A 91,247-nucleotide genomic window follows, 5' to 3' on the forward strand; every position below is an offset into this window, starting at 1 on the left:
GTAGGGATTGCGCTTCTTGCGCAGCCCGTCTTGGCCATGCTGGCGGTAGCTCGCCACCCAACGCTGCACGAGCTTGTAGCCAACTCCATACTGCGCCGCGATCGCCTTGAAGCCATCCGGCCCAGCCAGATACTGCCTTACCAGCTTGAGCTTGAACCGCTCATCGTACTTCGCCATGAAAAACACCCCAAAGGTTGGATGGGTGTCCAACTTTTGGGGTGCAGTTCACGAAGGGGCTTTTTTGCTACCTGCGCGGTGGATTAGAGGACGTTCACCGCCGGCGTGCCCGCCAGCACCTCCACCACCGTCGTGCTGGCCGTGGCCGGCTGCGCCGGCGCCACGCCATCGGCAATCGGCTTCAGCGTGTGGAAGCTGCAGCTGAGCTTGGCGGCCGTCAGCGTGATCACCGCGTAGCCCTGCGCATCGGTGTTCACGTGCTTGAGCCACGGGTTGAACGCGGACAGCGTGTTGTTGAACGTGTTCACCACGGCGCCGTTCTGTTCGACGTAGACCAGCGGCTTGGCGGCCGCGAACGCTGCGTCATTGTCGACCACGCTCTTGAAGTAGCTCTGGAACGAGTTGCTCGAGAGCCCCGCCGTGACCAGGTCGACCATGACCGGGGCCGGGGTGGCGGCGTCGTAGTCGTCCATGACCGGGCCGGCGAAGAACGCGTGGATGTCGCCGGTCAGCGCCACCACGTTGCCGATGCCCTGCGCTTTCAGGAACGCCATCATGCTCTTGCGCTCGGCGTTGTAGCCGTCCCATTGATCCGCATTGAGAATGTACTGATCGAGCAGCGTCACGGGCGGCAGCTGGGCGTTCAGCGCCGGGGCAATCGCAGCATCGAACACGGCGTTCGAGATGCCGGCGTTGGCCAGCAGCAGCGCCTTCAGTGACGCATAGGCGGGCGTCGGATAGGTGCCATCGCCCTTGGCGGTGGTCAGGTCCGTGACCAGCGCTGTGGTCATCGCGGCTTGCAGCGGCGCCAGCGCGGCGTTGGATTGCACCAGCCCTGTTGCAATCAGCGAGGCGATGGCCTGCGTGCCATCGATCTGCATGCGCAGCAGCGACACCTCGTTGCCCCACAGCTTCCAGGTGGTATTGGCGCTGTCCATCTGCGCCTGCCACCAGCCGCGCTGGGTATCGCCGAGGATCGACACGGGCGTCAGCGCGCCGGCCGCGGCGGTCATCTTCTGCGCCTCCAGGCCTGCGAGCGTGGCCTTCGGCACGAAGTAGCGGCTGCCAATCTCGCTGCCGGCAGCCTGTTCGGGGATCACGTGGTCGGCGCGGTACAGGCGCTCGTCGGTCATGACCAGCGTGGCGAGGTTGCCGAATGTGAACGCGCGGTAGATCTGGATGTTCTGGAACGAGGCATCGGCCGCATCGAACCTGACATCGGCCGGCATGAATTCGAACCAGGCCTGGCTGGCCGCGCGGCGGCGGGCGAGGCGCGGCGTGGCGTCGTCGGTGACGCTGTAGGTCTGGTGGTCCTGCCAGCAGTCGTCGGAGAACTCGTGGTCGTCCCAGATGGCGATGACCGGGAATCGCGCGTGCAGCGCCTGCAGGCGCGGGTCGCTGCGATATGTCTTATAGAGATAGCGGTAGTCGTTGACCGTCGTGGCGTAGCGGGAGCCGTCGTCGCCGGCGGTGCCGTCGGGCAGGCGCAGCTGCGTGTGACGCGTCTCGACCTTGCCGGTCTGGAACGCCGCGCCAACGGTCTCGTAGATGTAGTCGCCCATATGGACCACGAAATCGAGATCCTGCGCCACCAGCTCCTCCATGCCGGCCCAGTGGTTCACACTCCAGTCCTGGCAGGTGATGAACGCGAACTTCAGTTGCGACAGCGGCGTGCCGGCGGCCGGCGCGGTGCGCGTACGGCCCACCGGGCTGGTCTGGCTGCCGGTCAGGAATCGGTAGTAATAGGTCGTGGCTGCCGAGAGGCCGGTCACCTTGTTGCGCAGCGTGTAGTCCCACTCGGGCAGCGCCTGGAGCGTGCTGTCCACGAGCAGCGTGCTGAAATCCGGCTGCGCGGAGACCTGGAGCCGCACGTTCACCGGCTGGCCGCCGTTGCTGCCGTCCACGCGCGTCCACAGCATCACGCTGTCCGGCTTCGGATCGCCCGAGGCCACGCCTTGCTGGAAGGTGAACACCGGGCTGTTGTCGGGGGTGGTCGGCGGCGCCGGATTGGCGGCGGGATCGTCATCGCCGCCGCAGGCGGTCAGCCCCGTCGTGGCGACCGTTACCGTGACGAAGCTTCCCCATTTCAAGAATTTGCGGCGATCCATGAGCGTTTCCTCTTGTTGTCGATGTGATGTCGGAAACGCAAATTGTTCGGTCGCTGTGTGACCGCGATGTGTCCGATCGAGGATCGGACCTGGAGAATTCCTTCGACCTCAGGCCTCAGGCGGGCAGGCGGGCAGGCGGATATCGGCCAGATCCCAGCGGGGCGTGACGCCGTAGTCGTAGTCGTGGCGGGCCACCTGCGGCGCGGCCTGGAGCCGCATCGCGCCGGCAAACGCGATCATCGCGCCGTTATCGGTGCAGAAGGCGAGGTCCGGGTAGTAGACGTCCACCTTGCGGCGGCGGCCCATCTCGTTCAGGCGCTCGCGCAGTTGCTGGTTGGCGCCCACGCCGCCGGCCACCACCAGGCGCTTGTGCCCGGTCTGCTTGAGCGCGGCGAACGACTTGGCCGAGAGCACGTCGACGATGGCATCGACAAACGCGCGCGCGAGGTTCGCGCGATCCTGCTCGCACGGGTTCGAAAGCTTGCGGGTTTGTGTCAGCACGGCGGTCTTGAGCCCTGCGAACGAGAAATCGAGGTTGCCCGAATGAAGCATCGGCCGGGGCAGGTCGAACGCGCCCGGCGAGCCGAACGCGGCCATCCGCGACACTTCCGGGCCACCCGGATAGCCCAGGCCGAGCAGCTTGGCGGTCTTGTCGAAAGCCTCGCCGGCGGCATCGTCGAGGGTCTCGCCGAGCAGCGCGTAGTCGCCTACGCCCTTGACCTCCATCAACTGCGTATGGCCGCCCGAGACCAGCAGCGCGATAAACGGGAAGGGCGGCGGCGCGTCGGTCAGCAGCGGCGAGAGCAGATGGCCCTCCAGATGATGGACGCCGACCATCGGCACGTTCAGCGCGAAACCGAGCGCGTTGGCGACCGAAGCGCCCACCAGCAGTGCGCCGGCAAGCCCCGGCCCCTGGGTGTAGGCAATGGCGTCGATGTCCTGGCGCGTGCGGCCGGCGTCGTCCAGCACCTGGCGCAGCAGGGGCAGCACGCGGCGGATATGGTCGCGCGAGGCCAGTTCGGGCACCACGCCGCCGTATTCGCGGTGCATGGCGATCTGCGAGTGCAGCGCGTGCGCGAGCAGGCCGGCCCCGGTGTCATAGAGGGCCAGCCCGGTTTCATCGCAGGAGGATTCGATACCGAGGACGAGCATGAAAAACAGGAACGGCCGGTGCGATAAACGCGGAATTGGCGTCGATCGTGCCGGCAAGTGCGCATAAACAGGGAAGGACAGCAGGGTAGCACAGCGGCAGGCGGCGCGCCGGCGCGGCTTTTCGCTACAATCCACGCTTCTTGAAAGGCAGGTATGACAACAGGGGCGATGAAGGGCAAGGCCGACCGGTTCGACGTGGCAGTGCTGGGCGCAGGTGCGGCCGGCATGATGTGTGCCGCCGTGGCCGGGCAGCGCGGGGCGCGCGTGGTGCTGATCGACCACGCGACACGGCTCGCTGAGAAAATTCGCATCTCGGGCGGGGGGCGCTGCAATTTCACGAATCTGCAGGCAGGTCCGGCCAATTACCTGTCATCGAACCCACATTTCTGCCGGTCGGCGCTGGCGCGCTACACCCCGCAGGATTTCCTGGCGCTGATGCGCCGGTACGACATTGACTGGCATGAGAAACATCGCGGCCAGCTGTTCTGTAACAACAGCGCCGAGGACGTGATCCAGATGCTGCGTGCCGAATGTGACGCAGGAAGCGTGCACTGGCGCACCGGCTGCACCATCGACGAAATTCGCCGTGAAGGCGATGACTATCTGCTGCTGACCACGCAAGGCGCGGTGCGCGCCGGCGCGGTGGTCGTGGCAACGGGTGGTCTGTCGATTCCGAAGATCGGGGCCACGGATTTCGGCTACCGCATCGCCCGCCAGTTCGGGCTCAAGATGATCGATACGCGGCCCGCGCTGGTGCCGCTGACGTTCGACGGCCAGGCGTGGCAGCCCTTCGTGCCGCTGGCCGGGGTGTCGATGGAAGTCGATATCCGCACGGGCAGCGGCAAGGCGGCCGGCGCGTTCAAGGAAGACCTGCTGTGGACGCACCGCGGGCTGTCCGGCCCGGCCGTGCTCCAGATTTCCAGCTACTGGCGCCCCGGCACGCCAATCGAGATCGACCTGTTTGATGGCGAGGATGCCGCCGAGTGGCTGATCGGACATAAGAAGGGCAGCCGGAAGCACCTGGCGAACCTGCTCGGCGAGCGCCTGCCGTCGCGGCTGGCCGACGCATGGTGCGCGGCGGCCGGCTTGTCGGGCGCCCTGCCGGTGGCGGACCTGCCGGACAAGGCCCTGCGCCAGCTAGGCGACGCGCTGAACCGCTGGCGGCTGGTGCCTTCGGGCACCGAGGGCTACAAGAAGGCCGAAGTGACGATCGGCGGCGTGGACACGCGCGGGCTGTCGTCCGCCACGATGATGGCGCGCGAGGTGGACGGCCTGTACTTCATCGGCGAGGTGGTGGACGTGACTGGCTGGCTGGGCGGCTACAACTTCCAGTGGGCCTGGGCGTCGGCCGTCGCAGCCGGCGAGGCAGTGGCCGAAGCGTCACGTGGCGCGAGCGCTGTGGCGTAGCGGGCACGGTCCGTCCAGGCGGGGCCGATGCGCGTGCAGCGTCACAGGCCTTGCGCTACAATCGGCGCTCTCATCACGCTGGCAAGGGCTGGCAGCCGGCAATCTCTTCTTTCCTTTTTGGCCAAATGACGACGATTCGCCTCAAAGAAAATGAACCGTTCGAAGTCGCGATGCGCCGCTTCAAGCGCACCATCGAGAAGAACGGGCTGATTCCCGAACTGCGGGCGCGAGAGTTTTACGAGAAGCCGACCGCCGAGCGCAAGCGCAAGCGGGATGCTGCGGTGAAGCGCCATTACAAGCGCATCCGCAGCCAGACGCTGCCCAAGAAGCTCTACTGATCGCGCCTTGCGTCAGCTCCGAACCCGCTGCGGGCATGGCTCCGGCGGGTTTTTGCGTTATGGTCCAATAATTGGTCCGGGCGACGCCGCGCTGGCGCGCGCCCGGTTGCTGTCCATCCATTCTTTCGGAAATCTGCCATGTCCCTCAAAGCCCGCATCAACGACGACATGAAGGCCGCCATGCGCGCCCGTGAATCCGAGCGGCTCGGCACCATCCGCCTGCTCATGGCCGCCATCAAGCAGCGCGAGGTGGATGATCGCGTGGAACTGGACGACGCCGGCATCACCGCCGTCGTGGACAAGATGCTCAAGCAGCGCAAGGACTCGATCTCGCAATTCGAGCAGGCCGGCCGTACCGACCTCGCCGACAAGGAGAAGGCCGAGGTGGAAGTGCTCACCGCCTATATGCCGGCGCAGTTGTCCGAGGCCGAGGTGGCCGCCGAAGTCCAGAAGGCCGTGACGGAGTCGGGTGCGGCCGGTCCGCAGGACATGGGCAAGGTCATGGGCCTGGTCAAGGCGCGCCTGGCAGGCCGGGCCGACATGACGGCCGTCTCCGCGCTGGTCAAGGCGGCGCTGACGGGGAAGTAATCGACGGGTTCAGGGTGTTGGCGTGGCGTTGGGCGAAGATGCCGTCAGGTTGGCGGGTCTTGGCGATGAAAGCCCGGTTTTTCGGGCGCCACGTTGCATCTGCACTACAATGATTCGATAGCCACCGGGCGACGTTCCGGTCACGCATTCACAGAAAAGCGGTCGCCAACACGGCAGGCCGCCTCCATCAGGACGGTCAGTCGGGTGATTCCGCAATCCTTTATTCAGGACCTGCTCAACCGTGTCGACATTGTCGATGTGGTGGGCAAGTATGTGCAGCTGAAGAAGGGCGGCGCCAATTTCATGGGCCTCTGCCCGTTCCACAACGAGAAATCCCCGTCGTTCACCGTGTCGCCGACCAAGCAGTTCTATCACTGCTTCGGCTGCGGCGCCCATGGTTCTGCCATCGGCTTCCTGATGGAATACTCTGGTCAGTCCTACCCTGACGCGGTGCGTGAGCTGGCGCAGTCCGTGGGGGTGACGGTGCCGGAGGAGCGTGACCGCCTGCCGCCGGCGCAGCGTGCCGAGCAGCAGGCCAAGTCCGTGGCGTTGTCCGACGCCATGACGCGCGCCACCGAGTTCTATCGCAAGCAGCTGCGCGGTGCGCCGCAGGCTATCCAGTACCTCAAGGGGCGCGGCCTGACCGGCGAGATCGCGGCAAACTTCGGCCTGGGCTATGCGCCGGACGACTGGCAGGGCCTGGAAGCCGTCTTTGGCAGCTATCGGGACGACAACGTGGCTGCCCCACTGGTGGAAGGCGGGTTGCTGATCGAGTCGAGCGATAAGCGGGACGCTGACGGCAAGCCGCGCCGCTATGACCGATTCCGCGACCGCATCATGTTCCCGATCCGCAACACTAAGGGGAATGTGATTGGCTTCGGTGGCCGGGTGATGGGCCAGGGCGAGCCAAAATACCTGAACTCTCCTGAAACGCCGCTCTTCAGCAAGGGAACGGAGCTGTACGGCCTGTTCGAAGCCCGGCACGCCATCCGCGAAAATGGCTACGTGTTGGTGGTGGAAGGCTATATGGACGTGGTGGCGCTGGCCCAGCTTGGCTTTGCCAATGCCGTGGCCACGCTCGGCACCGCGTGCACGACTGTGCACGTGCAGAAGCTGTTGCGCCAGACCGACGCCGTGGTGTTCTCGTTCGATGGCGATTCAGCGGGCCGCCGCGCGGCAAGACGGGCGTTGGAGGCATGTTTGCCGCACGTTGCCGACAACAAGACGATACGTTTCCTGTTTTTGCCAGCAGAACATGATCCGGACAGCTATGTGCGGGAAGAGGGCACGGACGCCTTTGCCCGCCAGGTGCAAACCGCGATGCCGCTGTCGCGCTTCCTGCTCCAGGTAGTCACCGAGGAACAGGACCTGCGCCAGCCCGAAGGCCGCGCCCGCGCCCAGTACGAGGCCAAGCCGCTGCTCCAGTCGATGCCGGCTGGCGGATTGCGACTACAGATCGTGCGCGAACTTGCCGATGCTACCGGTACGACACCTGCCGAGATCGAGGCCGTGTGTGGGTTGGGCAGCGATTCGTCGCGGGTGGGGCGTTTCGCCCAGCCGCGGCCACGCGCGCGCCGTCAGGCGCCCACCGGGCTGGAGCAGCGCGTGATTCAGTTGCTGATGAGCTATCCGTCACTCGCCAGCCGTCTCGATGCCGATACACGGGCGCTGCTGCTGGATAGCACAAGGCCAGAAGCCGAAGTGCTCGCTCACTTGGTGGAGGCTTGCGATGGCCTCCAGGGGGCGGTGAACTTCGCGGCTTTCAGCGAGCACCTGGCGCAAACGCCTTATGCCGAGGTCTACGCCGGGGCCCGGACGGCGGTGCTCAAGGAAGAAATCGAAGAGGAGCCGGCGACCATGGAATTCGACGGCGCCATCCACAAATTATTGGCAGAACCCTTGCAACGCGAGCTGGAAGTGCTTCAAAAGGCAGTTTCGGCCGGCGGGGCCAGCGAGGCGGACAAGACCCGCATGGTCTGGCTGGTGGCCGAGGTGCAGCGCCGCCGTCAGCTCGGCTTGCGGCCCGCCACGACCGATGGGGCCTGAGCCGGCAAGGGTTGGACAGGATGCGGCGGAAAGGTGAAATGGGGGCTTGAGTGCACAACGGTGGGTGCCCAGACGGGGATATCTGGCGCTTGTCCGGTGCTTAAGCCTTGATTTTTCAGGTGAAAACCTTACCTGAGTGGAAGCCGGGTGTTGGCAACGTGCTACAATGCCCGGTTTGGATTGCGAAATCTCTCTCCAGTACTGGCGAAAGTGAGCGTGCCAATGGCAAAGGCCAAAGCAACCGAAAGGGTAGCCGATAAGGCGCCCTCCAAAGCTCCCCAATCAGGGAGCGGCAAGGCGTCCGTGAAAACAACGGCGGCGAAGACTTCGACCGCGACAGTCAGGACGACAACAGCCCGGTCTGCGCCAGCAAAGCCCGCGCACGGTGCAACTGCACCGGCAGGGACCACTTCCGCCAGGAATCGCACATCCGAAAAGACAAAGCCCTCGACTTCGGCACGCGAGAGCGGCGAGAGCGCCAATACGAGCGGCAAGCATCATGCCGCTTCTGCACCCGTGAAAGGCAAGAGTATCACCGTGGCGAAACAGCAGAATACCGAAGTCGAGAGCAAGCGTGCGGCAACGACGGCCAGCACCCGGAACGGAGCCGCCAAGACTGGCGCTGCCGCCGTGGCGCCCAAGGCCCGTGCCGCGACTCCCGCACCCGTTGCATCCGAGCGTCCCGCTGCCCCGGCCGTCAAGCCGGAGCCCAAGAAGCGTGGCCGCAAGCCCAAGGCCGAGATGCAGCAAGACGACAGCACCCCAGAAGACGTGACTGAAGAGTTTTACGAAAACGACGCGCCAGCGGCCGCCGCACCCGCCGCTGCGCCCAAGACCGAAAAGCAGAAGGCCAAGGACCGCAAGGCCAAGGAAAAGGCGCTGCTCAAGGAGTTCGCCTCGACCCAGCAGGGCACCGAGGAGGAACTCGAGGTCCGCCGCCAGAAGCTCAAGGCGCTGATCAAGCTCGGCAAGTCGCGCGGCTACCTGACCTACGCGGAAATCAACGATCACCTGCCGGACGACATGGTCGATTCGGAAACGATCGACACGCTGGTCGCCACGCTGAACGACATCGGCATCGCCGTCTACGAGCAGGCGCCGGACGCCGAAACGCTGCTGCTCAACGACAACGCGCCGTCCGCCACGAGCGAGGAAGAGGCTGAGGAAGAGGCGGAAGCCGCACTTTCTACCGTCGATTCCGAATTCGGCCGCACCACCGACCCGGTCCGCATGTACATGCGCGAAATGGGCACGGTGGAGCTGCTGACGCGCGAGGGTGAAATCGAGATCGCCAAGCGGATCGAAGCCGGCCTGAAGGACATGGTCATGGCCATCTCGGCCTGCCCGGTCACGATTTCCGAGATCCTGGCGCACGCCGAGCGCGTGGCGAACGACGAGATCAAGATCGACGAGTTCGTCGATGGCCTGATCGATCCGAACGCCGACGAAGTGGCGGAAGCCCCGGCTGCGGCCGCGGCGGCAGCCGATGAGGAAGATGTCGAGGCCGACGAGGAAAGCGATGGCGACGAGGAAGACGAGGACGACAGCGCTGCTGGCGGCGCGGCTTCCGCACGCCAGCTGGAAGAACTGAAGCAGAACGCGCTGGAGAAATTCCGCGTGATCGCCGAGCAGTTCGACAAGATGCGCCGTGCCTTCGAGAAGGAAGGCTACAAGTCCAAGCCGTACGTGAAGGCTCAGGAAGCGATCCAGGCCGAACTGATGGGCATCCGCTTCACCGCGCGTAACGTGGAGCGCCTGTGCGACACGCTGCGCGGCCAGGTGGACGAGGTGCGCAAGCTCGAGCGGGCGATCCTGAACATCGTCGTGGACAAGTGCGGCATGCCGCGCTCGGACTTCGTCGCCCGCTTCCCGGGCAACGAGACGAACCTGGACTGGATCGAGACCGTGGTGGCCGACAGCAAGGGCTACAGCACGATCGTCGAGCGTAACGTGCCGGCCGTGCACGAACTGCAGCAGAAGCTGATCGACCTGCAGGCGCGCGTGGTGCTGCCGCTGAAGGAGCTGAAGGACGTCAACCGCAAGATGTCCGAGGGCGAGAAGCGCGCCCGCGAGGCCAAGCGCGAGATGACCGAGGCCAACCTGCGTCTGGTGATCTCGATCGCCAAGAAGTACACGAACCGTGGCCTGCAGTTCCTGGATCTGATCCAGGAGGGCAACATCGGCCTGATGAAGGCGGTGGACAAGTTCGAATATCGTCGCGGCTACAAGTTCTCCACGTACGCCACGTGGTGGATCCGCCAGGCCATCACGCGTTCGATCGCGGACCAGGCGCGCACGATCCGGATTCCGGTGCACATGATCGAAACGATCAACAAGATGAACCGGATTTCGCGTCAGATCCTGCAGGAAACGGGCAACGAGCCCGATCCGGCAACGCTGGCCGAAAAGATGGAGATGCCGGAGGACAAGATCCGCAAGATCATGAAGATCGCGAAGGAGCCGATCTCCATGGAAACGCCGATCGGTGACGACGACGACTCGCATCTGGGCGACTTCATCGAAGACACGAACACGCTGGCGCCGGCCGAGGCCGCGCTGCATGGTTCGATGCGCGACGTGGTGAAGGACGTGCTGGACAGCCTGACGCCGCGCGAGGCCAAGGTGCTGCGGATGCGTTTCGGCATCGAAATGAGCACGGACCACACGCTCGAAGAAGTGGGCAAGCAGTTCGACGTGACGCGTGAACGGATTCGCCAGATCGAGGCCAAGGCACTGCGCAAGCTGCGCCACCCGAGCCGCTCCGACAAGCTGAAGAGCTTCCTGGAAGGCAACTAAGCCCTCCAAGGGCCTCTAGCTCATGCCTGGTTAGAGCAGCGGACTCATAATCCGTTGGTGCCGTGTTCGACTCACGGGAGGCCCACCATAACTTTAAAGGGTTTGCAGGTTAGTGCCTGCAAACCCTTTCGTGCTTTTTGCTTGTTGTGTAGGCATCTTGTAGGCAAATGCGTCAATTGACGCTGCCTAGTCCACGACTTTGCCCAACGGAGATGGTGGGAGCTTATCTCGTGCCCTCCTCATCGCCGATCGCGAGCTCGGGACTTGGCGTCTAACATCGGAGGGGGCGTGATGGGGGGGGATTGGACGGTCCTAAATAGCCTTATTCCGGCAATTTCGGGGTTGGGAGGCGTAGCGCTCGGTGGATGGCTGACGTCTAGGCGCGAGGTAGGCCAGGAGGAGCGGCGCAAAGTGCGGGAGACCTACTACCTTGCAGTATTGGTCAGCACCCACCTTGATCGCTTTGTTAGTGAGTGCGTCTCGGTTGCGTTTGATGATGGCACCAGCATGGGGCAACCCGCTGGCGGAGATGGTCAATATGAGACGACTGTAACGACGCCTCACTTTGATCCCCTCTCCATTGAAGTTGATTGGAAAGTCCTGCCGCAGGACTTGATGCATGCGATTTTGCGGTTGCCATATAAGGTTGAATCGTTGAATAGGCACATCTCGGCTGTGGGTGAGTTTGATGACCCGCCCGACTACGCTGAGTTTTTCTGGGCGCGTCAGTATGGGTATGCCGGTCTTGGCCTAGATGTGGTGCAGTTGTCTAGAACCTTACTTTCCCATGTTGGTCTCCGGCCCGAACCGATGTCTTTTGATAAGGACTGGTCTGCGGAACGAGGTCTGAGGGACAGGAAGGCGGTACTTGAAGAGGCGCGTGCCGCAAGTCAGGCGCGCTGCGGCACTGGGTTGACAGGAGACTTTGTACCTTCCGACGTGGGCAGCGAGAAATAGGTCTTCGTGCGGCCTTGTAATGATGGCACCCAGGGTTGGGGGCTCGCCGACATTAATCGGCGTGTGGGTCAGTAGGCGGGATACGGTCTCGCAGAGGCGTCGGATGAGTAGAAGTCGAGGTAAAATCAACTGCTTATCGCAGAATTTGGGTCCAGAAACGTCGCTCTATGAGCGACCTCAATGGGTGGGGTTGAAGTGCTCTTCCGATAATTGGAGCGCTTGGCTATTCAATCCGGTAGGGCAAGGGCGCTTTAGTAACTCGAAAAAAGGGGGCGAACATGTCGGCTAAGCAAGTTCTAGCACTCCTGAGTTCGCACATCGATGGGGACGAAGATCAACTTTTGTCCATCGCGTTGCAGATTGCCGCGCAGGAAGCCCGCCAAGGCAGGCCCGAAGATGCTGATAAGCTTAAACGATTGGTCCAGAAGGCGAGGGACCAACGCAGAACCGGTAGCGCTGCGTCTGGGCAGACGCCCATCCCCTTAGCACGGCCAAGGGGCGAATTACAGGGATTGGTTGAGAGTACCTATCCAAAGGTTTCGCTTTCGAGCATGGTGCTGTCAGACGAGATTGCTAGGCGTCTCGGGCGGATAGTGCGTCAGCAGCAGGAGCGAGCCACGCTGCGTGAACATGGTCAGACTCCAGCTACACACATGCTTCTGGTCGGCCCCCCCGGGACAGGCAAGACAATGACTGCCTCAGCTCTAGCCGGAGAGTTGCGCCTGCCTCTCTTCACTGTACGTCTGGAGTCCTTGTTCAGCCGGTTTCTAGGCGAGACTGCCGGTAAGCTGCGTGTGCTTTTCGATCAGATTGCTAAGACACGTGGGGTTTATCTGCTCGATGAATTCGACGCTATTGGCGCTCGTAGAGGTGATCCAAATGACGTCGGTGAAATCCGCCGCGTGCTAAATTCTGTTTTGGCGTTCATGGAAGAGCCTAACTCCACAGATAGTCTTGTGCTGGCGGCGACAAACCATGTCGAGATTCTTGATGAGGCCTTAGCACGTCGCTTTGATGAAGTAATTGAGTATGCGTTGCCAGACGCTGCCTCAGCGCGAGGAATCATTGAGCGACGGTTGGGAAAATTCAAATTTGTCAGTAAATTCTGGGTTCAACTTGCACCTTCACTTGAAGGTCTTAGCCAAGGTGAACTTGTCCGTGCGGCGGATGAGGTAGTGAAGGATGCCATTCTCGAAGGTGAGTCGCGAGTCTCGCCTAGCGCGCTCCGAGATGCTTTGGAAAATCGGAAGACGTTAAAGGGGAAGTTTCGTCGTCACTCCCCGCGATAAGTTGGCTCAAAGTAGGATCGATCAAACCCAGAAGAATCCGTAGGAACTTATGGCGGTCCAAAAAGAAACTGATACTAGAAATCACCCGCATATTCCGATCAATGTCTACCGTGAATCAACGGCCTATGAATTTCCTTCCCGAGACTTAACTCGCAGGCCGCTTCGCCATGACTATGCTGCCCACGCGCAAACTCTCCTTGAGCAACTTGCCTCGGCGCTTCCTGACTCCGGTGCCGATCAGCGCCTTACCATTGAGGGGTTAAAGCGCGGAAGGATTGTAGAGGTTCGAACTGCTGCACCAGCTGAGAATTCCCGCGCCAAGGCTGTCAAAGTGCCGCCTGCCCTAGAGTTTCCGACTCAGGATGTGGTAGTACTTCGCTCAAAGCGAAATGACGATCGCACCGAGAGCGCTTTATTGTTTGTGCCCGATGCTGCGCGAGCCTATCTTGAAAGGCGAATCACACGTTACGGTAGGGACCCGGGCAATGGGCGTCGTCCCGATGTAGAGCGTTTTGAGGTAATTGAGCAAATTCGAGCAATAGAGGTGCGCTCCCTCTTTGCTGGCGATGTGGATCTGAACGCTCCCGATATCGTGTGGTGGGAAGTGTGGGTTCGCCAATCAAATGAGTTGGCCGATCGTATTGTGGCCGCAGCTCGGAACGCGAACTTGGACGTTCATGAAGATCGCCTTCTATTCCCCGATACTACTGTACTGTTTCTTCACTCGTCTGCGGCATCGCTCTGTAACTTCGTGACGAGCGTACCGGGCGCCGTTATGGAAATCCGTCGGTCGACGGGGACTATTGAGCCCTTTCTGGAGCGCGGCCAAATGGGGCTCAATCAGCATGATTGGGCTAACGACCTGGCAGCGCGCGTAGTCCCTGCGCCGCAGGATTCTCCTGTGGTTTGCACTCTCGATACAGGTGTTGCCGCAGCACATCCATTGATTTCTCCTGGCCTTCGCGGTGCATGGGCATATGATCCAGAATGGGGTGCCGACGATCACTATCCTCAAGGGGGGCATGGAACCCCGCTTGCCGGGCTGGTTCTTTATGGTGACCTAGAGCCACTTATGAACGACGTGCGACCAGTTGCGCTGACGCATGGCGTTGAATCAATGAAACTTGTGCCGCCACACGGCTTCCCCGTCACAAGGCCGCCGAGCTATGGCATTGTCACTCAAGGGGCCGTTGGTTCGGTAGAGGCTGAACAGGCGAAAGTCCTGCGTAGCTTTTGTCTTGCCACTTCGACAACAGATTTTCCGTCGATCCGCCCGTCGACATGGAGTGGCGCAATTGATCAGATTGCGGCCGGAGCAATGCCCGGGGACGTGGAGCAGGGGGTTGCAGCTGCTCAGCACCCGAAACGCTTACTCGTTGTTGCAACGGGGAACGTAAGCGGTGGAATGGCGGTGGACGTCTTGCCCTTGCAGTCATTGGAAGACCCTTCGCAAAGTTGGAATGCGTTGACAATCGGTGGATTTACCCGAAAGGAGCAGGTCCCCAATCCCCCGCCAGTCCTGCAAGCTGCTGTGCCGGCCAACAACCGAAGCCCGTTTAGTCGAGGGTCGCAATCTCTTCCGTCAGACCTCGCGCCTATCAAGCCAGAGGTCTTGTTTGAAGCGGGTAACATGGTCTCGGACGCAACTGGTTTTTGTGCTTGGGGTCCATCTGTATCGCTTCTCTCGACAGGTTCAGATGTGGTGGCGGAGCCTCTAGTGCCATTTTGGGCTACTAGCGCAGCGACGGGTATTGCTGGACATTTTGTCGGTCGTCTTCAGGCGGCACATCCAAACCTTTGGCCGGAAACACATCGCGCGCTAATCGTTGATTCTGCACGATGGCCGGAGCCCATCCGTAGGCAATTCATTGGGCGTGGTGCTCATTGGAAAACTGGCACCAAGGCAGAAAAGCTGCGGCATCTTCGTGAATTCGGGTACGGCGTGCCAGATATCGAGCGTGCTATTTTCTCTGCCCGAAATGACGCAACTTTGCTGGCGGAAGCCGAGATTCAGCCCTTTGCCGTCGGCAAGGATGGTAGGACCGGTGTCTTTAACGAGATGCACTTTTATGACCTGCCTTGGCCAAGGGCGGCGTTGGAACGACTCGAAAACGAAATCGTAACGATGAAGGTTACGTTGTCATATTTCATCGAGCCGAACTTGACGGGAAAGGCTGCTACGCGTCCTGATACCTATCGCTCCCTGGGCCTTCGTTTCGATATGAAAAAGCGCGGGGAGTCCGATGCTCGTTTCCGCAGCAGAATTTCGGCTAACCAGGCTAAGGATGGAATTGAAGCCGATGGCGAAGCAAGCTACTGGTTGTTGGGGCCAAAATCAGTTCAAGCGGGCTCACTTCATTGCGACCTGTGGCGGGGTCGCGCAATCGAACTAGCTGGCCACGATGCCATTGCGGTCTATCCGGTCGGGGGCTGGTGGAAGTCGCATGTCGGCCAGAGGCGCATTACCGACAAGGCACGCTATGCGCTCGTGATATCGATTTCGGCGCCCGGGCAGGAAGTCGATCTTTACTCGGAGATCTCTGCCCAGGTGGAGGCAAAGCAAATTGAGGTCATGCTTGGCTAAATGGAGCGATCCACGTTGAGGGTCGCTTGCCGTAGTGCGAACGGGGCGTTGCCCCGTTTTTTTCTGGATGGCGGGGAGTCAAAGGCCTGCTTGTGAAAGTAGGTTTGCCGGGGAGATACCAAGCGCTCTGGCGATTCTGAGTAAATTCAATACCGTAAGGTTGTGTTCCCCGCGCTCTATGCCGCCGATGTATGAGCGATCCATTTCCGTGGCTAGCGCTAACTGCTCTTGAGATACGCCAACGACCTTGCGGGCGGCACGTACCGTCTTGCCAATAGACACAAGAGCAGGATCGCCAGCATGTTTTGGGGAGGGTTTCGCCATGCGCCAATGTTCACCATTTGACGGATGCGATACCACGGGATAAGATACCCAAATCAACATCAATCAATGCATGGCAATTCGGGCGGGTTTGCCGTGGCTTGGATCCAAAATTAGAGTGGAAGTAACTTCCGAGCGAAGCACCCGTAGATCTGGATGGGAAATCGAGATGCCGGCGTTCACTTATGGGGAAGCAGGATGCGGCACTATGGGCTCATTGGGGTTTTGGCGCTTACGGCGCTTGGTGGATGCACGTCATGGCATCACACCCGAATTACTGATAAAGCTGTTGCTGACAGGCAGTTCGTACAAGACGACGGTTACTGCGTACGTGCGTCGCACGGCTCCGTACCTGTGCCCCAAGTCAAATACAACGACGTATCCCCTTGGTCTTCTACTGCGATCGTTCAAGGCTCCACATACAATGCGGCAACTGGCAATACGAGCTACAGCACATATAGCGGCCAAGCAGTTTCCACTCCGTCCCCAGGCGCCGCATTCGCCGGGGGGATTGCCAACGGCATGAATATTGGGGCTGCATTCGCGGCGTCGCGTGCGCAAGAACGAATTTACAAGGCTTGTATGTACGCGCAGGGTTGGTCAGATAGTTCCAGGCCAAAAGATCTTCCAGCCGTACCGCCATCCTCGCGTTCACAATCCAATGCCATCGTCCCGCAGACTGAAGACGTAGCGAAGATTTATGCGACCCCAGAAGCGGCGTGGTTGGCGGATGTCGACGAGTTTCTTACCGTCTATCCGGCGTACAGAGTCCAGCCGCTCTATGGCCGGCTAAATGACTTGGTAAAGCGAATTGCCTTGGAGGACTCCCTACGTGAAGCCACGGGCCCACAAATTCTTCTCGCGGCACACGATGCTCTCGTGCAAAGGGGGCAAGGCTCCGCTGAACCAGAGGAAGGGACTGCGGAGCGTTACGTGACGCTGCTGTATCGGGATGCGGCGAGCAATAACGTTGCTGCCCAAAATGCTCTTGGCACGGGGTTCTTAAAGGGTTGGAATCCGCTGCCGCAGGCGCCAAAGCGCGCAATTTTCTGGTTCCAGCGATCCGCACTCGCAGGTAACCCGATGGGCCAAACTGGCTATGGCGTCATGCTCTTCGAAGGGAAAGGTGTTGAGTCAAATCGGGAGCAGGGATACCACTGGGTAAGTCGAGCCGCTTCTGCCGGTGATAAATCAGCAAAGGAACTGCTCGGTCGGCTACAGGAGCAGATGACGCGAGATCGATAGGCCGCCCGTGTGCGCGGGCCGTGTGGGGTGGAGTATTCGGTCTCAAGGTTCACTCTTGGTTGTGCAAGAGCATCGTTTTCGTCCCCCGATACTCCCTCGATCTCCTGCCAATGCAGATGGCAGTGTGTGCTTCTGCTTAATAGGTCGACAGATGGCATTTCTAGAGGGTCACCGTCTGGCGGTATAGAGAGAGGCTACGAAATAGACGGAATTGCACCGCCTCCCGGAGCAGCGGGAGGTAAGCCTACGCCGTCGGCCGGTGCAATTCCGGAGCCTTCTATACCGTCTCCCGGTGTAAGGACGTCAATTTCACATTGCGGTAGGCGCTCCGCACAAAGCCAGCTTCGGCGCCAGCATCGTAACCATTCAGTTTATCGAGCGCCCACCATGTTGCGGCGTACCAGCTTGCCTTGTGTGGTCGGCATCCCTTCACAGTCTCGTATATCAACCTCGCTTCCAATAGTTCAAGCTTTGCCCGGTTTATCGTGTCGTTCGACGACCACCCGCGCTGTTTCAAATGGGCGAGGGTAACAATCATCCGCCCGTTGTCGTCGCCGTGATACTGGCGTGCGATCTCCATCATCAGGGCCTTTGCAGGGTGCGAAAGGCCCTGGTAAGCAGAGCTGTCCAGAACTGCCCAAGGGATCGCAGCAAAGCCGCCAGCATCACGGTATGCGCGGCGGCCTTTCTTCTCTCTACCCACGCTAGCCTGCCTGGTGCTGTCGGCGTTGCTCCGCGCGCTTGCCGTTCACTTCAATGACCCATGCGCGCGCGCCATTTGCCAGCGCCACTTCGCGCGCATCCTCCGATACCCAGTATTCAGCGACAAGCACGGTCCGGCCGTCAGCGGTGTGCTTCTCAATGTCACGGCGTTTGATCTGCCAGCCGTAGTCCATCTCGAGTGCATGCACCACGGCCGCAAGGCGAGTTGTGCTTTGGCCGAACACCGCGTCAAGGTTTGTGAGGCGGCGGCCTTCGATCAGGCGGGCCAGCACCTCAGCCCTGACTGTGTTGGTTTTCAAAGGGAGGCGGCCGGATGTAATATCAGGTTGTTCGTTCGCGCTCGTCTCTGCTTCGTAGGGGCGGGCGTTTTTCATTATTCGGCCCCGTTCAGCAGCTTTGCCAGGTCGGCTACGCGCCATGCAAGACGACCATTGATGCGAACAGGACGGATGGGACCATCGTCCAGGCAGGCCCATTTGCGCAGGGTCTGAGGGCGGCGGTTGATGATCGGCGCCGCCTCGTTGGTGGGCAGGGTATCTCGGCCGTTGGCAATGACGCGTAGGCCGTAAGGGATGGGTTGAATGGGAGTAGTGGACATTGTCAGCACCTCAGTACCATGCCTAGTTCGGCGGGTTTCTGAGGTGCTGGCAACCTGCTGAGATTAGGCGCCAGCGCCGCAGAAACGCCACCGGGTTCGGCGTTATCTCTCAGCGTTGACGATTCTTATGGGCTCGGTTGGGTCTGGGAATGCGCGGTGGCGGCCAGCGGCTAGCCTGTGGCAGCTAGCGGCTATGTGGATCGGGGGTGTTTCGTAGGGCTTTCCTTGCAGTCTCGAGGGACATCGCAAGGTCCTCGTGCTTACGTGCAGCGCATTCAGTTCGTGACTTGTACTTGCCGGTTGCCCATGCGGCGCGGATAGCTTCTGCCTTCTCCCTCGATCCTTTTCGCTGACTGTGGAGGCTTTCTGCCCCTCTTTTGCCGGCAGCGGATAAATGGTTGCTGAGCAGTTTCGTTGCTGCTTTCTCGGCTAGGCTGGCGCCCCGTTGTCGCTCCAAACCCAAAAGCACAAGCAAGGTAAACGCATCGTCAATAGGCTCTCTCAACAGTTCATCCGATATCGCGCTGAGTCGGTTCTCGCGCAGCATTTTGGATATTGCTTCCGCTCGATCGCTTGCGCCAAACTTGCCAATACCAATGGCGGCGGCCAACTGTGCGTTTGTCACCGGTTTGCGTGGGTCTTTGCCACCCGCCTTCTGAATGTCCTTGCTCATTGCGCTCCTTCTCACGCAAACCCTCATGAGGATGCCCCCGCCGAGCCAGTGAAGGTATCCGGCTTTTCCATCCGTCGATGTAGGCAGGGGCGAAATGTTGCCGGTCAGGCGGCAGTGATGACTCGCAGGCCGGGTTTGGCTTGTGCCGAGTCGAATGCAACTCCTGCTTGTTTGAGAATCCATGCCTCAATGCGCTCATGGTGTAGGCGCAATAGGTCTAGGGGGCGCACCGTGTAGTGCTTCTCCGCGGTCGCGCTGGGTTTGTGCCCCATGATTTGCGCTACCACGCCGGTCGGGCATTCCAGCCACTCGGTAAGGCTGCGAAATGAGCGACGCAGGCCGTGCAGAGTCAGGCCATCAACGCCTGCGACTACGCAGGCGCGTCCGTGCTGCTCGTGGGGTTTGCTGATGGGCTTGAGCGGCTTGTCAGTATTGGCCACGGCGCTGGAGAACACCCATTCGCTGCGGCGGGGAAGGGCATACAGCAGGGAGGCGACATACGGCGTTAGCGGGATGGTGCGCTCGCCTTCCACCTTGTCGCGGATGGTCAGACCCCGCCATCTTTCGTTCAAGTCCTCCCAGCGCATTTTCAGCACCTCGCCTGGTCGCGCGCCGGTCAGCAGCAGGGTTTGCAGATAGGCTGCGGTCACGGGGTTGGAAAGCTGGCGCACGGCGGAGAACCATCCGGCAAGTTGCTCGCGCTGCAAGGCGTCCTGTTTCGCGCCGGCCGTGCCTAGTGCCTCGCGGCTTTTCTTAGTCTTCGCCGGGTTGCCTTCCACGGCGCCCGCATAGGCTGGCTGCTCAGCACACCATGACAGGAAGCCTTTGAGCAGGCGCCACGCCAATCGGGCCGAGGCCGGGCGTTTCTTGCCCTCCCGTACCGCCCACGCTTCCACGGTGGGCGCATCCAGCTCGCACAGCTTTATGCTCATGAGTGGGTAGAGCGGGCCGGCGATGGTGACGCCGCGCCCACGGGTGCCGCGTACTGCGGGGAGGCCGCCCTGCTGGGCCTTGGCAACGTGGTCGCTATAGTGGCGCTCACCCCAATATGGGCGACGGTCTTCCAGATATGTGTTCCAGGCTTCGTTAACGGTGACGGTCTGCACGGCGGCGGCTGCGGCACGAGCCTCATGAGCAGCACGGGCCTCGGCTTTGACTTCGCGCGGGTCCTGGCCGGCGTCAATGAGCGTCTTGAGGCGTGCCGCCTCGGTTCGGGCTTTGCCCAAGTCCCACGAGCGTGGATCGCCTATGGTGACGCGCACTGTCTTGCTGAACAGGCGGGACTCGAATACATAGGCGCGGGCGCCAGATGCCGTGACTCGCAGCCCCAAGCCGGGCGCCTTCGCGTCCCAATATAGCGTCTGGGTCTTGCCCGGTGCGCACTGGTAGCCGGCAATCCGGCCGGCGGTGAAGCTCTCTTTGCTCATTTCCCGATTTCCCCGTATCGGCCTACGTGAGCCTCCATGTAGGCGTTGTGTAGGCGAATTATCGGAACATTAGGGAATGTTGGTCAACTGCCTGTGGTGCTGAATCTTCCCGGAAACCCTTGTGGTAGCGCGCTTCGTAGGGTCTCCGGGCATCCTCGGAAGAATCGAGGAATGGCACTTAGCTAGGACTCATAATCCGTTGGTGCCGTGTTCGACTCACGGGAGGCCCACCAACTTACGTGGTAGTAAAAAGGGGTTACGGTTATGCCGTAACCCCTTTTTTTTGTACGTCTTAGCCCACGACCGCTGGCAGCCGGAACGATGCCACCGTCGTTGAACATGGCGCAGCTTGGTTGGTGTCGATGACGCCTTTAACGGTCGCCAACCTGATCCGCTGAAGTCCCGATTGACGATGTCGACAAAGGTCGACAGGAATTCAGTGGCGTCCTACAAAACCGTTGGCATCCGCACATGCCCAACGCATCATATGGGGATAGCCATCTCCCTATTGATGTCCTTCCTCGGAGCGCAGAAACATGAGACTGATCGGCATGCTCGATTCCCCCTACGTGCGGCGCGCGGCCATCTCGCTGGCGTTGCTCGACATGCCGTTCCGGCATGAATCGGTATCGGTGTTCAGCACTTTCGAGCAGTTCCGCGCGATCAATCCCGTGGTCAAGGCGCCCTCGCTGGTCTGCGACGACGGCATCGTGCTGATGGATTCCTCGCTGATCATCGACTACGCGGAAGCCGTGGCGGGGCGCAGTCTCATGCCGTCTGAGCTTGGCGCGCGCCAGCGGGCGCTGCGCATCATCGGCCTGGCGCTGGCCGCATGCGAAAAGGCCGTGCAGGATGTCTACGAACACAACCTGCGCCCAGCCGAGAAGCAGCATCAGCCCTGGCTGGACCGCGTGGACGGGCAACTCGCCCGCGCCTATGCGCTGCTGGAACAGGAAATTGCGACGCGCGCCGTGCCGGCCGATGCCAGCACGCTGACTCAGGCAGACGTGACAACCGCCGTGGTCTGGACCTTCACGCAGGCGCTGCTGCCGGGCAAGGTGGCGCCAGCGCAACATCCGTCGCTCGCGGCATTCACCGCCGCGGTAGAGCAATTCGACGTTTTCCGCAATTGGCCACACGCCTGAAGGCGCACCCGTCCGGAGGTGCGATGCCCCACTAATTTCCCCACAAATGGGTGATGTCGGCGGAGGGGCCTTCGCGCAAGATAGTCCCGGGGCAACAGGATCCTTGCCCCGCTACCACTTCAGCCCCGCGACCTCCCCGGCCTGCGGGGCTCTTTCATTCTGGGGCCTGCTTTCGGAGTCTTCCTACCGCGCGCGCAGGATCGCTTCGATCTTCTCCGCCGCCGCGCGCAGTGGGGGCAGGTAGTGCGATTCCAGATAGGCCTGGTTGCGGCTGCCCAGCACCATGCTGAGCCCCAGGCCGGCCACGGTCTTGCCGGTCTGGTCGCGCAGCGGCACGGAAATCCCGGCGAAGCCATCGACGAGTTCGCTGACCAGTGTGCAGAAGCCATCGGCTCGAACTTGTTCGAGCTTGCGCGCCAGCGCCGCCCGCGAGTCGATCGTGAACGGCGTCAGCTTGCGCAGTTCGGCGGCATCCAGATAGGTCACCAGCGCGGCGTCGTCCAGCCCCGCCAGCAGCACGCGGCCCAGCGAGTGGGCATACGCGGGCATGCGGCGGCCGATGGCCATGTCCACGCGCAGCATCTGGCTCGGCTCTTCGCGCGCCACCAGCACCACCGAGTCGCGGTCGAACATGCCGATCGAGCAGCTTTCGCCCACCTCGGCGCAGAGCGCCTGGAGATAGGGGCGGGCCAGCTGTGGCAGGTTCATCGAAGCAAAGTAGGCATAGCCGAGGTCCATCACCTTGGGCGTCAGCGCAAAGTAACGGCCGTCCTGCGCCAGGTAGCCGTTGTGCTCGAGCGTCAGCAGCAGCCGGCGCGCAGCGGCGCGGGTGACGTCGAGGTGCTCGGCCACTTCCTGCATAGTCAGCCGCTCCACGCCGCTCGCATACAGGCGCAGCAGCGCCAGCCCCTTGGTGAGCGAGTCGAGCAGCTCGTCCTTCTTCGGGGCGTCGTGGGGGACGTCGTTGGCGGCGGTGGCGTCGGAGCGCGTCATGCGAGGGTGGAAAAGGGGGATAAAGGGAAAGTAGGGGTTTGTCGGGATGCGGCGCAGACTTGCGTCCGGGCGTCCGATCCGTATGATAGGCGTTTTGCGAACATTTGTTCGGGAATCGTGGCTCGGTAGAAACCACGACACAAGAAGACCCAGGAGACAGCAATGAAGGTGATCACCACCCGGCAGGCGGCCGAGCTTGTCCAGAGCGGCTGGACCGTGGCCAGCGCGGGCTTCGTGGGCGCCGGCCACGCCGAGGGCGTGACCGAGGCACTGGAGTCGCGTTTCCTGCAGCACGGCCTGCCACGCGACCTGACGCTGGTCTATTCGGCCGGCCAGGGCGACCGCGGCGCGCGTGGGGTGAATCACTTCGGCAATGCCGGCATGACCCGGGCCATCGTCGGCGGCCACTGGCGCTCGGCCACGCGGCTGGCCACGCTCGCCATGAACGAGGACTGCGAGGGCTTCAACCTGCCACAGGGCGTGCTGACCCACCTGTACCGCGCCATCGCCGGCGGCAAGCCGGGTGTCATGACGAAGATCGGCCTCCATACGTTTGTCGATCCCCGCACGGCGCAGGACGCCCGCTACCACGGCGGCGCCATCAACCAGCGCGCGCGCGACGCCATCGCGGCAGGCCGCGCCAACTGGGTCGAGGCCGTGGATTTCCGGGGCGACGAATACCTCTTCTATCCGAGTTTTCCGATTGACTGCGCGCTGATCCGCTGCACCGCCTCGGACACGCGCGGCAACCTGAGCACGCACCGCGAGGCGTTCCACCACGAGTTGCTGGCGATGGCGCAGGCCGCGCACAACTCGGGCGGCATCGTGATCGCGCAGGTGGAGTCCATCGTCGACTATCACGAGAACCTCCAGGCGATTCACGTGCCGGGCATCCTTGTCGATTACGTGGTGGTCAGCGAGGAGCCGGCGCACCATCAGATGACGTTCGCCGAGACCTATAACGCGGCTTACGTCACGCCGTGGCGCGGGGAAGCTGCTGCCGCAGCCGAAGCGGCCCGTGAGGCCGAGGCGCTGCCAGCCACCGCCGCGCCGCTCGACGCCCGCACCATCGTCCAGCGCCGCGCCGCCATGGAGATCGCGCGCCGCCAGCCGCGCGTAGTCAACCTCGGCGTGGGCATGCCCGCCGCCGTGGGCGCGCTGGCGCACCAGGCCGGGCTCGGCGGCTTCACGCTGACCGTGGAGGCGGGCCCCATCGGTGGCACGCCGGCGGATGGCCTGAGCTTCGGCGCCTCCGCCTACCCCGAGGCCGTGGTGGATCAGCCGGCCCAGTTCGATTTCTACGAGGGCGGCGGCATCGACCTGGCCATCCTCGGTCTGGCCGAACTCGACGGCCACGGCAACGTCAACGTGAGCAAGTTTGGCGAAGGCGAGGGCGCGCTGATCGCGGGCGTGGGCGGCTTCATCAACATCACCCAGAGCGCCCGCGCGCTGGTCTTCATGGGCACGCTGACGGCGGGCGGGCTGGAAATTCGCGCCGAGGACGATCAACTACGCATCGTGCGCGAAGGCCGCGTCAAGAAGATCGTGCCCGAGGTCTCGCATCTGAGCTTCAACGGCCCGTACGTGGCGTCGCTCGGCGTGCCGGTGCTGTACGTGACCGAGCGCGCGGTCTTCGAGATGCGCGCCGATGCGCATGGCGAAGCACGCCTGACGCTGGTGGAGATCGCCCCGGGCATGGACCTGCAGCGCGACGTGCTCGACCAGTGCGCCACCCCCGTGGCCGTGGCCGACGACCTGCGCCAGATGGACCCGCGCCTGTTCCGCCCCGGCGTGATGACGCTCTGAATCTCGCGCGGTATCTATTAGTTAGTCAGTCGAAGAAGCAGGCCGGCCATGACCGGCCCATTGGAGGAAACACCGTGCATTACCAACGTCGTCGTTTTACGATTTCCGCGCTCACGCTATCCGTCGCGGCCACGCTGCCGCTGGCCGCCGCGCCCGCGCTGGCCCAGCAGGGCTACCCGGACAAGCCGATCCGGCTCGTCGTGCCGTTCCCGGCCGGCGGCCCGACCGACACCGCTGCCCGCATCATCGGCCAGAAAATGGGCGAGAACCTGAAGCAGACCGTGGTGATCGACAACCGCCCCGGCGCCTCGGGCACCATCGGCGCTGAAGCCGTGGCCAAGTCCGCGCCCGATGGTTACACGCTGCTGATGCTGGCCACGCCGACGCTGCTGGCCCCGCATTTGATCCCGCGCAAGAGCTACGACCTGGTCAAGGACCTGGCGCCCGTGGGTGCGGCCTATGAGCTGCCGATCGTGATGGTGGTCAATCCGCAGTCGATGCCCGATGTGACGGACCTCCAGCAGTACATCGCCAAGGTCAAGGCCAAGCCGGGCGAAACCAACTACACCAGCGCCGGCAACGGCAGCTTCGGCCATCTGTCGACGGAACTGCTGAAGAACCTCGGCCATTTCGACGTCCAGCACGTGCCGTACAAGGGCAGCGCCCCGGCGATTTCCGATCTGCTGGCCGGCCAGGTGCCGATGATGTTCGCGGACATGATCGCCGCGCTGCCGCACATCAAGGCCGGCAAGCTGCGGCCGATCGCGGTGGGGTCGGCCAAGCGCGTGAGCTTCACGCCCGATGTGAAGACCGTAGCGGAGCAGGGCTTCCCGGGCTTCGATGCGTCGTCGTGGGGCGGGCTGCTGGTGCCGGCCGGCACGCCGAAGGAGATCGTCGCCAAGTTGTCTGCCGAACTGAAGGCTGCGCTGGCCGATCCGACCGTCCAGCAGAAGATGCTGGGCGCCGGCACGGTGGCGTCCTATATGCCGCCCGATCAGCTCGCCACGCGCATGCGCAACGACTATGCGAAGTGGGGCAAGGTCATCAAGGACAACAACATCAAGAGCGACTGAGGCTGGCTGACGATTCAGACAGCCGTTTGGCGGTTCCTCGCCTATACCGGAGCGGAGCGGGGCGGGGGATAGGGCGGACCTTTGCCGATCAACATGTCGTACTTCGTTGATATTCCGGCCCTATCCTCCAACCCCTCTCCCTCCGGGATCGGGGAGCCACCAGCCGCTCAGCCCTGCGCCTGCAAGGTCTGCGCGTACTGCGACACGCCGTTCAGGTCGCGCAGGTCCACGGTCAGCGCGCGCGAGGCCGGATCGATGTTGATCTCGCCGAAAAACTGGAAACCGGCCAGCGGCGACAGGTTCTGCGCGGGCGGCGCCTTCTGGAACACCACGCGCGGCCCGAAGGTGTTGTCGAGCGGATTGGGGCCGAAGCTGCCCGCGTTGAGCGGCCCCGCCACGAACTCCCAGAACGGATCGAAATCCTGGTAGACCGCCCGCTCGGGCGCGTAATGGTGCGCGGCGCAGTAGTGCACGTCGGCGGTGATCCACACCACGTTCTTCAGCCCGGCCTGGCGCATCCGCGTCAGCAGCCGCGCGGTTTCCAGTTCGCGGCCCAGCGCCGGGCCGTCGCCATTGGCAATGGCTTCCCAGCGCGCGCGGCCCTGTGCATCCTTGCCATCGGGCACGCGGAGGCCGATCGGCATGTCCGCCGCAATCACCTTCCATGTGGCGCCCGACGCCACCAGCTCCGCCATCAGCCACTCCAACTGCGTGTTGCCGAGGAAGGGCGTGTCCGCGCCTTCCACGGTTTCGCGGTTGTAGCCGTTCGGGCCGCGGAAGCTGCGCATGTCGAGCACGAACACATCGAGCAGCGGGCCCTGGGCGATGCGGCGATGCACGCGCTCGTCCAGCCCCTGGCGGTGCCAGCGCATCGGTGCGTTTTCGAGGAAGGCGCGCCGACCGCGTGCCACCAGCACGCTGACGTCCTTCTCGGTGTAGCGCGCATCGCCGGACAGATCCTTCGACGCGGACCAGTTGTTGGTCACCTCGTGGTCATCCCACTGCCAGATCTGCGGCACCTGCCGGGCGAAGGCGCGCACGTTCTCATCGAGCATGTTGTAGCGATGGCGGCCTCGGAATTCCTTCAGGGTCTCGGCCACCTTGCTGACTTCCTCGGTGACGACGTTCTTCCAGATCCGGCCGTCCTCCGCCTTCTGCTCGGCCCGGATGGGGCTGTCGGCGTAGATCGTGTCGCCGCTGTGGATGAAGAAGTCCGGGTTGCGCTGGCGCATGGCGTCGTAGATGCGCATGCCACCCAGTTCCGGGTTGATGCCCCAGCCCTGGCCGACCGTATCGCCGGACCAGACGAAGCGCACCGGGCGGTCGGCGGCCAGCGAGGGCGTGCGGAAGCTGCCGTCCAGCCACGGGCCCAGGCCGCGCCGCTCGCCCGGATTCTCGAACGCCACCCGCACGAAGTACGGCTGGCCCGGCGTCAGGCCGGTCAGCAGCGTGCGGGCGGTGAGATCGGTCTCGGCGCTGGCCAGCGGGCCGGAGAGGCGGGCGGCGTTGCGGAACGACGGATCGGTGCCGTATTCGATGGCCATCCGCGCCGGGCGGTCGGCGCGGGCCCAGACCACGAGGCCGTCATCCGAAGGATCGCCCAGCTGGAGGCCAGCCGGCGCACCGGGCCGGGCCGAGGACACCACGGCCGGCGCTGCGATCAATGTGCCGCTAAAGGTACTCAGACCGACGCCGAGACCCAGAAAGCGGCTTGACGTGCGCAGGAAGCGCCGGCGGGCCAGATCGGTCGGAGAAGGCACAAGTTGTGGCGTATTCGGCATGAATGGGTCTGGAATCGGGGTCCGGTGGGCCGCTGCCGGCACATCGTCGGGCCAGTATCGTCGCCGCGCCATGTGACACGGCGTTGACATGACATCTGGCGATACTCACGAAGCACCGGGCACTGATGGTAGAATCCAAGTCTTTGATTTTCTGGGCAATTGCCGATCGTGACCCAACGCCCCGCGTTGGCGCAGCCCGGCGTGCCTTTCTCGAGACGCGTGTCAGTTGGCGCGGGCCTCGCCCGCCAGACACCGAAACCATGACGATGACGACCACCCCAGACCAGACCCCAGCCGCAGAGCAAACGTTCGAAAGCTTCGGGCTGGATTCGCGCATCCTGCGCGCCTTGACCGAACAGGGCTACACCACGCCGACGCCGATCCAGGCGCAGGCCATTCCGGTGGTCCTCCTCGGCAAGGACGTGATGGGCGCCGCGCAGACCGGTACCGGCAAGACGGCAGGCTTCGCGCTGCCGATCATCCAGCGCCTGCTGCCGATGTCGAACGCGAGTGCCTCGCCCGCGCGCCACCCGGTGCGTGCGCTGATGCTGACGCCGACGCGCGAACTGGCCGACCAGGTCTACGACAACGTGGCGCGCTACGCCAAGCATACCGACCTGCGCAGCACGGTGGTGTTCGGCGGCGTGGACATGAACCCGCAGACCGATGCGCTGCGCCGTGGCGTGGAAATCCTCGTCGCCACGCCGGGCCGCCTGCTGGACCACGTGCAGCAGAAGTCGGTGAACCTGTCACAGGTGCAGATGCTGGTGCTGGACGAAGCCGACCGCATGCTCGACATGGGCTTCCTGCCGGACCTGCAGCGCATCATCAACCTGCTGCCGGCACAGCGCCAGACGCTACTGTTCTCGGCCACGTTCTCGCCGGAAATCAAGCGGCTGGCCTCGAGCTACCTGAAGCAGCCGGTGACGATCGAAGTGGCACGCAGCAACTCGACCAACGAGAACGTGCGCCAGATGGCCTACCGCGTGGAAGACGGCCACAAGCAGGCCGCCGTGGTGCACCTGCTCAAGCAGCGCGCGACGGAAACCGACTCGCGCCAGTGCATCGTGTTCGTCAACAGCAAGATCGGCTGCTCGCGCCTGGCGCGTCACCTGGAGCGCGAGGGCATCAACGCCGCCGCCATTCACGGCGACAAGACCCAGACCGAGCGCATGCAGACGCTGGAAGGCTTCAAGACCGGCACGATCGACGCCCTGGTGGCCACCGACGTGGCTGCCCGTGGCCTGGACATCCCGGCCATGCCGTGCGTGATCAACTTCGACCTGCCGTACAGCGCGGAAGACTATGTGCACCGCATCGGCCGTACGGGCCGTGCTGGCGCCAGCGGCGATGCGCTGTCGATCTACGTGCCGGGCGGCGATGACCGCCTGCTGGCCGATATCGAGAAGCTGATCAAGCGCAGCATTCCGCGCGGGGAGTTGAATGGCTTCGACCCGACCGGCGAGCGCGCGCGCAGCGAGGAATCGGACCGTCGCCGCCAGCGTGGCGATGTGCGCCGCGCCCGTGACAACGGTGGCGAAGCGGCGGCGGAGGCGGAAGCCGCGCCGGGTCGTCGTCGTCGCACCGAAAGCGGTGGCCGTCAGGCGTTCCGTCCGTCGGACGATCCGTTCTTCTCGCGCCCCTACGAGCCGTCGAACCATCACGCCAACGCGCAGCCGGCCGACGAGCAGTTGGCCGCCGCGCTGAGCCGTGGCCGCCCGGCGCCGAAGCGCCCCGTGGCAGCGCTGCTGGGCGGCGCGCCGCGCAAGTCGTAACAGACGGCTCGGGCAACAAAAAAATGGCACCTTCGGGTGCCATTTTTGTTTGGTCTGGCGGAAAGCCTGGTCAGCGCTGCATCGCCGCCCACTGCGCGGTTGCCGCCGCCAGCCAGGCCGGCACGCTGGTCTCGCCATTGGCGATGCCGAGGTGCGCCCCGGCCATGCGCAGCGTATCCAGCGGGGCGGCCGTGTCGATGGCCTGCGCGCCGCTCTGCTTGCTCAGCTTCTCGCCATCGGCGTTCACCACCACGGGCACGTGCAGGTAGGACGGCGTGGGCAGGCCCAGCAGGTGTTGCAGGTGGATCTGGCGCGGCGTGGAGTCGAGCAGATCGGACCCGCGCACGATATGGGTGATGCCCTGCGCGGCGTCATCCACCACCACGGCGAGCTGATAGGCCCACAGGCCGTCCGCGCGGCGCAGGACGAAGTCGCCGAGTTCCGTTTCCAGGTCCTGGCACTGGCGGCCCTGCCAGCGGTCGTCGAAGCAGATCGTCGCGGCCGGGCCGTCCGGCACGCGCACCCGCCACGCGCGCGGCAGCTTGCCGTGCAGGCCGTTGCGGCAAGTGCCGGGGTAGCCGAGCGTCTGGTGGCGTTCGCGCACGTGGACCAGCGAGTCGGCAATTTCCTTGCGTGAGCAGCCGCAGGGGTAGAGCTGGCCGCTGGCGTCGAGGCGGCGCAGCGCATCGGCGTAGCGGGACTCGCGGCGGCTCTGCCACTCCGGCGCCTCGTCGGGGCGCAGCCCGAGCCGTTCCAGGGTCTGCAGGATGTCGAAATCGGCGCCTTTCACACAGCGCGGATAGTCGATGTCCTCGATGCGGACCAGCCAGTCACCGCCATGGGCGCGGGCGTCGAGCCAGCTGGCCAGCGCCGTGACCAGCGAGCCCAGGTGCAACGGGCCGGTGGGCGAGGGCGCAAAGCGCCCGCGATAGCGGGGCATCGGCAATTCCCTCAGGCCGGCTGGCTGGCTAGCGGCTGCTGCATCAGTGCCTGCGCAAGGCGGGGGTCTTCAAGCTTGCTGGTCCACCATTGCAGCGCCTTGCCGCGCGAGCTGGTGCGCCATGCCACCTTGAAATTGCCCGGCGCGCGCACTTCCACGGTCTCGCGGGCCAGCAGCACGCCGCTCTCGATATGGGGCGCAGCCATCGGGGCCGGCAGCCAGCCGCAGCCCAGGCCACGGATCTGCGCCTCCAGCTTGTCGCGCATGGTTGGCACCACCAGGACGTCCTGCCCTGCCAGCACGCCGTGCGTACGCGCCGGCAGGTTGCGCGAGGTATCGCCTACCGCCACGATGCGGTGCTTGGCGATCTGCATCGTCGTCAGCGGCCCTTCCTCGGTGGCCAGCGGATGGTGCGAGGCCACCGCGAACACGAACGGCACCGACCCGAGCGGCCGCACCTGGAAACCCTGCGTGCTGGGCGCCTCATAGGCCCCGCCAATGACCAGATCGACCCGATTGCTGACCAGCGCATCCCAGGCGCCGCCTAGCACTTCCTTCGAAAAGCGCAGCCGCGTGGCGGTGTTCTCGGCATAGAAATCCTGGATCACCGGCAGCAGCGCGCGAAAGTTGACGAGGTCGTCCAGGGCGATGCTGAGGTTGGCTTCCCAGCCCGTGGCGAGGCGCTTGACGCGCCGCGCGAGGTCATCGGCGGCATGGAGCAGGTGGCGGCCTTCGTCCAGCAGGGCGCGGCCGGCCGGGGTCAGCTCGGCGCGGTGACGGCGGCGGTCGAACAGCAGGACGTCCAGATCCTCCTCCAGCTTGCGGACCACATAGGTCAGTGCGGAGGGCACCTTGCCCATTTCGTGGGCGGCAGCGGCAAAGCTGCCCTTGCGCTCGATGGCGTCCAGGACTTCGAGGGATTCGAGGGAGAGGGGCATGTTCAGAAAATCTGAATGAATTCTTCTAACCGGGTGCCCGCCAATATACGCCGACTCCCCTAAACTGCCTAGCATCGAAACGCCGCTGACCCAAGCCAGTCCGATAGTGACAGGCGATTTTGGGAATCTCGGAGGCCACAAGGAGGGCCATCAAAATGATTGAAATCCGTAAGTCAGACGAACGCGGTTATGCGGACCATGGCTGGCTCAAGTCTTATCACAGCTTCTCCTTCGCAGATTACTACGACCCGCGCCATGTTCAGTTCGGGCCGCTGCGTGTGATCAATGAGGATCGCGTGGCGCCGGGCATGGGCTTTGGCACGCACGGCCACCGGGACATGGAAATCATCAGCTATGTGCTTGATGGTGAACTTGCGCACAAGGACAGCATCGGCAATGGCAGCGTGATCCGTCCGGGCGATGTGCAGCGGATGAGCGCCGGTACCGGCGTGCGGCACTCGGAATACAACCATGCCGCGCACGACACCACGCACTTCCTGCAGATCTGGATCATCCCCGCCCAGAACGGCATCGAGCCGGGCTACGAGGAACGCAATTTCCCGGCCGAGGAAAAGCGCGGCAAGCTGCGCCTCGTCGTCAGCCCGGATGGTGCTGAAGGCTCGGTGGTGATCCATCAGGACGCGCGGCTCTACGCCGGGTTGTTCGATGGGGACGAGGCCGCCACGCTGGCCATCGCCCCGGGTCGCCGTGCCTATGTACATGTGGCGCGTGGTGCGATCTCGGTCAACGGGCAGGTGCTCGGGGCCGGCGATGCCGCGAAGCTCGAAGCGGTCGAGGCCATCACGCTGGCCCAAGGCAGTGGGGCCGAAGTGCTGGTCTTCGACCTGCCCTGAACGCGACATTAGTCCGTAGCCATCCGCCCGCCGGTGCCCCCGGCGGGCGTTTTCCATCTGGCCTTTAACACCTGCTTACAGGTCTTTCCCATTGACGGTGCGGCGTGACGCTATGCTATCGTCTGGCTATACCGCAATGCGACCGGACCGGCACTTCGCCGTCGCGCCAATGTCCGTCGCCACCGTCACGCGATGACCTTTGTTTCCATTCTTCTGGCGCTGATCGCCGAACAGTTCCGAGCCTTGGGCCGGAATAACCCCATTTACGACATCGTGCGCGTATTGGGCGAGCGGGCCGAACACGCCTTCGACACGGGCCGCCCACGCGACGCCGCGCTGGCCTGGCTGACCGTGGTGCTGCCGCTCACGGTAGCCGCCGTGCTGGTTCACTACCTGCTGGCGTCGATCAGCGTGGCGCTGACGCTGGCCTGGAACGTCCTGCTGCTGTATCTGACCCTGGGCTTCCGCCAGTTCAGCCATTTCTTCACCGATATCCACGAGGCGCTGAACCGCGACGACCCGCACACCGCGCGCACGCTGCTGCACGAGTGGACCGGGCTGGATACCGTCGACATGCCGGTCAGCGAGATCGTGCGTCACACGCTGGAGGCGGCCATCATCGCTGTCCATCGTCATGTATTTGGGGTGTTCTTCTGGTTCCTGGTGCCGATTGGCCCGGGCGGCGTCGTGCTGTACCGCACCGCCGAGTTCCTGAGCCGGCAGTGGAACCTGCCGTCGAACGAGCGCAGCCCGGCACTGGGGCGCTTTGCCTCGCAGGCGTTCTATGTGCTGGACTGGGTGCCTTCGCGCCTGACGGCGATCGGGTTTGCCATCGTCGGCAATTTCGAGGATGCCGTGTACGCGTGGCGCAACCACGCGCGCAAATGGAATGATGCGATCAACGGCATCCTGCTCGCCAGCGGCGGCGGGGCGCTTGGCGTGCGGCTTGGCGCGCCGCTGGCCGAGGACGACTCCAGCGTGATGCTGCGCACGAGCCTGGCTGGCGTGGACTACGCGCCGGGCATGGAAGACACCGCCGAGCCGGTGCCGCCCGAGTACGGCGCCGACCCCGGCGTGCGCACGCTGCAGTCGGCGGTGGGACTGGTCTGGCGCGCGGTCATCCTGTGGATGCTGCTGCTGGCGATGGTGTCGCTGGCGCTCTGGGTGGGCTGACCCCGCCGGCTTCCCCCAACAAAAAACGCCACGACCGTGGCGTTTTTTTATTCCCCTTGCTCAATCCCGATGGGCCCCGCAGCGCCAGCACGATGCGAACTGCGCCTCGTGCCATTCCGCGCAGCCCGCGCATTGCCAGCGTGGCCCCGGCGGCGGGTTGGCGGCGGCGTTGAGCACCGCCCAGGCGTCGGCTTCGGCCGCATCGTCGAGAATCCACACCTGCGGCGCGCTCTCCTGGAACGGGATGTCCCCGGCCGCACCGCCCAGCCATGTGTTGCGGACCTCGGCGCGAATGCCCGCCGCCCGCAGCACGTTCTCGCAGTGCGCGGCATGAACCAGCGATGTGGACCGCAATAGCAGCTTCATCAGGCTATTCCACTATTCCACGGTTACCACGGCTTCTGCTGCCGGGACTCGTGCAGCAGCTGCGTGTAGAGCTGATGGCGGCGCTCGGAGATCTCACCGCCGTCGATGGCCGACAGCACGCCGCAGCCGGGCTCGTTGATGTGATGGCAGTTATAGAACCGGCATTCGGTCAGCTTGGGCCGGAACTCGCGGAACGCGCGCTCCAGCATGCCTTCGCTGAGGTGGTGGAGGCCGAATTCCTGGAAGCCCGGGGAGTCGATCAGGTAGCCGGGGCGGCCCTCGACCGTGCCCCAGTCCGCCGGCAGGTGATAGAGCCGGGTGAACGTGGTGGTGTGCTTGCCGGAATCGAGCTTGGCCGAGATTTCGCGCGTCTGCGCCTCCACGCCCGGGATCAGCAGGTTCAGCAGCGACGATTTGCCCATGCCAGACTGGCCGATCAGGATGCTCGACACCCCGGCTGTGCGCGGCTGGAGTGCGGCCAACGCCTCTTCCGGGCGACCGTGGACGGATAGCTCCAGCGTGTCGTAGCCCAGGTCCTGATAGAGCTTCAGGCGACGCCGCGCATCGTCGAGCCGCGCGGTCAGGTCGGTCTTGTTCAGGATGACGAGGGGACGAATCTCCAGCGCCTCCGCCGACACCAGCGCGCGGCCAAGCAGATCCTCGGAAAAGCTCGGCTCCGTGGCCAGCACGATGACCACCTGGTCGATATTGGCGGCCAGCAGCTTGGATTTGAACTGGTCCGAGCGATGCAGCAGGTTCTTGCGCGGCGAGACGGCGGTGATCACGCACTGGTCCGCCGCCGCCATGTCCACGGCCACGTGGTCGCCCACGGCGCAATCGCTCTTCTTGCCGCGCGGGAAGGCATGGAGCCGCGATCCGTCGCCCAGCTCCACCACATAGTGGCGGCCATGGGCGGCGATGATCAGTGCGGTCTGGGAGGCTTCGCCGGTGCCCTTGCCGGCGTTGTGATGGCGCGCGTGACGGTTCATGCGTGCGCCAGCAGGCGGTCGATCCGCTGCGCCGCGGGCGGGTGCGAATAGTAGAACGCGCTATAGATGGGGTCGGGCGTCAGCGTGGATGCGTTGTCCTTGTACAGCTTGACCAGCGCGGAGACCAGGTGGCCGGCATCGGTCTGATGGGCGGCGAACTCGTCAGCCTCGAACTCGTGCTTGCGCGACGACTGGCTGGCCAGCGGCCCCAGCACGAAGGTGAACACTGGCAGCGTCAGGAAGAACAGCACCAGCGCCAGGGCGTGGTTGCTGGTGCCGAAGTTCGGCAGCACGCCCAGCCCCGTGTAGAACCACGCCCGTGTGGACAGCCAGCCCAGCAGCGCCAGGAACACCAGCGAGAGCGCAAAGGTGACCGCGATCATCTTGGCCACGTGGCGGCGCTTGAAGTGCCCCAGCTCGTGCGCCAGCACGGCTTCCACTTCCTCGCCGTCCAGGCGGGAGAGCAGCGTGTCGAAGAAGACGATGCGCTTGGCCGCACCGAAGCCGGTGAAGTAGGCGTTGCCGTGCGCGCTGCGCTTGCTGCCATCCATCACGAACAGGCCCTTGCTGGCGAAGCCGCACTTGCGCAGCAGCGCCTCGATGCGCTGGCGCAGGCCCTCGTCGGCCAGCGGTTCGAACTTGTTGAAGAGCGGGGCGATGAAGGTGGGCACGATCACCTGGAGCAGCAGGCTGAAGGCCATCCACAGCAGCCAGGTCCAGACCCACCAGTAGGTGCCGGCGCGCTCCATCAGCCACAGCACGGCCAGCAGCAGCGGCAGGCCCAGCACGCAGGCAACCAGCGTCATCTTGGCGAGGTCGAGCAGCCACAGGCCGAAGGTCATCTTGTTGAAGCCGAAGCGCTGCTCGATGCCGAACTGGCCATATAGCGAAAACGGCAGGTCCACCAGGCCGCCGATCAGCGCCACGCTGGCAATCAGCGCCACGCCGTACAGGTAGCCGCCGCCGTCGAACACGCCGAGCCAGAAGTGATTCAGCGCATGCAGCCCGCCCAGCATGGTGAAGCCGATCAGCACGGCGGCGCCGGCCAGCACCTCAAGCATCGACAGGCGCGTGCGGGCGATGGTGTAGTCAGCGGCCTTCTGGTGGGCGGAGAGCGTGATGGTGTCGGCGAAGCGGGCCGGCACGGCGCCGCGATGGCGGCCCACATGGCGCACCTGGCGCGCGGCCAGCCAGAGCTTGGTCAGCACCATGACGACCAGCGCGGCCAGGAAAATCAACGTGAACATCGGCAAGGCCATAGTAGTTTCGCGAAAGTCGCTCGGTGAGACTGCCGACCGGCGGCGAGGGTGCGCAACCGGGCAATTGTGGCGGATATGCGAGAATTATAAATTGTTCGCGCCGGGCGCCTGTCCGGCCGGTTTTCTTCCTGTCCCCAATATCGAGCCGTACCCAGATGACAAGCCCAGCCGCCACCTCCGTCAAAAGTGAAAACAACCTCATCTGGTTGGATATGGAAATGACCGGCCTGCAGCCGGATTCCGACCGGATTATCGAGGTTGCCGTGGTGGTGACCGACTCCGAACTCAATATCCTGGCCGAAGGCCCGGTGCTGGTGATCCATCAGGCCGACGCCGTGCTCGACGGCATGGACAACTGGAACAAGGGCACGCACGGCCGCTCGGGCCTGATCGACAAGGTCAAGGCGTCCACGCTCACCGAGGCCCAGGCCGAAGCCGAGTTGCTGGCCTTCCTGAAGCGCTGGGTGCCGGCTGGCAAGTCGCCGATGTGCGGCAATTCGATCTGCCAGGACCGTCGCTTCATGGCCCGCTACATGCCGAAGCTGGAATCGTTCTTCCACTACCGGAACCTCGATGTCTCCACGCTGAAGGAACTCTGCAAGCGCTGGGAGCCGGCCATCCACAAGGGTTTTGCCAAGCGCCAGCTGCACACGGCGCTGGCCGATATCCTCGAGTCGGTGGAGGAGCTGCGCTACTACCGCACGCACTTTATCAAGGCGTCCACGCCGGCCCCCACGGACACCCCGGCGACGCCCGCTGCTCCGGCGGCCCCTGCCGCCCCTGCCGCCCCTGCCGCCTAAGGCAAAACAAGAACCCAGCGGGCCGGTCCGTCCTTCCGCCTGGCGGGAGGGGCCCCCGGCCACGCCGCCCCCTCCGCCATGTTCACCCGTATCGTTTCGATCATCACGCCGGTCATCCTGATCATCCTGGTCGGATGGCTCTACGGCCGGCGCGCCCACCCCGACATGACCGGCATCAACCGCGCCACGCTCGACGTGATCGCGCCGCTGCTGGTGGTCTCGGCCTTCGTCAGCAAGGATTTCGTGCTGGCGGACCAGTTGTCGCTGCTCGGTTGCGCGGTGGCGGTGGTGATCGGCTCCGGCATCCTGGCGTGGATCGTGGCCCGGCTGATCAAGGCCGATCCGCGTACCTTCGTGCCGCCGATGATGTTCAACAATAGCGGCAACATGGGTTTGCCGCTGTCGGTCTTTGCGTTTGGCCCGGCCGGGCTGGCGCCGGCGGTGGCGCTGTTCGCGGCGTCGAACCTGATGCACTTCACGCTGGGGCTCAAGATCGTCAACCGGCATGCCTCGCTGACGCAGATCGCCCGTAACCCGATGGTGCTGGCGACCGTGGCCGGGGTGGCGCTGTCGCTGGCGCGGCCGTGGTTCACGCTGCCGGAGCCGGTCTTCGAGTCGATCAAGCTGCTGGGCGATGCCACCGTGCCGCTGATGCTGTTCGCGCTCGGCGTGCGGATGAAGGACGTCAGCCTGCGGAACTGGGGGATGGGCTTGCTCGGCGCGGCGGTATGCCCGCTGGCGGGCATTGCGGTGGCGCTGCCGCTGGCGCTGTGGGTGCCGCTGACGGACCTCCAGCGCGGGCTGCTGTTTGTCTTCGCGGCCCTGCCGCCAGCGGTGCTCAATTTCCTGGTGGCCGACCATTTCCGGCAGGAGCCGGATCAGGTGGCCTCCATCGTGCTGCTGGGCAACATCGCGGCCGTGGTGTTCGTGCCCATCGGGCTCTACCTCGGCCTGAAGTAGCCCTCCCTCTATATATCTAGTCAGGACTTCGCGCGGATGGCGTGCTTCGGGCGCCACGCCTTGACCACGGCTTCGTCGGTCTCCACGTAGGGGCCGCCGATCAGGTCGATGCAGTACGGCACCGCCGCGAACACGCCCTGGACCACGGACTTGCCGTCGGCATCGCGCAGACCCTCCAGCGTCTCCCGGATGGCGCGCGGCTGGCCCGGCAGGTTGATGATCAGCGCGGCACGGCTCGGCGTCTCGCGGATCACCGCCACCTGGCGCGACAGGATCGCCGTCGGCACAAAATGCAGGCTGACCTGCCGCATCTGCTCCCCAAATCCCGGCATTTCCTTGGTACCGACCGCCAGAGTTGCCTCCGGCGTCACATCACGCCGGGCCGGACCGGTGCCGCCCGTGGTCAGCACGAGGTCGCAGCCGGCCACGTCCACCAGATCGACCAGCGTGCGCGAGATCAGCGCCTGCTCGTCCGGAATCAGCCGTTCCACGCCTTGCCACGGTGACGTGAGGGTGCGGCCGAACCAGTCGCGCAGGGCCGGGATGCCCTCGTCCTGGTAGGTGCCGGACGACGCCCGGTCAGAAATCGACACGAAACCGACGATCAGTTCGTCCGGATGCTTGCGCAATACGGGGGAACCGAGGGGGGTGGTCAGGGGAGGGGTCATGCCTCGGGCTCCTGTGCGGGCGGGGTGGTGGCGTCGGCTGCGGCGCCCGTGGCGGCATCCTTGTCTTCCAGCGCGGTCTTCACGGCCTGGAACAGCTCGCGGAAGTACTTGGGCGGCTTGCCCATTTCGCGTTCCTTGCGGGCATTGCGGATGATGTTGCGCACGGCCTGCACGTCCACGCTGGGGTGCTCGCCAAGGAACTTGGTCAGCATCGCGTCGTCGGCCAGCAGCAGCTCGCGCCAGCGTTCGATCAGGTGCAGCCGGGCCGTCTCGGCCTTGCTGGTGCCCTTGAAGCCTTCCAGCGCGGCGCGGATGGCGTCGACTTCGTCGTCGTCCAGCCCGCGCATGACCTTGCCGACGAACTGCATCTGGCGGCGCTTGCCTTCGTGGCTGTTGATCTTGCGCGCGGCGTGGATGGCATCGGCCAGCGACTCGGGCATCGGCACGCGCGCCAGGCGGTCCTTGGCCAGGGCTTCGAGCTCGACGCCCAGGTCTTGCAGCGCGGTCATGTCGCGCTTGCGCTGCGACTTGCTCTTGGGCAGGTCGTCGTCCGGCTCGGGGGCAAAGCCGCCGGGGAAACGGGAATTGGAGGGGCTACGGGTATTTCGCGTCATAGCCGGCATTTTATCTTGCTATGATTCCCGTTTGGACTTTTGATCACGCTTGCCCACATGGACCACCGCATGGACCAGATTGCCGACAAAACCTCGCATTTCACCTATTCCCAGGACCAGCTCAAGGCCATGGCGGCCGATGTGCTGCGCGTGGCACGCGAGCTTGGGGCGACCGACGCCGCCACCGAGATCTCGGAGGGCAGCGGCCTGTCGGTGACGGTGCGCAAGGGCCAGGTGGAGACGATCGAGCAGAACCGCGACAAGGTGGTTGGCGTGACGGTGATGATCGGCCAGCGGCGCGGCAACGCCAGCACGTCCGATTTCTCGCCGGCGGCGCTGCGCGCCACGGCCGAGGCCGCCTACAACATCGCCCGCTTCACCGCCGAGGACGATTGCGCCGGGCTGGCCGAGGAAGACCTGCTCGAGAAGAACCCGCAGGACCTGGACCTGTTCCATCCGTGGACGGTGGACGCCGAGGGCGCCATCGACATCGCCCGTCGCGCCGAAGCGGCCGCGTTCGCGGTCTCGCCGAAAATCCGCAACAGCGACGGCGCGAGCGTTTCCGCGCAGCATTCGCAATTCGTGCTGGCCACCTCGCGCGGTTTCTCGGGCGGCTACCCGTATTCCCGCCATTTCATCTCGTGCGCGCCCATCGCCGGCTCGGGTGGGGGCATGCAGCGCGACGACTGGTATTCGTCCAAGCGCTCCCCGCTGACGCTGGCCGCGCCCGAGGACATCGGCCGCTACGCCGCCGAGCGCGCGCTGGCCCGCCTGAACGCCCGCAAGCTGACCACGCGCAAGTGCCCGGTGCTGTTCGAGGCGCCGCTGGCCGCCGGCCTGCTCGGCGCGTTCGTCCAGGCCGTGTCCGGTGGCGCGCTGTATCGTAAATCGACGTTTTTGTACGACACGCTCGGCAAGGCCGTGTTCGGCCCGGACATCCAGATCCATGAAAGGCCGCACGTGCCGGGCGCGATGGGCAGCGCCCCGTTCGACGAGGAAGGCGTGCGCACGCGCGAGCGCGACGTGGTGCGCGATGGCGTGGTGGAAGGCTATTTCCTCTCCACCTACTCGGCGCGCAAGCTGGGCATGAAGACCACCGGCAACGCCGGCGGCTCGCACAACCTGACGCTGACCAGCACCCAGACCCAGCCGGGCGACGACTTCGCCGGCATGCTCAAGAAGATGGGTACCGGCCTGCTGGTGACGGAGCTGATGGGGCAGGGCGTGAACTACGTGACGGGCGATTACTCGCGCGGCGCGTCGGGCTACTGGGTGGAAAACGGCGTAATCCAGTATCCGGTGGAAGAAATCACGATTGCCGGCAGCATGGTCGAGATGTTCAAGCAGATCGTGGCCATCGGTTCGGATGCGCTGGTGCGCGGCACCAAGGAAACCGGCTCGATCCTGATCGAACAGATGACGATCGCCGGGAACTGACAGGCTGGGGCGCCATCGCCCAATGAAAAACGGCAGGGTTTGAACCCTGCCGTTTTTTTATGCCGCCTCGGCTTACTCTTCGCCGGAAGGTGGCCGCTCGTATGTCACGAACGCGTAGTCGAACTGGTTGGCCTCGGAATGATGCGTCTCGCGGGCCAGTTCGATCCAGCGGGTGCGGTCCACGGCCGGGAAGAAGGCGTCGCCCGGCACATCGGCGTCGATCTCGGTGACGATCAGCCGGTCCGCGCTGGGCAGCGCCTCGGCGTAGAGCTGCGCGCCGCCAATCAGGAAGACCTGCTCCACGCCCACGCAGAGCCGCTGGGCGTCTTCGAGCGATGCCACCACCTCGGCGCCTTCCAGCTTCAGGTCCCGGTTGCGGCTCACCACGATATTACGGCGCCCCGGCAGCGGCCGGCCGATGGAATCCCACGTCTTGCGGCCCATGACGACCGGCGCGCCCATCGTCGTGCGCTTGAAATGCTGGAGGTCTTCCGGCAGGCGCCACGGCAGCGTGTTGTCACGGCCGATGGTGCCGTTGCGCGCCCGGGCGACGATCAGGGTCAGCAGCGTCATACGGCCACCGGCGCCTTGATCGCGGGGTGCGATTCGTAACCCACCAGCGCGAAATCCTCGTACTTGTAGTCGAAGATGCTGTCCGGCTTGCGCAGGATCTGGAGCGTCGGCAGCGTCATCGGCGCGCGCGCGAGCTGGGTTTCCACCTGCTCGAAATGATTGTTATAGATATGGCAGTCGCCGCCGGTCCAGACGAAGTCGCCCACGGTCAGGCCGGCCTGCTGCGCGATCATGTGCGTCAGCAGCGCGTAGCTGGCGATGTTGAACGGCACGCCGAGGAAAATGTCGGCGCTGCGCTGGTAGAGCTGGCAGGACAGCTTGCCATCGGCCACGTAGAACTGGAAGAACGCGTGGCAGGGCGGCAGCTTCATCTGCGGGATTTCGCCCACGTTCCAGGCCGAGACGATCAGGCGGCGCGAGTCCGGGTTGTTGCGGATCTGCTGCATCAGGTCGGCAATCTGGTCCACGTGGCGGCCGTCCGGTGTCGGCCAGGCGCGCCACTGGTAGCCGTAGATCGGGCCGAGTTCGCCATTCTGGTCAGCCCACTCGTCCCAGATCGACACGCCGTGTTCCTTCAGGTAGGCGATGTTGGTCGAGCCCTGGAGGAACCACAGCAGTTCGTGGATGATGGACTTCAGGTGCAGCTTCTTGGTGGTGACCACCGGGAAGCCCTCGTTCAGGTCGAAGCGCATCTGGTAGCCGAACACCGAACGGGTGCCCGTGCCGGTGCGGTCGGCCTTGTCGGTGCCATGCTCGTAAACATGGCGCATGAAGTCGAGATACTGTTTCATCGGCTTGGAAGCGAGGGCGGGGAGAAAGTGATGTCGGCGCCTTGGGGCGCCAAGCGGGGATTTTACCCGCAATCCGAAAAGCAGAAGACCGCCCGGAGGCGGTCTTCTGCTGCGCCGCGGCAGGGGGCTGCCGCGGGCCGGGGTCTGACTGATGTCAGTGGCTTTCGGCCGGAGTCGTGCGCACGCGACGCTTCTGCGTCAGGTAGCCCGCGCCCAGCACGCCGCCGATGATCAGCACATAGAGGCCAAGCTGCACGACCGAATGCGTCTCGAAGAACGTCTTGATCAGCGGCTCCTTGACGATCATGTGCACGGCCGTGAAGGCCAGCACGCCGGCGCCCACGTAGATGATGACCGGGAAGCGCGACATCAGCTTCAGCACCAGCGTCGAGCCCCAGACCACGATCGGGATGCTGATCAGCAGGCCCAGCACCACCAGCAGGAAGCTGCCGTGCGCGGCGCCGGCCACAGCCAGCACGTTGTCCACGCCCATCACCGCATCCGCGATGATGATGGTCTTCATCGCACCCATCAGCGTGGTCGCGCCGCCGCCGTGCTCGTCGCCATCTTCCTCGGCGGCCAGCAGCTTGTAGGCAATCCAGACCAGCGCCAGGCCACCTACCAGCATCAGGCCAGGGATCTTGAGCAGCCAGACCACGCCGATGGTCATGGCCGAACGGACCACCACGGCGCCGACGGTACCCCAGACAATGGCCTTCTTCTGCAGATGCGGCGGCAGGTTGCGCGCCGCCAGGGCGATCACGATGGCATTGTCCCCGGCCAGCACCAGGTCAATGACGACGATGGACAGCAGCGCCGTCAGGAACTGCATCGTGAACAAATCGGTAAACCACTCCATGAACTCTCCTCGGGTACGAACGAATAGCTGCAGGCCAATTTGGCCCGCAAGGGTTTTTGTTCACCTGAGATCACGGAGCATGGGAGTTGAAAACGCCTTTGCAACGTGAAACCAGGTTGCAAAGGTCTTGCTCGACACACAGGCGCGGAATGCGCGCCAGGGTCAGCACAACCGGAGACGGGTCGCGTCTCGGAATGACGATTGTGCTAAGGGCAATGGCCCCCAAGCTACTCCCCTTTGAAGGGGCGCGTCCGCAGATTCTGCGCAGCGGTCGCGCTGGGCGGGATTATAAGCGAAATGCGAGAAAAAATGTTGCGCAGCCTACATGCCATTTGAATGTATCTAACATGAGGCGTTTGGGTGGAGATGTAGACATTGTCAGCGGATGTAAGTCGATGCAAAGCATCCTGCACGCATATCGATATGCACCTATCCTATTGGGATCGGCTTCGGCCGGTGCGCGCCGGACTGCACAGGCGCGGACTCCGAAGGCGGTCGCCTGGCGCCAGCCATGGCGGTTTTGAGGGATTCACGTAGTGCCCCATCGACAACAAGGAAGCGTCATGCCGGCTGTTACGACACCACTGAACCCAACCCGACCTCTCTCCAAAGCCAATCACAACCACCACGCCCCCACCTTCGCCCCCGAGCCGTCCCCGGCCATCGTCAATGGCCATGGCCATGGCCATGCCGCGGCGCTCCAGCCCGAATTCGTCCAGCAGTACCACGAGGACAGCGGCGCACTGCGCGCCGAGATCGTCGCTGGCCTGACCCGGCATCCGGCCAGCATCAGTCCGAAGTTCTTCTACGATGTGCTCGGTTCCCGGTTGTTCGAGGCGATTACCGACCTCCCCGAGTACTACCCCACGCGCACCGAGGCATCGATCTTTGCCAGCGCGGCGCCCGCCATTGCGGCGCGCGCCGGCAGCGGCTGCGTGCTGATCGACCTGGGCGCCGGCAACTGCGAAAAGGCCGCGCGGCTGTTCCCCAGCCTCCAGCCGTCGCAGTACGTGGCGCTCGATATTTCCGTGGAGTTCCTGCGCGGCACGCTGACCGGCCTGCAACAGCAGAATCCGCAGATTCCGATGCTGGGGCTGGGCGCGGACCTCTGCGGCCCGCTCGACCTGCCCAGCGGCGTCCGGCGTGGCCGGCGGCTGTTCTTCTACCCGGGCTCCAGCATCGGCAATTTCGCCCCGATCGAGGCGCTCGCGCTGCTCCAGCGCCTGCGTGCGGCGGCCGGGCGCGGCGACGGCGTGCTGATCGGCGTGGATCTGTTCAAGGATTCTGCGACGCTGGTGTCGGCCTATGACGATGCCCTGGGCGTGACCGCCGCGTTCAACCGCAACGTGCTGCGCAACCTGAACCGTATCGTCGGCAGCGACTTCGCGCTCGATGACTGGCGCCATGCGGCCAGCTTCGACGCCCGGTCCTCGCGCGTGCAGATGCATCTGCAAGCCACGCGCGACGTGACCGTGCGCTGGGCCGATGGAGAGCGGCGCTTCGCGGCCGGGGAGCAGATCCATACGGAGGATTCCTATAAGTATCGTCCGGAGGACTTCTCGATCCTGCTCGAGTCGGCCGGCTTCACCGATCCGGTCTGCTGGACTGATCCGAACGGCTGGTTCGCGGTGTTCCACGCGCGCGGCTGACCGTCGCGGCGGCGGTTGCCGAAGAAGCCGCAGACCAAGCAGGGGATTGAATGCCCGGGGAGGGGCCATCGACGCGCCAGTGTCATAATGCGCGCAGCCGGTGGCCCCGGCATCCCTTTCACCTTCTGTCACGGATCTGTCGATGAGCGGCTTCTCCATGCTTCCCGATCTTCACTTCACTGGCGGCAAGGCGACGTGGGCTGACGCGCGCCGGCTGCCGCGCGAAGGGCTGGCGCAGGCGCTGGTGGAGTCGCGCAACCGCACGCTGGCGTGGCTGGCGGCGTTCGGCCAGACCCGCAAGGGTTGGATGGTCACGCGTCAATACGACTGCAATCCGCCATTGTGGACACTCGGTCACATTGCCTGGCATGCCGAATGGTGGTGCCTGCGTGGCGTGCGCCACCTCGAGCGGGGTGGGGTGCGGCTGCCGGTGGCTAGCGAGCCGTCGCTGCTCGATGGCGCCGACGAATGGTTCGACCCGGACCGCATCGGCCCGGACGAGCGCTGGGAAATCGTGCTGCCCGATGTCGCGCGCGTGAAGCAGTACGCCACGCAGGTGCTGGACGGCCTGCTGCGCCGCATCGCGCTGCTGCCCGACGACGAAGACGCCACGCTTTATCCGTTTCGCCGGGCGCTGTTCCATGAGGATGCCCAGGGCGAGACCATCGCCGCGCTGCTCCAGGCGCTGGGCATGGCGCCGGCCGAGCCGGCCGCCGTGGGCCCGTCGATCTCGGTCTCGCATAACGGCACGCTGCACTTCCCGGGCGGCCGCTTCACGCAGGGCTGGCATGACGCGGACGGCCTCGCACTCCCAGACGAGCTGCCGGCCCAGCAGACCTATGTGCCTGCATTCGACATGGACGCCGCGCTGGTCACCAATGCGCAATTCCTGGAATTTGTCGAAGACCACGGCTACGAGCACCCTTCGTGGTGGTCGGCGGCGGGGCGGCAGTGGCTGATGACGCAGGAACGCTCGGCGCCGCGTTACTGGTCGCGCCACGCGGTGACGCGGGCGTGGATGGTGTCGCGCTTCGGCGCGGAGCGCACGCTCAACCCCGACGAACCAGTGCGTCACGTCACGCTGTTCGAGGCGCAGGCGTGGTGCGTCTGGGCCGGCCGGCGTCTGCCGCAGGAAGTGGAGTGGGAGCTGGCGGCCACGCAGAATCGCGGCCTGCAATGGGGGGCGCTGCGCGAGTGGACGGCCACGCCCTACGAGCCCTACGCGGGCTTCGTGGCGCAGCCGGCCGATCTGGAACTGGTGGGCCGCTTCGGCACGCACCAGGCCGTGCGCGGCGTCTCGTTCGCGAGCCCGGCGCGCCAGCGCCATACCCGGGCGCGCATGGCGCTGCTGCCCGAGGACGACGTCTCGTTCGTCGGCTTCCGGTCCTGCGCGGTCTAGGCCCCGACGTCGATTTCATCGCACGCAGGCAATAAAAAACGGCACCCTGGGGTGCCGTTCTTCATGGATCGCAGCGACCGGTCACCCGGTCACCCGATCAACGCTCGTAACGCGAGCGGCTGTTGCCGTTGCTGTTGCCGCTGCGCTGGCCGCCGAAGCCGCCACGATCGCCGAAGCTGCGGTTGCCGTCGCGCTGGCCGCCTTCGCGATTGCCGCCGAAGCCGCCACGGTTGCCGCCTTCGCGGTTGCCGAAGCCTTCACGGTTACCGAAGCCGCGCTGCTCGCCACCGAACGAGCGCTCGCCGCCGAAGCTGCGTTGCTGCTCGCCGCCGAACGGACGCTGTTGCGGCTGGCCACGGTCGCCGAAGCCACGGTTGCCGTCGCGCGGGGCAGCGCCTTCGCGGTTGCCAAAGCCTTCACGGTTGCCGAAGCCGCCGCGATCGCCAAAGCCACGGCTCTCGCCGCCGCCGAACTTGCGGTCGCCGAAGCTGCGCTCGCCGCCGGTGCCGCCATTGCCACGGTAGCCGCCGCCGCTGCCGCTGTTGCCGCCGCGATAACCGCCGCCGGTGCCACCGTTACCACGGTAGCCGCCGCCGCTGCCGCCCGGCTTGCCGCCGAAGTTCGAACGCGGCTTGGGTTGGCGACGCGGCTCGAGGCCTTCGATCACCGACGCGTCGATGCGGTGGTTGGTGAAGCGCTCGATGCGCTTCCACTGGAACATGTCGCCATGGTTCACGAGGTTGATCGCGATACCCGAGCGACCCGCACGGCCGGTACGGCCGATACGGTGCACGTAGTCTTCCGCCTGCTTGGGCAGGTCGAAGTTCACCACGTGGGTGATGTCGGGTACGTCGATGCCGCGCGCGGCCACGTCGGTCGCCACCAGCACGCGGATGTTGCCGCGGCGCAGGGCGGTCAGCGTGCGGTTACGCGCACCCTGGGTCATGTCGCCGTGCAGCGCGCCAGCCGAGAAGCCGGTATCCGAAAGCCGTTCGGCCAGCGAGTCGGCATCGCGCTTGGTCGCCGTGAAGACGATGGCTTGCTTGAGCGAGGTATCGCGCAGCAGGTGATCCAGCAGGCGCTCCTTGTGCGACATGTCGTCGGTGAAGTGCAGGCGCTGCTCGATGTTGCTCTGGTCGGCGCGCACGGCAGCGATCTCGATGCGCTGCGGGTCGCGCAGCTGGCGCGAGGCCAGTTGGGCGATGCGGGCGTCGAGCGTGGCCGAGAACATCAGCGTCTGGCGCGTGGCCGGCGTGGCCGCGACGATGGCGTCGATGTCATCGGCAAAGCCCATGTCCAGCATGCGGTCGGCTTCGTCGAACACGAGCATGTCGAGTGCGGACAGGTCGATCCGGCCGGCGTCGATGTGATCGAGCAGGCGGCCCGGCGTGGCCACGAGGATGTCCGGCATCTTCGACAGCATGGCCAGCTGCTTCGGGTAGGGCATGCCGCCCAGGATGCTGGCGCAGACGATGCGGCGCAGATGGCGGCCGTACTTGGCGGCGGCCTCGGTCACCTGCAGGGCCAGTTCTCGCGTCGGCGTGAGCACCAGCAGCGACGGCTGGGCCGGCGACGGACGGGGGCGCTTGCCCTTCATGCGCTTGACGGGTTCGTCGCTGCGCGGACGGTTCGTCGGGGCCGGCTTCTCGCTGATGCGCTGGATGGCGGGCAGCATGAACGCGGCGGTCTTGCCCGAGCCGGTCTGGCTCGAGACCAGCAGGTCACGGCCGGCCAGGAACTGGGGAATGGCCTGCGCCTGCACCGGCGTCGGCGTGAGGTAGTTCAGTTCGGAGAGGGCGCGCAGGATGGCGGCGTCCAGGCCGAGCTTGGCAAAGCCGTTGTCGGCGATGTCGATGGCCGGGGCTGCCTGGGCGGGTGCTGCGGACGCCTCCGGAGCGTCACCGGCGGTCAGCATGGCGTCGAGCTTGTCGAGCGGGCTGATGTCGGCGGGCGTGGCGGATGCGTCGGTGGCGGAGGCAAAAGATTGCTCCGCACGGAAATCGTGCTGGGTCATGTCGTGCTTATTAAATATGCATGGCACCCCCGCGGTCATGCGCAAAGGGGTGGGCGCAGTGCAAAGTCTTAAAAAAGGCTTCGGCGCCAATCGGTAGGCCGTTCGACAGACTCAGCTGGCAACACGGCGGCAGGCAGGGCGGGCGGCTGGTTCTAAATAAACCGGCTACTAATCCCTGGCAGGCAAACAGCGCAGGCAAACAGGCTGTTCATCAGGATCGGAGACGAGGCGACGTCTGGTGAGCGGTGCGTTCTGGCCAACACCTGTCACGGAACATCTGGAGGACAGAGGCGGGGTGCAGAGCTTGGGAGGTAGCGGGTACGCCATGGCCGGATTGCCGGGCGTGTTGCGAAACTCACAGTGCGAAACTCACGGCGCGGAGTATAGCAGAACAATTAAATTTTTGTTGCAGTGCGAAACGTAACGAGATGTGTCGCGCACATCGGCATCGTCGCAATCCTCCTGCGCCACTTGCGAATGCTTCTCGCTTGAAAGCGGGGGCGTCCTGCCTATACTCAGAGCGCGAGCAATCCATGCCCGCATGGGGCGGACACCCATCGTTCCCGATGACTCGCCTTCGGCAAGGTTAGCTTGCCGCTCGCCCCCGGCATTGCGGTCATTGATGCCACTGCCAGGTTTTCTTCGACTATCCGGGTGGTCCGGATGGACGTCCGCGTCATGGGCGGAACCATGGGAAAACATGCTTGGCACAGGAATGACCGGAATTCGCCGGCGACGTTGACCCAGGTGGTCCGGGCCCGTCCGCAACCAAAGCCCGCCAGTTGTCTGGCGGGCTTTTCTTTGCTGCGACGGTACTGCTTTGTTTGCCGGGGCGTATCGCGCCTATTTGCGCGGCAGCTTGCCGGTCACCCGTTCCTGCCCTGCATGCTGTCCGGATGCCTCGGGCTTGCCCGGGAAGCCTTCCGGATACTGGATCAGGCGCGCCTGCGCACGGCGGTGGGCCTGCCAGTGGCGGCCGCCTCCGGTGCGGGCACCGCCCGTGATGGCGCTCATGGCCTCGCGGTCGAGGTCCATGTTCTCCGTCAAATCCTTGATGACGATCACTGCCATGGCGTTCTCCAGCTTTTGGGCCTGGCCATGGCCGGTCTGTTTGGGGCCGGCCGGGCGGCGCCGGGGCAGGCGCGGGCCCGATTCAGTATAGGCCAGCGGTGCCGCCGTGGCGGCACCGCCACTGGGGGGGCGGTCAGGCCGCCGCCCAGTTGCCGCCCCACTGCGACGGGTTGACGCCGAGCTTGATGTTGCCCAGGTCCACGCCGACCAGCGTGTTGTTGTTGAACGCAGCCACGTTCACCTGCTGCAGCTGCTGCACGCTTTGGTTGATGTTGATGTTGACGTTGGCCAGCGGGCCCATGTTGCCGGCCTTGGCGAGCCAGCTGTTGCCGCCACGGATGGCGCACAGTGATTTGCGGTCGAGTTCCTTGCTGGCGGCAAGGTCGCGCACGATGATCGAAGACATGATGGACTCCTTGATCCGGAACCGTTGGGTTCAGACCGCGCCGTACACGTTGTTGCTGGCCGTCTGCGAGGTCGTCACGGTGTTCTTCATGTGTTCCTGGAAGGCCGAGCCGTTGCCGAACGCGCTCGTCACGCTTTGCATCTGCTGGTTCTGCTGGTTGATCTCGGTGTGCTTGTCGATGGACAGCTTGAACGGGCTGTAGACCGAGGTGTACGGGGCGAAGAGGCCGAGGCCGCCGGAAACGGCGCTCATCTTCTTGGCGTCGAGGGTTGCGGTCGAGGACAGGTCTTGGATGGTCAGCGTGGTCATTTCAGTTCTCCTAGAGAGGAAGGGTGAAGCTTGGTGGTGGTTGAGCATCGGGTTGGTGTCGCGCTCGGTTGTCATATCGCAGCAAGCGTGCCAGCGCAGGCCCGGAACATCGAAAAAACCTGAAAAGCCGCGTAGGGCAAGGCGTTGCGGGATGGTCGGCGCCGGCACGGCGCCAGCGCGCGGTGCCGCAGGGGGAGGCGAGTGGTGGATTGCCGCCAACACATCGGCCGCGCCTGTCGGCGCAGGGCCAACGACCCGGGCAGTACCGGGTTTGCGATTGGACAGAGTGCGCACTAGTATCCATCGTGGGCGATAGTTCGTGACGTAGCGGCATCGCCGGTCCGCAACCACTCGTCGGGATCGCATCTGATGTCTAGCCTGACCGACCTGATACGCAACTTCCAGCGCGGTGGCCTCTCGCGTGACGAGTTCCTTGCGTCAGTCGACCTGGCCCTCCAGGACGACCAGACCCAGCCGACCCAGCTCGCCCGCGTGCTCAGTGAAGAACACACGCGCGCGCCGCTGCCGCCTGGCGTCTATGCCGAGGTGATGCGCCGCATCGAGTCGCGCGTGGCCACGCAGTTCGACCCGATCATCGGGGATGCCATGCGCGAGCCGCTGGGCGAGGAAACCCGCATGGCGCCCGAGCCGCCTTCGCCATCGTCGCCATCGTCATTCTCTTCAGCCACGTCGCCGTCCACTCCCTCCGGCGGGCAAAGCGGCAACACTGGCAGTACGGGCAACACTGGCGGCTATGTCACCGCCGGGGCCAGCAAGGGCGTGGGCGATACCCTCAACGGCCGCTTCGTGCTCGAGGAGTGCCTGGGCATCGGCGGCATGGGCACGGTCTACAAGGCGCTCGACCTGCGCAAGCTAGAAGCCTCCGACCGCAAGCCCTATATCGCCATCAAGGTGCTGAACCTCCAGTTCAGCGGGCACCCCAAGTCCCTGATGGCATTGCAGCGCGAGGCGCGCAAGGCGCAGACGCTGGCGCACCGGAATATCGTCACCGTCTACGACTTCGACCGGGACGGCCCGACGGTCTTCCTGACCATGGAATATCTGTCCGGGAAGTCCCTCAACCGCGTGCTGCGCGCGCCGGACTTCGCGGGCCTGCCGTATGCCAAGGCGCTGCCGATCATTGTCGGCATGGGCCGGGCGCTGGCCTATGCGCACGAGCGCGGCTTCGTGCATTGCGATTTCAAGCCGGCCAATGTGTTCCTGACCGATCGTGGCGAGGTCAAGGTGATCGACTTCGGCATCGCCCGCGGATTCCAGCAGCCGACTGACGACGCGGACCAGACCGTGTTCGATCCCGGCTCGCTGGGCGGCATGACGCCGGCCTACGCCAGCCCGGAGATGTTCGAGCACCGCGAGCCCGATCCGCGTGACGATATCTACGCGCTGGCCTGTGTGACGTATGAACTGCTGACCGGCAAGCATCCGTACGAGCGGATGTCGGCCAACCAGGCGCGGGCCTCGCATATGAAGCCGACGCCGCCGAAGGTGCTCAGCCGCAACCAGTGGAAGACGCTGCGCCAGGCGCTCTCGCTCGACCGTGCCACGCGCACGCCCACCGTGAAGCGTTTCCTGGAAGGGCTGGGCGCCGAGCCGGCGCGCGCAACGTCGAGCGTGCCGATGGCGATTGGCGGCGTGCTGGCGGGCGCCGCGCTCGTGGCGGGACTGGGCTACTACGTGTGGCGCATGGGCGCCCCGCCGAAGGCATCGACGGAGACCACCCAGGCCGGCACCACCGAGCCGGCCGCTGCCGAGCCGCCAGCCCCGGCCGCAGAGCCGCCGAAAGCGGCCGAGGCGCCGGTAGCTCCGAAGGCCCCCGACCCCAGGCTCACGTTGCAGGCCGTCACGCCCGTGCTGGCCGCCGCGCCGTGCTCGCTGCTCACGGCTGCCGTCGATGGCGGCACGCTGCACGTGGAGGGCTACGTGGCGGAGACCGCCACGCGCAAGCTGCGCGACCAGTTGAACGCCATCCCCGGCGTGAAATCGCTGAAATTCGACGCCCAGCCGCTTGCCGCCGACAAGTGCGATGTAGTGCGCCTGGTGGCGCCGTACTGGTCCGGACACAAGCCTGGCGGTGCCGTGGTGCGCACCCGGGGCGGCAGCAAGCTGACCGAGGGCACGCCGCTGATCATGGACCTGACCACGCCGGGGCAGGAGACCTATGTCTACGTCGATTACTTCGTCGTCGATGGCAAGGTGGCTCACCTTGTGCCCAGCAAGCGTATTCCGGGGCACCAGGCGCCGGCCAGTTATAGCGCCACGATCGGGGAGGCGGGGGAGTGGGTGGTCTCGCGGCCATTCGGCACGGAACTGGTGGTGCTGCTGACCACCCCGGCGCCGCTGTTCGACTCGCGCCGGCCCGAGTTCGAGACCCGGCAGGAATACCTGCGGGCGCTCGACAAGCCGCTCGCGCAGATGGCCGGCAAGTACGGCCGGGACCGCATCAGCGCGGACCTCGTGCAGATCTCGACCAGCCCCCGCTAGTTCGAGCTAGTTCGAGCTAGTCTTCGCCAGTCCGCTACTTCATGTCGCGCGCCACGCGGAAGCCGTTCTGTGACTGGCGCACGCTGGTGCTGTACTTGAAGCGCGTGGAAGACACCATGTAGGTCGCCCCCTCCCGCCAGGAGCCGCCGCGGATCACGCGCGCAGTGCAGGCCGCTTCGTCCCAGGCCCGGCCATCGACGGGTGCGTTCTTGTAAGAGCTGTGCCAGCAGTCGGCCACCCATTCCCAGACGCTGCCGTTCATGTCGTGCAGGCCGTACGGATTGGCCGGGAACGAGCCGACGTTGGCCGGCGCGGCATCGCTCCAAGGCTCGCCGCAGTCCTTGCAGTTGGCGTTGCCCTTGCGCATCTGGTCGCCCCACCAGTAGGCGGAGCTGGTGCCGCCGCGCGCCGCGTACTCCCATTCGGCCTCGGAGGGCAGCCGGTAGGTCTTGCCGGTGGTCTTGGTGAGCCAGGCGAGGTATTGCTGGGTGTCATCCCAGCTGACGTCGCGTACCGGGGCGGCCTTCGCCTCGGCAGGATTGGTGGCAATGCGCGGGCAGGCGTTGGCATCGGCGCAGGCATTCCATTGTTCGACGGTCACCTCGAACTTGCCGATGGCGAACGGCTGGCTGATGGTCACGCGGTGCGGCGGGCGCTCGGCGGGGTCGCTGGTGCTGCTGCCCATGGTGAAGCCGCCCGGGCTCACGCTGACGAGTACCGGGCAGGCCGGGCAGTCGCGGATCTCGCCGCCCTTGGCTTCGGCCGGCCTGGCCGGCGCAGAGGCTGGGGCGGGGGCGCCTTCCTTGCCTTCGTTCGCATAGGTCACCGTGCCCTGCGCGATGGGCCCGCCACTGCGCGAGCGCGGCTGGTTGGCGGCGGGTGGCGGGGTGGGTGTGGCGGGTGTGGCGGGCGTGGGGGGCGTGGTCGGGGTGCGGGCAGCAGGCGGTGGGGCGGGTGTCGGCGCCGGGGCCGGCTTGGCTTCCACCTTCGGCTCGGGCTTGGCGGGCTGGGCCGGAGCGGTGGCCTTGATGCGCTCGATGCGTGACTTGGCGAGCGCCGCGAATCGCCCGTTCGGGTATTGCTTCAGGTACGCCTCGTAGTCGCTCGCGTAGTTGCTGTTCTTGATGGAGTCCCAGAACGACAGTTCGTACTGCTCGTCACTGTTCTTCGGCAGGATGCCGGCACTGGCCGACGTGGCGAACATCGCACCCGCCACGCCGAGGGCGACGGAGGTCGCGCCGCAGAGCGCGCCACCACCCAACAACGCACTGCCAATCCATGACACGACAAGAGTTTTCCGCCACATATCCAGGCCCCGTGGGTGCTGCGCAGCGCGCGGTGTGAAGTTGCCGTGACGCAATTCCGGCTCGTTTCAAGATAGCACAGCAGGTGTGGCGCGAAAGGTCGCCGTGCCGGGCCGCCCGGTTCGCTTCCGTTCGCTTTTTCCGATCTTCCGACCTACGCTTGAGGACACATCGCCGAGCGCACTGCCGCCACAACACCAATCAAGATCCGCTGCCCGCTCGCCTCGCCGGTGTTCCCGTGAGGGCACCGTGTGAAGCGGACAGATCTCCGGGAGGAGCCGCGTATGTCCAGTCGATCCCCGCTCCGCGTGCTCGCGGCCACCGTGCTTGCCACGGGACTGGCCGTCTACGCCACCCTCGCCACGCCGCTCACCCCCGCCCCGAAGAACGCAGAGACGTACATCATCTGGCCAAGCGACGGCACCGTTATCGAAGGCGGCAAGCTCTGGGTCCGCATGGGCCTGAAAGGCATGGGCGTCTGCCCGAAGGGCATCGAGCGCCCCAACTGCGGCCACCATCACCTGCTGATCGACACCGAGCTGCCGCCGATGGACAAGGAAATTCCCAACGACCGCAACCACCTGCACTTCGGCGCGGGCGAGACCGACGCGCGCATCGAACTGCCGCCGGGCAAGCACACGCTGCAGCTGCTGCTGGGCGACAGCAAGCATGTGCCGTTCGATCCGCCGATTTATTCGAAGAAGATCACGATCACCGTGCGGTAGCGCACATTCGCCGATGATCGCCGTGCAGGGGAGGGAAGCCATGACGAAGCCAGTCGCCGCAGTGATCGTTCTTGCCGCCGGCTGTCTGTGGGCAGGCAGCGCCCTGGCCGCAGACGCCTCGGCGCCCGCCGCCACGGCCGGGCGTGCCGCGCATGGTGGGGCCACGGCCGCCCCGGCCAGCGGCCCCACGCCGGCGCCGAAGAACGCCTATCTCTATATCGGCTATCCCAACAACAACCAGACCCTGCCGGCCGGCAAGCCGGTCAAGGTCTGGTTCGGGCTGCGCAACATGGGCGTGGCGCCCAAGGATGTCAGGTTCCCGAACACCGGGCACCACCATCTGCTGATCGATGTGGACCTGCCGCCGATGGACAAGGAAATTCCCAACGACCGCAACCACCTGCACTTCGGCGCGGGCGAGACCGAGACCACGGTGGAACTGGCGCCTGGCAAGCACACGCTGCAACTGCTGATGGGCGACGAAAAGCACATCCCGACCAATCCGCCGGTGTACTCGAAGAAGATCACGATCTATGTGAAGTAGGCGGGCGGAACGCCTGCTCCACGCGGCGCGCAGCGATGCGCGCCTTTTTTATCGGCGATGTTGGCAGCGGCCAGACAGTTTGCCCGCAGGCGTTGTGCCGCCACCAACAGGCCGGGGCCCGGCCGCACCCCATCCCATGTGACGCGATGCTCCGCCAACCCTTGACCCGCCAGCCCTGGCGGGTTTTTTTCTGCCTTCTGGCACGGGCTGGCACGCTTGCTGCGATATGACAACCGAGCGCGACACCAACCCGATGCTCAACCCAACCAAGCCTTACCCCTTCCTCTCTAGGAGAACTGAAATGACCACGCTGACCATCCAAGACCTGTCCTCGACCGAAACCCTCGACGCCAAGAAGATGAGCGCCGTATCCGGTGGCCTGGGCCTCTTCGCCCCGTACACCTCGATCTATCACCCGGTGAAGATCGACTTCGACAAGACCACGACGATCAACCAGAGCAACCAGCAAATGCAGGAAGTCAACAACCTGTTCGGCAACGGCTCGGCCTTCCAGGACCATCTGAAGAACACGGTCACGACGTCGCAGACCGCCTCCAACAACGTGTTCTGATTCATCGCCGGTTCAGATCGGCAGGGCACCGCGAACGACGGTGCCCCGAGCCGCACGGGGAGCATTGCGCCGGGGACCCCTCCGTCCCGGCGCCTTTTTTTTCGCCCCGCACGCATGTCGAGGTTGGAGCTGGCTCCGCTTCGCACCACAATACAGTCGAGCGCCACGGCAGGCAGCACGCGTCCGAGGGCGTTCCATGCAGGATGTCATCGTGTTCGCTTTCGCCCCGGCCCCCGCCGCACTGGCCAGACCTGTTGCCGCCGCGCTCTGCGCGCTGCTGATGGCCGGCTGCGCCGATTTTCGCCCCCCAGAGTACAAGCGCCCGGAAACGCCGGCCAAGACGGACTGGTCGCGCACGGAGTCGATCACCGTATCGCCGGCCGAGACCATCGTGCCGAACTGGTGGCAAGGCTTCGGCGACTCCTATCTCGATGAACTGGTGGCCAAGGCACTGACCGGCAACTACGACATCCGCGTGCTGGCCGCCCGCATCCGCGTGGCGAGCGCGCAGATTGGCGAGGCACGTGCCGGCGCGCTGCCCGTGTTCGACATCGGCGCCGGCGCGAGCTTCGACAAGACCACCGGCCAGGCCATGACGCGCACCTTCAACCTGGGCGCCACGGTCAACTGGGATATCGATATCTGGGGCAAGGTGGAAAAGGGCGTGCAGGCCCAGACCGCCGAGTACCGCGCCTCCGAGGCGGACTGGCGCGCAGGCTACCTCGCGCTGGTATCCGATGTGTCGATCACGTACTTCACGCTGCTCCAGCTCGACGAGCAGATCGCCCAGCAGCGGCTCACAGTGTCCCGCAACAACGACATCCTGACCACCTACAAGGCGATGTTCGCCAACGGGCTGCTGCCGCAGATCCGCGTGATGCAGCAGCAGGCGGAAATCAACCGCCTCAACAAGGACCTGATCGAGCTGCGCCGTTCGCGCGACGTGGCCGAGAATGCACTGGGCACGCTGGTCGGCGTGCCTGCCGGCGACTTCAAGGTGCCGGCGGGGCGGCTGCAGGACCGGGTCAAGCTGCCGGTGGTGCCGGCCGGGCTGCCGTCGCAGTTGCTGGCGCGTCGCCCGGACATCGTCGCCGCCGAGTACCGGGTGCTGTCCGCGTACAACATCGTCGGCCAGGCCCGGCTCGCCCAGCTGCCCAGCATCAGCCTCACGGCGCGCGGCGGCACGGCCAGCTTCGCGCTGTCCGACCTGCTCAAGTCCTTCACTTTCGGCTTCATGCCGAGCATCAACCTGCCGATGCTCGACCCCAATGTGCGCGCCCGCGTGAAGACCACCGAGGCCAATATCGGCGTGGTGGAGAACGAGTACGGCCGCACGGTGATGACGGCGTTCGAGGAAGTGGAGAGTGCGCTGGTCAATGTGGATGCCCACAAGCGGCAGCGCATTGAACTCCAGCAGCAGGTGGATCAGCTGCGCGTCGTCTCCACCCAGATCGAGGCGCAGGCCAAGGAAGGCATTGCGTCACAGCTGGAGGTCTTCGAGACCGAGCGTTCGCTGCTCCAGGCCCAGCTGGCGTTGTTGGCGGCCCACCAACAAATCCTGGCCGATACCGTCACGCTGTACAAGGCGCTCGGTGGCGGCTGGCCGAGCACCACCGTCAGCAATGCCGCGCCAGCCAACGGCGTGAATACGACAGCGAACGTAGCGCCTTAGCCGCACGCGCGCACAAAGCGTTTCAACCTTGAAACCCGCCTGCCGCGTGCCTTCGCGCAACGCTGCACCGCAGCGGATTGACTCCCGAAAAGCGTGGCCTACTATGTTCATACGCGTGACCTCCCGTACCCCCGTGGCCAGGAAAACCGGCCATGTGCGGCACAGCGCCACCGGCCCGACTGTTGGTTCCGTTGAAACATGACGCGCGACGATGCCCTGATCATGGAAATGCCGGTGAGAACGGGGCAGGCGTTCGACGTCCTGCTGATGCCCGTGTCCCGGCCCGAACTCGGCGAGATCCGGATCGGGGAGGATTTGTTCGCCATCGGCCGTGGCGAGGCGCCGTTCGTCGCCTATCCGGCGGAGACGGTCTCGGTACTTTCGCGCCGCCACGCGCGCATTTTTGCCGAGGACGGCGCCGTCTACGTGGCGGACCTCGGCAGCAAGAACGGCACGCGCGTGAATGGCGATGCCGTGGCCAAGCAGCCGGCGCTGCTGCGCGATGGCGACGAGGTGAGCTTTGGCGCGGCGCTGTCGTACCGCGTGCGCGTCTATCCGCGGCCCCCGGCGCCGGAGCCGCCACGTCTGGCCGTCACGCTCGCGCCGATCCGCCCGGAAATCGGCTTGCAGCCGGTGGTCGTCTCGGGCTTCCCGTTCCTCGTCAGCAAGGCCGATGACACCTTCGCGCGCTATCGCGACGACTATCCGCATCAGGTCAACTACCTTTCGCGCCGCCATGCGCACCTGTTCCTGAAGGCGGGGTCGCCGTGGCTGGAGGACCTGGGCAGCACCAACGGCACCTTCGTCAACGGCGTGCGGCTCGAGGACCAGGCCGTGCGCCTGGAGCCCGGCGATGTGATTGCGTTCGGCGGCAGCCATTTCGTCTACCGCGTGGATATCGAGCGTGAAGACGATGCCGACGCCACCGCCACGCGCTCCGTGCTGTACGAGGCACCGCCGCCTGCGTCTGCGCCAGAGGCAGCGTCCGCGCCTGCCGCCCCCGATTCGCTGGGCGCCGACCCCGACAAGACCACCTTCGTCGGCGCCGCCGATTCCTTCCTCGACATCTTCTGCGTGGACTATGCCGCCGCGCAGGAGGACGAGGTGAACCCCGAGCCAATGCCAGATGGCGGCCACGCCCAGGCCCACAAGCCGGCGTCGCGCGGCAAGGTGGCCATGCTGCTCGCCGAGGCGGCGCGCACCTTCGGCATCGATGACCGGCGCAAGCAGGCGCGCGTGGCACGCTGGGGCGCCGTGGCGCTGCTGCTGGCGGCCATCGGCGGCGGCTACCTGTACTGGCGCGGGGCGCCGGACCGCTCGCTGACCGCGCTGATGGATGCCGGCGAGTACGCCCGCGCCGCCGCGCTGGCGGACGACTATCTGACGCGGCATCCCGACAACACCCAGTACCAGGCAACCGGCACCGAGGCGCTGATGCGCGCCTGGGTGCCGCCGTGGACCGCGCGAGTGCGTGCGAAGGACTTCAGTGGTGCCGACGCCGTGCTGGCCGAGATGCGCGCCCACAGCCGCCATAACGCCGATGGCCGCGCATTGATCGACGAACTGGAATGGGTGGCCAGCGTGGCGCGACTGATGGCGGCACGCGGCGGCCCGGACGCCCCGATCCGCATGTATGCCGACGAAGCGCGCATCCGCGCCCTGGTGGCCCGCTGGGGTACGGACACGGTGGCACACCAGCGCGCGCTCGGCCGCATCGCCAACCAGGTGCCGGTGTTCCGCGACGCCTATGCGGAGGGGCTGAGCAACCTGCGCAGGCTCCAGAACGAGGATTCGGTGTACCTCGCCGCGATCGACCGCTTCAATGCCGCCATCGCCACCGAACTCGCCCGCGAGCAGCCCGAGGCGCTGCAGACGATGCTGTCCGACTACAAGGACAAGTACCCGCGCCTGGCCGGGCTGGACCGCGTGGAGAGCGACCTCAAGCAGTACACCGCGCTGATCGAGTCGCTGCGCCAGCGCGCCACCGGGCCGCTCGTCGCCCAGATGCGCCAGGTCAGCTTCGCCACGCCGCCGTTCAAGGCGCAGTACGAGGCGCTGCTGGCGGCAAAGCTGCCGCCGGCCGACGTGCAGCGCCAGTACGCGCTGGCCGACGATGCCTGGCGGCGCGGCGACAGCACGGCGGCCATCGACGCGCTGCGCCAGATCAACAGCGGCCCGTGGGCGGCCGATGTGGCCAAGGACGTGGCGCACAAGCAGCAGGTCGCCGCGCAATTCGCCAAGGTGAAGGAGGGCAGGGCGGGCAATAGCGGCTACGAGGACGCCTTGCTGGCCTTCTATGCCGCGCTCGACCCGGACGCCGATGCCTATTACGTGAAGGCCATCGACGCCGACGTCAACACGATCCGCGAGGCGGCGCTGCGCCGCGCCAACCAGCTGCTGAACCGCGCCGCCACGCAGTGGCGGCAGTACCGCAACAACGGGCTGATTGCGGGCGAGCAGCGGCTGGAGGCGGGTATCTCGCCGAAGTTCCGCGCGCAGGCCCGTCTGCTGGCCGAGGCGCAGGGCGACGCCCGCCAGGGCTTGCGCATCTACAGCCAGCTCAAGGCCGGCGACATGGCGGAGTGGACCAAGGTGCGCGACGAGATCCAGGCCGAGGTAGACCTCCAGCGGCGCTCGCTCAACGACCTGCGCATGGTGCTGGACCCGGCCGTGCTGCGCGCCAAGCTCGAACTGGTGGGCGAAGGCAGCAAGGGCGCCGCACCCGACGCCGCACCCGAGGGCGCCACCCCCGCCACCCCTGCCAGCACTACCGCATCCGGAGGCGCGCGATGAGCGAGGATCCCCGCGACAGCAAGCTGCGCCCGCTCAACGAGGCGCTGGAGGACCACAGCGCCGAAGGCATCGCCATCTTGAGTTCCGAGCCCTGGCGGCTGTCGATGCTGACCGTGGTCATCACCGGCGCGCTGGTGATCTGCGCGCTGATCTGGTCATTCTTCGGGCATGCCGATGTCATCGTGACGGCGCACGGCACGCTGGCGCCGGAGTCGGAGGTGCGCCGCTTCTACGCGCCCGTCGATGGCGAACTGGCCGACCTCTACGTGGCCGAGGGCCAGCCGGTGTCGAAGGATGACGTGCTGGCGCGGCTCAACGCGCGCGGCGCGATCGAGGCGGCGGCCAGCGCGCTGGAGGCGCAGCTGAAGCTGGAGGACTCCGAGCGCGAGTGGAAGCAGTTTCCCGAGCGCAAGGTGCTGATGGAGCGCCGCGCGCAGGCGCTCAAGCAGCAGATCGAACTGGCCACGCGCCAGCACGAGAACCGCATGGCCGAGGGCACCACGCGGTTGGCCGAGCAGCAGCGCGCGCAGTTGCAGGAGGCGCGCAGCAACCTCGAGAACGCCCGCCGTGCGCGCGACTTCGCCCGGCAGGAGCAGGACCGCTACGCGCGGCTGTTCGCGCTGCCGGCGGGCGGCGGGGTGTCGCAGTCGCAGGTGGAAGGCAAGCGCGCCATTACCCAGGACGCCGAGAACAACCTGCGCGTGGCGCAGTCGCGGCTGACCGAGCTGGACGCGCGGCTCTCGCAGCAATACACGCAGGCCAGCGCCCAGCTGGAGGGCAGCGGCCAGGAGCTGGCCAACCTGCGCATCCAGTACGACGCCGCGATGCGCGAGATCAGCAACACCGAGGACAAGCTGCGCCTGCAGGTGCAGACCGCCCGCCTCGTGGCGGAGGCCGCCGCGCGCATCAAGTTCGAGAACATCGACAAGGACAACTTCCTGCTGATCGTGGCGCCGGTGTCGGGCGTGATTACCGACGTCACCTCCACCCAGCGCGGCGACAAGGTGCAGGCCAACGCGCCGCTCGGCGGCATCGCCCCAAAGGATGCCCGGCCGATGCTGCGCATCGAGATTGCCGAGCGCGACCGCGCCTTCCTGCGCGAGGGCCTGCCGGTGAAGCTCAAGTTCAACGCGTTTCCGTACCAGCGCTACGGGCTGATCGCGGGCACGCTGGAGTACATCTCGCCGGCCACCAAGCCGTCGGGGCCGGACAAGCAGCCCGTGTACGAGGGGCGCGTGCGGCTGGCGCAGGACTACTACGCCGTGGCCAGCAACCGCTACCCGCTGCGTTACGGCATGACCGCCACGGCGGAGATCGTGGTGCGTGAGCGCCGCCTGATCGACCTCGGGCTTGACCCGTTCCGGCAGGTGGCGGGCTGAACAGATTCCAGCAATAAAAAAGGAGAGGGCGATGACAGCCATCGTGCGGATCGACGAGGAAGTGATCGGCGTCGACGAATTCGTGAGGGTACTCAAGCTCACCGGCCAGTTCGAGGGGCTGGTGGAGCAGCTCGTGCGTGACAAGCTGACCGCCCACGCGGCGCGGCGGCACGGCGTCAAGCTGGCGCCGGCGGAGATCCAGGAGCGCGCCGACCAGTTCCGCCGCGTGCAGGGGCTGCATCGCGCGGCGGACATGAACCATTATCTCGACGCGCTCGGCATCACCCTGGACGAGTTCGAGGCGTTCATCACCGACAGCCTCTACCAGGAGAAGATGCTGGCCGAGGTCTGCAATGACGCAGCCATGGAGACCTACTTCCAGCTCAACTCGCCCAAGTTCGACAGCATCGAGGTGAGCCATATCGTCGTGGATACCGAGGGCAAGGCGCGCGAGCTGGTCTCCTACCTCCAGGACGACCCGGACAGCTTCGCCGAGATGGCGCGCGAGCACTCCATAGCCGATACGCGCGAGCAGGGCGGCGACATCGGCAAGGTGCTGCGCGGCTCGCTCAAGAGCGACATCGAGGCCAAGGTCTTCAATGCCGAGCCGGGCGCCCTGCTGGGGCCGTTCCCGGCGGCGGACCGCTCGTTCTTCGAGGTGTTCCTGGTGCGGGCCAAGCATCCGGCGCGGCTCGATGCTGACGTGGCCGTGGAGGTGCGCCGGCTGCTGCGCGAGGAATGGCTGATGGCCAGGGCTCAGGAACATGTCATCCAAGCCCGCTAGCGATGCCGCCGCCGAGGCGCTCCCGCCAGGGGCCGCCCCCACGCTGGCCGCCCCGACGCTAGCCGATTTCCTCGCCACGGTGGAGATCCTCTCGCCACTCTCGCGCGAGGAACTCGAACGGCTGGCCGCCAGCGCGCGCACGCTGACCTTCGGCTTCGGCGACACGGTCTGCAATGCCGGCGACCCGGCCGAGGGTATTTTCATCGTCCGGGCCGGCTCGGTGCGCGTGTTCAACGAGGAGCACGGCAAGGAAATCAGCATGGGCGTGCGCAAGGCCGGCGAGGTCTTTGCCGATATCGCCTTGCTGCGCGAGTACCGGCACGAGTCCTCCGTGCGGGCGTCGGGCAAGACCGAGCTGATCACGATTCCGCGCAGCGTGTCGGAGCCGGTGGTTGGCGGCAACCCGGCCGCGCTGGCCTTCATCACCAGCTACGTGGCGATCAGCTCGGCTGGCGGCTTCGTCGCGCGGCTGTTCGATTTGCGCGGCAAGCTGGACAAGAGCGAACTCGAAGACGCCGTGCGCAGCGTGGGCGTGAAGCGTGTGGCGGCCGGCAAGCCCATCCTCCAGCAGGACGGCCGCGACGACCGCCGCCTCTACGTGGTGCGGCAGGGCACGGTGCGGATCGTGCGCGAGGAGGACGGCGACACCTTCCCGCTCGCCACGCTCGGCCAGGGCGAGATCTTCGGCGAACGGGCCTGTGTGATGCGGCAGGAGCAGATCGCCTCGGCCATCGCCGAAACCGATACGCGGCTGCTGGTGATTCCCGAGAAGACGGTCCAGCTGATCCTGGAGCGCAACGTGCGGCTGCGCGAGGTGCTGGAGGAACGCATCCGCGCGGTAGACCGCGAGCTGCACCGCCAGAAGAAGCTGGCCGAGCGGCGCAAGCGGCCGGTGCTGCTCGATCTCCATTCCAAGCCGGAGTTCGGCGAGCGCGTGATCCGGCGCTTCGCACTGGTGGAGCAGGCCGAGGAGATGGATTGCGGCGCCGCCTGCCTGGCGATGATCTGCCGGCACCACGGCATACCGATGACGCTGGGCAAGCTGCGCGAGCTGGCCAACGTGACCACCTCCGGCGCCACGCTGGACAGCCTGGCGCGCGCGGGCGAGTCGCTCGGCTTCACCACGCGCGGTGTGCAATGCACGCGCGACGCGCTGCAGGGCTTTGAGCTGCCGTTCATCGTGCACTGGGAGGGCTACCACTACGTGGTGGTGTACGGCATCTCGGCGCGCCATGTCTGGGTGGCCGACCCCGCCATCGGCTTCCGCAAGATGAGCACGGAGGAGTTCGAGCGCGGCTGGAGCGGCACCTGCCTGCTCTTCACGGCCGGCGAGAGCATGGCCGAGCTGGCCGTGGCGCGCTCGCCCTGGCTGCGCTTCATCGGCTATCTGGCGCCGTACAAGCGCATCCTCGCGCACCTGTTCCTGGCCACCTTCGTGATCCAGATGCTCGGGGTGGTGCCGCCGCTGATCATCCAGAACATCCTCGACGGCGTGGTGGTGCACCAGAACGTCGGCCTGCTGCACCTGCTGATCCTGGGGCTGGTGATCTCCAGCGTGTTCACCCAGCTGATGGCGACCGTCCGTGCGTACCTGGCCAACTTCATGGTGCGTAATATGGACTTCGCGATGATGTCGCACTTCTTCAAGCACACGCTGTCTTTGCCGCTGTCGTTCTTCGCCAAGCGCAAGACCGGCGACATCTTCGCGCGCTTCCAGGAGAACCAGACGATCCGGGCCTTCCTGACCGAATCCACGGTGACCACGGCGCTGAACCTGCTGATGGTGTTCATCTACTTCACCATCATGTTCTTCTACAACGTCAAGCTGACGCTGTTGCTGATCGCCTTCATCATCCCGATTGCCGCGCTGACCGTTATCGTCACGCCGAAGGTGAAGACCTACGCGCGCGACGTGTTCGCGGCCTCGACCGACGCCAAGTCGTACCTGATGGAGACGCTGGGCGGGGCGGAGACGGTGAAGGGCATGGGCATCGAGCGGCCGGTGCGGCTGCGCTGGGAGCGCAAGTACGCCAAGGCGCTGGAAAAGCAGTACCAGGCCCAGTCCTTCCACATCCTGGTCGGGCTGGTCAGCCAGGTCCTGAACGCGGCCACGACCATCGCCGTGCTGTGGGTGGGCGCCACGCTGGTGCTGGAGCGCGAGCTGACCATCGGCCAGCTGATCGCCTTCAACGCCTTCATGGGCAGCGTGCTGGCCCCGGTGATGGGGCTGGTGGCGCTGTGGAGCCAGCTCAACGACGCCGGCGTGGCAATGGAGCGGCTGGGCGACGTGCTGGACCTGGAGCCGGAGCAGAAGCCGCAGGACGTGCTGTCGCGCGTGATGCTGCCGGACCTCCAGGGCGATATCCGCTTCGAGGGCGTGTACTTCCGCTACGGCGGCGAGGACACCCCCTACGTGCTCGAGAACATCAGCTTCCATATGCGGCCCGGCGAGATGGTGGCCATCGTGGGCCGCAGCGGCTCCGGCAAGACCACGCTGGCCAAGCTGCTGGTGGGCTTCTACAAGCCGTGCGAGGGGTCGATGTCGGTGGATGGCTATGACCTCAACGTGATCGACGCCGGCTTCTATCGCGCCCAGGTGGGCTATGTGATGCAGACCAACCTGCTGTTCTCGGGCACCATCGCCGAGAACGTCGCCTGCGGCGAAGACAGCCCCGACCGCCGCCGCATCGAGGAAGTGGCGAAGATGGCGGACGCGCACGCCTTCATCTCCAAGCTGCCGCTCGGCTACGAGCAGGTGGTGGGCGAGCGCGGCATCGGGCTGTCGGGCGGGCAGATCCAGCGGCTGTGCATCGCGCGGGCGCTGTACCACGACCCGCGCCTGCTGGTGTTCGACGAGGCCACCTCGGCGCTGGACACGCAGTCGGAGAGCAACATCCTCGCCAACATGCAGGAGATCCTGCGCGGGCGCACGGCGGTGATCATCGCGCACCGGCTCAGTACGATCATGCAGGCGGACAAGATCCTCGTGCTGTACGAAGGCGGCATCGTGGAGCAGGGGCGGCACGAGGAACTGCTCGCGCGCCGCGGCATGTACTACCAGTTGGTTCAGAAACAGTTGAGCGCGGCATGAAGCTATTCAACCAGGGCACGCCTGTTACCTCCGCGGTGTCGTTTGCCGGGCTGATCGAGAAGATCGAGATCCTGCGCTCCACGCTGCGCTGGTCGTCGCGGCTGGAGCGGCCCGAGATCGAGAAGCTGCTCAAGCAGGCCACCACGCTGCGCGACGAGGTGATGGGGCTGTCGCACAAGGAGCGCTTCGTGGCGGCAGCGTCGGCCGAGCCCGAGGCGGTGACCGAGGTGGAGCCGGTGGACCTGTCCTCGCGCGAGCGGCGCCAGGCGCTGATGGAGCGCAGCTTCATCTTCGAGGGCACCTTCGGCGACAACCCCAAGCTGCTGGAGGCGCTGGAGATTGCCGAAAAAGCCTCCCCGACCGACCTCCCGGTGCTGATCGACGGCGAAAGCGGCACCGGCAAGGAGCTGATGGCGAAGGTGATCCACGCCAACGGCTCGCGCACGGACAAGCCGTTCATCTCGGTCAACTGCGGGGCGATTCCGGACAGCCTGCTCGAATCGGAACTGTTCGGCCACAAGAAGGGCGCGTTCACGGGCGCCGCCAACGACCGGCGCGGCAAGTTCGAGAGCGCCCACACCGGCACGATCTTCCTCGACGAGATCGGCGAACTGCCCCTGGTCGGGCAGGTCAAGCTGCTGCGCGTGCTGGAGGCGCACGAGATCCAGCGCGTGGGCTCCGACGAGGTGATCTCCGTGGACGCCCGCATCGTGGCCGCCACCAACAAGGACCTACGGCGGATGAGCCAGGAAGGCACTTTCCGCGAAGACCTCTTCTACCGGCTCAGCGTGATTCATGTGACGTTACCGGCACTGCGCGAGCGGCGCGACGAGATCGCGCTGCTGGTGGCCTATTTCGGCGATGAGTCCGCCGGCCAGTTGAAGCGCCGTCCGGTCAAGCTGACGCCCCGCCTGCGCGACTTCCTGATGCACTACGACTACCCCGGCAATATCCGCGAACTGCGCAACCTGATGTACCGGATTTCCTGCCTGGCCGGCGATACGGCCGATCTGGCCCACCTGCCGCAGGACATCCGTCCCCGGCCGGCGGGGCTGTCCGTGGTGGCGGGGGCAGGGCGCGCCGGCGTGGCGGACGTGACCACGGCCACCTCGCTGGCCGAGGCCAAGCGCGCCGCCAGCGACGAGGCCGAACGGGCCTTCCTCGAACGGGGCCTGCAGGAGGTGGGCGGCACGGTGGCGGAGCTGGCGCGGCGCTTCGAGATGAATCGCTCGCACGTGCAGATGCTGCTCAAGAAGCACGGCATCCATTCGAAGGATTTCCGGGGCAGCCGGACGGCGGAGGGTGGGAAGTAGGCTCGCGGCTCAGACTTCCGGATTGAGCAGGGTCATGTCGGAGCCGCCGCCGATGTCCTCGGCGCGCAGCACGACGACGGAGACGTTGTCGTGCCCGCCATTCACCAGCGCTTGCTGCACCAGTTCGTTGGCTGCCGCCGCGCAGTCCCCCGCGCTGGCCGCCAGCACCGCCGCGATGCCGGCATCCTCCACCTCGTTGCTCAGGCCGTCGCTGCAGAGCAGGAACATGTCGCCGTCGCCCACTTCGAGCGTCAGTACGTCGAGGTCTAGCCGGGTGGCGGCGCCCACGGCGCGCGTGATGGTGTTGTGGGCGGGATGGTGCTTGGCCTCCTCGGCCGTAATCAGCCCCCGGGCGCGCAGCCGCTCCACCTGGCTGTGGTCGCGCGTGAGCTGTTTCAGGTGGCCGGCCCGGAAAAGATAGAGCCGGCTGTCGCCGGCCCAGAGGCACCCGCAACGCCGCTCACAGGCCAGCATCGCCACGACGGTGCTGCCGATCACCCGCACCTTCATCCGCGCGGCTTCGTCGATCAGCGCCTGGTTCACGGCAAGGAGCGCTGTGCGGGCGTCGTCCAGCGCGCCATCCAGGCTGCCGGGCGGCCCCAGGCCGGAGAGGGCCTGGACGATGGCGCGGCTGGCGAAGTCGCCGACGGCATGGCCGCCCATGCCGTCGGCCACCGCCCAGATGCCGCGTTCGGGCAGGTCCAGGCATGCGTCCTCGTTGCGTCCCCGCACCCGGCCGACGTCCGTGGCGGCGGCCGAGCTCCAGCGGAATTCCGTTGCGCAGGTCACGGTGTGCTCCGGCGCGGAAGAAAGCGGCTCCGCGCAAGCGCCGCCCCCCGGGGCAGCATCAAAGGGTGGCCGGTGGGAGTGCTCCCCGGCCACCGGGCAGGACTCAGATCAACCGACCCTTGTTCCGGGCGTCCAGCGCGGCGTCCACGGTAATCGTCGAATTGGGCGCGTTGTTCTGGACGTCGATGTTCTGGAACTGGTTGTTCATCTGATCAGCATAGAAGCTGTAGTTGATCTCGTAAAAGTTCACGACAGGAGACGCGCTGGGGCGGGCGGCCACGTAGGGCTGGATCCAGCCGAACACCCACGGGGCGCCGCCGCCGCGAATGCAGGACATGGCGCGGAAATCCAGCTCGTGACGGGTGTCGAGGTCCTTGACGATGAGGGTGGCCATGATGGTCTCCAGAGTCGGGGGCGGCGTGTGGCGCCATGCCTGAATAGAGCAATCGGTGTGCCATTGCGGATTTGTGATGCACGCGGCGCATGCCGGGCGCGGCGTGGCGTCCGGACGGCTTGCGGCGTTGGCACCAGCCCAACACCGGGCCATACGGGTGTCGGCTGCCACCCGCCACCGCGCTGCGTCGCCGGGCGGGCAAGCAAAAAGCCCGGCTGATGGCCACCAGCCAACACATCGCCCGGAAAACTGTTGGATGGCCGCGCACGGTTGCCGGCGGGCAAGGGGTGCCGATCGCCCGCAACCCCTTGTCTCGCCGTGGTTCGATGGCATTGGCACGCTTGATGCGGTTGGTTGGCATCGACACAGCACTGGCTGCCTCCCACCGACACCGAACCGAGAACTGCCATGAACACCCAAGACCAACAACAAGACGACTACCTGCCCGGCGCCCACCTGGTCACCGAACGCAACGGCTACGTCCACCATGGCATCTACGCCGGCAACGGCCGCGTCATCCACTACGCCGGCTTCTGCCACGCCCTGCACGCCGCCCCGGTCGAGGAAACCTCGCTGGCCCAGTTCGCCCACGGCCATTCGGTGGCGGTGAAGGCCGAACCCTGCGCCTGCTACCTCGGCATGGAAGCCGTCGCCCGCGCCCGTACCCGCCTCGGCGAAGACCACTACCACCTGCTGACCAACAACTGCGAGCACTTCTGCACCTGGTGCCTGCTCGGCCAGGCCCGCAGCGAACAGGTGGATGCCTGCCTGCGCCAGCCCCGCGCCGCCGTCCAAACCGTCATGGCGATGGTGCGGGCCCTGCTGGCCTCGATCGGCACCGGTACCGGCACCGGCCTGACCGCCGCCTGATCGGATCAACGAACCAAACAGGGAGCAAACCATGAGCGGACTGATCGATTGGGTAGGCTGCGAAAGCCGCCAGGCAAGGGCCTGCCACCGGCGGGCCGCCCGGGCCACAGCCAGTGGGCGAGGTGACCAGCAAGGCGCGCGCCGCCGAACCAGCGCCCGCCGCCGGCCATGGGCCGAACTTGCCGAGTTTGCTATACTCCGCCCCGTCTTCCGGCTCGGCCGGCCCATGGCGGCTGGCACACCGTGCAGACGGTCCGCTCGCCGTAGTTCAATGGATAGAACGAGCGCCTCCTAAGCGCTAGATACAGGTTCGATTCCTGTCGGCGGGACCATCATCAAGTCCGCAGTGGTTCTCTGAAGTTCTCCGCTTCGCGATAAATCGCGTCAAATCGATGCACTTCAGAACTACAGCAAAAGCCCGCGCGAGCGGGCTTTTGCATTCTTCTGTATCAATGCGCTGCCGATCCGCGTATAGTCCGCCCCGCGGGGTGGAGCAGTTGGCAGCTCGTCGGGCTCATAACCCGAAGGTCGCAGGTTCAAGTCCTGCTCCCGCAACCAGATTCGAAAGCCCGCGGGCGCTCCGCGCGCTCCCATTCCGGGTATCTTGGAAGCGCAGACCGCAAAGGCCTGACAAGTCCGTAGCACGGAAAACGAATAAGCCCCGCCGGTTCCAGCCGAGCGGGGCTTTTCATTGGCGCCAGCGATGTTCTGGCCAACCTGCCGGTGCCTGCTCTGCCCGCCGCCTACCCCGGCGTTAGCGCCAAGGGGGCTGGCGGCGCCTTCACCAAACGTTACAGAAGTCACTTTGCGTGGGCGGTATCCTTGCCTCCTTCTACAAGGAAGGATGGGTGAAATGAAGCCTTTGCTGGTGATCGTTGCGGCGTGCGCCGCGCTGTTGAGCGGTTGTGTTGTGGCACCGTATCCCTATGAGGAGCCGGCAGGTGGCCCAGGTTGTCCGCCCGGGCAGGCCAAGAAAGGCAACTGCCGTGTCGATCAATATGGCAACGAGTCATTCTGCCCGCCGGGCAAGGCCAAGAAGGGGCAGTGCTGAATTTGACTTCCCCGCCGGCGTGACCGCCCCATACGAAACAGGCCAGCTTCCCCGAAGCCGGCCTGTTTTGCTTTGGTCGAGCATTTCCTCACGTCCCCATCCTTCCGAGCGTCAGCGCACCGTTTGATGTGGCGGCCGGGCGCCGACCGGCTATGATGTCGCCTGCGCGCCTCCTGCGCGTCGTAGAAATCCTAAAAGACCCGGTTCGCCTTCTTTCGCAAATGCCCCCTGTCAGGTCGTATCACCGCTGGCTGCCGGCGCTGGCCATGTTTGGCGCCATTCACGCCCTGGCTGCCACGCCGGACCCGGCGTTGACCGATACGTCCGGGTGCACCGCGCTGATCGATATCGTCCAGGAAAGCCTGCGGGGTGAGATCGACGTGGCCTGCCCGGTGTCTGACAAGGTGGTCTGCGAATCGAAGAATGGCCAGATCCGGGCGCTGCTCGAGATCATCGACCAGCGTCGCAAGCGCAATGCCGACGAGTGCGACACGCTGGCGCAGGTCAACCGTCTGCTCCGCACGCTGCCGCCGAAGTCCTGATTCCCACCGCCCCTGTCGGGGCTCAGTGGCTCATCTTCGAGAACAGCTGGATCACCGCCACCCCCGCAATGATCAGCCCGATGCCGATCCACGCTGCCAGGTCAGGCACCTGCCGGTACAGCACTGATGCGATCAGCGTCACCAGCACGATCCCCGCCCCGCACCAGATGGCATAGGCCACGCCCACCGGCACGGTCTTCATGACCTGCATCAGCAGCCAGAACGCGGCCACGTAGCCGGCAACCACCAGCACGCTGGGCCAGAAGCGCGTGAAATTCTCGGCCGCCTTGAGGCTGCTGGTGGCGATGACCTCGGCCACGATGGCCAGCGCAAGCAAAAAGTATCCGTTCGACATGGCAGATGATTGACGTCAATGGCAGGCCAAAGGCCGGGCAAAAAGCGGCGCCAGAGGCGCTATGGCACGGTATTATGCGCCGCGCTGCCAGGCGGAATGTGATGTGCCCTCCCTCGCGGTGGTTGTGCAAATGCTCATTGCCGGCTTGAATGGATGCATGCGTATGACGCAAGGGTCGCCCGGGCAGTGCAAAAGAGGCGGTCCAGACAGTCGCGGTGTTAACCCGACCATGCCGGCAACCACAACTAGGCCGGTGGCGGGTGTTGGCTGACGGGTAAAGGGGAGCAGTATGAAGCAGGATCTTGACACCGCAACGGCATGGCCGAAGCCGCATTTCGCCGACATCGAAGGCGCGCCGGACACCTTGCCACCGCATGACGCCACCGAGGGCGTCTGGCAGAACACCATCGCTGCCGCGGACCACGCGCTGGAAGAAGCGAACCGCATCCAGCGGGGCGTCCAGCAACATCTCAAGCTGATGCAGGAAGTGCGCGCGCTGCGCGACGAACTCCACAAGGCCCACGCCGAGGTGGATCGCTACCGGGGCATGCACGCCCGGGTGGTGGTGGGCATGCGCCAGCTGGAAGAGGACAACAACGCGGAAATCGCCCGGCTGCGCGCCGACAACGAAATCCTCCACGTCCGCCACCGGGTCTACAAGCTGCTGGCCGAGCACTACGCACTGGCCGCGCTGCGCATTGATCCCCCACGGTTTGCCGAGCACCGCGACCGCGTGCTGGAACACGTGCTGTTCCAGCGCCGCAAGGGCGTGCCGGTGACGCAGATGGCCGCCTCCGACGTCGCCTTCCTGCTGATGTAAACCCGCTCAGGCAGCCCGCTGGCGCGGGCGCAGCACCGCCAGCGCCAGCATGCCGCCCACCACGCCCCAGAAGGCCGAACCCACCCCGGCCAGCGTCATGCCCGACGCGGTGATCATGAACGTCAGCAGCGCTGACTCGCGCTCCGCTGGCGCCTGCATGGCCACGGTCAGGCCGTTGGCGATGGAACCCAGCAGCGCGAAGGCCGCCACGGCCACCACCAGTGCCTTCGGGAAGGCCGCGAACAGCGCCGCGATGCTGGCCGCCATGATCCCCGCCGCCAGGTAGCCGATGCCGCAGACCACGGCGGCCATGTAGCGGCGGCGCGGGTCGGCGTCGGCCTCGGGGCCGGTGCAGATGGCCGCCGTGATCGCCGCGAGGTTGATGCCATGCGAGCCGAACGGCGCCAGGATGGCCGATGCCACCCCGGTCACCGTGATCAGCGGGCTGGCCGCCACGTGGTAGCCGTCCGCGCGCAGCACGGCCAGCCCGGGAATGTTCTGCGACGCCAGCGCCACGATGAACAACGGCACGCCGATGCTGATAAAGGCCGACAGCGAGAACGCCGGCGTGGTCCATACCGGCAGCGTCACCGCGAATCGGATTTGTTCGAAATGGAGTTGCCCAAGCACGCCAGCCAGCGCCACGCCCACGAGCAGCACGCCCGGTACCGCGTAGCGCGGCCACAGGCGGCGTCCCACTAGATAAGTACCGAACATGGTCAGCAGCAGCACCGTCTGGTGCGCCGCCTGCACGAAGACATCCACGCTGATCCGGAACAGGATGCCCGCCAGCAGGGCCGAGGCGATGCTCGCCGGCAACGCGCGCATCAGCTTGTCGAACCAGCCGGTCAGCCCGGCGGCCGTCATCAGCAGCGCGGCGAGCAGGAAGGCGCCGATGGCCTCGGGGTAGGGCACGCCGGGCAGGCTGGCAATCAGCAGCGCCGCGCCGGGCGTGGACCAGGCCACCACGATCGGCACCCGGGTCATCAGCGACAGCCCCAGCGTGGTCACCCCCATGCCGATGGATAGCGCCCAGATCCATGAGGCGATCTGGGCATCGCTCAGATGCGCCGCCTGCCCGGCCTGGATCATCAGCACCAGCGAGCTGGTGTAGCCGGTGAGCATGGCGATCAGCCCGGCCACCGTCGTGGAAAGGGAAAGGTCGGACAGCTTGAGGGGGGCGGCGGCAGTCATGGTCGATGCGAAGGGGCGGATGGCCGACATCTTCGCATGGATGGGGACGGCGGGGGGCGCGCCGGAACAGCGCACCCCTGGCGGTGCCGGTCGCGCCTGCCGACAAGCTTGATCACCGACACCCCGAGAAATCGCGGCAATCCCTCGTTGCTAGCGGGGCGGTTGAGCCGACATGTTCTGGTGCTGCATCATTTGATTCATCATCATTTGCTGCATACCCATGTACTGGTCCATCATGTATTGCCGCTGCTTCATTTGTTCCGGGGTGAGCTTGGAGTAGTAGCCCCTCATTTGCCCCCATCCCATCATGGGACCACCACCCATCATGTGTCCGCCGCCCATGGGCGTGCCCCCGCAGCACCCCATCATTCCCGGGCCCCTCATGCCATGCATCATGGCCATCGTGGACTGCATGGTCGTGGCGTGCTCCTGAAGTAGCTTCTGACGCTCCTGCGGGTCCTGTGTCTTGCGGATCTTGTCCATCTGGTCCTGCATCTTCCGCATGTTTTCCTGAATCTGCGCCGCCTGCTTGTCGAACTCGGCGACATTGGGCTGCTCCGGTTTTGCGGGAGCGCTCTTGGCGGCCGGCGGGTCCTGCTGAGCCAGGGCAGGTGCTACAGGTGCTACAGCGAGTACGGCAGCGGAGAGCACCGCCGCCATGAGTTCCTTTTCCATATGACACCTCCTGTGGGCAAGTGACGGCCGGTTCGCCCCGGAACGCCCGGGCGAAGACGCGGTGGGTATGCCTTGTCCTCGGGAAGAGTAGTGCCCCTCATATGAAGAGGTTTGATACAGGACAACGATGCTCCGCGGAACGGATAGCGAGTCTCCGGTCGACCGAAGCCCCTAGTCGGCCACCTTGTCGCTCGGGAACTTGAACGAATCGCGCAGCAGGTAGCTCATCGGAATGTCCAGCGTGATGCCGTTGGGCGGGATCGGGCTGAGGAACCACTTCCGGTACAGCTTCTGGGTGTCCTGGTCGTAGATCGACGTCACCATGGCCTTGTCCACCAGCTTCTTGAACTCGGCGTCATGCCTGGACAGCATGATCGCGTACGGCTCGATGGTCAGCAGGTCGCCCGTTACCGCCAGCGCGGCCGGGTTCCTGGCGTTGGCGCGCAGGCCGAACAGCAGCACGTCGTCCATCACGAAGGCGTCGGCGCGGCCTGACTCGACCATGCCGAAGGCTTCGGCGTGGTCCTTGGCCTCCACCACCTTCCAGCCCATGGCGCCCGCCTCATCCATCTTGCGGAGCATGGCCAGCGGCGTGGTGCCGGTGGTGGACACCACGGTCTTGCCGCGCAAATCCCCCCACTTGCGGATGCCCGAGTCGGCCTTCACCAGCATGCGGCTGCCGGCAATGTAGTGCGGGATGGTGAACGCCACGAGGTCGCGGCGCTCGCGGTTGTTGGTGGTCGATCCGCATTCGAGGTCGGCGCGGCCGTCCACGATGGCCGGGATGCGCGAGGCCGGCGTCACCGGCACCCACTCCACGCGCAGTTGCGGCAGCTTGAGCTGGGTGCGCAACGCCTCCGCCACCTTCAGGCACAGGTCCACGGCGTAGCCCATGGGTTTGCCGTCGGCCACGAACGAGAACGGCACCGAGCTTTCGCGGTGGGCGATGCGGATGGCCCCGGTCTGCTGGATGCGCAGCACCACCGAGTTGGGGGACGCGGCCCGCGCCGGCAGGACCGGCAAGGCAAGCAGCGTGGCGAGGAAACATACAACAAGCGCCGTGCTCCTGAAGGAGGCACGGCGCGGCAGGCCCGTATTGGTCATGAATGACACCCGTCCGAAAATTGTCTGGAAAGAAAACCCGGAAAACCGTTGGCCGGATGGGTCCGGCTCTGTACCGCCTTGTTGGTACTGCCTTGTTGTGCTTCTTTTCGGATTAATCCGATTGCGCTGAGTGTGTCGGATTGTTCCACGGCAGGTGCCCGGGGCACAACCGCCGCGCTAGTAGTCGTGCTCGGGCTGCAACGCCTGGCTTGTCGCGCGGTTGACGGGGGCTTTCCCTTAAGGAGTTGTCCGACTTATTGCCCGGCGCCCGAATCGATATTCTTCAAGCGTGCCTTGCGAGCAGGGCACCGAGGAGAGACTCTTGGGCCCGTTTGCTAACGGGCCCTTCTTTTTGGGGCCCTTCTTTTTGGGCCGCGCGGCCCCGGCCACCGGGGTCGACTACAATTCGGGCCTGTTTCCAGTCTCCGCACCATGGCCCTGTTCTCCATTTCCGATGCCCAACTCGCCTTCGGGCACGTGGCACTGCTCGACCACACCGATTTTTCGCTGGAAGCCGGCGAACGCGTTGGCCTGATCGGCCGCAATGGCACGGGCAAGTCGTCGCTGTTGCGGATCGTGGCCGGCATGTCCGCCCCGGACGATGGCCTGATCGCCCGCCAGAGCGGCGTGACCACTGCATATGTGGCGCAAGAGCCACAATTCGCGCCCGGCCTGACCGTGTTCGACGCGGTGAGCCTGGGCATGGGCGCCGCGCACGACCTGCTGGCCCGCTACGAGGCGGCGCTGGCCAAGCTCGACACCCATCACGACGAGGCCACGCTGGCCGAGTTGCATCGCGTACAGGCCGAACTGGACGCCGCCGACGCCTGGACGCTGCGCACCCGCGTGGAAACCACGCTGGCCCGCCTCGGCCTGGATCCGCACGTGCGCGTGGATTCGCTGTCCGGCGGCCTGCAGAAGCGCGTGGCGCTGGCGCAGGGGCTGGTGGCCGAGCCGGACATCCTGCTGCTCGACGAACCGACCAACCACCTCGACGTCACCGCCATCCGCTGGCTCGAAGACCTGTTGATCGGCTTCCGGGGCAGCGTGCTGCTGATTACCCACGATCGCGCCTTCCTGGACCGCGTGGCCACCCGCATCGTCGAACTGGACCGGGGCCGGCTGGTGTCCTTCCCGGGCAACTTCGCGGCCTACCAGGCCCGCAAGGCCGAACTGCTGGCCGCCGAGGCAGTGGAGCAGGCCAAGTTCGACAAGCTGCTGGCGCAGGAGGAAGTGTGGATCCGCAAGGGCGTGGAAGCGCGCCGCACGCGTAGTGTGGCGCGTATCCAGCGGCTGGTGACCATGCGCACCGAGCGCGCGGCGCGGCGCGAGGTGCAGGGCAATGTGAGGCTGGAGGTGTCGCAGGCGGACCGCTCCGGCAAGATCGTGGCCGAACTGGTCAACGTGTCGAAGTCCTACGGCGACAAGCCGGTGGTCCGTGACTTCACCGGCACCATCATGCGTGGCGACAAGGTCGGCGTGATCGGCCCCAACGGCGTGGGCAAGACCACGCTGCTGCGCCTGATCCTGGGCGAACTGGCGCCGGACAGCGGCACGGTGCGTAACGGCAGCAACCTCCAGGTGGCGTATTTCGACCAGATGCGCACCGCGCTGGACCTGGAGAAGTCGCTGGCGGACACCATCAGCCCGGGCAGCGACTGGGTGGAGGTCAATGGCCAGCGCAAGCACGTGATGAGCTACCTGGGCGACTTCCTGTTCGCGCCGGAGCGCGCGCGGTCGCCGGTCAAGTCGCTCTCGGGCGGCGAGCGCAACCGGCTGCTGCTGGCACGCCTGTTCGCCCGGCCGGCCAATGTGCTGGTGCTGGACGAGCCGACCAACGACCTCGACATCGACACCCTCGAACTGCTGGAGGAACTGCTCCAGGACTACAGCGGCACCGTGTTCCTGGTCTCCCACGACCGGGCCTTCCTGGACAACGTGGTGACCTCGACCATTGCCGCCGAGGGGGAAGGGCAGTGGCGCGAGTCGGTCGGCGGGTATTCGGACTGGGAAGAGCAGTCGGCCCGGGCCGAGGCCATCCAGGCCGCCAAGCCGGCCGAGTCGAAGCCGGCCGAGGCGCTGAAGACGCAGAACACGCGTGAGGCGCGCGGCGCCAATCGCACGGTCAAGCTCTCCTATAAGGAACAGCGCGAGCTGGATGGCCTGCCCGAGCGCATCAACGCGCTGGAAGCGGAGCAGAAGACGCTGGCCGGCCAGCTCGAGGACGGCAAGCTGTACGCGACTGACCCCGCCCGCGCGGCCCAGCTGGCCACCCGGCACGATGAAATCGAGATGGAACTGCTGGAGGCGCTCGAGCGCTGGGAAGTGCTCGAGGCAAAGACCAAGGGTGAGGCGCAGTAGGCTAGCGGCTCACCCGCACCACGCCAGCACCATATTGGTAAGGTCGACCATGAAGGCCGGCCGCAGGTAGGCCAGGAAGCCCGCCGTCAGCACCCCGGCCAGCGCAAGCAGGCCCACCGCCTTTAGCAGCCTGGCCTTCAGCCCGAGCGGGTGGCGCGCCGCGACCATGGCTCAGACCGCCACCGGCTGCGGGCGCACCAGCGCCTGCTCCCGGATCGGCAGGTTGACCAGCGCCGCCATCACCCCCAGCCCGATGGCGATGAACCACACGAGGTCATAGCTGCCGGTCCGGTCGAACAGGAACCCGCCCAGCCACGCGCCCAGGAAGCTGCCGATCTGGTGCGAGAAGAACACCACCCCGCTCAGCATCGACAGGTACTTCACCCCGAACACCTGGGCGATGATGCCGTTGGTCAGCGGCACGGTGGACAGCCACAGCAGCCCCATCAGCGCCGCGAACACCCACGTGCTGGCCGCCGTCAGCGGCAGCAGCAGATAGCCGGCAATCACGAACGAGCGCGCCAGGTAGATGAACGAGAGCAGGTAGCGCTTGGGCATGCGCTGGCCCATCGCCCCGGCGGTGTAGGTGCCGAACACGTTGAACAGGCCGATCAGCGCCAGCGCCACCGTGGCGATCTTGGGATCGGCGAAGCCGCGATCCTTCAGGTAGGGCGTCAGATGCACGCCGATGAAGACCACCTGGAAGCCGCACACGAAATAGCCAAGCGTCAGCAACTGAAAGTTGCGATTACCGAACGCCTCGCGCGTGGCCTCGGCGATGGTCTGGTGATGCCCGCCCGTGGCCGCCGCCACCTTCGGCTCGCGCAGCGCGAACACCAGCGGGAGCATGAAGCAGGCCATCACGGCCATGGTAAACAGCGCGTTTTGCCAGCCGACGAAGGAAATCAGCGATTGTTCGACCGGAATCATCAGGAACTGGCCGAACGAGCCGGCCGCCGCCGCGATCCCCATCGCCCAGATGCGCTTCTCGGCGCTGGCCACCCGGCCGATCACGCCGTAGACCACGCTGTAGGTGGTGCCTGACTGGGCAATGCCGATCATCAGCCCCGCCCCGGAGGCGAACGCCGTGCCGCTGGTGGCCATCGCCATCACGACCAGACCGGCCACGTAGAGCGCCACGCCGACCAGCATGATGCGGACGGGGCCGAACTTGTCGGCCAGCGCGCCGGCAATCGGCTGGCTGGCGCCCCACATCAGGTTCTGCAGGGCCAGGGCGAAGGCGAAGGTCTCGCGGTTCCAGCCGTGGGCCTGGGTGATCGGCAGGTTGAACAGGCCGAAGCCGTGCCGGATACCCATCGATAGCGTGACGAGCAGGCCACCGCACACGAGCACGGTGGTCAGGGAGAGTTTGCGGTCGGTCATGTCGGGCTCGGGACTTTGGCAGTCCTTTTCTCTATGGTTATCAGGGGGCGCCGGGGGATTCCCTCTGCAGCCGGGCGAGTTTACCCCGGGTGGCGTATTTATGCCGAAGCGGCCGGTTCCGCGTGCCAGCGTACCGAGCCCGCGCCGGTCATCCATTACAATGCTGCGCAATCCGGCCGCGACGGCCGGGAGATCCACTTCTCCGTAGCGACTCCATGGCGAGCAAAACCAGTCAGTACAGCGAATCTTCCATCCGGGTCCTCAAGGGTCTGGAGCCGGTCAAGCAACGGCCCGGCATGTACACCCGTACCGACAATCCCCTGCACATCGTGCAGGAGGTGATCGACAACGCGTCGGACGAGGCGCTGGGCGGCCACGGCTCCGAGATCCTGGTCACGCTGCACCGTGACGGCAGCGTCAGCGTGGAAGACGACGGCCGCGGCATTCCGGTGGGTATTCACCCGGAAGAGCAGGTGCCGGTGGTGGAGATCGTGTTCACCCGCCTGCACGCGGGCGGCAAGTTCGACAAGGGACGCGGCGGCGCCTACGCCTTCTCGGGCGGCCTGCACGGCGTGGGCGTGTCGGTGACCAATGCGCTGTCCACCCGGCTGGACGTGACGGTCTGGCGTGACGGCACGCTCTCCACGCTGACCTTCTCGGGCGGCGACGTCACCACGCCGCTCACCAGCCGCAAGCTGGAGCGCGGCGAAAAGAAGAACGGCACGCGCGTGCAGGTCTGGCCGGATGCCAGCTATTTCGACTCGGCCACCATTCCGCAGGCCGAACTCCAGCGGCTGCTGCGCAGCAAGGCCGTGCTGCTGCCGGGCGTGAAGGTCACGCTGGAGATCGAGAAGACCGGCGAAAAGCAGGTCTGGCAGTACGACCAGGGCCTGAAGGGCTACCTCGTCGAGGCGCTGGCCCAGGGCAGCGGCGCCGAACTCGTGATCCCGATGTTCGAGGGCGAGCACTTTGCCGACCCGGACGGCAATCCGGGCGAGGAAGGCTTTGCCGAGGGCGAAGGCGCCTCCTGGGTGGTGGCCTGGACCGAGGATGGCGCGCCGGTGCGCGAGTCCTACGTCAACCTGATCCCCACGCCGGCCGGCGGCACCCATGAGTCCGGCCTGCGCGAGGGCCTGTTCCAGGCGGTCAAGAGCTTTATCGAGATGCACTCGCTCCAGCCCAAGGGGGTGAAGCTGATGAGCGAGGACGTGTTCGCGCGCGCCTCGTTCGTGCTCTCGGCCAAGGTGCTGGACCCGCAGTTCCAGGGCCAGATCAAGGAGCGCCTGAACAGCCGCGACGCCGTGCGCCTGGTCTCCACCTTCAGCCGCCCCGCGCTGGAGCTGTGGCTGAACCACCATGTGGACTACGGCAAGAAGCTGGCCGAACTGGTGATCCGCCAGGCCCAGGCGCGCACCCGCGCCGCGCAGAAGGTGGAAAAGAAGAAGGGCTCCGGCGTGGCCGTGCTGCCCGGCAAGCTGACCGATTGCGAATCGACCGATGTGTCGCGCAACGAGATCTTCCTGGTCGAGGGCGATTCGGCCGGCGGCTCGGCCAAGATGGGCCGCGACAAGGAGTTCCAGGCCATCCTGCCGCTGCGCGGCAAGGTGCTGAACACCTGGGAGACCGAGCGCGACCGCCTGTTCGCCAATAATGAAGTGCACGACATCGCCGTGGCGATTGGTGTGGACCCGCACGGCCCGGACGACGAGCCGGACCTGTCCAACCTGCGCTATGGCAAGATCTGCATCTTGTCCGATGCCGACGTGGACGGCGCGCACATCCAGGTGCTGCTGCTGACGCTGTTCTTCCGTCACTTCCCGAAGCTGATCGACAACGGCAACGTCTGCGTGGCCCGCCCGCCGCTGTTCCGAGTGGATGCTCCGGCACGCGGCAAGAAGCCGGCCCAGAAGCTCTACGCGCTGGACGAAGGCGAGCTGGAAGCCATCCAGGACAAGCTGATGAAGGATGGCGTCAAGGAAGGCGCCTGGCAGATCTCGCGCTTCAAGGGTTTGGGCGAGATGAGCGCCGAGCAGCTGTGGGAAACCACGATGAACCCGGACACGCGCCGGCTGCTGCCGGTGGCGCTGGGCGAATTCGACCTGCCCCAGACCGTGAGCATGATGAACATGCTGATGGGCAAGGGCGAGGCCTCGCAGCGGCGCACGTGGCTCGAGGAAAAGGGCAACGAGGTGGAGGCGGATATCTGACCGCTCCGGCAACGGGCGCAGCGGTCGGCAACGGAGAAACACCATGCGGACCATCGGCAATCGCCGCGCCCTGGCGCGGCTGGCAAGGCAGGCCACGGCGCTCGGGCTGGCGCTGGCGGGCCTGTGCGCGACCGGTGCCGCCCACGCCGAGCTGTATGGCTACATCGACGAAGACGGCGTGGCCCACTTCGCCGACGAAAAGGTCGACGACCGCTACAAGCTGTTTCTCAAGGACGGCGGCAAGCTGGATACGCTGGCCATGCCGCGCGTGGCCGGGGTGCGCATGGTGGGGCGGCCCGGCAAGGGCGATGCCGATGCCGGCAAGCTGTTCCGCTATGTGCTGAACCATCCCAACATCGCCCTGGTCGATCCGATCATCCGCCAGATTGCCGCGGCCCAGAACGTGGATCCGGCGCTGGTCAAGGCGGTGATGGCGGTCGAGAGCGGCTTCAACCCGAGCGCGGTGTCGCCCAAGGGCGCCATCGGCCTGATGCAGGTGATTCCGGATACCGGCGTGCGCTTTGGCATCGCCGCCGACAAGCGCCGCTCGGTGGAGCAGAAGCTCACCGACCCGCGCCTGAACATCTCGGCCGGCGTGCGTTACCTGAGCTGGCTGCAGGGGCAATTTCCCAACAATCTCGAACTGGTACTCGCCGCCTACAACGCCGGCGAGGGCGCCGTGGCGCGCTACAACAACCAGATCCCGCCTTTCCCCGAAACCCGCCAGTACGTGAGCACGGTCATGGAGTTCTACCGGATCTACCAGCCGTCCGGGGTGGCCGTGGTGCGCACCGGCAGCCACGCCGGCCGCGTGAAAATGGTGATCGGCGGCCGGCGCAACATGCCGGAATGACCCCCTTGTGACACCCGCTGTCGCATCGATCGGGCCTCACTTTCCTGCGGGGCGCCCGAGTTTCGTTAGAATCCCACGCTGACAAGCCGACCCACAGGGTTTGCGAGGCGCCGTCCGGCGCCCGCGTGCCGCATTCTTGCCAACCATGGATCAACCAGACATTTCGTTTCAATCCGAAGAGCCAGCCGATTCGCTGACCCTGGCGCGCTACGCGGAGCGGGCCTACCTCGACTACGCGGTGAGCGTGGTCAAGGGCCGCGCGCTGCCCGAGGTGGCCGATGGCCAGAAGCCCGTGCAGCGCCGCATCCTCTATGCGATGGCGGCCATGGGGCTGCGCGCCGACGCCAAGCCGGTCAAGTCCGCGCGCGTGGTGGGCGAGGTGCTCGGTAAATTCCACCCCCACGGCGACCAGTCGGCCTACGACGCACTCGTGCGCCTGGCGCAGGATTTCTCGCTGCGCTACCCGCTGATCGACGGCCAGGGCAACTTCGGCTCCCGCGACGGCGACGGCGCGGCGGCCATGCGCTACACCGAAGCGCGCCTGACGCCGATCTCGCGGCTGCTGCTGGACGAGATCGACCTCGGCACGGTGGACTTCCTGCCCAACTACGACGGCTCGGAGGAAGAGCCGAGGCTGCTGCCGGCGCGGCTGCCGTTCGTGCTGCTGAACGGCGCCTCCGGCATCGCGGTGGGCATGGCGACGGAAATCCCGCCGCACAACCTGCGCGAAGTGGCCGGGGCCACGGTGGCGATGATCCGCAACCCGGCCATCTCGCTGGCCGAGCTGCTGGCGCTGATGCCCGGCCCGGACTACCCGGGCGGGGGGCAGATCATCTCGCCGGCGGCCGATATCGCCCAGATCTACGAGGGCGGCCGGGGCAGCCTGAAGGTGCGCGCGCGCTGGAAGATCGAGGAAATGGCGCGCGGCCAGTGGCAGATGGTGGTGCACGAGCTGCCGCCGGCTACGTCGGCGCAGAAGGTGCTCGAGGAAATCGAGGAAATCACCAATCCGAAGATCCGCACCGGCAAGAAGGCGCTGACGCCGGAGCAGGTGCAGCTGAAGACCTCGCTGCTGGCCGTGCTGGACGCGGTGCGCGACGAATCCGGCAAGGATGCGCCGGTGCGGCTGGTGTTCGAGCCCAAGAGCAAGAACGTGGACCAGCAGGAGTTCATCCAGACCCTGCTGGCGCATACCAGCCTGGAGTCCGGCGCGCCGATCAACCTGGTGATGATCGGCACCGATGGCCGGCCGCGCCAGAAGGGGCTGCAGGAGATCCTGCGCGAGTGGATCGGGTTCCGCTTCGAGACCGTGACGCGGCGCACGCGCTTCCAGCTGAACAAGGTCGAGGATCGCATCCACATCCTGGAAGGCCGGATGCTGGTGCTGCTGAAGATCGACGAGGTGATCCGCATCATCCGCGAGAGCGACGAGCCCAAGCCGGCGCTGATCGAGGCGTTCCAGCTGTCGGACCGGCAGGCCGAGGACATCCTCGAAATCCGGCTGCGCCAGCTGGCACGGCTGGAGGCCATCCGCATCGAGCAGGAACTGGCCAAGCTGCGCGACGAGCAGGCCGAGCTGGACGTGCTGCTGAAGTCCGAGACCATGATGCGCCGGCGCATCATCAAGGAAATCGAGCAGGACGCCAAGCAGTACAGCCCCGAGGACAAGGACCCGCGCCGCACGCTGATCCAGGAAGAGCGCCGCGCCGCCGCCGAGGTGCGCGTGGTGGACGAGCCGGTGACGGTGATCGTCTCGGGCAAGGGCTGGGTGCGCACGCGCCAGGGCCATGGCCACGAGACGCAGCAGTTCACCTTCAAGGCCGGCGACAGCCTGTACGACACCTTCGAGTGCCGCACCGTGGACACGCTGCTGGCCTTCGGCAGCAACGGCCGGGTCTATTCGGTGGCGGTGGCCGGGCTGCCCGGCGGCCGCGGTGATGGCGTGCCGGTGACCACGCTGATCGACCTCGCGCCGGGCTCGCAGATCGCCCACACCTTCGCGGGCGGCGCCGAGCAGCGCGTGCTGGTGGCCACGGCTGGCGGTAACGGCTTCGTGACCAAGGTTGGCGACATGATCAGCCGGCAGAAGGGCGGCAAGTCCTTTATCACGCTGGACGAGGGCGACACGCTGCTGCCGCCGGCGCCGATTGCCGACGAAGCCACGCATGTGGCCTGCTTCTCGGGCAATGGCCGGCTGCTGCTGGTGGGGCTGGACGAGGTGAAGGTGCTGTCGGCCGGCGGCCGGGGCGTGATCCTGATGGAACTGGAGCCGAAGGAGCCGCTGACGCACGCCGTGACGGTGGGCGCGCCGGGGCTGCTGATCTCCGGCACCGGCGTCCGGGGTGGCAAGGTGCCGCCGCAGAAGCTGGCCGGCAAGACGCTGCTGCCGTACGTGGGCAAGCGCGCCCGCAAGGGCAAGGCGGTCGAGCCGAGGCTCAAGGAAGTGAAGATCGAGCCGGTGACGGTGGACGGCGGCAGCTAAGGCTGCCGGGTTGCTCCGCGCTCCGATGGGGAGCGGAGCAACCCCACATCACCGTTCCTGACCCCCTCTTGCGCATCCGTGATGACCGCGTGCCACGCGGGCCGTCACGATTGCCGTAGTATGTCGGCAGCCCGCACCCCCCTCCGCGCGGGCATTTATCGCCGCCTATCATGTCCGCCGCCCCGCTGCCCGACGTCGCCGAGCCTGCCCTGGCTCCGCCCCCCAACGCCCGCACCCTGTTCTTCGAATTCGCCCGCATGGGGCTTTCCGGCTTCGGCGGGGTGCTGCCGTTCGTGCGGCGTGCCGTGGTGGAGCGCAACCGCTGGCTCAACGACCGGGATTTCGTCGAGATCCTCAGCCTCGGGCAGGTGTTGCCCGGCCCCAACGTCATCAATCTGGCCCTGATGCTGGGCCTGCGCTTCGCCGGCCTGCGTGGCGCCGTGGCGGCCTTCTGCGGGCTGGTGCTGGTGCCGATGGTGGTGGTGCTGTGCGCCATGGGGCTGTACCTGCGCTACCAGGACGTCACCGCCGTGCGCCAGATGCTGGCCGGCATGACGGCGGTCTCGGCCGGGCTGGTGCTGTCCACCGGCGTCAAGCTGGCGGAAAGCCAGCCGCGCACGGTGCGCGCGGTGGTGGTGGGCGTGGCGGGGTTCGTCGCCATCGGCCTGCTGCGCTGGCCGCTGCTGCCGGTGATGGCGGTGCTGGTGCCGGTGGCGCTGGTGCTCGAGCATCGCGCTGACAAGCGCCGGGAGCGGGCATGAGTTCCCCGGAGATCCTGCGCAGCCTGCTGGGGCATTTCGGCATGCTGTCGCTGCTGGCCGTGGGCGGTGGCGGCACCGTCATCCCGGACATGCACCGCTACCTCGTGGAAGCCAATGGCTGGATGACCGATGCCCAGTTCGCGGCGCTCTACGCCATCTCGCAGGCGTCGCCGGGGCCGAACATCCTGTTCGTGGCGCTGTTCGGCTGGCAGGTGGCAGGGGCGGGCGGCACGTTTGCGGCGATGGTCGGCATGTGCGGGCCGTCGAGCCTGATCGCGCTCGGTTTCGAATACTTCGCCGGCCGCTCGCCGCACGCGCGCTGGCCGGGGCTGATCAAGCGCGGCCTGTCCGCGCTGACCATCGGCCTGCTGATGTCCACGGGCTGGGTGCTGGCCAGCAGCGTAGACCACAGCTGGACTGCCGTGGCAGTGACGCTGCTGACCATCGCCCTGATGCTGAAGACGCGGGTCCATCCGCTGATGCTGGTGGCGCTGGGCGCCGGCGCGGGGCTGCTCGGGCTGGTTTGACCGCCGCGCTGACCCCGGTCTGATCAGTCCACGCCGACGAAGCCGCCGGTCTGGTGCGCCCACAGCCGGGCATAGAGCCCACCGCGCGCGAGCAGCTCGGCGTGGGTGCCGGTCTCGACGATATGACCGTCGTCGAGCACCACCAGCCGGTCCATCCGCGCGATGGTGGAGAGCCGGTGGGCGATGGCGATCACGGTCTTGCCCTCCATCAGCGCCTCCAGGCTCTCCTGGATCGCCGCCTCCACTTCGGAGTCGAGCGCCGAGGTGGCCTCGTCGAGAATCAGGATTGGCGCATCCTTCAACAGCACCCGGGCGATGGCGATGCGCTGCCGCTGCCCGCCGGACAGCTTCACGCCGCGTTCCCCCACCAGCGCGTCGAGCCCCCGGTGGCCGTTCCCATCGACCAGTTCGTCGATGAAGTCGTCCGCGCGGGCGCGCCGCAGCGCCTCGCGCAGGTCGGCATCGGTGCTGTCCGGCTTGCCATAGAGCAGGTTCTCGCGGATCGAACGGTGCAGCAGCGACGTATCCTGCGTGACCATGCCGATCTGGGCGCGCAGGCTCTCCTGCGTCACCCCGGCCACGTCGTGGCCATCGACCAGGATGCGGCCGGTCTCCACGTCGTAGAGCCGCAGCAGCAGGTTGACCAGCGTGGACTTGCCGGCCCCGGACGGCCCCACGAGCCCGATTTTCTCGCCCGGCTGCACGGTCAGGTTCACATGTTCGATCACCCCGGCACCCTTGCCGTAGTGGAAGCCCACGTCCTCGAACTGCACCTCGCCCCGGGCGATGCGCAGCGCCTGGGCGTCCGGCCGGTCCACCACGTTGCGCGGCACGGCAATCGTCTTCATGCCGTCCTGCACCTGCCCCACGTTCTCGAAGATGCCATTGACCACCCACATGATCCAGCCGGACATATTGTTGATGCGGATGACCAGCCCGGTCGTCAGCGCGATGGCGCCCGTGGAGACCAGCCCCTGGTTCCACAGCCACAGCGCCAGCCCGGTCGTGCCGGCGATCAGCGCGCCGTTCATCGCCGTGATGGTCACGTCCATGGCGCTGACCATCCGCCCGGCCATGCGCATCTTGTCGGTATGGCTGGCCATGGCGTCGCGCGCGTAGTGCTCCTCGTGGCGCGTGTGGGCGAACAGCTTCAGCGTGGTGATGTTGGTGTAGCCGTCCACGATGCGGCCCATCAGCCGCGAGCGCGCCTCCGTGGCCACCACGGAGCGCGCCTTCACGCGTGGTGTGAAGAAGGCCAGTGCGGCGATGTAGCCGGCAATCCACAGGATCAGCGGGATCATCAGCCGCCAGTCCGCCTCGGCGAACAGGATCAGCGCGCTGATGGCGTAGATGATTACGTGCCAGAGTGCGTCGAGCGCATGCACGGCCGAGTCGCGCAGCGAGAAGCCGGTCTGCATGATGCGCTGGGCAATGCGCCCCGCAAAGTCGTTCTGGAAGAACGACAGGCTCTGCTGGAGCAGGTAGCGGTGGTTCTGCCAGCGGATCAGGTTGGCCAGGTTGGGGTTGATGACCTGATGCAGCAGCACATCGTGCAGGCCGAAGAACAGCGGGCGCAGCAGCAGCGCCACGGCAGCCATCCACAGCAGCTCGTTTTGATGGCGCGCGAAGAACTGCCCGTCCGGCGCGCCCTTGGCGAGATCCACGATCCGGCCGAGGAAGCTGAACAGCGACACCTCGATCAGCGCGGCGATCAGGCCAACCACCAGCAGCGCGAACAGCACCCCGCGCACCTCGCGCAGGAAGTACGCATAGAACCGCCAGATGCTGGCCGGTGGCTGCGTATCCGGCATGTTGCGGAACGGATCGATCAATCTTTCCAGGCGGCGAATCGGCATGCGGCGCTCCCTCATCTCGTCTGTTGGAGTGAACCGGTGATGATACGCCCAACAAAAAGCCCCGCCATGAGGCGGGGCTTGTCTGGCTAACCAGCGTCAAACCGTCACGGTAAGTGAATCACCATATGCGTGAACGGCGGCACGTACGCCTGCAAGGTCACGAACAGGCCGACAAGGATGGCCAGCACGACCGAGTGGAAGAACACGTAGCGCAGGATCTCGCCCTCGTGGCCGTACCACTTGGTGGCGGTGGAGGCCACCACGATCGACTGGGCGTCGATCATCTTGCCCATCACGCCGCCCGAGCTGTTGGCGGCCGCCATCAGCACCGGCGACAGGCCCAGTTGCTCTGCCGTGGTCTTCTGCAGGCCGCCAAACAGCACGTTGGAGGCCGTGTCGGAGCCGGTCAGCGCCACGCCCAGCCAGCCCAGCATCGTGCCGAACAGCGGGTAGAACACGCCGGTCTGCGCGAAGGCCAGGCCCAGCGTGGCGTCCAGACCCGAGTAGCGGGTCAGGTAGCCGATGCCGAACATGGCGCAGATCGTCAGCAGCGAGTAGCGCACGAGCTTGATGGTCTCCCAGTACTCCTTGAGCAGGCGCGGCACCGAGTAGCCCATCAGCAGGCCGCCGACCAGCGCCGACACCAGGATGCCGGTGCCGGCCATCGACAGCACGTTGAAGTTGAACACCGCCCCTTCGACGATTTCCTTCGGCACCACCGGCGGGCCCTTGATGATCGCCTTGTCCAGGCCCGGGACCGGGAATTTGTACTGCCAGATGCCGTCCACGAGCTTCTTGAACTCGGGGATGCCCCAGACGAACACGAACACGGTCAGGATGACCCACGGCATCCACGCCTTGACCACCGAAATACCGACGGACGCCGCGTTGGCAGCGGCTTCGGCTTCCAGGGCTTCGGGGTGATCGATCTTGGAGTCGTCGTGGCGGCCGAGGATGCGCGTGGAGGTCCAGATCTCCTTCGGATGCCAGATCTTCAGGAAGGCGGTCAGGGCGCCCATCGAGATCAGCGCCGAGATCACGTCCACCAGCCACGGGCCGTGATAGTTCGAGACCAGGAACTGCGGCACGGCGAAGCTGACGCCCGCCACCAGAATGGCCGGCCAGATGGCGAGCATGCCGCGGAAGCCCGCGAACGCCCAGATCAGCCAGAACGGCACCAGCACCGAGAAGAACGGCAGCTGGCGGCCAATCATCGCGGAGAGCACGGTCTGTTCGATGCCGGTCACCGACGAGAGGCCGATGATCGGCGCGCCGAGTGCGCCAAACGCCACCGGAGCGGTATTGGCGATCAGCGCCAGGCCCGAGGCGGCCAGCGGCGAGAAGCCCAGCCCGATCAGGATGGCGCCGGTCACGGCCACCGGCGTGCCGAAGCCGGCCGCGCCCTCGAAGAACGCGCCGAAGCTGAAGGCCACCAGCAGCAGTTGCAGGCGGCGATCCTCGGTCACGCCGGAGATCGAGTTCTGCAACACCTTGAATGACCCGTTAAGCGTGGTCAGGCGGTGCAGGAAGATGATGTTGAGGACGATCCACCCGATTGGGAACAGCCCGGAGACGATGCCCAGCCCGGCCGCCTTGCCGGCCATGGCTGCGGGCATGCCGAACACGAACGACGCCACCACGATGCCGACCACCAGCGCCAGCCCGGCCGCCAGGTGCGCCTGCATGTGAAAGAACGCCAGCGCTGCGAGCAGCACGGCCACCGGAACGCCCGCGGCAAGCGTGGACAACGCCATATTGCCGAGCGGGTCGTAAATTTGACTCCACACGATTGAATCCTCCTCTGGGTTTGGAAGGCAGCCGTGCCTCTGACGGGCCTGGACTGCCGCACTGCATGGCACTGGGCGCGCGGCGGCAAGCGCACCACTGCGCACAGAAAGGGGATTGTAAGGACGCGAGTTCCCGGCAATTGCTTAAATCCGGTCATCGGGATGATGAATCGGATTCAGGGATCAGGGTTTGTTCGGAGGGACGGGCGCACCTCACAACACTCGCGCGAGGGTACTCCTGAAACGGGTGTTCGAATTTGGGGGCGGGTGTGCTCCCCTCAGGGAGAGGGAAGCACGGGGGGGGCGATTCAGCGCAGCGGCAGGATGAGGATGCCGGTGGCCGCCGGCCGGGCGCGCATGTCGTCCAGCCAGCGTTGGAGATTGGGCCGCGGCGCGTGGGGCACGGGGGTGCCCATCCAGCGGTGCGCCGCGCAGGCGAGCGCGATGTCGGCCATGGTGAAGCGGTCGCCGCCGATGAACTCCCGGCTGGCGAGCGCCTTGTCCAGCATCGCGGCCAGCGGCTCGGTCCGTTCGCATGATTTGGCGATCATCGCTTCGTCGCGCTTCTCGGCCGGCACGCGCACCATCTGCAGGAAGGCCGAGACCATGGCCGGGCTGAACGCCGTGGTCTGCCAGTCCATCCAGCGGTCCGCGGAGGCGCGCTCCTTGACGTCGGACGGCCACAGCGTGCCCTCGCCATAGCGCGCGCAGAGGTAGCGCACGATGGCGTTCGACTCCCACAGCACGAAGGGCTCGCCGGCCACATCCGTATCGCGGAAATCCTCGATCACCGGAATCAGGCGATTCGGATTCAGGCGAATGTAGGCCTCGGTGTCCAGCTCGCCCTGCTGATTGCCGATGTCGATGCGCTCGTGGTCCAGGTGCAGCTCGCGCGCGCACCAGACCACTTTCTGCACATTGATCGACGACAGGCGGCCCCAGATGCGCAACAGGCCTTGCGGCTCCTCCACTTCCATGGCGATCGGCTCTCCTTCAGGGGTCCCGGGGTGGCCTCAGGCAGCGCGCGGCTGCGGCGCGGCCTTGGCGATGGCTTCGCGGAACAGCTCGCCGAGGATCGTCACGCCTTGCTCGATCCGCTCCGGCGGCACCGTCACGAAGGCCAGGCGCAGCGTGTTCATGCGCGGATTGCCCGCGTAGAACGGCGCGCCCGGCACGTAGGCCACGTTGCGGCGCACGGCTTCCTCGAGGATCTTCATGCTGTCCAGCCCCTCGGGCAGTTCCACCCAGATAAACATGCCGCCTTCGGGCTGGTTCCACGTCACGCCGGCGGGCATGTGACGCTTGAGTGCATCTAGCATCACTTCGCATTGCTTGCCGTAGAGCGCGCGGATGGTCGGGATATGGCGTTCGAGCAGGCCGTCGCGCACGGACTCGTAGGCCATGCGCTGGGTGAAGCTCGGCGTGTGCAGATCAGACGCCTGCTTGGCCTGGCACAGCTTGAAGTGCAGTTCGGGCGGGGCGATCACGAAGCCCAGGCGCAGGCCCGGGGCCAGCACCTTCGAGAACGAACCCATGTAGATCACGCCGTCCGGGTTCATCGAGAGCAGCGTCGGCAGGATGTCGCCGGTGTAGCTCAGTTCGCCGTAGGGGTCGTCTTCCACCAGCAGCAGGTTCAGTTCCTGCGCGCGCTTGACCAGTGCCTGGCGGCGCTCCAGCGGCAGGCGGCGGCCGGTGGGGTTCTGGAAGTTCGGCAGGGCGTAGAGAAAGCGGGCGCCGGCGGTCAGCTCCGGCGTCAGCGCCTCGGGCACCAGCCCGCGCTCGTCGGTCGGCACCGAGACGAACTCGGGTTCGAACAGCGAGAACGCCTGCAGTGCGCCGAGGTAGCTCGGCGTTTCCACCAGCACCGGGCTGCCCGGGTCGATCATCACCTTGGCGATCAGGTCCAGCGCCTGCTGGCTGCCGGTGGTGATCAGCACGCGCTCCACCTCCACGTTGTAGCGCTTGGCCACGAATTCGCGCAGCGGCAGGTACCCCTCGGTGGCGGCATATTGCAGCGCGCCCTGCGGGTTATCGGCGAATACGCGGGCCACCGCCGCTTCCATGGCCGCTACCGGGAACGACGCCGGGGACGGCAGGCCGCCGGCGAAGGAAATGACTTCCGGACGCTCGGTGACCTTCAGGATTTCGCGGATGGCCGAGCTGGTCAGTTGCTGTGCCCGGCGGGAGATGGCCCATTTCATGATCTGTCTCTGGTGGGGTGAATCTTGGACTGCGTGGTGGAAAAAATACGAATTATGCGATTTCGACGATCATTTCGATCTCGACGCAGGCGCCCATCGGCACCTGGGCCACGCCGAACGCGCTGCGCGCATGGCGGCCCTTGTCGCCGAAGACCTCGACCAGGAACTCGGATGCGCCGTTGGTCACCAGGTGCTGCTCGGTGAATTCCAGCGTGGAGTTGACCAGGCTCATCACCTTGACGATGCGCTGGACCCGGTTCAGGTCGCCGATATGGGCGTGGAGCGTGGCCAGCAGGTCGACGGCGATGGCGCGCGCGGCGGCCTTGCCGGTCTCGGTGTCGACGTCCTTGCCGAGCTTGCCGGCCCAGACCTTGCCGTCCTTGCGGGCGATATGACCCGAGAGGAAGACGGTGTTGCCGGTGGTGGCGGCCATCACATAGGCGGCGGCGGGGGCGCTCACGGGGGGCAGTTCCACGCCAAGGCGGGCGAGGGTGTCATATACGGACATGCATGGCTCCTGTTAGTGAAGTCGTCCTGGAAATATGGGGGGCGCCCCTTCAGCCGCGGTGGCGGCCGGTGGCGTGGCGGGTGCGGTGTTGCGCACGGCGGCGCGGCGGCCAAGGGCCACCACGGCAATCACCGCCACGGCAAAGGCGAGGGTGGGGGCGTCCAGGGGCTCGGCCAGAATCACGGCGCCGCCCGCCAGCGTGAGGAACGGCTGGAGCAATTGTATCTGGCCTACGCGAGCCACGCCGCCTTTTGCGAGTCCGGCGTACCAGAACAGGAAGCCGATGAACATCGAAAAGACCGACACATAGGCCATGCCGAGCCACGCCCGGGGCGATGCCGCGCCAATCGCGGGCGCCTGCGCCACGGCCAGCCACGCCACCACGGGCACCAGCACCGGCAGGGACACGACCAGCGCCCAGCTGATGGTTTCCAGCCCGCCCAGCTCGCGCGACAGCTTGCCGCCCTCGGCATAGCCCAGCGCACCGAGCAGCACGGCGGCGAACAGGTACCAGTCGGCATGTTGCAGGCCGCCAGCCCCCTGCCACAGGGCGAAGGCGATCACCAGCGCGCTGCCGGCCAAGGCCGAGAGCCAGAACGCTGGCGAAGGGCGCTCGCTGCCGAACCACGCCGCGAACACGGCGGTGGCCAGCGGCAGCAGGCCGATCACGATGGCGCCATGGCCGGCCGGCACCTCGCGCATGGCGAGTGACGAAAACAGCGGAAAGCCGACCACCACGCCCAGCGCCGTCACGGCCAGCCGCGCCCACTGGCGCCCG

General features: G+C 65.8%; 80 protein-coding genes and 3 tRNA genes. 43 read left to right on the plus strand and 40 right to left on the minus strand.

Annotation, left to right across the window (positions count from 1 at the left end; genetic code table 11):
• The 3 genes from KHO18_RS28745 to tsaD form a co-directional block, all read right to left on the minus strand.
• A partial coding sequence (locus KHO18_RS28745; protein WP_211943414.1) for a helix-turn-helix domain-containing protein occupies positions 1–177 on the minus strand: 177 nt, incomplete at its 3' end.
• 83 nt (positions 178–260) lie between these two features.
• The gene (locus KHO18_RS13870; RefSeq protein WP_211943388.1) at positions 261–2,285 is read right to left on the minus strand and encodes an alkaline phosphatase D family protein; all 2,025 of its coding nucleotides are present in this window, start codon (positions 2,283–2,285) and stop codon (positions 261–263) included.
• Between the two features lie 108 nt (positions 2,286–2,393).
• On the minus strand, positions 2,394–3,437 hold the full coding sequence (tsaD, locus tag KHO18_RS13875; RefSeq protein ID WP_211943389.1) for a tRNA (adenosine(37)-N6)-threonylcarbamoyltransferase complex transferase subunit TsaD: 1,044 nt from the start codon (positions 3,435–3,437) through the stop codon (positions 2,394–2,396).
• 153 nt (positions 3,438–3,590) lie between these two features.
• Here tsaD and KHO18_RS13880 point away from each other — a divergent pair, with 153 nt between their 5' ends.
• From KHO18_RS13880 to KHO18_RS13920, 9 genes are all read left to right on the plus strand, one after another.
• Positions 3,591–4,844 (plus strand): BaiN/RdsA family NAD(P)/FAD-dependent oxidoreductase, encoded by a 1,254-nt coding sequence (locus KHO18_RS13880; protein WP_244844797.1) that lies wholly within the window; start codon positions 3,591–3,593, stop codon positions 4,842–4,844.
• 125 nt (positions 4,845–4,969) lie between these two features.
• Positions 4,970–5,182 carry a 30S ribosomal protein S21 gene (gene rpsU / locus KHO18_RS13885; protein WP_144199698.1) on the plus strand — a complete coding sequence of 71 codons (213 nt, stop codon included), beginning with the start codon at positions 4,970–4,972 and terminating at the stop codon, positions 5,180–5,182.
• A gap of 138 nt (positions 5,183–5,320) precedes the next feature.
• Positions 5,321–5,770: a GatB/YqeY domain-containing protein gene (locus tag KHO18_RS13890; protein WP_092290346.1), complete on the plus strand. Its 450-nt coding sequence runs from the start codon at positions 5,321–5,323 to the stop codon at positions 5,768–5,770.
• Positions 5,771–5,974: 204 nt separating this feature from the next.
• The gene (gene dnaG / locus KHO18_RS13895) at positions 5,975–7,816 is read left to right on the plus strand and encodes a DNA primase (RefSeq protein WP_144199696.1); all 1,842 of its coding nucleotides are present in this window, start codon (positions 5,975–5,977) and stop codon (positions 7,814–7,816) included.
• Positions 7,817–8,038: 222 nt separating this feature from the next.
• Complete coding sequence (gene rpoD / locus KHO18_RS13900; protein WP_377732183.1) at positions 8,039–10,612, plus strand: RNA polymerase sigma factor RpoD; 2,574 nt, start codon at positions 8,039–8,041, stop codon at positions 10,610–10,612.
• A gap of 9 nt (positions 10,613–10,621) precedes the next feature.
• Positions 10,622–10,700: transfer RNA gene (locus KHO18_RS13905), tRNA-Ile, on the plus strand.
• 323 nt (positions 10,701–11,023) lie between these two features.
• Positions 11,024–11,569 (plus strand): hypothetical protein, encoded by a 546-nt coding sequence (locus KHO18_RS13910; protein WP_211943390.1) that lies wholly within the window; start codon positions 11,024–11,026, stop codon positions 11,567–11,569.
• A gap of 278 nt (positions 11,570–11,847) precedes the next feature.
• Positions 11,848–12,858: an AAA family ATPase gene (locus tag KHO18_RS13915; RefSeq protein WP_211943391.1), complete on the plus strand. Its 1,011-nt coding sequence runs from the start codon at positions 11,848–11,850 to the stop codon at positions 12,856–12,858.
• A 49-nt stretch (positions 12,859–12,907) separates the two neighbouring features.
• Positions 12,908–15,442, plus strand: coding sequence for a S8 family peptidase (locus KHO18_RS13920; RefSeq protein WP_211943392.1), 2,535 nt, complete (start codon positions 12,908–12,910; stop codon positions 15,440–15,442).
• Between the two features lie 78 nt (positions 15,443–15,520).
• On the opposite strand, the gene KHO18_RS13925 is transcribed toward KHO18_RS13920, so the two are convergent.
• Positions 15,521–15,766 carry a helix-turn-helix domain-containing protein gene (locus tag KHO18_RS13925; RefSeq protein ID WP_211943393.1) on the minus strand — a complete coding sequence of 82 codons (246 nt, stop codon included), beginning with the start codon at positions 15,764–15,766 and terminating at the stop codon, positions 15,521–15,523.
• 519 nt (positions 15,767–16,285) lie between these two features.
• Here KHO18_RS13925 and KHO18_RS13930 point away from each other — a divergent pair.
• The gene (locus KHO18_RS13930) at positions 16,286–17,008 is read left to right on the plus strand and encodes a tetratricopeptide repeat protein (RefSeq protein ID WP_211943394.1); all 723 of its coding nucleotides are present in this window, start codon (positions 16,286–16,288) and stop codon (positions 17,006–17,008) included.
• Positions 17,009–17,285: 277 nt separating this feature from the next.
• On the opposite strand, the gene KHO18_RS13935 is transcribed toward KHO18_RS13930, so the two are convergent.
• The 5 genes from KHO18_RS13935 to KHO18_RS13955 form a co-directional block, all read right to left on the minus strand.
• A complete protein-coding gene (locus KHO18_RS13935; RefSeq protein ID WP_211943395.1) occupies positions 17,286–17,711 on the minus strand; it encodes a hypothetical protein in 426 nt (141 codons plus the stop codon).
• A 1-nt stretch (position 17,712) separates the two neighbouring features.
• Positions 17,713–18,105, minus strand: a complete 393-nt coding sequence (locus KHO18_RS13940; protein WP_211943396.1) for a helix-turn-helix domain-containing protein — start codon at positions 18,103–18,105, stop codon at positions 17,713–17,715.
• The gene (locus KHO18_RS13945) at positions 18,105–18,329 is read right to left on the minus strand and encodes a helix-turn-helix domain-containing protein (RefSeq protein WP_244844799.1); all 225 of its coding nucleotides are present in this window, start codon (positions 18,327–18,329) and stop codon (positions 18,105–18,107) included. The genes KHO18_RS13940 and KHO18_RS13945 overlap by 1 nt, the downstream gene beginning before the upstream one ends.
• Positions 18,330–18,513: 184 nt before the next feature.
• Complete coding sequence (locus KHO18_RS13950; protein ID WP_211943397.1) at positions 18,514–19,002, minus strand: hypothetical protein; 489 nt, start codon at positions 19,000–19,002, stop codon at positions 18,514–18,516.
• Positions 19,003–19,106: 104 nt separating this feature from the next.
• Positions 19,107–20,429: a tyrosine-type recombinase/integrase gene (locus KHO18_RS13955; RefSeq protein ID WP_211943398.1), complete on the minus strand. Its 1,323-nt coding sequence runs from the start codon at positions 20,427–20,429 to the stop codon at positions 19,107–19,109.
• Positions 20,430–20,965: 536 nt separating this feature from the next.
• On the opposite strand from KHO18_RS13955, the gene KHO18_RS13960 reads away from it, so the two are divergent.
• On the plus strand, positions 20,966–21,574 hold the full coding sequence (locus tag KHO18_RS13960) for a glutathione S-transferase family protein (protein WP_144199692.1): 609 nt from the start codon (positions 20,966–20,968) through the stop codon (positions 21,572–21,574).
• A gap of 183 nt (positions 21,575–21,757) precedes the next feature.
• Here KHO18_RS13960 and KHO18_RS13965 read toward each other — a convergent pair whose 3' ends face one another.
• Complete coding sequence (locus KHO18_RS13965) at positions 21,758–22,567, minus strand: IclR family transcriptional regulator domain-containing protein (RefSeq protein WP_144199690.1); 810 nt, start codon at positions 22,565–22,567, stop codon at positions 21,758–21,760.
• Positions 22,568–22,729: 162 nt separating this feature from the next.
• Here KHO18_RS13965 and KHO18_RS13970 point away from each other — a divergent pair, with 162 nt between their 5' ends.
• Positions 22,730–24,373, plus strand: a complete 1,644-nt coding sequence (locus KHO18_RS13970; protein WP_211943399.1) for an acyl CoA:acetate/3-ketoacid CoA transferase — start codon at positions 22,730–22,732, stop codon at positions 24,371–24,373.
• Positions 24,374–24,447: 74 nt separating this feature from the next.
• The gene (locus tag KHO18_RS13975; protein ID WP_211943400.1) at positions 24,448–25,446 is read left to right on the plus strand and encodes a Bug family tripartite tricarboxylate transporter substrate binding protein; all 999 of its coding nucleotides are present in this window, start codon (positions 24,448–24,450) and stop codon (positions 25,444–25,446) included.
• 167 nt (positions 25,447–25,613) lie between these two features.
• Here KHO18_RS13975 and KHO18_RS13980 read toward each other — a convergent pair whose 3' ends face one another.
• Positions 25,614–27,227 carry an alkaline phosphatase D family protein gene (locus KHO18_RS13980; RefSeq protein ID WP_211943401.1) on the minus strand — a complete coding sequence of 538 codons (1,614 nt, stop codon included), beginning with the start codon at positions 27,225–27,227 and terminating at the stop codon, positions 25,614–25,616.
• A gap of 260 nt (positions 27,228–27,487) precedes the next feature.
• Here KHO18_RS13980 and KHO18_RS13985 point away from each other — a divergent pair, with 260 nt between their 5' ends.
• A complete protein-coding gene (locus KHO18_RS13985) occupies positions 27,488–29,002 on the plus strand; it encodes a DEAD/DEAH box helicase (RefSeq protein ID WP_211943402.1) in 1,515 nt (504 codons plus the stop codon).
• Positions 29,003–29,072: 70 nt separating this feature from the next.
• On the opposite strand, the gene gluQRS is transcribed toward KHO18_RS13985, so the two are convergent.
• Complete coding sequence (gene gluQRS, locus KHO18_RS13990; protein WP_211943403.1) at positions 29,073–29,942, minus strand: tRNA glutamyl-Q(34) synthetase GluQRS; 870 nt, start codon at positions 29,940–29,942, stop codon at positions 29,073–29,075.
• Positions 29,943–29,953: 11 nt separating this feature from the next.
• Positions 29,954–30,880: a LysR family transcriptional regulator gene (locus KHO18_RS13995; protein WP_144199677.1), complete on the minus strand. Its 927-nt coding sequence runs from the start codon at positions 30,878–30,880 to the stop codon at positions 29,954–29,956.
• 155 nt (positions 30,881–31,035) lie between these two features.
• On the opposite strand from KHO18_RS13995, the gene KHO18_RS14000 reads away from it, so the two are divergent.
• Complete coding sequence (locus tag KHO18_RS14000; RefSeq protein ID WP_211943404.1) at positions 31,036–31,734, plus strand: pirin family protein; 699 nt, start codon at positions 31,036–31,038, stop codon at positions 31,732–31,734.
• A 192-nt stretch (positions 31,735–31,926) separates the two neighbouring features.
• The gene (locus KHO18_RS14005) at positions 31,927–32,907 is read left to right on the plus strand and encodes a CobD/CbiB family protein (protein ID WP_144199673.1); all 981 of its coding nucleotides are present in this window, start codon (positions 31,927–31,929) and stop codon (positions 32,905–32,907) included.
• Positions 32,908–32,967: 60 nt separating this feature from the next.
• Here KHO18_RS14005 and KHO18_RS14010 read toward each other — a convergent pair whose 3' ends face one another.
• The 3 genes from KHO18_RS14010 to KHO18_RS14020 are packed head-to-tail and all read right to left on the minus strand — an operon-like array spanning position 32,968 to position 35,509.
• A complete protein-coding gene (locus KHO18_RS14010) occupies positions 32,968–33,273 on the minus strand; it encodes a putative signal transducing protein (RefSeq protein ID WP_144199671.1) in 306 nt (101 codons plus the stop codon).
• Between the two features lie 23 nt (positions 33,274–33,296).
• Positions 33,297–34,262 (minus strand): ribosome small subunit-dependent GTPase A, encoded by a 966-nt coding sequence (gene rsgA, locus KHO18_RS14015; protein WP_144199669.1) that lies wholly within the window; start codon positions 34,260–34,262, stop codon positions 33,297–33,299.
• Positions 34,259–35,509 (minus strand): M48 family metallopeptidase, encoded by a 1,251-nt coding sequence (locus KHO18_RS14020; RefSeq protein WP_144199667.1) that lies wholly within the window; start codon positions 35,507–35,509, stop codon positions 34,259–34,261. Before KHO18_RS14020 ends, rsgA begins: the two co-directional genes overlap by 4 nt.
• 167 nt (positions 35,510–35,676) lie before the next feature.
• Between KHO18_RS14020 and orn the strand changes: the two genes are divergently transcribed.
• Both orn and KHO18_RS14030 read left to right on the plus strand, forming a co-directional pair.
• Positions 35,677–36,321, plus strand: coding sequence for an oligoribonuclease (gene orn / locus KHO18_RS14025; protein ID WP_144199665.1), 645 nt, complete (start codon positions 35,677–35,679; stop codon positions 36,319–36,321).
• A gap of 78 nt (positions 36,322–36,399) precedes the next feature.
• Positions 36,400–37,281 (plus strand): AEC family transporter, encoded by an 882-nt coding sequence (locus KHO18_RS14030; protein ID WP_144199663.1) that lies wholly within the window; start codon positions 36,400–36,402, stop codon positions 37,279–37,281.
• Between the two features lie 20 nt (positions 37,282–37,301).
• Here KHO18_RS14030 and mog read toward each other — a convergent pair whose 3' ends face one another.
• Entirely contained in the window at positions 37,302–37,949 is a 648-nt protein-coding gene (gene mog, locus KHO18_RS14035) for a molybdopterin adenylyltransferase (RefSeq protein ID WP_144199661.1), read from the minus strand.
• Positions 37,946–38,563 carry a ribosome biogenesis factor YjgA gene (yjgA, locus tag KHO18_RS14040; protein ID WP_280527759.1) on the minus strand — a complete coding sequence of 206 codons (618 nt, stop codon included), beginning with the start codon at positions 38,561–38,563 and terminating at the stop codon, positions 37,946–37,948. Before yjgA ends, mog begins: the two co-directional genes overlap by 4 nt.
• A gap of 69 nt (positions 38,564–38,632) precedes the next feature.
• Here yjgA and pmbA point away from each other — a divergent pair, with 69 nt between their 5' ends.
• Positions 38,633–40,000: a metalloprotease PmbA gene (gene pmbA / locus KHO18_RS14045; protein ID WP_144199657.1), complete on the plus strand. Its 1,368-nt coding sequence runs from the start codon at positions 38,633–38,635 to the stop codon at positions 39,998–40,000.
• A 72-nt stretch (positions 40,001–40,072) separates the two neighbouring features.
• Here the strand turns inward: pmbA and KHO18_RS14050 are convergent, their stop codons facing one another.
• The 3 genes from KHO18_RS14050 to KHO18_RS14060 form a co-directional block, all read right to left on the minus strand.
• Positions 40,073–40,573, minus strand: a complete 501-nt coding sequence (locus tag KHO18_RS14050; protein WP_144199655.1) for a dihydrofolate reductase — start codon at positions 40,571–40,573, stop codon at positions 40,073–40,075.
• On the minus strand, positions 40,570–41,364 hold the full coding sequence (locus tag KHO18_RS14055; RefSeq protein ID WP_211943405.1) for a thymidylate synthase: 795 nt from the start codon (positions 41,362–41,364) through the stop codon (positions 40,570–40,572). Before KHO18_RS14055 ends, KHO18_RS14050 begins: the two co-directional genes overlap by 4 nt.
• Before the next feature lie 154 nt (positions 41,365–41,518).
• Positions 41,519–42,223 carry a TerC family protein gene (locus KHO18_RS14060; protein WP_144199651.1) on the minus strand — a complete coding sequence of 235 codons (705 nt, stop codon included), beginning with the start codon at positions 42,221–42,223 and terminating at the stop codon, positions 41,519–41,521.
• Between the two features lie 563 nt (positions 42,224–42,786).
• Between KHO18_RS14060 and egtD the strand changes: the two genes are divergently transcribed.
• Together egtD and KHO18_RS14070 are read left to right on the plus strand one after the other, a co-directional pair.
• Positions 42,787–43,872 (plus strand): L-histidine N(alpha)-methyltransferase, encoded by a 1,086-nt coding sequence (egtD, locus tag KHO18_RS14065; RefSeq protein ID WP_144199649.1) that lies wholly within the window; start codon positions 42,787–42,789, stop codon positions 43,870–43,872.
• Between the two features lie 142 nt (positions 43,873–44,014).
• On the plus strand, positions 44,015–45,271 hold the full coding sequence (locus KHO18_RS14070; protein WP_144199647.1) for an SUMF1/EgtB/PvdO family nonheme iron enzyme: 1,257 nt from the start codon (positions 44,015–44,017) through the stop codon (positions 45,269–45,271).
• Positions 45,272–45,368: 97 nt separating this feature from the next.
• On the opposite strand, the gene KHO18_RS14075 is transcribed toward KHO18_RS14070, so the two are convergent.
• From KHO18_RS14075 to KHO18_RS14090, 4 genes are all read right to left on the minus strand, one after another.
• Complete coding sequence (locus KHO18_RS14075) at positions 45,369–47,285, minus strand: DEAD/DEAH box helicase (protein WP_211943406.1); 1,917 nt, start codon at positions 47,283–47,285, stop codon at positions 45,369–45,371.
• An 843-nt stretch (positions 47,286–48,128) separates the two neighbouring features.
• Positions 48,129–48,356, minus strand: coding sequence for a hypothetical protein (locus tag KHO18_RS14080; RefSeq protein WP_144199643.1), 228 nt, complete (start codon positions 48,354–48,356; stop codon positions 48,129–48,131).
• Between the two features lie 133 nt (positions 48,357–48,489).
• Positions 48,490–48,762, minus strand: a complete 273-nt coding sequence (locus KHO18_RS14085; RefSeq protein WP_092290299.1) for a hypothetical protein — start codon at positions 48,760–48,762, stop codon at positions 48,490–48,492.
• A 30-nt stretch (positions 48,763–48,792) separates the two neighbouring features.
• A complete protein-coding gene (locus KHO18_RS14090; RefSeq protein WP_144199641.1) occupies positions 48,793–49,071 on the minus strand; it encodes a hypothetical protein in 279 nt (92 codons plus the stop codon).
• Positions 49,072–49,440: 369 nt separating this feature from the next.
• On the opposite strand from KHO18_RS14090, the gene KHO18_RS14095 reads away from it, so the two are divergent.
• On the plus strand, positions 49,441–51,573 hold the full coding sequence (locus KHO18_RS14095; RefSeq protein WP_211943407.1) for a serine/threonine protein kinase: 2,133 nt from the start codon (positions 49,441–49,443) through the stop codon (positions 51,571–51,573).
• A gap of 34 nt (positions 51,574–51,607) precedes the next feature.
• Here KHO18_RS14095 and KHO18_RS14100 read toward each other — a convergent pair whose 3' ends face one another.
• Positions 51,608–52,879 (minus strand): formylglycine-generating enzyme family protein, encoded by a 1,272-nt coding sequence (locus KHO18_RS14100; protein ID WP_144199637.1) that lies wholly within the window; start codon positions 52,877–52,879, stop codon positions 51,608–51,610.
• Positions 52,880–53,161: 282 nt separating this feature from the next.
• On the opposite strand from KHO18_RS14100, the gene KHO18_RS14105 reads away from it, so the two are divergent.
• The 9 genes from KHO18_RS14105 to KHO18_RS14145 all read left to right on the plus strand — a co-directional run bounded on the left by KHO18_RS14105 (position 53,162) and on the right by KHO18_RS14145 (position 65,749).
• The gene (locus KHO18_RS14105; RefSeq protein ID WP_144199635.1) at positions 53,162–53,602 is read left to right on the plus strand and encodes a DUF4399 domain-containing protein; all 441 of its coding nucleotides are present in this window, start codon (positions 53,162–53,164) and stop codon (positions 53,600–53,602) included.
• A 40-nt stretch (positions 53,603–53,642) separates the two neighbouring features.
• A complete protein-coding gene (locus tag KHO18_RS14110) occupies positions 53,643–54,146 on the plus strand; it encodes a DUF4399 domain-containing protein (RefSeq protein ID WP_144199633.1) in 504 nt (167 codons plus the stop codon).
• A 301-nt stretch (positions 54,147–54,447) separates the two neighbouring features.
• Positions 54,448–54,717, plus strand: coding sequence for a hypothetical protein (locus tag KHO18_RS14115; protein WP_144199631.1), 270 nt, complete (start codon positions 54,448–54,450; stop codon positions 54,715–54,717).
• Between the two features lie 196 nt (positions 54,718–54,913).
• Complete coding sequence (locus tag KHO18_RS14120; protein WP_211943408.1) at positions 54,914–56,389, plus strand: efflux transporter outer membrane subunit; 1,476 nt, start codon at positions 54,914–54,916, stop codon at positions 56,387–56,389.
• 198 nt (positions 56,390–56,587) lie between these two features.
• Positions 56,588–59,182: an FHA domain-containing protein gene (locus tag KHO18_RS14125; RefSeq protein WP_211943409.1), complete on the plus strand. Its 2,595-nt coding sequence runs from the start codon at positions 56,588–56,590 to the stop codon at positions 59,180–59,182.
• Positions 59,179–60,561, plus strand: a complete 1,383-nt coding sequence (locus KHO18_RS14130; RefSeq protein WP_144199625.1) for an HlyD family efflux transporter periplasmic adaptor subunit — start codon at positions 59,179–59,181, stop codon at positions 60,559–60,561. Before KHO18_RS14125 ends, KHO18_RS14130 begins: the two co-directional genes overlap by 4 nt.
• A 31-nt stretch (positions 60,562–60,592) precedes the next feature.
• Positions 60,593–61,345, plus strand: coding sequence for a peptidylprolyl isomerase (locus tag KHO18_RS14135; protein ID WP_144199623.1), 753 nt, complete (start codon positions 60,593–60,595; stop codon positions 61,343–61,345).
• Positions 61,326–64,436, plus strand: a complete 3,111-nt coding sequence (locus KHO18_RS14140) for a peptidase domain-containing ABC transporter (protein ID WP_144199620.1) — start codon at positions 61,326–61,328, stop codon at positions 64,434–64,436. Before KHO18_RS14135 ends, KHO18_RS14140 begins: the two co-directional genes overlap by 20 nt.
• Positions 64,433–65,749 carry a sigma-54 interaction domain-containing protein gene (locus tag KHO18_RS14145; protein ID WP_144199618.1) on the plus strand — a complete coding sequence of 439 codons (1,317 nt, stop codon included), beginning with the start codon at positions 64,433–64,435 and terminating at the stop codon, positions 65,747–65,749. The genes KHO18_RS14140 and KHO18_RS14145 overlap by 4 nt, the downstream gene beginning before the upstream one ends.
• Positions 65,750–65,758: 9 nt before the next feature.
• On the opposite strand, the gene KHO18_RS14150 is transcribed toward KHO18_RS14145, so the two are convergent.
• Positions 65,759–66,538 carry a PP2C family protein-serine/threonine phosphatase gene (locus KHO18_RS14150; protein WP_144199616.1) on the minus strand — a complete coding sequence of 260 codons (780 nt, stop codon included), beginning with the start codon at positions 66,536–66,538 and terminating at the stop codon, positions 65,759–65,761.
• 103 nt (positions 66,539–66,641) lie between these two features.
• Positions 66,642–66,932, minus strand: coding sequence for a hypothetical protein (locus KHO18_RS14155; RefSeq protein ID WP_144199614.1), 291 nt, complete (start codon positions 66,930–66,932; stop codon positions 66,642–66,644).
• 408 nt (positions 66,933–67,340) lie between these two features.
• Here KHO18_RS14155 and KHO18_RS14160 point away from each other — a divergent pair, with 408 nt between their 5' ends.
• The 5 genes from KHO18_RS14160 to KHO18_RS14180 all read left to right on the plus strand — a co-directional run bounded on the left by KHO18_RS14160 (position 67,341) and on the right by KHO18_RS14180 (position 69,395).
• A complete protein-coding gene (locus tag KHO18_RS14160) occupies positions 67,341–67,802 on the plus strand; it encodes a lecithin retinol acyltransferase family protein (RefSeq protein WP_144199612.1) in 462 nt (153 codons plus the stop codon).
• Between the two features lie 257 nt (positions 67,803–68,059).
• A tRNA-Arg gene (locus tag KHO18_RS14165) sits at positions 68,060–68,134 on the plus strand.
• 150 nt (positions 68,135–68,284) lie between these two features.
• A tRNA-Met gene (locus KHO18_RS14170) sits at positions 68,285–68,360 on the plus strand.
• A gap of 295 nt (positions 68,361–68,655) precedes the next feature.
• A complete protein-coding gene (locus KHO18_RS14175; RefSeq protein ID WP_144199500.1) occupies positions 68,656–68,853 on the plus strand; it encodes a hypothetical protein in 198 nt (65 codons plus the stop codon).
• A 266-nt stretch (positions 68,854–69,119) separates the two neighbouring features.
• Positions 69,120–69,395: a hypothetical protein gene (locus KHO18_RS14180; RefSeq protein WP_244844801.1), complete on the plus strand. Its 276-nt coding sequence runs from the start codon at positions 69,120–69,122 to the stop codon at positions 69,393–69,395.
• A gap of 22 nt (positions 69,396–69,417) precedes the next feature.
• Here the strand turns inward: KHO18_RS14180 and KHO18_RS14185 are convergent, their stop codons facing one another.
• Entirely contained in the window at positions 69,418–69,750 is a 333-nt protein-coding gene (locus KHO18_RS14185) for a DMT family transporter (RefSeq protein WP_144199496.1), read from the minus strand.
• Between the two features lie 289 nt (positions 69,751–70,039).
• Here KHO18_RS14185 and KHO18_RS14190 point away from each other — a divergent pair, with 289 nt between their 5' ends.
• On the plus strand, positions 70,040–70,570 hold the full coding sequence (locus KHO18_RS14190) for a hypothetical protein (RefSeq protein WP_211943410.1): 531 nt from the start codon (positions 70,040–70,042) through the stop codon (positions 70,568–70,570).
• A gap of 6 nt (positions 70,571–70,576) precedes the next feature.
• Here KHO18_RS14190 and KHO18_RS14195 read toward each other — a convergent pair whose 3' ends face one another.
• The 3 genes from KHO18_RS14195 to KHO18_RS14205 form a co-directional block, all read right to left on the minus strand.
• The gene (locus tag KHO18_RS14195; RefSeq protein ID WP_211943411.1) at positions 70,577–71,764 is read right to left on the minus strand and encodes a benzoate/H(+) symporter BenE family transporter; all 1,188 of its coding nucleotides are present in this window, start codon (positions 71,762–71,764) and stop codon (positions 70,577–70,579) included.
• A gap of 150 nt (positions 71,765–71,914) precedes the next feature.
• Positions 71,915–72,439, minus strand: coding sequence for a hypothetical protein (locus tag KHO18_RS14200; RefSeq protein ID WP_144199490.1), 525 nt, complete (start codon positions 72,437–72,439; stop codon positions 71,915–71,917).
• Positions 72,440–72,610: 171 nt separating this feature from the next.
• Positions 72,611–73,543, minus strand: a complete 933-nt coding sequence (locus KHO18_RS14205; protein WP_144199488.1) for an amino acid ABC transporter substrate-binding protein — start codon at positions 73,541–73,543, stop codon at positions 72,611–72,613.
• Between the two features lie 432 nt (positions 73,544–73,975).
• Here KHO18_RS14205 and KHO18_RS14210 point away from each other — a divergent pair, with 432 nt between their 5' ends.
• On the plus strand, positions 73,976–75,904 hold the full coding sequence (locus KHO18_RS14210) for an ATP-binding cassette domain-containing protein (protein WP_144199486.1): 1,929 nt from the start codon (positions 73,976–73,978) through the stop codon (positions 75,902–75,904).
• Between the two features lie 9 nt (positions 75,905–75,913).
• Here KHO18_RS14210 and KHO18_RS14215 read toward each other — a convergent pair whose 3' ends face one another.
• Positions 75,914–76,072 (minus strand): hypothetical protein, encoded by a 159-nt coding sequence (locus KHO18_RS14215; RefSeq protein ID WP_186296887.1) that lies wholly within the window; start codon positions 76,070–76,072, stop codon positions 75,914–75,916.
• Between the two features lie 3 nt (positions 76,073–76,075).
• Positions 76,076–77,287: an MFS transporter gene (locus KHO18_RS14220; RefSeq protein WP_144199484.1), complete on the minus strand. Its 1,212-nt coding sequence runs from the start codon at positions 77,285–77,287 to the stop codon at positions 76,076–76,078.
• A 215-nt stretch (positions 77,288–77,502) separates the two neighbouring features.
• On the opposite strand from KHO18_RS14220, the gene KHO18_RS14225 reads away from it, so the two are divergent.
• The 5 genes from KHO18_RS14225 (at position 77,503) to KHO18_RS14245 (ending at position 84,117) form a co-directional block, all read left to right on the plus strand.
• Positions 77,503–79,494, plus strand: a complete 1,992-nt coding sequence (locus tag KHO18_RS14225; protein ID WP_144199482.1) for a DNA topoisomerase IV subunit B — start codon at positions 77,503–77,505, stop codon at positions 79,492–79,494.
• A gap of 43 nt (positions 79,495–79,537) precedes the next feature.
• Complete coding sequence (locus KHO18_RS14230) at positions 79,538–80,347, plus strand: lytic transglycosylase domain-containing protein (protein ID WP_144199480.1); 810 nt, start codon at positions 79,538–79,540, stop codon at positions 80,345–80,347.
• A 145-nt stretch (positions 80,348–80,492) separates the two neighbouring features.
• Positions 80,493–82,829: a DNA topoisomerase IV subunit A gene (parC, locus tag KHO18_RS14235; protein ID WP_144199478.1), complete on the plus strand. Its 2,337-nt coding sequence runs from the start codon at positions 80,493–80,495 to the stop codon at positions 82,827–82,829.
• A gap of 170 nt (positions 82,830–82,999) precedes the next feature.
• The gene (locus tag KHO18_RS14240; protein WP_144199476.1) at positions 83,000–83,590 is read left to right on the plus strand and encodes a chromate transporter; all 591 of its coding nucleotides are present in this window, start codon (positions 83,000–83,002) and stop codon (positions 83,588–83,590) included.
• Positions 83,587–84,117 (plus strand): chromate transporter, encoded by a 531-nt coding sequence (locus KHO18_RS14245; RefSeq protein ID WP_211943412.1) that lies wholly within the window; start codon positions 83,587–83,589, stop codon positions 84,115–84,117. The genes KHO18_RS14240 and KHO18_RS14245 overlap by 4 nt, the downstream gene beginning before the upstream one ends.
• A 23-nt stretch (positions 84,118–84,140) precedes the next feature.
• On the opposite strand, the gene KHO18_RS14250 is transcribed toward KHO18_RS14245, so the two are convergent.
• The 6 genes from KHO18_RS14250 to KHO18_RS14275 form a co-directional block, all read right to left on the minus strand.
• A complete protein-coding gene (locus tag KHO18_RS14250) occupies positions 84,141–85,973 on the minus strand; it encodes an ABC transporter ATP-binding protein (RefSeq protein ID WP_144199472.1) in 1,833 nt (610 codons plus the stop codon).
• A gap of 104 nt (positions 85,974–86,077) precedes the next feature.
• Positions 86,078–87,760, minus strand: a complete 1,683-nt coding sequence (locus KHO18_RS14255; RefSeq protein WP_144199470.1) for an L-lactate permease — start codon at positions 87,758–87,760, stop codon at positions 86,078–86,080.
• Positions 87,761–88,068: 308 nt separating this feature from the next.
• On the minus strand, positions 88,069–88,713 hold the full coding sequence (locus KHO18_RS14260) for a glutathione S-transferase family protein (RefSeq protein ID WP_144199716.1): 645 nt from the start codon (positions 88,711–88,713) through the stop codon (positions 88,069–88,071).
• A 60-nt stretch (positions 88,714–88,773) separates the two neighbouring features.
• Entirely contained in the window at positions 88,774–89,961 is a 1,188-nt protein-coding gene (locus KHO18_RS14265; RefSeq protein WP_092290211.1) for an aminotransferase-like domain-containing protein, read from the minus strand.
• A 52-nt stretch (positions 89,962–90,013) separates the two neighbouring features.
• Complete coding sequence (locus KHO18_RS14270; protein WP_144199468.1) at positions 90,014–90,469, minus strand: RidA family protein; 456 nt, start codon at positions 90,467–90,469, stop codon at positions 90,014–90,016.
• 12 nt (positions 90,470–90,481) lie between these two features.
• A partial coding sequence (locus tag KHO18_RS14275; RefSeq protein WP_211943413.1) for a DMT family transporter occupies positions 90,482–91,247 on the minus strand: 766 nt, incomplete at its 5' end.

It is taken from the genome of Cupriavidus campinensis (assembly GCF_905397395.1).
In the GTDB taxonomy this organism is placed as follows: Bacteria; Pseudomonadota; Gammaproteobacteria; order Burkholderiales; family Burkholderiaceae; genus Cupriavidus; species Cupriavidus campinensis.

Coding starts and splice junctions, on each gene's coding strand:
- KHO18_RS13870 (WP_211943388.1), bottom strand. CDS start 2,285: ATGGATCGCCGCAAATTCTTGAAATGGGGAAGCTTCGTCACGGTAACG.
- tsaD (WP_211943389.1), bottom strand. CDS start 3,437: ATGCTCGTCCTCGGTATCGAATCCTCCTGCGATGAAACCGGGCTGGCC.
- KHO18_RS13880 (WP_244844797.1), top strand. CDS start 3,591: ATGACAACAGGGGCGATGAAGGGCAAGGCCGACCGGTTCGACGTGGCA.
- rpsU (WP_144199698.1), top strand. CDS start 4,970: ATGACGACGATTCGCCTCAAAGAAAATGAACCGTTCGAAGTCGCGATG.
- KHO18_RS13890 (WP_092290346.1), top strand. CDS start 5,321: ATGTCCCTCAAAGCCCGCATCAACGACGACATGAAGGCCGCCATGCGC.
- rpoD (WP_377732183.1), top strand. CDS start 8,039: ATGGCAAAGGCCAAAGCAACCGAAAGGGTAGCCGATAAGGCGCCCTCC.
- KHO18_RS13915 (WP_211943391.1), top strand. CDS start 11,848: ATGTCGGCTAAGCAAGTTCTAGCACTCCTGAGTTCGCACATCGATGGG.
- KHO18_RS13920 (WP_211943392.1), top strand. CDS start 12,908: ATGGCGGTCCAAAAAGAAACTGATACTAGAAATCACCCGCATATTCCG.
- KHO18_RS13925 (WP_211943393.1), bottom strand. CDS start 15,766: ATGGCGAAACCCTCCCCAAAACATGCTGGCGATCCTGCTCTTGTGTCT.
- KHO18_RS13930 (WP_211943394.1), top strand. CDS start 16,286: ATGAATATTGGGGCTGCATTCGCGGCGTCGCGTGCGCAAGAACGAATT.
- KHO18_RS13940 (WP_211943396.1), bottom strand. CDS start 18,105: ATGAAAAACGCCCGCCCCTACGAAGCAGAGACGAGCGCGAACGAACAA.
- KHO18_RS13945 (WP_244844799.1), bottom strand. CDS start 18,329: ATGTCCACTACTCCCATTCAACCCATCCCTTACGGCCTACGCGTCATT.
- KHO18_RS13950 (WP_211943397.1), bottom strand. CDS start 19,002: ATGAGCAAGGACATTCAGAAGGCGGGTGGCAAAGACCCACGCAAACCG.
- KHO18_RS13955 (WP_211943398.1), bottom strand. CDS start 20,429: ATGAGCAAAGAGAGCTTCACCGCCGGCCGGATTGCCGGCTACCAGTGC.
- KHO18_RS13960 (WP_144199692.1), top strand. CDS start 20,966: ATGAGACTGATCGGCATGCTCGATTCCCCCTACGTGCGGCGCGCGGCC.
- KHO18_RS13965 (WP_144199690.1), bottom strand. CDS start 22,567: ATGACGCGCTCCGACGCCACCGCCGCCAACGACGTCCCCCACGACGCC.
- KHO18_RS13970 (WP_211943399.1), top strand. CDS start 22,730: ATGAAGGTGATCACCACCCGGCAGGCGGCCGAGCTTGTCCAGAGCGGC.
- KHO18_RS13980 (WP_211943401.1), bottom strand. CDS start 27,227: ATGCCGAATACGCCACAACTTGTGCCTTCTCCGACCGATCTGGCCCGC.
- KHO18_RS13985 (WP_211943402.1), top strand. CDS start 27,488: ATGACGATGACGACCACCCCAGACCAGACCCCAGCCGCAGAGCAAACG.
- gluQRS (WP_211943403.1), bottom strand. CDS start 29,942: ATGCCCCGCTATCGCGGGCGCTTTGCGCCCTCGCCCACCGGCCCGTTG.
- KHO18_RS13995 (WP_144199677.1), bottom strand. CDS start 30,880: ATGCCCCTCTCCCTCGAATCCCTCGAAGTCCTGGACGCCATCGAGCGC.
- KHO18_RS14000 (WP_211943404.1), top strand. CDS start 31,036: ATGATTGAAATCCGTAAGTCAGACGAACGCGGTTATGCGGACCATGGC.
- KHO18_RS14005 (WP_144199673.1), top strand. CDS start 31,927: ATGACCTTTGTTTCCATTCTTCTGGCGCTGATCGCCGAACAGTTCCGA.
- KHO18_RS14010 (WP_144199671.1), bottom strand. CDS start 33,273: ATGAAGCTGCTATTGCGGTCCACATCGCTGGTTCATGCCGCGCACTGC.
- rsgA (WP_144199669.1), bottom strand. CDS start 34,262: ATGAACCGTCACGCGCGCCATCACAACGCCGGCAAGGGCACCGGCGAA.
- KHO18_RS14020 (WP_144199667.1), bottom strand. CDS start 35,509: ATGTTCACGTTGATTTTCCTGGCCGCGCTGGTCGTCATGGTGCTGACC.
- orn (WP_144199665.1), top strand. CDS start 35,677: ATGACAAGCCCAGCCGCCACCTCCGTCAAAAGTGAAAACAACCTCATC.
- KHO18_RS14030 (WP_144199663.1), top strand. CDS start 36,400: ATGTTCACCCGTATCGTTTCGATCATCACGCCGGTCATCCTGATCATC.
- mog (WP_144199661.1), bottom strand. CDS start 37,949: ATGACCCCTCCCCTGACCACCCCCCTCGGTTCCCCCGTATTGCGCAAG.
- yjgA (WP_280527759.1), bottom strand. CDS start 38,563: ATGACGCGAAATACCCGTAGCCCCTCCAATTCCCGTTTCCCCGGCGGC.
- pmbA (WP_144199657.1), top strand. CDS start 38,633: ATGGACCAGATTGCCGACAAAACCTCGCATTTCACCTATTCCCAGGAC.
- KHO18_RS14050 (WP_144199655.1), bottom strand. CDS start 40,573: ATGACGCTGCTGACCCTGATCGTCGCCCGGGCGCGCAACGGCACCATC.
- KHO18_RS14055 (WP_211943405.1), bottom strand. CDS start 41,364: ATGAAACAGTATCTCGACTTCATGCGCCATGTTTACGAGCATGGCACC.
- KHO18_RS14060 (WP_144199651.1), bottom strand. CDS start 42,223: ATGGAGTGGTTTACCGATTTGTTCACGATGCAGTTCCTGACGGCGCTG.
- egtD (WP_144199649.1), top strand. CDS start 42,787: ATGCCGGCTGTTACGACACCACTGAACCCAACCCGACCTCTCTCCAAA.
- KHO18_RS14070 (WP_144199647.1), top strand. CDS start 44,015: ATGAGCGGCTTCTCCATGCTTCCCGATCTTCACTTCACTGGCGGCAAG.
- KHO18_RS14075 (WP_211943406.1), bottom strand. CDS start 47,285: ATGACCCAGCACGATTTCCGTGCGGAGCAATCTTTTGCCTCCGCCACC.
- KHO18_RS14080 (WP_144199643.1), bottom strand. CDS start 48,356: ATGGCAGTGATCGTCATCAAGGATTTGACGGAGAACATGGACCTCGAC.
- KHO18_RS14085 (WP_092290299.1), bottom strand. CDS start 48,762: ATGTCTTCGATCATCGTGCGCGACCTTGCCGCCAGCAAGGAACTCGAC.
- KHO18_RS14090 (WP_144199641.1), bottom strand. CDS start 49,071: ATGACCACGCTGACCATCCAAGACCTGTCCTCGACCGCAACCCTCGAC.
- KHO18_RS14095 (WP_211943407.1), top strand. CDS start 49,441: ATGTCTAGCCTGACCGACCTGATACGCAACTTCCAGCGCGGTGGCCTC.
- KHO18_RS14100 (WP_144199637.1), bottom strand. CDS start 52,879: ATGTGGCGGAAAACTCTTGTCGTGTCATGGATTGGCAGTGCGTTGTTG.
- KHO18_RS14105 (WP_144199635.1), top strand. CDS start 53,162: ATGTCCAGTCGATCCCCGCTCCGCGTGCTCGCGGCCACCGTGCTTGCC.
- KHO18_RS14110 (WP_144199633.1), top strand. CDS start 53,643: ATGACGAAGCCAGTCGCCGCAGTGATCGTTCTTGCCGCCGGCTGTCTG.
- KHO18_RS14115 (WP_144199631.1), top strand. CDS start 54,448: ATGACCACGCTGACCATCCAAGACCTGTCCTCGACCGAAACCCTCGAC.
- KHO18_RS14120 (WP_211943408.1), top strand. CDS start 54,914: ATGCAGGATGTCATCGTGTTCGCTTTCGCCCCGGCCCCCGCCGCACTG.
- KHO18_RS14125 (WP_211943409.1), top strand. CDS start 56,588: ATGACGCGCGACGATGCCCTGATCATGGAAATGCCGGTGAGAACGGGG.
- KHO18_RS14130 (WP_144199625.1), top strand. CDS start 59,179: ATGAGCGAGGATCCCCGCGACAGCAAGCTGCGCCCGCTCAACGAGGCG.
- KHO18_RS14135 (WP_144199623.1), top strand. CDS start 60,593: ATGACAGCCATCGTGCGGATCGACGAGGAAGTGATCGGCGTCGACGAA.
- KHO18_RS14140 (WP_144199620.1), top strand. CDS start 61,326: ATGTCATCCAAGCCCGCTAGCGATGCCGCCGCCGAGGCGCTCCCGCCA.
- KHO18_RS14145 (WP_144199618.1), top strand. CDS start 64,433: ATGAAGCTATTCAACCAGGGCACGCCTGTTACCTCCGCGGTGTCGTTT.
- KHO18_RS14155 (WP_144199614.1), bottom strand. CDS start 66,932: ATGGCCACCCTCATCGTCAAGGACCTCGACACCCGTCACGAGCTGGAT.
- KHO18_RS14160 (WP_144199612.1), top strand. CDS start 67,341: ATGAACACCCAAGACCAACAACAAGACGACTACCTGCCCGGCGCCCAC.
- KHO18_RS14175 (WP_144199500.1), top strand. CDS start 68,656: ATGAAGCCTTTGCTGGTGATCGTTGCGGCGTGCGCCGCGCTGTTGAGC.
- KHO18_RS14180 (WP_244844801.1), top strand. CDS start 69,120: ATGTTTGGCGCCATTCACGCCCTGGCTGCCACGCCGGACCCGGCGTTG.
- KHO18_RS14185 (WP_144199496.1), bottom strand. CDS start 69,750: ATGTCGAACGGATACTTTTTGCTTGCGCTGGCCATCGTGGCCGAGGTC.
- KHO18_RS14190 (WP_211943410.1), top strand. CDS start 70,040: ATGAAGCAGGATCTTGACACCGCAACGGCATGGCCGAAGCCGCATTTC.
- KHO18_RS14195 (WP_211943411.1), bottom strand. CDS start 71,764: ATGACTGCCGCCGCCCCCCTCAAGCTGTCCGACCTTTCCCTTTCCACG.
- KHO18_RS14200 (WP_144199490.1), bottom strand. CDS start 72,439: ATGGAAAAGGAACTCATGGCGGCGGTGCTCTCCGCTGCCGTACTCGCT.
- KHO18_RS14205 (WP_144199488.1), bottom strand. CDS start 73,543: ATGACCAATACGGGCCTGCCGCGCCGTGCCTCCTTCAGGAGCACGGCG.
- KHO18_RS14210 (WP_144199486.1), top strand. CDS start 73,976: ATGGCCCTGTTCTCCATTTCCGATGCCCAACTCGCCTTCGGGCACGTG.
- KHO18_RS14215 (WP_186296887.1), bottom strand. CDS start 76,072: ATGGTCGCGGCGCGCCACCCGCTCGGGCTGAAGGCCAGGCTGCTAAAG.
- KHO18_RS14220 (WP_144199484.1), bottom strand. CDS start 77,287: ATGACCGACCGCAAACTCTCCCTGACCACCGTGCTCGTGTGCGGTGGC.
- KHO18_RS14225 (WP_144199482.1), top strand. CDS start 77,503: ATGGCGAGCAAAACCAGTCAGTACAGCGAATCTTCCATCCGGGTCCTC.
- KHO18_RS14230 (WP_144199480.1), top strand. CDS start 79,538: ATGCGGACCATCGGCAATCGCCGCGCCCTGGCGCGGCTGGCAAGGCAG.
- parC (WP_144199478.1), top strand. CDS start 80,493: ATGGATCAACCAGACATTTCGTTTCAATCCGAAGAGCCAGCCGATTCG.
- KHO18_RS14240 (WP_144199476.1), top strand. CDS start 83,000: ATGTCCGCCGCCCCGCTGCCCGACGTCGCCGAGCCTGCCCTGGCTCCG.
- KHO18_RS14245 (WP_211943412.1), top strand. CDS start 83,587: ATGAGTTCCCCGGAGATCCTGCGCAGCCTGCTGGGGCATTTCGGCATG.
- KHO18_RS14250 (WP_144199472.1), bottom strand. CDS start 85,973: ATGCCGATTCGCCGCCTGGAAAGATTGATCGATCCGTTCCGCAACATG.
- KHO18_RS14265 (WP_092290211.1), bottom strand. CDS start 89,961: ATGAAATGGGCCATCTCCCGCCGGGCACAGCAACTGACCAGCTCGGCC.
- KHO18_RS14270 (WP_144199468.1), bottom strand. CDS start 90,469: ATGTCCGTATATGACACCCTCGCCCGCCTTGGCGTGGAACTGCCCCCC.